This is a genomic window from Glycomyces salinus (assembly GCF_016428645.1).
Lineage (GTDB): Bacteria > Actinomycetota > Actinomycetes > Mycobacteriales > Micromonosporaceae > Glycomyces > Glycomyces salinus.
On sequence record NZ_JAELXW010000010.1, the window covers coordinates 1 to 113349 of the forward strand.

The following is a 113349-nucleotide window of genomic DNA, read 5'->3' on the forward strand; positions in this document are numbered from 1 at the left end:
AAACACCCTGTTGAGTTCTCAAACAACACGCCACAACCAAGACGATCCGAAACTTCTCAGATCGGCGCTTGGCCGGAGCAACCTGACTAAGCTAGCAGTCCCAATTCGTGCCGTCTAATCCGGGGCCAGTGGCCTCGGCAACAGCCGAACGAGCCTCCATCGAGTCTCAGGTGATTCCCGCGCTTCGATCTGCGGTCCGCGCCATATTGCTTGTCGCGAATCTCCGCTGCGATCTCCGGACCAGCCTCTCGGCTGTTCCGTTCCCCCGCGGGCAGAGATAAATATACACACCCCGGCCAAGGCCCGATCGAGGGGGTCCGCCTCCGTACCCAAGGTACTCTTGACCTGCGGAGACTTCAAGATCTGCGCCCGGTTTCCCCTGTCGGTCGACCTGGCCGGCACGAGCGCGCACCATCTCTCCGCGACAGGTTCGGCTGTTAGCCTGCGAGCACCAGCAACTCCGCGAATCAGAGGAGAAGGCATGTCAGTCACTCGCAACGCACGCACTCGTTGGACCGGCGACCTCCAGGACGGCGGCGGTACGACCAGCTTCGTGTCGTCAGGCCTCCCGGACACTCCAGTGACCTGGGCCGCGCGCTCCAACGAGCCCGAGGGCAAGACCAGCCCAGAGGAGCTCATCGCCGCAGCTCACGCCTCCTGCTACTCCATGGCCCTGTCCGGCAGTCTCGGCAAGGCGGGGTACACGGCCGACGAGATCGTCACTGAAGCCGCGGTCGACTTCAAGCCCGGTACGGGGATCACCGGAGTCGCGCTTAGCGTCCGCGCGACGATCCCCGGCATCGGTGCCGAGGAGTTCGACGAGATCGCCGCGGCCACCAAGGACGGCTGCCCCGTCAGCCAGGCGCTCAAGGCGGTCCCGATCACGCTGGAGGCGAAGCTCGGCTAGGGTCGAGCGCAAAGTCGAGAAAACTTCATATAGATCGCACACTGTGCGCGAAGGCAGCAGGTGCACCAGCCGTGACGGCAAGATCACGGGCCAGGTCCGAGGATGTGGTCCATCTGGCGGATCGGTGTGGTGATTGTTGGTTTCGCGCACGATTTGTAGCGATGCCTCATCGCCCAGTTTGAAAACTCATACCGTAAGGAGGTCGAGTCCGTCGTGACTACTCCAGAAAGCAGCGGCCGGCGATTCCGCGCGTACACCATCCGTCACCTTGACGACTTGTTGAAGCGCGCCCCGTTGACCGAGGAGCAGCGGCTCAGGACGAAGGCGGTCGCATCCGTGCTGCCGTTCCGCACCAACACCTACGTAGTCGATGAGCTCATCGACTGGGACAACGCGGTCGACGATCCCATGTTCCGGCTGGTGTTCCCGCAGGAGGACATGCTGCCGCCCGAGGACGTCGATCATCTCGCTGAGCTGCTCCAGAAGGAAGCTCCCAAGCAGGAGATCACCGCGGCCGCGAACCAGATCCGCTTCAAGCTCAATCCGCATCCCGCCGGCCAGATCCAGCTCAACATCAAGGGCAAAGAGGATGCGGTCGAGGGTCTCCAGCACAAGTACAAGGAGACGGTGCTGTTCTTCCCCCAACAGGGGCAGACCTGCCACGCCTACTGCACTTACTGCTTCCGCTGGGCGCAGTTCGTGGGCATCGACGAGCTCAAGATGGCCAACAACGACATCGAAGAGCTCACCGGCTATGTGGGCCGGCACCCGGAGGTCACCAGCGTGCTGCTGACCGGCGGCGATCCCATGATCATGGGTGAGACGGTCCTGCGGCGCTACGTCGAGCCGCTGCTGGAGATGGACCACGTCGAGTCGATCCGGATCGGTTCGAAGGCTCTGGCCTACTGGCCGCAGCGCTTCGTGACCGACCCCGACGCCGACGCCACGCTCCGGCTGTTCGAACAGGTCGTCAAGTCCGGCAGGAACCTGGCGTTCATGGCGCACTTCTCGCACCACAAGGAGCTCGAGCCCGAGATCGTCCAGGAGGCGGTGCGGCGCATCCGCGACACCGGCGCCGTGATCCGCACCCAGGCGCCGCTGATCCGCACCATCAACGACAGCGCCGAGCAGTGGGCGGGCATGTGGCGGACCCAGCACAAGCAGGGCATGGTCCCCTACTACATGTTCGTCGAGCGCGACACCGGCCCGCAGGACTACTTCTCGGTCCCGCTGGTACGCGCCTGGGAGATCTTCCGGGACGCGTTCAGCCAGGTCTCGGGCCTGTGCCGCACAGTCCGGGGGCCGTCGATGTCGGCCACGCCCGGCAAGGTGACCTTGGACGGAGTCACCGAGATCAATGGCGAGAAGGTTTTCGCGCTGCGGATGCTCCAGGCGCGGAACCCGGATATCGTCGGCCGTCCGTTCTTCGCCAAGTACGACGAGAACGCGGTCTGGGTCGACGACCTGAAGCCGGCGTTCGCCGACAAGTTCCCGTTCGACGCGTAGCAGAGAACGACCGACCCCGCGACCACTTGTGATCGCCTGAGGCCGCGCGGCCTCTCCCCCGGAGTCTTTTCGCCCGGTAGCCCGAATGGCAGGATAGAACTTCACGAGCCGGAGCGGCCTCTCGCCGCTCCGGCTTTCGCGTGCTCAGGCTATGTGGAGATCGAAGCCGGTCGTGCCGGGGCGCTCTCGGCCGGGCTTGAGGCGCTTGGACTGGTCGTAGTCGCCGCCGGCCTGCTTGCGGTAGGCGATCGGCTCGGTCGTCTCGAGGGTCTCGAGGTGTTCGCGGAGGCGTCGGGCCGCGGCCGCGTAGTCGTCTTCGTCGAACTTCACGGTCGAGGGGATGAGCAGCGGCGGCAGGACGTCCATGCCGGTGTAGAAGAAGATCCCGTGGTTGATCGGGAACATCAGGTCGTCGAAGCTGCCGTTGACGCCGCGGTCGGACAGGTGGGCTTCGGCGGCGCCGGTGGTGACGACGGCCATGGCGCGTTTGCCGGCGAGCCTGCCGTCGCCGTACCGCTTCCAGCCGCGGCCGCTGCCGTAGCCGAAGCCGTTGGCGAGGACTCGGTCGACCCAGCCCTTCATGATGGCCGGCATCGAGAACCACCAGAGGGGGAACTGGAAGAGGATCGCGTCGGAGGCCAGGAGTTTCTCCTGTTCGGCCAGGATGTCGGCGCTGAGGGATCCGGCTTCGAACGCCTGGCCGGAGGCGGCCATGAAGTTGCCGTCCTCGACCGGGCCGAGGTCGTCGTAGTCGGCGGTGGCCTTCCAGTTCATCGCGTACAGGTCGGAGACGGTGACCTGGTGGCCGAGTTCATCGAGGGCCTTGACCGCCTCGTCGCGCAGGGAGGCGTTGAGTGACGTGGCGGACGGGTGGGCGTAAACGATGTGGATGTTCATGGCGACCATGCTGCTGCGGTTCCGGCGGTGCCGCCAGACGTCTGTTCGACCACGGGTTGTTCCACCCTAGGACTGACAGACCTAGGCAGGTCGTCGAGGTTTTGGTGATACTTGGCGCGGAGGTGTTGTGGGATGTCATCTGATGCTGCTGAGATTCACAAACTCGACGATGTCGTCGATTTGGGGAAATTCCTTCAGGCCCGCCGGGCCCGGATCAATCCGGAGGATGTCGGGCTTTCCGACGGCGCGCGTCGGCGCGTGCCCGGGCTGCGGCGCGAGGAGTTGGCGCTGCTGGCGGGGGTGAGCGTGGACTACTACACGCGTCTGGAGCAGGGCCGCGCGAAGCGGCCTTCCGATCAGGTGCTCGACGCGGTGGCGCGGGCGCTGCGGCTCGATGCGACCACGCGGGCGCACCTGCATCGGCTGGCGGGGACCACTCGGCGGGGTCCGGCGCATCCGAGCGCGGCGGTGCGGCCGTCGCTTGAGACGATGCTGGCGCAGATCACCGCGTTCCCGGCCCTGATCATGAACCACCGGCAGGACGTGTTGGCCTCGAACCGGATGGCGCGCCTGCTGTACGGGGGGTTCGGCTGGGATCTGGAGGCCGGGCCGAACTTCGTGCGGTTGATGTTCGAGGACGATTCGCGGCAGTACTTTCCCGATTGGGAGGACGTGTGCTCGGCCGAGTCGGTGGCGCAGTTGCGGAAGACGGCGGCGCTGTTCCCCGAGGACCGGGAGTTGACGTCGATGATCGGTGAGTTGTCGGTGGCGCACCGGTTGTTCGCGGAGTTGTGGGCTCGGGCCGAGGTGATGGATTGCAATGTCGGTTCGGTGCGGTTCGACCATCCGATGGTGGGGCGCTTGGAGCTTTACAAGGACCAGTTCCGGGTGGCCGACGGGAGCGGTCAGATGCTGGTGACGTTGACGGCGTCTCCGGGCACGGACGACTACGACCGGATGCGGTTGCTGGAGTCGAGCCGGGCGGCCTGACTCCAGCGGGTCCGCTAGCGGATGGTGAGCGATTCGACGATGCTCACCCAGTCGCTGTCGCCGCGGCCGGTGGCGGCGAGTTCGTCGAGGAGTTTCTTGCCGGTCTCGAGGAAGTCGGCCTTGATGCCCTGTTCGCGGCTGGCGGCGATGAGGGAGGCGACGGCGGGCCGGGTGAAGTTCACGTCTTGGCCTTGTGCCGGGTGGTAGGCGCCGCTGTCGATGATCGCTCCGAAGCCGGGCAGGTGGCCCATGATGGCGCCGAGCCAGTCGCCGACGGCTTCGGCGGTGTCGGTGGCGCTGACGCCGACGGTGCGCATCATGGCGGCGGCCTGGAGGTATCCGCTGAGCATCAGGTACATCGATGAGAGCAGCGCCATGTCCTTGAGTGCGGCGACGCCGGGGTCGGTGCCTTCGAACCGGGTCGTGCCGAGCGGTTCGAGTGCGGGTCCGGCGAGCGTGAAGGCGTTCTCACTGCCCGAGTAGAGGAAGAGGGATTCGGGCTTGCCGATCATGTCGGGTGTGGCCATGATGGCGCCGTCGAGGTAGTCGATGCCGTGTTCGGTGGCCCATGCGGCGGTGGTTCGGGCTTCGTTCGGTGTGGTGGTGGTCAGGTTGACCAGGGTTTTGCCGCGCAGTCGTTCGGCGGCCGGTTCGAGGTTCTGGTGGACGCTGGCGTGGTCGAGCAGGACGGCGATGACGATGTCGGAGGCGTCGGCGGCTTCGGTGATGGTGGTCGCGGCGGTGGATCCGGCTTTGACGTGCGGTTCGGTCTTGGCGGTGGTGCGGTTCCACACGGTGGTGGTGAGGCCGGTCTCGCGGAGGCGTTCGGTGATGGCCGAGCCCATGGCGCCGAGGCCGAGGATGGTCATGTCGCTTTGTGGCATGGTCCTTGCTTTCTTTCAGGCGGCGTCGCCGCGGATGATCCGGTAGACGGGGACGGGGTGTCCGGCTTTGTCTGTGGCTTCGATGGCGCGCCGGTAGTAGTCCTGGACGGTCCTGGTGAGTCGGGCGTCGACGCCGAGGTCTTCGCTGGCGTCGATGACGTGTTGGGCGCCGGCGTGCATCATCTTGAAGCTGTGAAGGTCGCCCCAGCCGCCGTGTTTGGCGCCTTCGGCGAATTCGCGCATGAAGTCGCGGTAGCTGTTCGGGTGGCCGGAGGCTCCGGCGACGAAGCGGTCGAGGTCGGCGCCGGAGCGGTCGACGATGGCCAGCGCCTGTTCCCAGCCGATGAGGAAGGCGTGGAAGAGGGCGAGTTCGGCCTGGTAGAAGACCTGTGCGAGGCCGTAGTCGTCGCCGAGGTACTCCTGGCGGCTGAGGGGTCGAAGGAGGTCCCGGTGGGCTTCGAAGACGTCCTTGGGTCCGCTGAGGTAGAGGTATGAGTCGGGGTGCTTGATGTCGTCGCCTTGGGACATGAAGCCGCCGACGAGGTATTGGGCGCCGTGCTCGGTGGCCCAAGCGGCGCCTTCGCGGGTGTTCTCGGGCGAGTCCGAGGAGAGGTTGGCGATGACCTTGCCTCGGAGGTGGTCGGCGGCCGGACCGAGGATGTCGTACATGGCCTGGTAGTGGGTGAGGCTGAGGATGATGACCCGGTTGGCGTCGAGGGCTTCGGCGGCGGTTTCGGCGCGGTGGGCGCCGAGTTCGGCCATGGCTTCGGCTTTGGCGGCGGTGCGGTTCCATACGGTGACCTCGATGCCGGCCTCGATGAGGGCCTTGACCATGGCCTGGCCCATCGGGCCCAGGCCGATGACGGTCAGGGATTGCTGTGACATGCGGTGCCCCTTGGTAGGTGGTGTCTTGCGGGTTTCGGCGCCGGGGTCAATGGTCGGTCGGCGCGGATAGGCTTGCAAGACCGCACTTTCGGGTGGGGTTACTTACCTCGTGGTTCGAAATATGGTCGGGAGGAATCCGATGCACATCGCTGGTGACGCAGATCAACTCTGCGGGATGGCGGTCGCCATCGACGTGGTCGGCGGGAAGTGGAAGCTGCACCTGATGTGGGTGCTGGCCGAGGGCCCGCAGCGCTTCGGGCGGATCCGGCGGATGCTCGATGGGGTGAGCGAGAAGGTCCTGGCCGAGAATCTGCGCCGGCTCGAGGCGGCCGGGATCGTGCACCGGGAGCTCTACCCGGAGGTGCCCCCGCGGGTGGAGTATTCGCTGACGCCGCTGGGGCGTGACCTCAATGAGGCGCTGGCGCCCCTGGAGGAGTGGGGCGACCGGAACCGGGAGATCTTGACGGCGCGAGGCTAGAGCGGCGGGGCTTGGCGGCGGCGGTATTCGCGGCCGCCGGCGGTTCGTTCGAGGAGGAGTTCGTCGATCATGTCGCGGCGCAGTTGGAGCGGGTCGTCGTACTCGGCGGCCAGGGCTTCGGTGATCTCGCGTTCGGTGTAGGCGCGGTCGAACTCGAAGAGGCGTCCGGCGAGGTCGTGCAGGAGGGCGACGCGGGTGCGGCGGTTGACGGGCCGTTCGGTGATGTGGCCTTCGGAGTAGAGCGCGGCGAGGTCGGGGGTGACGTCGGCGGGGGCGTCGGGGATGGCCTCGCGGGCGGCCTTGGCGGCGCGTTGGAAGGCGGCGGGGTCGGCGTGTACGCGGCCGTCGGCGCGTTGGACGAGCCCGGATTTGAGTAGGCGCGGCAGGGTCTTCGCGTCGATCTGGGAGGGGTGGAGCCCGTCTGGTCCGGCCAGGGCGATCTGGGCGAACGCGCGGAGGCGTTCGGGGTCGGCGAGGGCCTTGACGATGGCGTGGCTCGGTTCCATGGGCCCAGCCTGGTGCCCGGAGGCGGGCCGGTCAAGGCGTTTTCGGGTCAGTCGCGGAGGGTTCGCAGGTAGGCGAGGTCGACGCCTTCGAGGGTGTTCAGGCGCGTGACCTCGAGGTCGTCGGGGAGGGGGACTTCGCTGGGGACTGCCAGGGTGACCGCTCCGGCGGCGAGAGCGGAGCCGACGCCGGACAGGGAGTCCTCGAAGACGACGCTGCGGGTGATGTCGACGCCGAGTTTGGCCGCGGCGGTCAGGTACGGCTCGGGGTGGGGTTTCTTCTCTTCGACCTCGTCGCCGCAGATGGTGAGGTGGAAGTTGTCGGGGCCGAGCTGGTTGATGATGATGTCGGACAGCTCGCGCGGGGTGGAGGTGACCAGGGCGGTGGGCAGGCCGGCGGCGCGGGATTCGAGCAGGAGTTCGCGGGCGCCGGGCTTCCATGCGACGCCTTGGGCGAACAGTTCTCTCATGCGTGTGCGCAGCCATTGCTGGTGCTCGGGGGCGTTCTCGAGCGGCAGGCCGAGGCTTTCGAGGAGCAGGATGACCGAGGCGCCCTCGTTGGTGCCGACCATGCGGGCGCGGACGTCGGGGTCGAGGGTGCCGCCGAGGGTGACGGCCAGTTCTTCGATGCCGATGTCCCAGATGACCTCGCTGTCGACGAGGGTGCCGTCCATGTCGAAGAGCACGGCTTGCGGAAAGTCAGTCGTCACCCCTGCAACGGTACGGGGGTGGCGGGTGTTGCCGACGGGTTCGCGCGGCTCGGGCGAGCGGGCTCACACGGAGGGTCAGGCGAGTCCGGCGCGGTGGTGGCGGCGGCACAGGACGGTGTAGGTGTCCATGTCGCCGACTTCGACGACGTCTCCGGAGAAGACCATGACGCCGTCGCGGACGCGGGCGTTGTGGGTGCCGCGGGCGCCGCACCAGCAGTTGACGCGTACGGGCAGTTCCTCGACGCGGTCGGCCAGTTCGAGCAGGCGCTGGGAGGCCGGGAAGAGGCGGCCGAGGAAGTCGGTGCGCAGTCCGAAGGCGTAGACGTCGAGTCCGAGGCCGTCGACGGCGTCGGCGAGGTGGTTGACCTGTTTGGGGGCGGTGAGGAACTGGACTTCGTCGACGACGACGTAGGGCGGTTTGAGTTCGGCGAGCTCGTCGTAGAGGTCGATGTCGGGGGTCACTTCCCGGGCTTCGTGAGCCAGGCCGAGGCGGCTGGAGATGACGCCGCTGCCGCCGCGGTCCATGCAGGTGTAGAGGATGCCCTCGCCGCCGAGCGAGTGGTGGAACTGGAGGGCGAGGGTTGACTTGCCGGCGTCCATGACACCGAGGTAGGCGACGAGTTCGTATGACATGGGCGCCATGATGCCATGTGGGGCCAGTTCACACTTTGGGCCAGGTTGAGCGGTCTTTATTTGGCGTTGAAGTAGCTGGCTTCGGGGTGGTGGAGGACGATCGCGTCGGTGGACTGCTCGGGGTGGAGCTGGTCGCCTTCGGAGAGTTCGACGCCGATGCGGTCGGCGCCGAGCAGGTCGACGAGGGTGGCGCGGTCGGCCAGTTCGGGGCAGGCCGGGTAGCCGAAGGAGTACCGGCAGCCGCGGAAGTCGACGTCGAGGATGCCCTTGAGGTCGCCGGGGTCGGCGTCGCCGACGGTCGATCCCGAGGGGAGCTTCCATTCGCGGCGGATGCGGCGGTGCCAGTATTCGGCCAGCGACTCGGTCAGCTGCACGGTGAGGCCGTGGACTTCGAGGTAGTCGCGGTAGGCGTTGGCCTCGAACAGTCGGTTGGTGTATTCGGAGACCTTCGAGCCGAGGGTGACCAGCTGCATGCCGAGCACGTCGAGCTGCTCGCCGTCCTTGGCGCGGAAGAAGTCGGACAGGCAGAGGCGGCGGTCGCGGCGCTGCCGGGGGAAGGTGAAGCGGGCCCGCTCGGCGTGGCCGTTCTCGTCGAGGACGACCAGGGAGTTGCCCTCGGAGTAGGCCGGCAGGTAGCCGTAGACGACCTTGGCCTCCAGGACGTTGTCGGTGGCGAGCCGGTCGAGCCAGTAGCGCAGGCGCGGGCGGCCCTCGGTCTCGACCAGTTCCTCGTAGGAGGGGCCGTCGTCGCCGCGGGTCGGTTTGAGGCCCCACTGGCCCAGGAAGGTGGCGCGCTCGTCGAGCATCGCGGCGTATTCGGCCAGCGCGACCCCCTTGACCACCCGCGAGCCGTAGAACGGCGGGACGGGGATCTCGGCGTCGGTGGCGACGTCGCTGCGCACGGAGGTGTCGTCGAGGTCGGGGAGTTTCTCGGCGACCATGGTGGCCTGCTTGGCGCGGCGGGCCTGGCGCTTGGCGATCTTCTCCTCTTGGGCGGGGTCGATGACCGGTCCGCCCTCGCCGCGCCGGGCGGCCATGACCTTGTCCATGAGCGCGAGCCCTTCGAAGGCGTCGCGGGCGTAGTGGACCTGGCCGCCTTCGAACATGCCGCGCAGGTCGCCTTCGACGTAGGCGCGGGTGAGGGCGGCGCCGCCGAGCATGACCGGCCAGCGCCGGTGGAGGCTGCGGGCCATCATCTCGGCGAGGTTGTCCTTCATGATGACCGTGGACTTGACCAGCAGGCCGCTCATGCCGATGACGTCGGCGTCGTGTTCTTCGGCGGCGTCGAGGATGGCGTTGATGGGCTGCTTGATGCCGAGGTTGACCACGGTGTAGCCGTTGTTGGACAGGATGATGTCGACGAGGTTCTTGCCGATGTCGTGGACGTCGCCGCGGACGGTGGCGAGCACGATGGTGCCCTTGCCTGCGCCGTCGTCCTTGTCCATGTGCGGTTCGAGGTGGGCGACGGCGAACTTCATGGCCTCGGCCGACTGGAGGACGAACGGCAGCTGCATCTGGCCGGAGCCGAAGCGGTCGCCGACGACCTTCATGCCTTCGAGGAGGTGGTCGTTGATGATGTCGAGGGGCCGCTTGCCTTCGGCGAGGGCGGCGTCGAGGTCGGTGTCGAAGCCGTTCTTGTCGCCGTCGATGATGCGCTGGGCGAGGCGTTCGCCGAGCGGGAGCGCGGCGAGGGCCTCGGCACGGGCCTCCTTGGAGCTGGCGAGGCTGACGCCGTCGAAGATCTCGATGAGCTTCTGGAGCGGGTCGTAGTCCTCGGTGCGCCGGTCGTAGACCATGTCGAGGGCGGCCTGCTTCTGTTCCTCGGGGATCGAGGCCATGGGCAGGATCTTCGAGGAGTGGACGATGGCGCTGGTGACTCCGGCTTCGACGCATTCGTTGAGGAACACGGAGTTGAGGACCTGGCGGGCGGCCGGGTTGAGGCCGAAGGAGATGTTGGAGACGCCGAGGGTGAAGTTGACGCCGGGGTAGCGGCGGGCGATCTCGCGGATGGCCTCGATGGTCTCGATGCCGTCGCGGCGGGTCTCCTCCTGGCCGGTGGAGATGGGGAAGGTGAGGGTGTCGATGAAGATGTCCTCGACCCTCATCCCCCAGCGTTCGACGAGGTCGTCGATGGTGCGGGAGGCGACGCGGACCTTCCAGTCGCGGTCGCGGGCCTGGCCGTCCTCGTCGATGCACATTACGACGACGCCGGCGCCGTGTTCGACGATGAGGGGCATGACGCGCGCGTACCGCGAGTTCGGGCCGTCGCCGTCTTCGAAGTTGACCGAGTTGACGATGCAGCGCCCGCCGAGGGCCTCCAGTCCGGCCTCGATGACCTGGGGTTCGGTGGAGTCGAGCATGATCGGCAGGGTCGAGGCCGTGGCGAAGCGGGAGGCGAGGACCCGCATGTCCTCGGCGCCGTCGCGGCCGACGTAGTCGACGCACAGGTCGAGCAGGTGGGAGCCGCCGCGGGTCTGCTCGCGGGCGATCTCGACGCAGCGGTCGTAGTCGGCGGCGAGCATGGCTTCGCGGAAGGCTTTGGAGCCGTTGGCGTTGGTGCGCTCGCCGACGTTGAGGATCGAGGCGTCCTGCTTGAAGGGGACATGGTGGTAGGAGGAGGAGACGCCCGGTTCGAGGACCGGCCGGCGCTCGGCGGGGGCGACGCCGTCGAGGCGGTCGCGGACGGCTCGGATGTGGTCGGGGGTGGTGCCGCAGCAGCCGCCGACGAGGCTGACGCCGAAGTTCGTGACGAAGTCTTCGTGGGCGTCGGCCAGTTCGTCGGGGGTGAGCGGGTAGACCGCGCCGTCGGGGCCGAGTTCGGGCAGTCCGGCGTTGGGCATGACCGAGATGGGGACCGGCGAGTGGCGGGAGAGGTAGCGGATGTGCTCGCTCATCTCGGCCGGGCCGGTGGCGCAGTTGAGGCCGATGAGGTCGACCTCGAGGGCGGCGAGGCTGGTGAGGGCGGCGCCGATCTCGCCGCCGACGAGCATGGTGCCGGTGGTCTCGACCGTGACCTGGGCGATGATCGGGATCTCGGTGCCGAGTTCGGTGTTGGCCCGCTTGGCGCCGATGACGGCGGCCTTGGCTTGGAGGAGGTCCTGGCTGGTCTCGACGAGGATGGCGTCGGCGCCGCCTTCGATGAGACCGAGGACGCATTCGCGGTAGTGGTCGCGCAGGGTCGCGTAGGGGGCGTGGCCGAGGGTGGGCAGGCGGGTGCCGCCGCCCATGGAGCCGAGGACGAAGCGGAGGTGCTCGGGCGTGGCGTACTCGTCGCATTTCTGGCGGGCGAGTCGCGCGGCGGCGCCGGCGAGTTCGCGGACGCGGTCGGTGATGCCGTATTCGACCAGGCCGCCGTAGTTGGCGTTGAAGCTGTTGGTCTCGACGCAGTCGGCCCCGGCGGCCAGGTAGGCGTCGTGGATGCCCAGGACGATGTCGGGGCGGGTCAGGCACAGGATGTCGGACAGGCCCTCGTAGCCGTCGTAGTCCTCGAGCGTGGGGTCGAAGGTCTGCAGCATGGTGCCCATGCCCCCGTCGGCGATCACGACGCGTCGGGACAGGGTTTCCAGGAAGCGGTTCGGCGCAGACACGCAGTCAAGGGTACTGGCGCGTGCCGGGAGGTGGGAGGCGGGTTTCACCTGTTGAGAGGTGTGATCTGCGCCGGAAGCCGGGTTCCCCCTAGGGTGACGATATGGGAACTCTCGTCATGTTCGTGTTCTATGCGATCGGCATCTACATCCTCTACTGGACGATCCGGCTCGCGGTGCGCCACGCCCTCCAGGACCACCGCGAGCGCTGAGCGGTGCCGGAATCGAACTGGCCCCGCGGCCGAGCGGCGGCGTAGCCTGAGGCGGAATACCCCCTGCCTTGAAAGGATGCGGATGGGCACCATCGAGTCTCGCGAGTGGGTGGAAGTCACCGACGCCGCGAAGCTGCGCGAGCTGGTCGGAGAGGTCAAGCCGCGCGCGGCCACCAAGGAGCGGGCGAAGCTCCATCCGCGGGACCGCCAGTGGTTGGCGGCCTCGCCGTACTGCGTGATCGCCACCGCCGACGCCGAGGGCAACTGCGACGCCTCCCCCAAGGGGGACCCGCCCGGGTTCGTCCGGCCGCTGGACGATTCCACGATCGCGATCCCCGAACGCAAAGGCAACCACCGGGTCGACGGCTATCACAACGTCTTGTCCAACCCGCACGTCGGGCTGCTGTCGATCGTCCCGGACCGGCGGGAGACCCTGCGGATCAACGGCCGGGCCAGGATCGTCTCGGAGGCGCCGTTCTTCGACGACATGGTCGTCAAGGGCCACCGGCCCGTCCTGGCGCTCGTCGTCGAGATCGACACGATCTTCTTCCACTGCGGGAAGGCGTCCATGCGCTCGGGGCTGTGGAAGCCCGAGACGTGGGACCCGGAGGCGCTGCCCTCGCACGCGTGCATGGTCAAGGACACCCAGGCGGTCGCCGAGACCATCGACCAGCTCACCGAGTACTACGGCGCGCAGTACGAGCGGCAGCTCTACTAGACGAGGCCGGGGAAGCGCAGCTTGGCCGGGGTCCCGGCCGGCGCGGCCTTGCCGAGGAAGGCGCGGCGCTTGGCCTCGAACCCGTGCCGGTCGTCGAACAGGTCGCGGGCCATCTCGGCCAGCTCGATGGTCTGGTAGTAGGACATCGGCTTCGACTCGGCGCGGCGCCGCTCCTTGGCCGCGAACATGCGGCCGAGGGTGGCCGGTTCGCTGTAGCCGACGGCCACGGCCCGCAGCCAGGTGCCGAACGACTCCCAGTCGCGCGGGCCCACCGCGCCGATCAGGCCGAGCGTCGCGGCCCCGCGGGCGGCGATCGGGAGCTTGTCCCCCAGCAGGCGGGTGGCGCGCTCGGGCCCGATCCGGCTGGCGACCGACCAGGTGTGCAGTTCGGAGCCGAATATGCCCATGTCGTAGTACGGGTTGAGGACGACGCCGTCGCGGGCGACGGTGACGTCGGCGCACAGCCCGGTCATGACCCCGCCGGCTCCGGCGTTGGCGGTGAAAGCGGCGACGGTGAGCTGGTCGGCCCCGGCGATGGCGCCGCACAGCTCGTCGATGGCCCGGATGTTGGCCCAGGCTTCGGCGGCCGGGTCGGCGGCGGCGTCGATGACGCCCAGGTGGATGCCGTTGGAGAAGGCGTGCTCGGTGCCGGCGATGACGAGGAGGCGCGTGTCCTCGGTGAGGGCCTTCTCGACCGCTCCGGTCAGGCGGCGGCACTGCTCGGTGTGCATCGCGCCGTTGTAGGAGCGGATGGTGAGGTAGCCGATGTCGCCGTCTCGGGTGTAGGCGGTCTCGGCCAGCCGCTCGGGCAGCGGCAGGTACGGGGCGTCTTCGGCGTCGATGATCATCGAGGCCGGGAGCTTGGGGCCCTTTCGGCGTTCGAGCACGGCGGCGTAGCCGATCCACAGGGTGCCTCGGCCGCAGGCGACGGCGACCGCTTCGAGGTTGCGGCCCACGACGGTGCCGGGGTCCGCGCCGTGGTCGTCGTCGGTGGCGGCGACGTCGTAGAGGCACAGGGTGCGCCCGGCCAGGTCGACCGGGGCGCCGGGGGCGCCGTCGGCGGCGTTGACGCGGCGCTCGAGTTCGGCGGCGTCGGCCCTCCAGTCCAGTTCGAAGCCCTTGCGGCGCAGCAGCGGCAGCTCGCCGGTGCCGGGGACCTCTCGGGGGTGATCGTCGGCCGGGAGCGGTCGGCCTCCGGCCTCGAACTTGCGGATGGTGCGGTCGACGCATTCCATGGCCGCGTCGGCGACGCGGCTGTTGTAGAGCTCGCTCTTGGCCGTGTGCGAGGGGACCTCGAAGGTGGCGGTGGCCCAGATGGGCCCGGCGTCCATCTCCTCGACCGCCGAGAGCGCGGTCACGCCCCAGCGGGCCCTGCCTTCGAGGATGGCGTGGTCCAGTGAGGACGGCCCGCGGTCACCGGCCGGGCCGGGGTGGACGATGACGGTGGTCCAGCGCCCCCACACCGCTTCGGGCACGCGGTGTTTGAGGAACGGGCACACGATCAGGTCGGGGTCTATGCGGGCTACGGCGGCGGTCAGCGCTTCGGGCGACTCGAAGGCCGGTGCGAGTTCCACACCGACCTCGTGTCCCTGTTCGCGCAGGGAACACCAGACTCGCTGTGTCAGACCGTTGAAGGCCGACGCCAGCAGCAGGATTTTCAATTGCGACTCCTCTTGCGGCGTGGGGAGTCGGTGACGCTCGGTATTTAGCGTACCCAGACTCGGCAATTCGCACAATCAGCGAGAGCAGTCTATTCCGAGCATTCCTCCGATAGTGTCCCGGGCCAGAGCCGGAGCGGACGGGTCGTCACCGCTGTCGGCGAGAGTCTGCGTGGCCCACTTGTCCACTGCCGCAAGCGCGCCGGGCGTGTCCAGGTCATCGGCCAGGCGCTCGCGGACGGCGTTGAGCATCGCCCCGGCAGGGATCGCCGTCTCGCGGGCGACGGCCTCGCGCCAGCGGCCCAGGCGCAGTTCGGCCTCGGCCAAGAGCTCCCGGGTCCACTGCCGGTCGGCGCGGTAGTGGCCGGCCATGAGCGCCAGGCGGATCGCGGCCGGGTCGACCCCTTCGGCGCGGAGCTTGGAGACGAACATCAGGTTGCCCAGCGATTTCGACATCTTCTCGCCGTCGAGGCCGATCATGCCGGTGTGGACGTAGGTCGCGGCGAACGGGCTGCGGCCGGTCAGCGATTCGGCGTGGGCGGCCGACATCTCGTGGTGGGGGAAGATCAGGTCCGAGCCGCCGCCCTGCACGTCGATCTGGGCGCCCAGGTACTCCAAGGCGATGCAGGCGCACTCGATGTGCCAGCCGGGGCGGCCGCGGCCGACCGGCGACTCCCAGGACGGCTCGCCGCCCTTGGGGACGTTCCACAGGATCGGGTCCAGCGGGTCGCGCTTGCCCTCGCGGTCGGGGTCGCCGCCGCGCTCGGCCGAGTAGCGCAGCATCGTCTCGCGGTCGTAGTTCGACTCCGAGCCGAACGCCGGATTCGACCCGACCGAGTAGTAGATGTCGCCCTCGTCGTGCCGATAGGCGTGCCCTGACTCACAGAGCTGGGCGACGGCCTTGCCCACCAGCGGGATGGACTCGACCGCGCCGACGAAGTGGTCGGGCGGGACCACCCGCAGCGCCTCCATGTCCTCGCGGAACAGGGCCGTCTCGCGCAGGCCCAGGACCTGCCAGTCGGTGCCGTCGCGGTCGGCCCGTTCGAACAGCGGCTCGTCGACGTCGGTGACGTTCTGGGCGTAGTCGACCTCCAGGCCCTGATCGCGCCAGTAGCGGCCCACCAGGTCGAAGGTGATGTATGTCGCGGCGTGGCCCAGATGCGTCGCGTCGTAGGGAGTGATGCCGCAGACGTACATCGAGGCGCGCTCGGCGCCGTCCCGGACGGTGGGCCGGGGCGATCCCGAGGCGGTGTCGTGCAGGCGCAGGACGGGCCCGCGGCCGGGCAGGGCGGGAACGTCGGGTGCGGTCCAGGAATCCATGACCGCGATCCTATTTCGCGAGCGGCCGAGCGGCCAGCGCCTCCGGTCAGGAGGCGTCGACGATCCCGGCCAGCAGCAGGAGCGCCAGGACGGCGCCGAAGCCGAGGCGGTACCACACGAACGGCATGAAGGTGTGGTTGGAGACGAACTTCATCAGCCACACGATGCACGCGTAGGCGGTGACGACGGTGGTCACCAGCCCGGCGACGAGCGAGGCCATCGGCACCGAGCCGTCGAAGGCGTCGCCGACGGTCAGCACCGCGGCCCCGGTGATCGCGGGGATGCCGAGGAAGAACGACAGCCGGGTGGCGGCGGTGCGGTTGAGGTCGCGCAGCAGGCCCGCCGTGATCGTCGCCCCGGCGCGGGAGACGCCCGGGATGAGCGGAAGGACCTGGAAGACGCCGACGAAGATCGCGTCCTTCATGTTGACGTGGCCCTCGCTGCGCTGGTGCGTGGCGGCGCGCTCGGCGAACCACATCACGAACGCGAAGAAGAACATCCCGCCCGCGATGGCCCACAGGTTGTAGGCGCCGGCGATGAGATCCCTGGTGGCGAAGCCCACCACCATGATCGGGATCGAGCCGACGATGACGTACCAGCCGAACCGGTAGTCGTGGTCGCGCCTGTCGCGGTTGAACACCCCGGCCGTCCAGGCGCCGGCGATCCGCACGATGTCCTTGAAGAAGTACGTCAGGACGGCGATGATCGCACCCGACTGAGTGAGGGCGCTGAACGCGATCATGGACTCGTCGGAGGGGTCGAGTCCGAGGAACTCGGCCACGATCGCGACGTGCCCTGTCGAGGAGATCGGAAGGTACTCGGTGATCCCCTGCACGATGCCCAGCAGGACCGCTTGCCAGATTTCCAAAACGCGTCCCTTCAGATTCGCCGTCCGACAGCCTAGCGGGCATCCCGGCCCCGCCGCTCAACGAGGCTAGACGGAAGCGAGCGCCGCCGCCTTCGGACGAATGGCCGATCCCAGGCGCCGGAATCGGCCGCACGACCGGTGCCGTCGAAGGAAAGGGCATAGCTTCACGAGGCTCGCTCAATGTAACCTCCGTGTTCATGGAACGCCGACCACTTGGACGCAGCGGCATCGAGGTCTCCTCGATCGGGCTGGGCACGATGACCTGGACCACCGACGAGGCCGGGCTCGAGGACGCCGCCGCGCAGCTCCAGACCTTCGTGGAGTCCGGGGGCACCCTCGTGGACACCGCGGACGTGTTCGGGCAGGGCGCGTCCGAGGCCGCAATCGGCCAGCTCATCGGGAAGGTGGTCGCGCGCTCGGAGATCCACATCGCCACCAAGGCCGGCGTCCGCACCGACGGCTCGGACCGCAAGCGCGACACTTCGCGCGGCTGGCTGATGCGGTGCCTGGAGCATTCGCTGCGGCGGCTCGGCACCGACTACATCGACCTGTGGCTCCTGCACGTCTACGACCCGGACACGCCGATCGAGGAGACCATGGGCACCCTGGACGCGGCGGTCGCCAGCGGCAAGGTGCGGTACGCGGGGGTGTCCAATCACACCGGCTGGCAGACGGCGAGGGCGATGGCCTGGCAGCAGGCGTGGCCGGGCCGGACCCCGATCGTGGCCAGCGAGGTGGAGTACTCGCTGCTCCAGCGCGGCATCGAGCGCGAGGTGCTGCCGGCGTGCCTGGCGATGGAGCTGGGCGTGCTGGCATGGTCGCCGCTGGGACGGGGGGTGCTGACCGGCAAGTACCGCTATGGGCGGCCCTCGGAGTCACGGGCGGCCTCGGCGCAGTGGGCCAGGTTCGCCGCAACGTATCTGGACGAGCGGTCGGCCGGGATAGTGGAGGCGGTGGCGACCGCCGCCGACGGACTGGGCGTCAGCCCCCTGGAGGTGGCGCTGGCGTGGGTGCGTGACCAGCCGGGGGTGGCCAGCGCGATCGTGGGTGCCCGCAACGCGACGCAGCTGCGGGCGTCCCTGGCGGCCGAGCAGTTGTTCCTGCCGCCGGAGATCCGGCTGGCGCTCGACGACGTGTCGGCCCCGGCGGTCGGCTACCCGGAGAGCTACTGACCGCCTTCGCCCATGGAGGCGATCCACTCGTCGACGCGGCGCTCGGCCTCTTGTCGGGAGACGTCCTCGACGCGGGTCATGATCGCCCAGCGGCGCCCGAACGGGTCGGCGATGGAGGCGTAGCGGTCGCCGGTGAGGAACACGCTCGGCTCCTCGCGGACCCGCGCTCCGGCCTCGACGGCCTTGGCGTAGACGGCGTCCATGTCCGGGACGTAGAGGACGAGGCTGGCGGTGATCATCTCGGGGTCGGGAGAGGCCATGCCCCAGCGTTCGTCGGCGTCGCCGAGTTGGAGGATCGAGTCGCCGATCTGGATCTCGCAGTGCATCAGCTTGCCGTCGGGGCCGTCGTTGCGGCTGAGGACCCGCGCGCCGAAGACACGCTCATACCATTCGACGGCCTTGGCACCGTCGTTGACGACAATGAACGGCGTGATCGAGTGGTAGCCCTCGGGAATCGAATTGACCTTGGTTTCGCTCATGCCCTCAGTCTCGCGGCCGACCGGACCGCGCGCTTGTAAAAAAGCGACGTACCCCGGATCTAGCATCGAGGGCGTGGAAGGACCTACCGCCAGCGATAAGGGGATACTGCGGCCCGCCGAGGCGGCCGAGTACATCGACCTGCGGCGCTACCCGGCCGAGGGCGCGCTGTCGTGGTACGTGGAGCGGTTCTGGGCGGTCCACTGGGACCTGCCGGAGGGCGCTTCGTACGAGTCGGTGGTGATCCCCCATCCGTGCGTCAACCTCAGCTTCATGCCGATCCTCGGCACCGAGGTGCACGGCCCTGGCACCGCCGTCTCGCGGCATCCCCTCACCGGGACCGGCCGGGTGTTCGGCGTCAAGTTCCGTCCCGGCGGGTTCAGCGCCTTCACCGGTCGGGACGACGCCGACTTCGCCGATTGGACCGTGGGTGCGGTGGCCGTGTTCGGGCCCGAGGTCGAGGAGTTGAACTCGATCGTGCTCTCGGGTCCGGACGAGGTCGCGGCCGGGGTCGTGTCCCGGTTCCTGACCGACCGGATGCCCGAGCGGGTCGACCGGCGCTACGAGCGCCTGCTCGAGATCGTCGCGGCCATGCTCGCGGATCGGACGATCACCAAGGTCGAGCAGGTCGCCGCCCGGTTCGCGACCACCCCGAAGAGTCTCCAGCGGCTGTTCCAGGCCTACATCGGCCTGGGCCCGAAGTGGCTGATCCGCCGCTACCGCCTGCACGACGCGGCCGACCGGCTCGCGGCCGAGCGTGATGTGGACCTGGCCCGGCTCGCGGTCGAGCTGGGCTGGTCGGACCAGGCCCACTTCACGCACGACTTCAAGGCCGTGATCGGGCTGCCCCCGGCCGAGTACGCAGCGCAGTGCGCCTCGCCCGCGCGGGAGCTGGTCATGGACATTCGGTGATCGCGCCGGAGTCCATGACCACGTGCCGCCCGGCGAAGAGCTCGCGCAGCCGCCGGTCGTGGCTGACCAGGATCATCGTCCCGGTGTACGCGGCCAGGGCCTGCTGGAGCTGCTCGGCCAGCAGCGGGGACAGATGGTTGGTCGGCTCGTCCAGCAGCAGTATGTCTACCGGTGCTGTGACAAGACGGGCGAGTTCGAGGCGGCGGCGCTGCCCGACCGAGAGTGCCGACACCGGCACTTCGAATTGATCGTCTGTGAACAGCCCCAGGCGGGAGAGTGCTTCGGCGTGTTCGTCGACCGTGCCGACCCTATCCTCGGCGAACGCCTGGAGTACGGTTCTCCGCTTCGCGTCGGGTTCTGAGAGCTGCCTCAGATGGCCAAGCGTGCCATTGCATTCGACCTTGCCTTCGTCGGGCTCCAGTTCACCCCCGATCACCCGCATCAGTGTGGTCTTTCCGGCGCCGTTCGCGCCGGTGACCAGGATTCGGTCGCCGTGCACGACGGTCAGCTCCGGCACCTTCAGCCGGTCGCCGACCACTACTCCGTCGATCTCCACCGCCGGGACCTCCTCGGACACGTCGGTGGTGGCTATCGCGGCGTTGAACCGCAGCGGTTCCGGCGGCGGGGCAACCGGGTTCACTCGAAGTCGCTCAAGCTGCTGTTTCGCCACCTTGATGCGGCTGGCCGCGCCGTGGCCGCGGTCCCGCAGGCGGTGAGCTCCGGTGCCCATGCCTGCCTTCTCCATCTTGCGGGGGATCGCGTTCATGCGTCCGGCGTTCGCGTCCACGAGTGCCTGCTGGCGCTCGACCTCGGCGTTCCAGTGATCGTAAGCGTCCTGGTGCTGTCGGCGTTCGACCTCCTTGGCGGCCAGGTACCCGTTGTATCCGTCGCCGTAGCGGCGGGCATTGCGGTCGGCGACCTCGACCATGGTGGTCGTGATCGACTCCAGGAAGGCGCGGTCGTGAGTGACTGTCACGACGGTTCCCGGCCAGTCTCGGAGCTGCGCTTCGAGCCAGGTGACCGCCTCGTCGTCGAGGTCGTTCGACGGCTCGTCGAGCAGCAGCAGGGCGGGACGGGCGGCGAGGGTCGCGGCCAGCATCAGACGTGACCGCTCACCTCCGGAGAGGGTGCCGAGCGGCCGCTCCGGTTCGAGTCGGGGCAGTCCGAGGGCCCCGCGAGCCCGTTCGACGCGCCGATCGGCCTCCCAGCCGCCGCGTGCCTCGAAGCGGGCCAGGAGGTCAGCGTATTCGTCGGCGGCCTCCTCGTCATCGGGGATCCGCCGCTCGCACTCGCGCATGGCCGCTTCGATCTCGCGCAGGTCGGCCAGTGCGAGATCGATCGCGTCGGCGACGGTGTCCCCGTCAGGCAAGTCGAGGGTCTGCGGCAGGTAGCCGACGCCGCCGGGCGAGCGGACGGTGAGTTCGCCGTTGTCGGGCGCTTCGACTTCGGCCAGTAGCCGCAGCAGCGTGGACTTGCCGGAGCCGTTGTCGCCGATGACGCCGACCTTCTCCCCTGGCGCCACGGACAGTGAGGTCCGATCGAGGACGAGGTTGTCGCCGTAGCGCTTCGTTATTTCTACAATAGATAGTTGGGTTTCGCGGAACATTCGCGCCTCCAGACAGCCGTTGGCGGGTAAATGGATACCGGTCGGCGGCGCACGCGCCAGTGCGGTGCAGAGAGCACGATGCAGCACTGGAGTTGAGAGATGAGGATGCGTGCGCCAATTCCCTGCGGAGCTCGGCTCGACGCGAGGGCTGCTCGGCTACTAGAGGAAGTAAAGCAACATCGTTCGCAACTATAGTGAGCAGACGGGTCGTGTGTCCAGAGGGTTCGGAAGGCGGGCGCGGTGAGCACGCTCACCGCGCCCGCCGTCGCCGGTCAGACCTGCTGGAGGAAGCGGTGCATGGCGGTGACGCCGAATTGGAGGCCGTCGATGGGGACGCGCTCGTCGATGCCGTGGAACAGGGCGGTGAAGTCCAGGTCCGCGGGGAGTTTGAGCGGTGCAAAGCCGAAGCAGCGGATGCCGATCGAGGCGAACGCCTTGCCGTCGGTGCCGCCGGAGAGCATGTACGGCACCGTCTTCGCGCCGGGATCGCAGCGCTTGATCGCATCGGCCATCGCGTCGACCAGGGGCCCGTCGAAGGAGGTCTCGATGCCCGGCTGGCGGATCTCGTAGTCGAAGTCGATGCCTTCGCCCGCGAGTTCGCGCAGTTTCTCTTCCAGCTCGTCGTTGCGGCCCGGCAGGGACCGGCAATCCAGGACGGCCTCGGCGCTGGAGGGGATGACGTTGGTCTTGTAACCGGCGCTCAATCGGGTCGGGTTGGCGGTGTTGCGCAGCGTGGCGCCCACCAGGCGGGCCACCGGGCCGAGCTTCGCGACCGTCTTGTCGGGGTTGTCGGGGTCGAACTCGATGCCGGTGAGCTCCGAGACCGAATCGAGGAACTGGCGGACGGTGGGGGTCATCTCGACCGGGAACTCGTGCTGGCCGATGTTGGCGACGGCGCGGGCCAGGCGGGTGACGGCGTTGTCGTCGTGCAGCATCGAGCCGTGCCCGGGGCGGCCGGAGGCGCGCAGCCGCAGCCAGTCCAGGCCCTTCTCGGCGGTCTGGACCAGATAGATTCGCAGGTCGTTGCCGACAGTCATGGAGAAGCCGCCGACCTCGCCGACCGCCTCGGTGACCCCTTCGAAGACCTCGCGGTGCTCCTCGACCATGAACCGGGCCCCGTAGTCCGAGCCGGCCTCCTCGTCGGCGGTGAACAGCAGCACCAGGTCGCGCGGCGGCACCGTCCCGGCGCGCCGCCAGGAGCGGACGACGGCCAGCAGCATCGCGTCGAAGTCCTTCATGTCGACCGCGCCGCGCCCCCACAGGTAGCCGTCCATGATCTCGCCGCTGAAGGGGTCGACGCTCCACTCGCTCGCCTCGGCCGGGACCACGTCCAGGTGGCCGTGCAGGAGCAGCGCACCGCGCTCGCGGTCGGCACCCGGGTAGCGGGCGGCCACGGACGCGCGCCCCGGCAGGGACTCGTAGATCGTCGGTTCGAGGCCGACCTCGGCGAGCTTCTCGGCCACGTACTCGGCGGCGGCGCGTTCCCCTTTCGCGGTCGACGGGTCTCCGGTGTTGGTGGTGTCGATTCGGATGAGGTCGCGGGCGATGTCGACGACCTCGTCCGCGGGACGGGGCGGGTTCGCGGTTTCTGGCATTGTTGATTTCTATCAAGCCGCTCGCGCGGATCTCATCCCGCGGTGCCGTCGACCACCGCGGACCTCGCTCGGCGGGCCCGCATCCGTCTGCGGCGCTTGGCCGAGATCGGGTCGGCCAGGCGCGGGGCGACCGGGCCGATCGCGGCCATGATGAGCACGTAGGCCGCGGCCAGCGACCCCAGCTGCGGATCGAGCCCGGCGGCGACGCCCAGTCCGGCGATGACGATCGAGAACTCCCCGCGCGGCAGCAGCACCATTCCGGCGCGCAATCGCCCGGTGAAGGCCGACCCGGCGCGCCGGGCGGCCCACCATCCGGTGGCGAACTTCGTCGCGATCGTCACCGCCGCCAGTCCGAGTGCCACGGCCAGCACCGGCGGCAGGTCCTGCGGATTGGTCTGGAGGCCGAAGTTGACGAAGAAGACCGCCGCGAACAGGTTCTTCAGCGGTTCGAGCGTGCGTTCGGCCTGGTGGGAGACGTCCCCGGAGAGGGCGATCCCGACGAAGAACGCGCCCACGGCCGCCGAGACGTGCACCTGCTCGGCCAGGCCGGCCACGATCAGGATGCTGCCCAGGACCTTCAGCATGAGGATCTCGTCGCTGGGCGAGGCCAGGAACCGCGACAGGTAGGTGCCGCCACGGGAGGCGACGATGAAGGCCGCGCCGACCGCGAGCAGTGCCAGCGCCAGGCCCCAGGCGGCCTCCGAAAGAGCGAGCCCGGCCAGGATGGTGGTCACCACCGGCAGGTACAGCGCCATCACCAGGTCCTCTGCCACCAGGAGCGACAGCACGGTCGGGGTCTCCCGGTTGCCGAGCCAGCCCAGGTCGGACAGCACCTTCGCGATGATCCCCGAAGAGGAGATGTAGGTGACCCCGCCCATGACGACGGCGGCCAGCGGGCCCCAGCCGAGCAGGAGGGCGACCGCGACGCCGGGGGCCGCGTTGAGCGCCAGGTCGACCAGGGCTCCGGCCCAGGAGGTCCGCATGGTGCCCAGCAGCTCGCGCGGGGTGTATTCGAGGCCGAGGGTGAACAGCAGCAGCACGATGCCGATCTCGGCGCCGATGTCGAGGAAGCTCTCGATGGCCTCCAGGTCGTGGATTCCGCCGTCGCCGAACGCGAGGCCGGCCAGCAGATAGAGGGGGATCGCGGAGACGCCGAACCGGCCGGCGACCGCCCCCAGGACGCCGAGGGACCCGATCACCAGGCCGAGCTGGAGGAACACCTCAACGAGATGGTCCATACGCGCTACTCGAGCCCGCGCAGTATGCGGTCGACCTGGTCCACCGCTTCCTCAGTGCCGATGGTGACCAGGCGGTCCCCGACGTGGAGGACCGAGGACGGCGACGGCCCGGTCTCGACGTGGTCGTCCCGGACGACGGCCACGATCGAGGCGCCGGTGCGGGTGCGGGCGCGCGTGTCGCCCAGCGGCCGGTCGGCGTACGGGCTCGTGGCGCCGACCTTGACCTGTCGGGAGACGAGGTTGTCGATCTCGTGGTGCAGCCGGTTGAGCTTCTCGACGATGCGGGCGCCGCCGAGCAGCTCCCCCACCGAGGCCGACTCGTCGGCGTCGAGCACGACGCACTCCAGCGCGGAGTCGGGGTCGTCGGGGTCGTAGAGGATGAAGTCGCGGCGCCCCTCACGGTGCGCGACCACGCCGAGGTGGACCCCCCGTTTGGTCTCGAATTCGAATCGGACGCCGATGCCGGGCAACTCGGTGCGCTCCACGTCCAAGGCGGGTCACTCCATTCGTTCGTCTTGTACGCAGAGAACCGTATCTCAACGCGGACAGTAGCCGTCTCAGGCCGCGGTCAGTGCCTCTTCGCGGTCGAGTATGAAGTTGTAGACGCGCTCGGGGACTCGGAGGCGCTCGTCGGCCTCGTAGAGGTCTCTGACCTCGGCGGCGGTCTCGGGATCGGCGGTGATCGCCGCGAGGCGGTCGAGCAGTTCGCCGAGCTCGTCGCCGACCGGTTCGCCGGGCCGGGGCATGGCGCCCCAGAAGTCCCAGGGCAGGAGCTCCAGGTCGGAGAGCGCGGCAGTGTCGCGGATGAGGTCGCCGACGACGAACAGTTCGCCGTACATGTCGGCGCCGTTGAAGCCGTAGCGGTTCGGGTCGTCGCCTTTCCGGCAGCGGTTCCAGGCGTCGCCGGCGACGAGGAACTGGTCTCGCGGGATGTCGGTGAAGTCGAGGTCGACTTCGAAGTCGGCGCGTTGGATCGGGTCGATCTGGGCGTCGCCGAGGACCCAGCGGGCCTGGTCGGTGCTCCAGTATTCGACGACCCAGTGGTCTTCGAGGTTGGGGACCGGGAAGTAGGCGGCGAAGCCGCAGCGGGCCCGGGCGGGGACGCCGTGGGCGCGGAGGGCGGCGACGGCGAGGATGGTGAAGTGGCGGCAGCAGCCGCCGAAGCGGTCCTGCGGCTCGCGCGACTCGGTCAGGGGGCGCCCGTCGGACAGGAGCCGGTCGGCGATCTGCTCGGCAGACCTGAGGTGGGCGGTGTCGGTGTATCCGGGTTCGCGGTCGAGCCCGTAGAGCCAGGGCAGGTACTCGTGGATGACCAGGCCCTGGACGGTCCTGAAGAGTTCGGGGACCGTGTCCGGCAGGGCCCGGAGCGCTTCGAGGTGGGGTCCGGGCGAGGTGAAGCGTCCGGGGCGGGTGTAGAAGGCGAGGGTTTCGGTGTCGGTCATGGTCTCCTCCGGAGGGAACGGGTTGTGTGGCAGCCTAATGCAAATCCGCGATGAAGCGGTACCACCGGAGGTGAGGGGCGTGGACCTGCGTTCGGTCGCTATTGGCCGTCGGGGTCCTGGAGGTCGATGCCGGCGGCCGGCGGGGCGGCCAGTTCGGTCCGGTCGAGGGCGTCGATGATCTGGCGGCCCATGGCGGCCTTGGCCTCGACGGCCGGGTGGGTGGCGCCGTAGTCGTCCTCGTGGCCCTCGGTCTGGGTGGTGAAGGCGTAGACCACGGCGGGGGCGCCGTCGGCGGTGTAGACGACGCCGGCCTCGTTGCGGTCGGGTCCGTCGGCGCCGTACTTCATGGCGATGCGGGACCGCTGGGCCGAGGACATGTTGCGGCGGAAGCCGTCATGGTAGCCGGACAGGCCGCGCAGGATGCCGAGCATGGCGCCGGTGCCGGTCTCGGAGAGCAGTTCGCCGAGCGCGAGCCGGTGGAGCAGGTCGTTGAGTTCGTGCGCGGTGGTGTCGCCCAGCCACATCCGGTCGGGGTTGTCCTCGCTGGGGATGACGCGGGTGTCGGTGAAGCCCTTGGCTTCGAGGGTCTGGTTGATCTCGGCGGGCGGGCACACGAGCCCGCACAGGCGCACGGCGGTGTTGTCGGAGACCAGGAGGAGGGCGACCAGGATGTTGGCGACGGTCAACTCGTCGCCGAAGGCGGCCTGGTGGAAGTAGAGGCCGGAGCCGCCGAGGATGATGTCCTGGTCGAGGGTGATGCGGTCGTCGAGGGCGGCTTCGCCGCGGTCGACCTTGTCGAGTACGCCGAGGGCGATCGCGAGCTTGTTCATGCTGGCGGCGGTCTGGACGCTGCCGGAGTCGGCGTCGACGGCGGGGATGGGCGGGTCGTCGCCGTCGAGGACGGTGATCTCGGCCTGCCAGGTCCCTCCGGCGCGCTCGGACTCAGCCTCGTAGATGTCCTTGATCCGTCCGGCGAGTTCGCGGGCGTTCAGGGTGTCCTGTTCGGCCTGGGCCGGCGGCTGGTTCTCGGCGCTGGCCGCGGCGGTGCCGACGATGATCGCGCCTCCTGCCGTCAGGCCCGCCCCGATTCTGATCACTCCGCGTCGTTCCATCGTGGCCTTTCGTTGAGCGCCAATGGATATGCGTGAGTTCAACGTATATGAGCGTTTGACGCGGGCACGGGCGGCCCCCGCCGGTGAGAGCGAGCTGTGAGCGGTCTGTGAGCGTCGCGCGGAGCCTTCCGGGCATGGCATTTGCATTCGAAACAGAAGGGCTGGTCAAGCGCTTCGGCAGAACCGAAGCGCTGGCCGGAGTGGACTTGGCGGCGCGGCCGGGCACGGTGTTGGGGGTGCTCGGTCCCAACGGCGCGGGCAAGACGACCGCGATCAGGATCCTGGCGACCCTGCTGCGCCCGGACGGCGGGAGGGCGGAGGTCGGCGGGATCGACGTCGTGCGGCACGCGGCCGAGGTGCGGCGCCTGATCGGGCTGACCGGGCAGTACGCGTCGGTCGACGAGGAGCTGACCGGGCGGGAGAACCTGGTCCTGCTCGGGCGGCTGCTCGACCTGGGCTGGGAGCGGGCGAAAGTCCGGGCCGACGAGCTGCTGGAGCGGTTCGGTCTGGCCGAGGCCGCCTCGCGGCGGGCCTCGACGTACTCGGGAGGGATGCGCCGCCGCCTGGATCTGGCCGCGGGCATGGTCGGCGATCCGCAGATCCTGTTCCTGGACGAGCCGACCACGGGCCTGGACCCCGGCAAGCGGGACGAGCTGTGGCGGACCATCAGGGAGCTGGTCGCCGAAGGCCGCACGGTGCTGCTGACCACGCAGTACATGGAGGAGGCCGACGCACTGGCCGACGAGATCACGGTGATCAACCGCGGCGAGGTGATCGCACACGGCACCCCGGCCCAGCTCAAGCAGGTCGTGGGGGGTCAGGCGGTCGCCGTGCGGCCCGTCGACCCGGCGCATACGGCTCTGGCGGCGAAGGTGCTGCGGGCGGTCAGCGGGCACGAGCCGGACGAGTCGGGCGGCGTGGCGAGCGCTCCAGTCGACTCACCGCGACTGCTAAGTGAGATCACCGCCGGTCTGGATGCCGCGGAGGTGGAGGTCGCCGAGTTGTCGCTGCGGCTGCCGAGCCTGGACGACGTCTTCTTCGCCCTCACCGGGCACCACGACTCCCGAACCGACGCGGAGGTGGACGCGGCATGACCGCTTCGACGATTCCGGCCCGCAGGCCGTGGGGCTTGATGCGGCATTCGCTCGCGCTCACCGGTCGCAATCTCACCAAGGTCCGGCGCAATCCGGGGATCTTCCTGGACGCCCTGTTCATGCCGGTGATGTTCCTGCTCATGTTCGTCTACCTGTTCGGCGGCGCGGTCTCGGGTTCGACCGGCGAGTACCTGCGGTACCTGTTCCCGGGGATCCTCGTGATGACCACCGTGCTGGCCGGACTGCTGTCGACCGGGCTGAGCATCAACCGGGACATCAAAAAGGGCGTGTTCGACCGGTTCAGGTCGCTGCCGATCGGCCGTTCGGCGCCGCTGATCGGATCGGTGCTGTCGGACTCGGCCCGCTACCTGGTCACGCTGGTGACGCTGTTCGCCGTCGGCTTCCTGATGGGCTTCCGGGTGGAGACCGGGCCGGTGGAGGCATTGGCGGCCTGCGCTCTGGCGGTACTGCTTGGCTTCGCGCTCAGTTGGATCACTGTCGTGGTGGGGGTGCTCATCAAGGAGGAGGCGATCGTGCAGACGGTGGCGTTCCTGGGGATCTTCCCGCTGGCGTTCGGCACTTCGATGGTCGCGCCGACCGACACGTTGCCCGGCTGGCTCCAGTCCTGGGTCGAGATCAATCCGGTGACGCACGCGGTCGAGGCGGTGCGGGGGTTGCTGCTGGGAGGACCGGTCGCGGAGGCGGCTACGGCGACGGTGCTGTGGTCGGTCGCGTTCCTGGTGGTGTTGGTGCCGCTGTCGGTCTGGGCGTATCAGCGGCGGGTGTGAGCCTCGACCAGGGCGAGCACGCCCGGTCCGTCGAGGCCGGCTCCGCGGTCGAAGGCCGCGGTGAAGGCGCGCTCGCCCATCTCCTCGCGCAGGAGCCGGGTCAGGCGGCGGTTGTCCAGGCTGGAGGCGCCCATTTCCCATGGGGAGGCGGCGCCGAGCAGTTCGGCCGCGGGAGCGGTCTCGCCCTGGCGGTGCAGCCGCATGGCGGTTCCGACCGCGATCATCGCGACCAGGCCCATGTCACCGGATCGGCTCGCCATCTTGAACGCTGCGGCGGCGCGGTCGGCCGCGGCCGTCAGTCGTCCGGTCTCGGTGAGGAGCCGCGCGGACCCGTCCATGGCCATGGCCTCGAGGATCGGGTCGGTTTCGGCATGGGCCGACGCGCGAGCGATGCGCTCGGCGGCCTCGTCGAGGTCTCCGGCGTGCCGGGCGATCTCGGCGAGCGTCGTCTCACCCATGACCGCCGGGAGTCCGGCGGTGGTGCCGAGCAGGGCGGTCAGTTCGTCGCGGGCTCGCTCGGTCTCGCCCGCCGCGACGCGGATCATCGACAGGGTCACGCGGTGGTAGGCGTCCGAGCCGAGTTCGGCGGCGACTTCGATCGCCTCCTCGATCTGCTGGATCCCGGTCCGGTAGTCGCCGGTGGCGGTGCTGGCGAGCGCGGCGTACGAGAGCGCGTTGGCCCGGCCCCAGCGGTCGCCGGATCGGCGGAACTCTGCGGCCGAGGCGACCAGTTCGCGGCCCATTTCAGCCATGTCGCCCATGTCGCCGTAGAACAGGGAGCGGGTCATCGCGTACATGCCGCGCTTCCAGGGGTCGGCGGGTTCGGTGCCCAGCTCGGGCGGCGCCGACCGAGAGTGGTCCTCGCCCACGAGCATCAGCAGTGCGCGGCCGAGCGGCCCTTCAGGCCGAAGGGGCGGGTCGGCGTCGCGGGCGAGGTCCGGTTTCCCTGCGAAGATGGCATGGAACAGGAGTGTGGTCGCGGCCGACTCGCGGGCTGCTTCGGGGGCGGTGCCCTTGATCGAGAGGGCGGCGCGGAGACGGTTCGCGGCGGCGTCGTGTTCGCCTTGGATCGCCCAGAACTGGGCGAGGGCGGCGGTCAGGCGTACGGCGGTGTCGGCGTCGCCGGACTCGCAGGCGAAGTCGACGGCCGCGTTGAGGTTCTCCCTTTCGGGGAGGAGGCGGGCGAGCCAGGTCAGCTGTTCGGGTGCGCACAGGTGCGGTTCGGCGCGCTCGGCCAGGTCGAGGAAGTACACGGCGTGCGCCACTCGGTCCCGATCCGGTTCGCCGGACCTGGCCAGGACGAACTCGCGGATGGTCTCGAACATGCGGTAGCGGTCGCCGTCGAACTGGACGAGCGACTTGTCCACTAGGGATTCGACGGGAGCCCCGACGTGCTCGGCGGCTTCGGCGGTGAATCCGCCGGTGAAGACCGCGAGGCGTTCGGCAGCGTCGCGCTCGGAGTCGGTGAGGAGGTCCCAGCTCCAGGCGACGACCGCCTGCATGGTCTTGTGGCGGGGCAGGCTGGTGCGGTCGCCGCCGCGCAGGAGCGCGAAGCGGTCGTCGAGTTTGGATGCCATCGTCTCCAGTGACATCGAGCGGAGGCGGGCGGCGGCCAACTCGACCGCAAGCGGCAGGCCGTCGAGCCGTCGGCACAGTTCGGTGACGGGTCCGGAGGGTTCGAAATCGGGTCTGACGGCTTTGGCACGTTCGATGAAGAGCCTCGTGGCGGACTCGGTGTCGAGCGGGAGCACCGGGAAGAGCAGTTCACCGGTGATGCCGATCGGTTCGCGGCCGGTGGCCAGGATCGTCAGGTCCCGGCAGGGGCCCAGGAGCGCCGCGACCAGGTCGGCGGCGGCGTCGATGATGTGCTCGCAGTTGTCGAGCACCAGCAGCGCCGGTTCGGCGCCGAGTGCCTCGACCAGGCGGCTGACCGCGTCTCCGGGTCGGGCGACCTCGCGGAGGCCCAGTGCGGCGGCAGCGGCGCGGGCGACGTCGCCGGGGTCGGTCACGGAGGCCAGTTCGACCATCCAGACGCCGCCGGAGCGTCGGGCCTCGGCGGCGACGGTCGCTGCCAGGCGGGTCTTGCCGACGCCGCCCGGTCCGACGAGGGTGACCAGGCGTCCCTCGGTCAAGCGCTCGGCGATTCGGTTTCGTTCGGCTTCGCGTCCGATAAGGCTGCCCAAGGGGACCTTGAGGTTGCCGCGGTGCAGAGCCGGTTCGGCGCGGAGCGCGGCGAGGTGGGCCTCGCGGAGTGCAGGGCCGGGGTCGGCGCCGAGGTGGACGGCCAGGTGCTCGCGGATGGTCTCGAATGCGGCCAGGGCCTCGGCTTGGCGGCCGGCGAGTCGGAGGGCGTCGATGAGGAGGGCGTGAAGGCGTTCGCGGGTGGGGTGGGCGGCTGCGAGCCCGGTGAGTTCGGGAATGTGCGCGGCCGGGTCGTCGGGCAGTTCGGCGGTGACTCGGTCTTCGATCGCGGCCTGGCGCAGTTCCTTCAGGCGCGTGGCAGCGGCGGTCTGGTCGGGCAGGGCGGTGAGCGGCTCGCCTCTCCACAGGTCCAGGGCCCGGTGCAGGAGCCGGGCGGCTTCGGCGCGGTCGCCCGCTTCGAGAGCGCGGCGGCCCTGGGCGGCGAGGCGTTCGAAGCGGTGGACGTCTACGGCTTCGGCGGGGATTGCGAGACGGTATCCGTCGGCGGTGGCCCGGACTTCGGCGGCGTCGGGCAGGACCGCTCGCAGGCGGGAGACGAGAGCCTGGAGGGCGTGCTTGGGGTCGGCCGGCTCCCGGTCGGGCCAGACGGCAGCTCCGAGCGCGGTCGCCGAGACCGTCCGGTCGGCGTCGAGGGCGAGGCGGGTCAGCAGTGCGCCGAGACGCCTTCCCCCGATGGGGATGGTCCGGTCGCGGTCGTCGCGCACCGTCAAGGACCCCAGGATGTCCACTCGCATCGTGGCACCATCGTATCCGCGGGCGGTCAGTGCTGTGCGGTGCGCAGGGCTTCGCGGTGGTTGACGGTGACGGTCCATGCCACCAGGGCGGCGAGGAGGATCGCGGTGACGACGACCGGCTGGGGTGCGAACGCCGCGAGGGCGGCCAGGACGGCGCAGGCCGGGTAGGCCCATCGCAGGGGCACGTCGTCGCGCGGGAGGATTTGGAGCGCCCAGACGCTGAGGATGTAGACGGCCACGGCGATCGTCAACGGCGCGGCGGCGGCCGTGTCGCTGAGGTGGGATTCGCCCTCGACGTTGCCCAGGATCACTTCCAGGCCCGCGCCGACGGCCGCGGCAGATCCGAAGACCACGTAGTGGCCGTAGCCCCAGCGGAACGCCATGCGCAGGTTGGTGAGCAGGTCGTGGGCGGGCCTGTCGAAGTAGAGCCACCACATGGAGAACACGGTCACCAGTCCGGCCACGGCGATCACGAGTACCTGGGTCCGGTCGTGGCCGATCTCCAGGGCGCTGTGGACGCCCATGGTGGCGGCCAGGACGGTCTCGCCCAGGACGATGATCGTCAGCAGGCCGTACCGTTCGGTGATGTGGTGGGCGTGCCAGGTGGTGGGCGCGGCGCGCTCGGCGTGGACCGGGACCGCCATGTCGACGGCGACCAGGACGAGCCAGACGAAGATGAAGGCGGTCCCCTCCACGGTCAGCCCGGCGGTGATCCACAGGAGCTGGACGACGATGAGGCCGACGGCGTAGCGCAGGCAGGTGGTGCGCCGTTCGGGGTCGGAGCGGGCGGCGCGGAACCATTGGGCCACCATCGCCGCGCGGATCACGGAGTATCCGATGATGACTGTCATGAAGTCCTGGTCCTCGAAGGCCGGTTCTACGCCGGCGGCGAGGATGAGCGCGCCGGCCATCTGGACCATGACCGCTATGCGGTAGGGGGTGTCGTCGGTGTCGTAGGCGGAGGCGAACCAGGCGAAGTTGAGCCAGGTCCACCAGATCGCGAAGAACACCATGGCGTAGCCGAGCAGCCCGGACTGCCAGTGGTCTTCGGCCAGGGCGTGGTGGAGGCCGACCGCGGCCTGGGCGATCGCGACGACGAAGACGAGATCGTAGAACAGTTCCAGCGGGGTAGCGGCGCGGTGCTCCTGGTCGGGGCGCCGGGCGAGCATCGGCTTGTACCAGCGCGGCGGCGCCGGGGCATCGGCGGACATGCGGGTCTCCTCGGACTCGGGCGACGACCGGACCCCAGTAGTTCTACCGCACCGCGCGATGGTGCGCGCCGGGAGTGAACGGTAGCGATTGGTCGGGGTGCCGGGTCTGGGTGCGTTGGCGGGAACGGCGCCGGTGCGTGGCCGCTGTACCAACGGCATCGCCGACGGCGAGGGCGAGGCGGGACTTGGCGGCCGCGCCCGGCATCCGGCATCGAATGTCGCCTCCCTCGGGCACGGTTGTGTCGGGGGATTCGCGGCCTCGACATGCCCGGCCGCGGGGCGCGGAGGGGACCGGTTCCCTTGCCGCCGTGCAGGCCCGGCGCGGAACATGAAGGTATTCGCCCCGGTCGGGTGATGCGGACCGGGTCTGGAGGGTGGATAATGGAGATACGCACAGGGATATGGCATTCGATCAGGAGTCGGACAGGTGCAAGCAGACTGCGACAAGCCTCTGGCCGAGCCGGCAACCTGACCGATGCCGAGACCACCGGCCCCCGAGATGAAGAGGGGCACGGGGGTTGCAGTCCCCTGGTGCTATCGGGTCCCGCAGCGTTCTACGCCGAACCCGGCGTGATCGGGTGGGAGACGGCCCGGTCGGGATCACCCCGACCCGGCCGCGAGTGCTCCGAACGAGGCACACCGGACGCGCGGCGCAACGCCGACCATAGCCGGAACCGCGCGACCAACCAGCAAACGCACGCCGAGCTGTTCCGCCTGCGCGGGGTTCGCGCCCGGTCACCTGCGATCTTCTATGCCACTTGGGTTATATAACGATCGTGGTATGTTAGATTCATGCTGTCGATCTTCGAGGTGCTGGCGCTGCCGGTTCGGCGGGACATCGTCGGGCGGTTGCGGCTCGGCCCCAAGACGGTCGGCGAGCTGGCCACCGAGCTGGGCCTGAGCCAGCCGCTCACGTCGAAACATCTTCGGGTCCTCCGGGATTCGGGATTCGTCCGCGTCCGGGCCGACGCCCAGCGACGCTGGTACGAGCTGCGACCGGAGCCGCTTCGCGAGGTCGACGAGTGGCTGGAGCCCTACCGCTGGATGTGGGAGGACCGCCTCGACAGGCTCGGTGACCGGCTCGATGCCATCCGCGACGAAGAGGAGGACCGGTGAACGATCCCGAACTGATCAACGACCGCGCACGACCGGCGATCCGCGTGGAGCGCCATTACGACCATCCGATCGACCGCGTCTGGAGGGCCGTGACCGAGCCTGAGCGCCTGTCGCAGTGGTTCCCGTTCGAGGCCGAGTTCGAGCTGCGCCAGGGCGGGCGGGCCCGATTCGGCGGCGATGAGGGCATGATCGGTGAGGTCCTCGCGGTCGACCCGCCACGGCATCTCGCCTTCACTTGGGAGGGCGACAGGTTCGAGTTCGACCTGCACGAGGAGGCGGGCGGGACGCGGTTCGTCCTCACGCACGGCTTCGACGACCTCCCGGGCGCGGCCAGTTTCGCGACCGGCTGGGAGCAGTGCATGGCCGCCATGGCCGAGGTCATCGTCGGCCGGACGCCGGTGGATCCGGGCCGCGCCGTCGAGCGACACGAGGAGCTGGTGGCGCGCTTCGGCATCGACCGGCCACGGATCGACCGGACCGCCGACGGATGGCGCGCCCGGTTCGAACGGCAGCTGACCTGCCCGGTGCAGACCGCCTGGGACCTGTTCTTCGGCCCCGACCCCGACTCCGGCGAGCGGCGCTCCGCGCCGGGAGTCGGTGAGCGGTTCCGCGCCCCAGAGACGCCGGAAGTCCTACTCGGCACGGTCACCGAGGTCGACGAGCCGAACCTCTTCGCGTTCGCCGTGGCCGAGGAGGAGCCGGGAGACGAACTGCGCCTGCGGTTCGGCGAGGGCACCGGACACGGCGCGCGCCTCATCCTGGAGGTCAGCGGCGGCGACCCGACCGAGCTCGACGCCGCGATCGAGCAGTGGGGCGAGGGCGTCATCGCACACGTGGCCCGGGAGGGAGCCCGACTCGCATTGAAGGAATCCTGACCGCCGGTCTCATCGAGTTCGGCGGGAGGACCGGGGCCGGTGGCCGTATCGCTCCTCGAGCCAGGCCACGGCGAACGCCGTCATCCCCGGCGCGTCCACCAGGACGCTGTCCGCCATGCCGACCTTGCCGCGCCGGCCGGCTCCCGTGTCCAGGTAGTCGGCCACGATGAGCCCGAAGTAGTCCTCATCCGGCCCGGCCACGACCGGATTCCCGGTGTCGAATTCCTCGACCACGCGCCACTCGACACCCCGCGGCGTCGCGATCGGGTACTCGACCTCGATCCGGCGTTTGCCCGGAAGGTCCGCCAGGTGTTCGGCGTGGTGCAGGAGCGTCATCGTGTCCAGGGGTGCTCCGACCATCAGCACTTTTCCTTCGGCGTCCACCAGCCGGGCGAACGGCGAGTCGTCACCGTAGCCGTAGTCCAGCGGGTGGTCCGCGGTGAACTGTTCGGCGCGGGCGCCGAGCGCCGCCACCGACGCCCCGGGGTTGCCGCTGCGGCGGGCCCCCTGCCGAGTGCCGACCGTCGCCGCGATGATCCCGTGGTCGCGGGCCGGGCGGGCCGTCCTCGGGTCGAACGGCGGGACGTGGTCGCGGAATTCGTCTCTGATCCGGCCATCGCCGTCCCAGACGTCGACGCTCAGCTCCCAGTCCTGGTAGCTCAGGAGGGTTCCGGTCCCGCGGACCACGTCCAGCACGGCGTCGACGAGCGTGTCCGGTCCGCCGATGACCGGGCCCACCCGCCCGAACGCGGCGTGGATCATCACTGCGTCGTCCTCGGCCAGGCCGAGCCCGCGCAGGTCGGAGGCCAGGCTCGAACACGTCGACACCTTCGCTTCGGAAGTCGAGTCCATCGACCCATTCTCTTCCGAAGCTCGGCCAGAGGCCAGGCGTTATCGGACCTCAGTTCAGCAGGTTCGGCTGGTCGATCGCCCACCGCCAGGTGCCGTCGGGCTGGCGGCGCGCGACCTCTACGGTGACGGTGCCATCGGCGAGCCGGGCGCCGGTCAGCGCGAGGTCCCCGCTGCGGAGCACCGGCAGCGGCACCCCCGGTTCGAACCGCGGCTCGTCGGCGGTGATCCGCTCGTACACCATCCGGATCTCCACCTGGCCCTTGGCGACGCCTCCGTGCGGGAGCGCGAGCACGGCGTCCGGTTCGTACAGCTCGACCAGGCCGTCCACGTCGCCCGCGTTGAGCCGCTCCAGAACCAGGCGGCCGAGCTCCTCTGGACCTGTTGCCGGTTCTCGCTCCATGGGCGCCCCTGTCTGACTCAGCGGAATGCGGCTCTCAGCAGGCGGTGGGCCGCCGTCCGGTAACCGTTGGCGGCCAAGAGGCCTGCTGGTGCAAGAGCGTAGTCGGCGTCTACGACAGTCTCGGCGTCCTTCGGGGGCCGGAAACCCCCGGAAGTGTGTTCGCACACCGCTTCCCGCAGCCACTTCCGCGCTTTCTCGGGGGCGCGGCGCAGCACTCCCCCGGAGCCGACGACCAGCCCCACGGCCGCCAGGTCCTTGCCGCCTCGCAGCGGCTCGGCGGGGCCGCCGATGCGTTCGCCGCGCGCGTGGCGGCCGACCGCGACCTTGGCCGCGAGCGCGCTGAGTTCGGCGTCGTCGGCGAGCGCTCGGGCGGTCTCGGACCGGAATTCGGGGACCGCGGCGCGGTGGCGGGCGGCCTCGGGCAGTCCGGTGCTCAGTTCGAGGTCGTCGGCCTCGGCGGCCTCGACGATCCCGACGGCGGTGTGCCGGACGCCGAGGTCGCCCTCCACCGTCCTGGAGCGCCAGGCGGTTCCGGCGACCTCGGCCCTCGGTCCGCTCAGTTCGGCGTCCGGGGTGAGCACCGAGTACACGTCGGTGGTCGCGCCGCCGACGTCGACCACGAGCAGGTCCCGTCCGAGCAGGTCGGCGAGGGCTTCGACTCCGGTCAGCACCGCGTCGGGGGTCGCGGCCTTGACCAGCTCGGTGAAGCCCTCGCGGGCTGAGAGGTGCTTTCCGGCGATCACGTGCCGCAGGAAGACCTCTCTGAGCGCGGTCCTGGCCGGGACCGGGTTGAGGGCGCCGATGCGCGGCAGGACGTTCTCCACGCAGGTCACCGCGAAGCCCGCTTCGGTCAGGAGGGTGCGGATGTCGTCGGTGGCCTCGCGGTTGCCCGCGAACACCACCGGGGCGCGGATGGCCGTGGCGGCCAGGGCCTCGGCGTGGGCGTGCAGCGCCGTCCGGTCGCCGCCGTCGGTGCCGCCGGCCAGCAGCAGCACGTCCGGTCGGGCCTCGGCCATGGCGCGCCAGTCGGCCTCGCCCATGTCTCCGGCGCACACGTGGACCACCTTGGCGCCGGCCGAGAGCCCGGCCCGGTAGGCGGCCCTGGCGGTCACCAGCGGCTCGTTGCCGACCACGCCCAGGCGCAGGCCGCCGCCGGCCGAGGAGCACACCAGGGTCCGGGCAGCCGTCGCCCCTTCGGGGAGCGCGTCCGCGACGGCCGCGCCGAGGCCGTCCATGACGTCGGTCTCCAACGTGGTCGGGTGCGAGGCGGTGCCTCGGAGCGCGCCGGTCTCGGCGTCGACGGCGGCGGCCTTGGTGTAGGTCGAGCCGACGTCGACGCAGACGACGACCTCGTTCACGGCACCACGACCGTGCCGGTCGCGGTCGTGGCCACGATCGGCTCGGTCAGGACCGCGGCGGCCGATTCTCCTCGTCCGGGCTCGGCGCGGCAGACGACGGCGAGGGTGAACTCGATGGTCCTGGAGCGGTTGCCGGTGCGAGTGACCGTCCCGGTCGCCTCCACTACGTCCCCGGCTCTGATCGCGGCCTTGAACTGGACGTCGGCGTAGGAGGCGAACAGGCCCTCGTCGCCGTCGGTGCGGACGCAGATCTCGGTGGCGACGTCGCCGAACATGGCGAGCGCGTAGGCGCCGTCGACCAGGTCGCCGCCGTAGTGGGCGTGGCTGTAGGGGATGTAGCGGCGGTGGGTGACGGTGGTGCCGTCGTGCCGGCCTTGCTGCGCTGCGCTCATGCGGGCTCCTCGCTGGGTGCGGCGGTGACGATGCGGTGGACGAGGTAGGAGGCGACGTCGGAGGGCGTGGTGCCGCGCGAGAAGATCCGGTCGACGCCGAGTTCGGCGGCCGAGTTCTCGTCGAAGCGGGGGCCGCCGACGACCAGGAGCGGTCGTCTTCCGGGCGGGAGCGCCTCGCGGAAGGCCGCCGACATCTCGCGGGTGTTGTGCAGGTGGGCGTCCTTCTGGGTGACGACCTGGCTGACCAGGACCGCGTCGGCTTCCTCGTCGACGGCCCGGTTGACCAGGTCGGGGACGGCGACCTGGGCACCGAGGTTGACCACGCGCAGCTCGCGGTAGTACTCCAGGCCCTTCTCCCCCGCCACGCCCTTGATGTTGAGGATGGCGTCGATGCCGACGGTGTGGGCGTCGGTGCCGATGCAGGCGCCGACGACGCAGAGCTTGCGGCCGAGCTTCTCCTTGACGGCCTCGTTGACCTCCTTGGGGTTGAGCAGCGGGTAGTCGCGTTCGACGACTTTGACTTCGTCGAGGTTGATCAGGTGGGTGGCCGCGCCGTAGACCACGAAGAATGTGTGCGCCTCTCCGATGGGTTTGGCGTGGACGAGCATGGCCGCGTCGATGCCCATCTTGGAGGCCAGTTGGAGGGCGGCTCCTTCGGCGCGCTTGTCATGCGGGACCGGGAGGGTGAAGGAGAGCTGCACCATGCCGTCGCCGGTGGTGTCGCCGTAGGGGCGGACGATGCGGGTCATGCGGCATCGCCTCCGTCGAGGGCTTCGACGGCCGGGTTGTAGTAGTCCTCGGCCCGTTCGGCGACGCCTTCGAGGCCGCGTCCGCCGTCCGGCGGTCGTTTCATGATGCCGAAGGTGCCGTCGGCGATGGCGTCGAGCAGTCCGTCGTCGACGATCTTCCCGAGCAGGTCGACCGCCTCGCCCAGGACCTCGTTCGCGCGGCGGGCGATGAAGCCGTCAGCGGGAGGGTGGAAGTCCTCGGTGAGTCCTCCGGCGGCGTCGAGGACGTAGCGGACGTTCTGGAGTGCGATGTCGCGGTCGGACAGCCAGGGGGTGACGACCGCTTCGGTCATCATGCCGACCAGGAGGATGGACTGGCCTGTCATGACGCCGGCGAGGTTGAAGAAGCCGTCGAGGAGGTTGCCGCGGAAGACGTCGCCGGTCATGTGGCGGGTCGGCGGCATCCACTTCAGGGGCGCGTCTGGGAACAGCTGGCGCGCCAGGAGCGCGTGGGCCAGTTCCAGGCGGAACGACTGCGGCACTTCGGGGTTGATCTCGAAGGCGTGGCCGAGGCCGAGGAGTCCGTCGGGCAGTCCGGCCTCGTGCGCGAAGTATTCGTTGAGCAGTTGGGAGACGGTGACGGTGTGGGCGGCCTCGACGGCGTCGGCGGTGGTGAGGTAGTTGTCCTCGCCGGTGTTGATGATGATGCCGGCGCGGGCGTGGATCTGGCGGCTGAAGCGCTGGTCGACGAAGGTGCGGACGGGGTTGATGTCGCGGAAGAGGATGCCGTACATGCAGTCGTTGAGCATCATGTCGAGCCGGTTCATCCCGGCGAGCGCGGCGATCTCGGGCATGCACAGGCCCGAGGCGTAGTTGCACAGGCGCACGTACCGGCCGACCTCGCGGGAGGTCTCGTCGAGGGCGGCGCGCATGAGCCGGAAGTTCTCGCCAGTGGCGTAGGTCCCGGCGAAGCCTTCGCGGGTGGCGCCTTCGGGGACGTAGTCGAGCAGGGACTGGCCGGTGGAGCGGATGACGGCGATGATGTCGGCTCCGGCGCGGGCGGCGGCCTGGGCCTGCGGGATGTCCTCGTAGATGTCCCCGGTGGCGACGATGAGGTAGATCCAGGGGCGCTGGGGCGGGTCGCCGATGGTGTCGACCATGTCGGACCTGGTGCGTCGCTGGGCGTCGATCCGGTCGAAGCCGGAGGCGACGGCGGCTCGGGCGAGGTTCCGGGCAGTCGTGCGGGCGGTGCCGGTGGGCGGTTCGAATTCGACGCCTCCGGCGGCGCTCGCGTGGGCCAGGCGGGTCAGGTCGGGGTGGTCGCCCGCGGCGAGCGCGGCGAAGACGGGGAGGGCGACGCCGTGTTCGAGGCCGGTCTGCTCGGCGACGGCGTCGACGAGGCGGTTGACCCAGGGGATGCCTTCGGGGTCGGCGCCGGTGAGTCCGGCCAGGCGGAGGGTGGCGCGCTCGACCGAGACGGTGGTGTGGCCGCGGGCCATGTCGACCACGGGGCCGGCGGCGCGTTCGGCGAGGCTTCGGGCGCGGGCGACCTGGTCGGGGTCGAGCCTCAGCAGGGGCGCGGCGCTCATGCGGTCACCTCCGTGCGGTCGGCGAAGAGGTCTTTCAGGCCGGGGTTGTCGCGCATCAGGCCGAGTGCGTAATCGGCGTGGCCGGGGACGTAGCCGTTGCCGATGAGCATCTCGACGTCGGCGGCCAGGCCCTCGGCGCCGAGGGCGGCTGCCGGGAAGGAGGTGGCCATGGAGAAGAAGACGACGGTGCCGTGGGAGGCGGTGGAGAGGATGGCGCCGTGTTCGCAGCCGGGGACGTCGACGCAGACGACGGTGACGTCGGCGCCGCGGCCGTCGAGGGCGGCGATGACGGTCTCGGCGAGGCCGAGGGGGTCGGTCGCGTCGGCCACGGCGGTGTGGTCGGCCAGGCCGGACCGCTCCAGGCGGTCGGCTTCGGCTTCGTCGCGGACGATGCCGAGGACGGTGGCGGCGTGGGCGTCGCGGGCGGCGGCCAGGGACAGGGAGCCGGACTTGCCGGCGGCGCCGAGGACGGCGACGGTGCTGGTCGCGTGGGTGCGGCGGGCGACGACGCGGCGGACGAGGGCGGGGGCGCCGCAGACGTCGAAGACGGCCAGGGCGACCGGTTCGGGGAGGTCGTCGGGGAGGACGGCGGCGATGGAGCGGGCGAAGAGGATGGCGGTGCCGGTGGTGGGGATCTGCTCGGTGAGGCCGTCCCAGTGGGCCAGGTCGTCGTCGATGCGGAGCGGGGTGAGGGTCAGGGAGACGAGGGTGGCGATCTTCTGTCCGGGACGCAGGCCGAGGGGCGAGCGGGGTCCGACGGCCTCGACGGTGCCGATGAGCATGCCGCCGGAGCCGGTGGCGGGGTTGTGCATCTTGCCGCGTTCGGCGATGATGCCGCGGACGGTCTCCCGGATGGCCGCTCCGTCGCCGCCGTGGGCGGTGCTGAGCTGCCGGAAGGAGGCGGCGTCGAGGTTGAGGCGCTCGACGCGGACGCGTACTTCGTCGTCTTCTATGTCGGGTGTGGCGTCGAGCCGGTCGGCCGCTTGTGGCAGGACTCCGGCCGGGCTGACGACTCGGTGCGATCCGACCGGTGAGCCTGTCGACATCGTTGCCGCCCTTCAGGTTGTGAAGAATTCTCTATATCTCGGTATGTGAGATCTAGCCAACAACTGTAACTGAAGGTTATCCTCGTCACAAGACGGGTATCCGCCGTCCTGAAGCTTCCCCGGGGCAACATCCCGGGCAAGGAGGTACAGAACGTGTCCGACCGACCGATCGGTGACCAACCGACCAGCCTGATCGAGCAGCCGTACCAGTACCAGCGCCGCACCCTCGTCGAGCCGGACTGGACCCGGTTCCCCGGGTGGCGGGACGCGACCGCCGAGGAATGGGCCACCGCCCAATGGCAGCGCGCGCACTGCGTCAAGAGCATCGGGCAGCTCCGCGCCGTCATGGGCGACCGGCTGCACGAGGACTTCTACGACGACCTCGAGGCCGACATGAGCACCTCGGCGACGATGTCGATGCTGCTGCCTCCGCAGATGCTCAACACGATGGCCCCCGACGCCGACGAGACCGCCCCCGGCTCGTGGACCGACGCCTTCTACGCCGACCCGGTGCGCCGCTACATGCTCCCGGTCGCCTCCGACCGCCGCGACGACTGGCCCTCCCACCCGTTCGCGACGCGCGACTCCCTCCACGAGCACGACATGTGGGCCGTGGAGGGCCTCACCCACCGCTACCCCACCAAGGTTCTCGCCGAACTGCTCTCGACCTGCCCCCAGTACTGCGGCCACTGCACCCGCATGGACCTGGTCGGCAAGTCCACGCCCGCGGTCGACAAGCGCCGCCTGGCGCTCAAGCCGGTCGACCGGCAGACCGCCATCCTCGACTACCTGCGCGCCCACGAGGGCGTGCGGGACGTGGTCGTCTCCGGCGGCGACGTCGCCAACCTGCCGTGGCACCAGCTCGAGCGGTTCCTGGACGCGCTGCTGGAGATCGAGACCATCCGCGACATCCGGCTGGCCACCAAGGCGCTCATGGGCCTGCCGCAGCACTGGCTCCAAGACGAGATCGTCGACGGCATGGGCCGGGTCGCCAAGCGGGCCGCCGAACAGGGCGTCAACCTGGCGATCCACACCCACATCAACCACGTGAACTCGGTGACCCCGGCCGTGGCGGCCGCGGCGGCGGCGATGCTGGACGCGGGCGTGCGGGACGTGCGCAACCAGGGCGTGCTCATGCGCGGGGTCAACGACTCCCCCGAGGCCCTGCTGGACCTGTGCTTCGCCATGCAGGGCGAGGCCGGCATCCTGCCGTACTACTTCTACATGTGCGACATGATCCCCAACTCCGAGCACTGGCGCACCTCGGTGGCCGCCGCCCAGGACCTCCAGCACGCCATCATGGGCTACCTGCCCGGCTACGCCACCCCCAGGATCATCTGCGACGTGCCGATGGTCGGCAAGCGCTGGGTCCACCAGCTGTCCGAATACGACCGGGAGCTGGGCATCTCCTACTGGACCAAGAACTACCGGACCAGCATCGAGGCCGACGAGCCCGACGCGCTCACCCGGCGCTACCCGTTCTACGACCCGATCGACTCCCTGCCGAAGGCCGGCCAGGAGTGGTGGCGGAACATGCACCCGCCCGAGCGGACCAGGGAGGCCGGCGACGCGGCGGCCGTCCGGTCCCGGCGGGCCAGCGAGCGCGAACAGCACAGCGAGGTCTGAGCATGTCGACCGTCATCACCGTCGCCACCACCGGCGCCGAGGTCGACAAGCGACGCGTCCCGGCCCTGCCGGTGACGCTCGACGAGCTGGTCGGCACCGCCGTCGAATGCGAGAGGCGGGGCGCCTCGGTCGTCCACGTCCACATCCGCGGCGAGGACGCCGAGCCCACGCTCGACCTGGGGCGGCTGCGCGAGACCGTCGCGGCGCTGCGGGAGTCGACCGGCCTGGTCGTGCAGCTGTCGACCGGCGGCGCGGTCGCCGATCCCGAACAGGACCGCCTGAGGGTCCTCGATGCCGAACCCGACATGGCCTCCTGCACGATGGGGACGGTCAACTTCGGCGACGACGTGTTCATGAACCGTCCGGCGTTCATCGCGGAGCTCCACGAGCGGATGCGGGAGCGGCGGATCGTGCCCGAGTACGAGCTGTTCGACCTCGGGCACCTCCCGGCGCTGGGGCGGCTGCTGGACGAGCGCGGGCTGCCGTTCGGCGGCCACGTGCACGTGGACTTCGTGCTCGGCGTGCCCGGCGGCGCGGCCGGGGACGCCTCGACGGTGACGGCCTTCGCCGAGGCGGTGCGGCGGTACCTGCCGGAGGGGACGACCTTCTCGGCCACCGGCATCGGGCGCACCACGCTGCCGGTCATGTTCGCGTCCCTGGCCCACGGGGGCCACCTTCGGGTGGGCATGGAGGACACGACCTCGTTCGCGAGGAGGCAGCCGGTCACCGGCAACCCGCAGCTGGTCGAGCGCGCCGCCGAGGCGGCCGCGCTGGCCCAGCGCCCGGCGATGACGGCCGCGGAGGCCCGCAAGCTGCTGTGCGTCCGCGACTCCGGTTGAGGCGCCGGACCGGCCCGTCGCTATGACTCCAGGTCGCGTTCGTAGCGGCGGGTCGGGACGTCGACCTTGCCGCCGGGTATCTCGGCGCGGTACTCGAACGGCCCGGTGTCGCTCCAGCCGGCCCGTTCGTAGAACGCCCGCGCCCTCGCGTTGCCCTCGACGACCGCGAGCCACGCCCGCCGGTGGCCCGAGCCGCGGATGATCGCCTCGGCGTCGCGCAGCAGTTCCAGGGCCACCCCGGTGCCGCGCGCCGAGCGGTCGACGAAGACCTGCTCCACCTCGTCGCCATCCACAGTGGTGAAACCGAGGATCGCGCCGTCGCCCTCGGCGACCCGCGTGGTCGCGATGCGGGCCTGGACTCGCGGCAGGAAAGAGCCGCCGGTGCGGTACTCGTAGAGCTCGTCGGGCACGTGCCCGACGTGGCCGTCGCCCCAGCCCTCGTGCCAGATCTCGGCGATGCGCGCCGCGTCCTCCGGTCGGGCCGACCGGATCCTCCCGTTGAATTCCACGCCCTACAGGCTACGAGTCCCCCGACGCCGCAGCGTCACCGCGGCCGCCGCCGCGCAGGCGAGGACGACGGCGGCCCCGACGAGCGCGGCGAGGCCGAACCCGTCGGTGTAGGCGGCGAACGCCTGCTCCCGGAGTGCGTCCGCGGCCTCGCCGGGCTGGTTCGCGGCCTCGGTGACGGCCCCGGCGACCGTGTCGGAGGCGCCGTCGAAGCCCGCGTCGAACACGGCGGTCGCGACGGTGCCGAGAGCGGCGATGCCGAGCGCGGCCCCGAGTTCCTGCCCGGTCTCGGAGATCCCGGCCGCCGCCCCGGCCCGCTCGGGCGGCGCGGCCCCGAGCACGAGGGTGTTCGCCAGGGTGCCGACGACGCCGGTCCCGAGCGTCAGCAGGGAGTATCCGGCGATCACCCACGGCAGGGGCGTGTCCGGTCCGACCTGGCCGAGCGAGGTGAAGCCGGCGGCCACGACGGTCAGTCCGCCGCCGATGCCGACCGCGGGGCTCAGGCGCACGACGGACGCGACGGCGGCGCCGATGAAGGTGCCCGCGAAGGTCGGCAGGGCCCACAGCGCGGCATCCAGGGGGCTGAGTCCGTGCACGGTCTGGAGGAGGGTGAAGGCCAGCAGGCCGATGCCCGCGGCGGCGAACGCGACGGCGGTGACGGCCGCGACCGAGCCGGTGAAGGCCCGGATTCGGAACAGGGAGAGGTCGATCAGCGGGTGGGCGGCGCGGCGCTGGCGGTGCGCGAACAGCCCCACCCCGACCGCTCCGACGATCGCCGCGGCGGCGAAGTGGCCGTCGGGGCCGTATTCGACCAGGTGCTTGACCGCGTAGACGGAAGAAACGATCGCGATCAGGGAGATTGCCGCGCCCGGGAGGTCGAAGCCCGCGGCGGCGGGGTCCTTCGATTCGGGGATGAGGAACGGGACGGTGGCGAGCAGGAGCGCCATGACCGGGATGTTGATCAGGAACACCGAGCCCCACCAGAAGCGCTCGAGCAGGACGCCGCCGACGATCGGTCCGGCGACCGCGCCGCCGGTGAAGGCGACGGTCCAGGCGCCTACGGCGAGGCGCCGGGCGCGTTCGGCGGTGAACAGGCCGCGGATGATCGAGAGCGTCGAGGGCGCGAGGGTCGCGGCGCCGATGCCGAGCAGGGCCCGCGCCGCGATGAAGGCCACGGGGTCCGAGGCGAGCATGATCGCGGCCGAGGCGGCGCCGAACAGGATCGATCCGGTCAGGAGCAGCCGCTTGCGGCCGAAGCGGTCGCCGAGTCCGCCCATGGTGATGAGCAGGCCGGCCATGACGAAGCCGTAGACGTCCATCATCCACAGCCACTGGGCGGCCGAGGGGGCCAGATCCGCGGTGATCGCCGGCGAGGCGACGAAGAGGATCGAGATGTCCATCGAGACCAGCAGGGCCGGGAGCAGCAGGAACGGGAGTCCGATCCAGTTTCGGGAGGTCCGCTGCCGCACGGGAGGCGTAGTAGTCATGGACTTGATTGTACGTACGTCAAAATCACTCTGTAAGACTGACGTACGTTCAAGGCGGTTAGGATCCTTCCATGAGCCAACGCGAGGACCTCCTGGAGGGCGCGAAGCGCTGCCTGATCGAGAAGGGATACCGGCGCACGACCGCGCGCGACATCGTCACGGCCTCGGGGGCCCACCTGGCCTCGATCGGCTACCACTTCGGGTCGAAGGACCGGCTGATGAACACCGCGGTGCTCGAACTCAGCAGCGAGTGGGGCGACCGGCTGGAGCAGCGGATGCGGGCCGCCGCGCCCTCCGGTCCGGCGCAGCGGATCGAACTGCTCGTCCAGGCCGTGGTCGAATCGGGGCCCGAGGAGCGCGATCTGATGGTCGCGAGCCTGTACGCCTACGCCGAGGTGCAGTTCGACGAGCGGATGCGGGCCGAGCTGGCCGCGCAGATGCGCGAGGCGCGGACGGTGATGGCCGCGATCGTGCTCGGCGTCCCCGAGTCCGAGGCCGACGACGAGCGCGGGCAGGCGCTCGGCGCCGCCGTCTACGCCCTCCTGACCGGGCACCTGGTCCAGGCGCTGGCCGACCCGGGTGCGATCCCCCCGGCCGGGCGCGTGCTGGACGCCCTGGGGGCGGTCCTCTCGGAGCCGGCGGCGGACTGAGCGGGCTCAGCGGGGTTTGCGCAGGGACCGTTCGATGTTGGCGGACATGACCGACAGGACCCGGATGGTCTCGGCGTACTCCTCGGCGCTCAGCCCGGCCATGATGGTGGCCCTGGTGCGGTCGATGCGGGCGGCCACCTCCCGGTATGCCTCGTAGCCGTCGTCGCTCAGGCTCAGCAGCAGCGGGCCGCGCTTGACCCAGCCGCAGGTGACCAGGCCGTCGCGGCCGTCGAGGATCGTCTCCAGGGTCGGGCCGTCGCCCTCCCAGAACGGTTCGAGGGCCAGGTCCAGCTCGTCGGGCGTGCGCGCGCCGCCGTAGAGGACGTTGAGCACCTGCCAGTGCCGTCTCCCCATGTCCAGGTCGGCGAGCGCGGCCTCGAACTGCCGCTCCATCAGGTTGTGGAGGTGTTTGAGCCAGTAGCCGATGGGTTTGGGGGTGTCCATGCGATCACGGTATCCGAGGAGTCTTCGAGGATCTGGAGCGGCCGGAGGAGACCGGACTTTTCCGACGGCCGGTGCACTCGATCGGGTCGGGTGTTCGGCGCGCTCGCACCGGGCTCCGGCGGGCCGGGCCGGGCGGCGGCATCGGATAGAGTTCGCTCATGAGCGCCTCTCCCGTATCGGCCGACGACGTGGACTTGGCCGTGCATTCGGCCATCACGCTGCTGCGCAGGGCGGAGACCGACGCTTGGGACTACCGCGCCGGCAGGCTCAAGTGGACGTGCTGGGAGACCGTCGAGCACATCGCCGACGACCTGTTCTTCTTCGCGACGCAGCTGGGTCCGCGCATCCCGCCGCTGGAGGGGCCGGTGCCGTTCGCGTGCGAGGCGAAGCGCAGCGGCGGGCCCGCCGTCTCGCTGCGCGCCGAGCGCACGGCGGGGTCCGAGGGCCTGCTCATGGTGCTGGAGTCGTGCGGCGCGCTACTGAGCGCGATGGTGCGGACGAAGCCGAACCTGCTGCGGGCCTACCACGCCGCAGGCGTGTCGGACCCGGAGGGATTCGCGGCCATGGGCGTGGTCGAGGTGCTCGTGCACACCCACGACCTGGCCGAGGGCCTCGGACTGGACTTCACTCCGTCGCCGGATCTGTGCGAGCGGGTTCTGGCGCGGCTGTTCCCGGGCGCTCCGGACGACGTGGGCCCGTGGTCGGCGCTGCTGTGGTCGACCGGCCGCGTCAAGCTGCCCGGTCGTCCGCGCCGGGGCGAATGGCAGTGGAGCCTCGCCCCGGTCGAACGGTGACCGGATGGGCCCCGGGCCCGTTGTCGGCTCCGGGCGGTACGGTTCGTCCATGTCGAGACCCCCAGTGACCGCCGACCACGTCGAGCGGACCGTGCGACTCGCGGTCGACGCCCTGCGGCCCGCGCCGATCGAGCGGTGGGACCGCCGGGCCGGGCCCATGGACTGCTCCTGCTGGGAGGCCGCGGACCACCTGTGCTCGGCCCTGTTCAGATACGCCTCCAGGTTCGGCCTGCGTACTCCGCCGACCGACCGCTCTGTCGCCATCGACCCCGGACCGCGGGATCAGATCGTCCTCGACCGGAAAGTCGGCGCGCCGCTGGAGGGCGTCGAGTCGATGGGGAGTCTGCTGGTCGCGATGCTCGGCACCGCCGGACCGGAGTGGCGCGCCTGGCACATCTGGGGCGTCGCCGACCCCGAGGGGTTCGCGGCCATGGGCGTGGTCGAGACGGGCGTCCACGCCTGGGACCTCGCGCAGGGGCTCGGCCTGGAGTGGAGGCTGCCGGACGAATTGGGAGCTCCGGCCTTGGCGCGGCTGTTCCCCGAGGCGCCCTCGGCGACCGACCCGTGGGCGACGCTGCTGTGGGCCACCGGCCGGGGCGACCTGCCCGGGCATGGGCGTCGCGACCCGGACTGGAGCTGGCACTCGGCGCCGCTGTCAGTCGGCTAGCTCTGGTTCGGCGACCCAGCCGGCGACCAGGATCAGGCCCGAGGGGCGGTGGCGGGCGGCGTAGGCGAAGGGCCGGTCGAAGTTGATCGAGACGCGCCGGTGCACGTACTCGGTGGCGGGAACGAAGGCCCCGGTCGGGGTCATGCCGATGGCGGTCACCGCCGCGGCCTTGAAGCCGGTGGCGCTGAAGACGGCCGTGCACGACTGCCTCGCCTGGCTGACGTAGGTCCGCTGGGCGGCCAGGCGGGTGAATTCGGCCTCGTGCTCCTGGGAGGCGGAGACCAGGCCGAAGACCGAGGCGTCCTCGAGCAGGTCGAGGTCGGAGGAGACGGAGAACCGGACGGTCTGGATCTGCACTTCGGGGCGCTGCTGCGGGCGGCCGTCGCGGTATTCGGTGACGGCCACGCCCGGGGCCCGCTCCCCCACGGCCAGGTCGGCGGCGGCCGAACGGCCCCAATCCCGGTCGCCCGCGGCGTCGACCAGTTCGGAGACGACCTGCTGCGGGCTCAGGTCCTCCCGGCCCAGCGCCAGCAGGACGTCGATGTCGCCGGAGCCGGGCACGGTCAGCACCGAGGCCCGATCGGTCACGCGCAGCACGTCGTCGTGGACGGTGACCCGCAGGACCCGGCACGGTCCGAGCTCGGACCACGGCCCCGAACGAAAATCGAGATCGGCGTCGGTGAACGAGGTGCCCCAGGTCGTCTCGACCATGAGCGCGCTGGCCAGGAGCAGGTCGACCGGTTCGGTGAGGTCGATCGGCATCCGCTCGATCATGCCATCGGTGTGCTCGGCGGCCCAGCGGTCGACCATGCGCTTGTCGGCCTCGGCGTCGCCGGTGAGGGCGCCGATGGCCTCGGCCGGGAGCCGATCGATCCAGTCGGGGTCGAGGGTGATGAAGGCGCCGGCCCACACGGCGAGGGCCAGGCGGATGTCGGGGGTCGAGGCGGCGGCGCCGAGCAGGGCTCCGGCGAGCCGTTCGGTGCGGGCGTCGTCGACTCCGGCCGCGTCGGTCAGTTCGGTGCGGGTGCGTCCGATCGCGCCGGAGGCCAGGGCCGTCAGCAGCGGCCAGACTCCGAGGGCGGAGGCGGAGGCGGGGACGTCGTCGCGGGAGGCGAGCCAGCGGCGGGTCAGTTCGTTGGCCGCTGTGATCTCCTCGGCCGACAGCGCCTTCTCGATACGAGTGGTGCCATCTGTGCCCATGCTGGGACTCTAGCGCCTCCGCGCCCGGCGCGGTAATTCGGTTGCGTCCGCTCGGGTGGCGGGGATACCGTGCGGGCCAGTCCAGTTCGAAGCGAAAGGATCGGGATTCCGACATGCGCCAACTTTCGAAGTTCCACACGATCGGCCATACCACTCTCGACCCGAGGACTTCGAACGCATATGGACTTTCTCAACCTGGGCATCGTCGCACACGTCGACGCCGGTAAGACCAGCCTGACCGAGCGGCTGCTGTTCAACGCCGGGATTCTCGACCGCGTCGGCAGCGTCGACGACGGCAGCACCCAGACCGACTCCATGGAGTTGGAGCGGCGGCGCGGGATCACCATCCAGTCGGCGGTCGTGGCGTTCGCGCTCGGCGGCTCGACGGTCAACCTCATCGACACGCCCGGCCACACCGACTTCGTCGCCGAGGTCGAGCGTGCTCTGCACGTCCTGGACGGGGCGGTCCTGGTCGTCTCGGCCGTCGAGGGCGTCCAGGCGCAGACGCGGGTGCTCATGCGCACACTGCGCCGTTTGGCGGTACCGACGGTCCTGTTCGTCAACAAGATCGACCGGGCCGGTGCACGCGAGGCCGGTCTGCTGCGGGAGGTGGCCGAGCACCTGGCCCCGGCGATCGTGCCGATGACGACCGTGCGCGGCATCGGGACCGCCGAGGCGGCGACCGAGCCGGTGGACCTGTCGGCGCCGGATGCCTTCGAGCCGGCCGCCGAGATCCTGGCCGACGGCAGCGACGAGTTCATGGCCGCCTATCTGGAGGACCCCGCCGGAGTCGACATCGCCGCCGAACTGGCCGCGCAGACCCGCCGCGGCCTGGCGCACCCGGTCTTCTTCGGGTCGGCCGTGACCGGGGCGGGCGTGGAGGCGCTGACGGCGGGCATCCGACATTTCCTGCCGTCGCCTCGCCGGTCGTCCGAAGGCGGGCCGCGCGGGACGGTGTTCAAGGTCGAGCACGCCGCCTCGGGCCGCAAGATCGCCTACATCCGAGTGCGCGGCGGTACCCTCGTCGCCCGCGAGCACCTGGAGGTGCACCGGCGTGGGCCGGAGGGGACGGTCGCCCTCGACGCGGGCAAGGTGACCTCGGTCGAGGTGTTCGAATCCGGGACGGCCACGGTCGCCGAGGCGGCGCCGCCCGGCAGCATCGCGAAGGCATCGGGTCTGACCGATGTCCGGATCGGCGACGCGGTCGGCTCGGCCGAAGAGCTGCCGGAGCGCGGCCTGTTCACGCCGCCGACCCTGGAAACGGTGGTGCGGCCGGTCGACCGGAACGAGCGGATCGCCCTGGCCAAGGCGCTGACCAGCCTCTCCGAGCGCGACCCGCTGGTCGACCCGCACCTGGACGAGGTGTCGGGCCAGACGGCGGTGCGGCTGTACGGGGACGTCCAGAAGGAGGTCGTGGCCTCGCTGCTGGACGAGGAGTTCGGGATCGCCGTCAGGTTCGAGAAGACCCGTGCGATCCACATCGAACGGCCGTACGCCGTCGCCGAGGCGCTGCACGAGATGGGCCGGTGGGCGCCCACCTCTCACGCGGTGACACTTGGGCTGAGGATCGAACCGGCCGAGCCGGGGTCGGGGGTCCTGTACGAGCTGGAGGTCGAGCGCGGCTCGCTGACGAAGGCGTACCGCAACGCGGTCGAGGGGACCGTCCGCAGAAGGCTGCGCCGCGGCCCCTATGGCTGGGAGATCACCGACTGCCGGGTGGCGGTGACCGCCTCCGGATACCTCGGGCCGGTGAAGCCGGGCCAGTTCCGCGAGGTGGCCGAGCTGCTGCTGGACCAGCTGATCGACGAGGCCGGGACCACCGTGTACGCGCCGGTCAACAGCTTCCAGCTGGAGTTCCCCGACCGGTCCTCGGGGAAGATCGTGGCCGCGCTGATCGATTCGAGGGCACTGATCAAGGGCCAGTTCTCGGGCGGCGGCGTCGGCTACATCAGGGGGCTGATGGACGCCGAGTCCGTGCACGGTTTCGAGTCGCGGCTGCCGGGGCTGACGCGTGGGAGGTCGGTGTTCATCACCGAGCTCGACCACTATCGGCCGGTTCGCACGAATCCGCCTCGGAGGAACTGAGCGGTCAGTACGCTTTGCTCGCCCCGTGCCCTTGACAGTGGCACGGGGTGTTGCGTACATTACTTCTGACTACGTAGTCAGAGCCGGTGCGGCCATCGGACCGGAACGCGAGGAGGCGCCGTGGAGCACCCGAGACCGGGAACCGAGCCCGACCGCCGCAGGCCGCCCGGCATGCACGACGTCGCCCGGCTGGCCGGAGTCTCCCAGAAGACCGTCTCACGCGTGGTCAACGACGAGCGCTACGTCAGCGCCGGAGCCCGCGAGAAGGTCCTGGCCGCCGCCAGGGAACTCGGATACCGGCCCAACTCGGCCGCGCGCGCCCTGATCACCGGGCGCTTCCAGCGCATCGGCGTGGTCTCGCTCGGCACCGCTCTCTACGGTCCGACCGCGCTGCTGGTCGCCCTCGAGCGCGCCACCCGGGCCGCCGGGTTCTCGCTCATCGTCGCCAACACCGCCGAAGGCGATCCCGACTCGATCCAGGGCGGCGTGGACTGGCTCCTCGAACAGGGCGTGGACGGCGTCGTCCTGTCGGAGCCGATCGACGAGGGCCAGCACCTGCGGCTGTCCTCAGACGTCCCGGTCATCAGCTTCGGGCGCGCCCCCGGGCTGCCCGACTCGCAGGTCGTGCTCGCGCGGGAATCCGCCGTGGCCTCGAGCCGCGAGGCCACCGAGCACCTCCTCGACCTGGGGCACCGGCGGGTCTGGCACCTGGCCGGCCCGCAGCGGTGGTGGACCTCCCGCGAGCGCCTCGAAGGCTGGCGGCAGGCCCACCTCGCCCGGGACGCCGAACCCCCGCCGTACCTCGAAGGCGACTGGACGCCCGCCTCCGGACACCGTCTGGGCCGGCGGCTGGCCGCCGACCCCGAGGTGACGGCCGTGTTCAGCGCCAACGACGACATGGCGATCGGACTGGTCCGGGCCCTGGCCGAGACCGGCCGGGCCGTCCCCGGCGACGTCTCCGTGGTCGGCTTTGACGACATTCCGTCCGCGGCCTACCTCAACCCCCCGCTGACCACCGTTCGGCAGGACTTCGAGTCCCACGCGATCCGCGGACTCGACCTGCTGCTCCAGCACATGGAGGGGGCGCCGACCGGCGCCCCCGAGACTTCGGGCGCCTTCCAGCTCGAACGACGCCTGATCGTCCGCGCCTCGACGGCGCGACCCCCCTCGCCAAGCGCAACGAAGCGACTTGAAAGGACGCACCGCGAATGAATCCGAGATTCAGACGGCGCACCGCCCTCAAGGGTCTGGCCGCCGCCGCGGCCGGCCCCGCGGGCTTGGCGGCCTGCGCGAACGAACCTCCCGCGCCGCCGACCAACCTCACGCAGGCCGACATCGACGAGGCCATGTCGACGCCCACCGACCTGACCTTCTGGACCTGGGTGCCCGACATCCAGAACGAGGTGGCGCTGTTCGAGGCGGCCTACCCGGCCATCAAGGTCGAGGTCGTCAACGCCGGGCAGGGCGACGCCCACTACCAGAAGCTCCGCACCGCCCTGCGCGCCGGAAACGGCGGGCCCGACGTGGCCCAGATGGAGTTCCAGATGATCCCCACCTTCTCGATCACCGACTCCCTGGTGGACCTGGGGCCCTACCTCGACGCGGGCATGGGCGAGAAGTTCGTGGACTGGACCTGGAGCCAGGTCACCGGCACCGGCGGCGAGATCTGGGCGATCCCGCAGGACACCGGTCCGCTCGGCATGCTGTACCGCGCCGACCTGTTCGAGCAGCACGGGATCGACGTCCCGGGCACCTGGGACGAGTTCGCCGAGGCCGCCGCCGCGATCCACGAGGCCGACCCGGACCTGTACCTGACGAACCTGCCGCCCAACCAGGGAGCGTTCTTCTCGGGGCTGCTGTGGCAGGCCGGGGCCGATCCCTTCGCGGGCACCGCCGACGAGGTCCTCCAGGTCGACCTCCAGTCCGACACCGCCAAACGGGTGGCGTCCTACTGGGGCGACCTGGCCCAGCGGGACCTGGTCTCGACCGACCCCGACTTCACCGACCAGTGGTACCAGTCGTTCAACCAGGACCGCTACGCCACGTGGCTGACCGCCGCCTGGGGCCCGGTCTTCCTCTCGGGCGCCGCCGAGTCCACCAGCGGGAAGTGGCGGGCCGCTCCCCTGCCGCAGTGGGACTCCGACGCCGACCCCGTCTCGGGCAACTGGGGCGGCTCGACATCGGCGGTCATGGCCACCACCCAGAATCCGATCGTGGCCGCCAAGTTCGCCGAATGGCTCAACACCGACAGCGAGTCGGCGAACATGATGGCCACCGAGCAGTTCCTCTACCCGCCGACCCTCGAGATCCTCGACGACCCCGACTTCACCGGCCAGGAACTGGACTTCTACGGCGGGCAGCAGGTCAACGAGGTGTTCGCCCAGATCACCGACACGGTCACCGAGGACTTCCAGTGGTCGCCGTTCCAGAGCCAGGTCTACGCCTACTACAACGAGACCGTCGGGACCTCCTTCACCGAGAAGGGCGACGCCGTGGCGGCCCTGGCCGAATGGGAGTCGCGCATCGAGACCTACGCCGACTACCAGGGATTCACGGTGAAGTAGCCATGGCGACGACGACATCCGAGACCCAGGCTCCCGGGGCCCGCCCCGGGACGGCCCGCGGGCGCGAATCGAAGCGCTACGCCGCGGCCGGGTACGCCTTCATCGCGCCGTTCATGATCGTGTTCACCGCGATGATCCTCGTCCCGCTGGCATATGCCGCCTACACGAGCCTGTTCCGCGAGCAGATCATCGGCGGCAGCGTGTTCGTGGGATTCGAGAACTACTCCCGCGCCTTCACCGACCCGCAGCTGCTCGAGGGCATCGGGCGCGTGGCGCTGTTCTTCCTCATCCAGGTACCGATCATGCTGGCGGTGGCGCTGTTCATCGCCCTGGCCCTGGACAGCGGCCTGATGCGGCTCTCGAAGTTCGTCCGCATCGGCGTGTTCATGCCCTACGCGGTCCCCAGCGTGGTGGCCGCCCTCATGTGGGGATTCCTGTACGGACCCGACTTCGGGCCGTTCGCGCAGCTGGCCGAGATGATCGGGGCGGCCGCCCCGGACTTCCTGGCATCGAACGTCATGCTCGGGTCCCTGGCCAACATCGTGTTCTGGGAGTTCACCGGCTACAACATGGTGATCCTCTACGCCGCGCTCCGCTCGGTGCCCACCGAGCTGTACGAGGCGGCGGCCGTGGACGGGGCCGGGCCGTGGCGGACCGCCTGGTCGATCAAGATCCCGTCGCTGCGGCCGGCGCTGATGCTGTGCATGGTCTTCTCGATCATCGGCAGCTTCCAGCTGTTCAACGAGCCGAAGCTGCTCCAGGCACTGGCGCCCAACGTGATCGACAACGCCTACACGCCGAACCTGTACGCCTACAACCTGGCGTTCGTCGGCCAGGAATACAACTACGCGGCCGCGGTCTCGTTCATTCTCGGCCTGGTCATCTTCGTCGGATCGTACCTGTTCATGTACCTCTCGACCCGCAGGAGCCGGTCATGACCACCACCGCACCGCCAAAGGGAACGCCCGAGCGCCGGACCGCCCCGCGCCCGAAGCAGCAGCGCTCGGGCGGCGGCTACGTGCTCACCGTCGCCATGCTCGCCGTGCTGGCCTACTTCCTGCTGCCGCTGTTCTGGTTGCTGGTGTCGTCCACCAAGACCACCGGCGACCTGTTCTCCACGTTCGGGCTGTGGTTCGGCGGGGAGTTCAACCTGTTCGACAACATCGGCCGGACCCTGACCGAGCAGGACGGGGTGTTCGTCCGCTGGCTCGGCAACACCCTGCTGTACGCCGTCACCGCCGCCGGAGGCGGGGCGCTGCTGGCCGCCCTGGGCGGCTACGGCTTCGCCAAGTACCGCTTCAAGGGCAACCGGGCGATGTTCATGCTGGTGCTCGGGGCGCTGATGGTCCCGGCCACGGCCCTGGCCATCCCGACCTACCTGGTGTTCAGCGAGATCGGACTGGCCAACACGCCGTGGGCGATCATCCTGCCGTCCCTGGCGCACCCGTTCGGGCTGTACCTGATGCGGATCTACACCGAGAGCGCCGTGCCCGACACCATGATCGAGGCCGCGCGCATCGACGGCGCCGGGGAGATGCGGATCTTCTTCCAGGTGACGCTGCGGCTGCTCGCGCCCGGCTTCGCGACGGTCCTGCTGTTCACCCTGGTGCAGACCTGGAACAACTACTTCCTACCGCTGATCATGCTCAACGACCCGGACCTGTATCCGATCACCGTGGGCCTGGCGCAGTGGCAGGCGCAGGCCGCGGCCTCCGGCGGCGCCAGCGGCGACCTGGTGCCGCTGGTCGTGACCGGGGCGCTGCTGTCGATCCTGCCGCTGATCGTGGCGTTCCTGTTCCTCCAGCGCTACTGGCAGACGGGACTGGCCGCGGGCAGCGTCAAGCAGTGACCGCACCGGGCCGGGCGGGTTCCCCGCCCGGCCCACTCCACCACAGAGCGAAGGAAACCACCCATGAGCGACTGGCCGAACCCCGTCCTGTTCGGGGCCGCCTACTACCACGAGTACCAGCCGTACGACCGCCTCAAGGACGACCTGGACCTGATGGCCGAGGCCGGGTTCTCGGTCATCCGCGTCGGCGAGTCGGTGTGGTCGACCTGGGAGCCCGAGAACGGCCGGTTCGACCTCGACTGGCTCCAGCCGGTCCTCGACGGGGCGCACGAGAAGGGCATCGCGGTCGTGCTCGGCACCCCGACCTACGCGGTGCCGCCGTGGCTGGCCAGGCTGTACCCCGAGATCGCCGGGGAGCACCGCACCGGGGAGCGGATCCCGTGGGGCGGGAGGCAGGAGGTCGACTACACCCACCCGGGCTTCAGGTTCCACGCCGAGCGCGTCATCCGCGGGATCGCGGCCCGCTACGCCGGGCACCCGGCCGTGATCGGCTGGCAGGTCGACAACGAGCCGGGCCTCCAGCTGTTCCACAACGAGGGCGTCTTCCAGAGGTTCGTCGACCACCTTCGGCACACCTACGGGGACGTCGAGACGCTCAACCGCGAATGGGGGCTGGTGTACTGGTCGCACCGGCTCTCGACCTGGGCGGACCTGTGGCGGCCGGACGGGAACGCGCAGCCGCAGTACGCGCTCGCGTGGCGGCGGTTCCAGGCCGAGCTGACCACGGAGTTCATCGGCTGGCAGGCCGACATCGTCGGCGAGTACGCGCGCGAGGACCAGTTCGTGACCACGTGCATCTCGTATCCGCGGCCGGCCGTGGACGACCGGGGCGTCTCCGAGCGGCTGTCGATCACCGCCGGGAACCCGTACTACCGGATGCAGGACGCCTTCGAGCTGCCGCAGCACGGCGGCGGCTCCTCGCACTGGCGGACCGACGGGGTGTGGGCGCTGTACCACTCGGCCGACCGCATGTACTCCTCGCGGCAGGCGCCGTTCCTGGTCACCGAGACCAACGCGCAGGCGATCGGAGAGCCGTGGTTCAGCGAGCCGGCCTTCGACGGGCAGTGGCGGCAGGCGGCGTGGGCGCTGGTCTCGCGCGGGGCCCGCATGGTCGAGTACTGGCACTGGCACACGCTCCACTACGGGACCGAGACGTACTGGGGCGGCATCCTTCCTCACAGCCTCAAGCCGGGCCGGGTCTACCGGGAGCTGGCCGGGATCGGCGCCGAGCTGCGGCGGGCCGGGAGCGCCCTGGAGGGGTTCGAACCGGACGCCGACGTGGCGGTCCTGTACTCCAAGGACAGCCAGTGGGCGCTGGAGACGCACCCGCAGATCGCCGCCGAGGACGGCGGTCCCGAGCGCGGCGGGTTCGAGGCGATATCGAGCGCGTTCTACCGCGGCGCCTTCGAAGCCGGACTCCAGGCCCGGATCGTGCACTTGGAGCAGTTGGAGGCCCCCGAGGCGGTGGCCGAGCGGTATCCGGTGCTGGTCGCGGCCGGGCTCTACACCGCCGACGACGCGACCCTGGACTGGCTGGCCGCCTACGCGGCCGCGGGCGGGCACCTGATCGCGGGGCCGCGCACCGGTTACGGCGACGCCGAGGCGCGGGCCCGCACCGACGTCAAGCCAGCGCGGCTGGCCGAGGCGGCGGGGGCCTGGTACGACGAGTTCGCGAACCTGCGCGCCGAGGTGGAGGTCCGCGCGGCCGCGGACTCGGAGGTGGCGCTCGCCGAGGACGCGGCGGCCACGCGCTGGGCCGACGGGGTGCGGCTTGCCGGGGCGCGGCCGCTGGTGGAGTACGTCCACCCGCACTACGGGCAGTTCGCGTGCGCGTCCACGGCCGAGCACGGGGCGGGCCGGGTGACCTATGTGGGCACGGTGCCGAACCCGGCGCTGGCGAAGTCGCTGTTCGAGTGGGCCGCTCCGGAGAGCGCGCGGCGGGACTCGGGCCCGAGCGTGACGGTCACCAGCGGGCGCAACGGCGCGGGCCGGACGCTCCGGTTCGTCCACAACTGGTCGTGGGACGAGACCGAGTACGTCGTGCCGGCCGCCGCGACCGACGCGGTCGACGGCACCGGCCACGCCGAGGGCGAGCCGCTGCGGCTGGGGGCCTGGGACGTGCGGGTCCTGGTCGAGGACTGAGGCGCTGGTCGTCGAAGGCGATCAGTTCGAACCGGTCGATCGAGGCCGGGTCGGCGGCGAACTCGATGCCGGTGACCCGGCCGCCCTCGATGGTGAAGGAGATGACCGATCGCGGCGATCCGCCCGGGGCCCACATCGCGCCCGCGTCGCCGTCGATGAGCACCGGGACCACGGCGGCGGGCGCGGCTGGCCAGTTGCCTGGCGGTCTCCGGGGTGCGTTGGACGATCGGGGCGATGCGGTCGAAGGGAACGGCGGACATGTCGTGGAGGACGAAGGCGAGCCGCTCGGGCGGGCTGAGCTTGTCGAGCACGACCAGCATGGCGCGCCCGACCGAGTCGGCCATGACCGCTTCGCGTTCGGGGTCGACGCCTCCGGCGAGCTCGGCCGGGGCGTCCCGGTCGCGGTCATCGCTCGCCCTCCCGCCGGTCGCCGGTCGCCGCTCGCTGGGTGCAAGCGCGACAATACAGGTTCCACCGCTCCCGGAGGCGGGTCGAGGGCGGTCCGCTCGATAGGATCCGAGCGCACGACCACGACATCGGAGGCCGCCTCACATGATCGGGATAACCGGTTCCACCGGCGGCGTCGGCTCGCGCACGGTGCGTCACCTCCTCGCCGAGCCGGACTGCCCTCCGCTGGTCGCGATCGCCCGCCGTCCCCGGGCGGTGCCTCGCCGGGACGGGCTGACGGCGCGCGGCGCGGACTACGACGACCCGGCGTCCTTGGAGCGGGCCTTCGCGGGCCTGGAGACGCTGGTGTTCGTCTCCAGCGACGGCAGGGCCGAGACCATGGCGCGGCACCACCGGAACGTGATCGCGGCGGCCGTCGGGGCCGGGGTGGGCCATGTGGTCTACACGAGCATCCTCGACGTCGAGCCCGACTCCCGGTTCTACTACTCCCCCGCCCACCGGGAGACCGAGGCGCGGCTGGCCGCGGCGGGGATCGACCACTGTCTGGCCCGGACCTCGATCTTCGCCGACTTCTTCACCGAGACCTGGCTGGCTCCGGCCCTCGCGTCGGGCGAGCTGGCGCTGCCGATCGGCGGTTCGAGGATGTCCTTGGTCTCCCGCGAGGACGTGGCGAAGGCGCTGGCTTCGGCCGCTCGGCGGCGGTCGGAAGGTGTCGTGGAGCTGACCGGCCCGGCCGCGTTGACCGGTGGGGAGAGCTGCGCGGCCGCCGCCGCGGCGGCGGGTCGGCCGCTGCGCTTCTCCGACCTCGACGCGAGCGAGTACCGCTCCGGGCTACGGGCAGAGGGCGAACCCGAATGGCTGGTCGATGCCTATGCGACGATGTTCGACTCGTGCCGGGAGGGACGGTTCTCGACCGTCTCGCCCGATATCGAGGAGCTGACCGGCCGGCCGCAGGAGACGTTCGCGGAGTTCCTACGTCGCTCCGGCATCCCGGTCGGCTGAGGCTTCGTCGGACCGCGGCAGCTCCCGCATGTTCCGCAGCGGCGAGAAGAACGTCGGCAGGAACGCCAGGCACATGGCGCTCGCGGCGATCCACAGGGTCGCCCGGGCACCGAGCAGCTCTCCGAGCAGCCCGCCGCCGAGCGCGCCTATCGCGTTGACGCCCCACACGACGCATCGGACGGTCGCGTTCATCCGGCCGAGCATCCGGTCGGGTGTCAGACGCTGGCGGAAGCTCAACTGGTTGACGTTGTAGACGACCGCCCCCAGGCCCGTCAGTCCCATGCCGACGGCGGCGATCCAGACGCGCCATCCGGGTTCTGCGGCCGGCATCAGCAGCAGCGCCGGGGCGCTCGCGGCCAGCGAGATCCACACGATGCGTCCCTCGCCCAGGAGCGCCGCCAGGGGCCGGGCGGTGAAGGCGCCGACAACGCCGCCGACGCCGAACAGCGCGAACACCAGCCCGATCTGGCCGGCGCTCAGACCGATGTCGCGGGGCAGGAAGACCACGATCATCGTCATGTAGGCGCCCGACCACATGTTGAACCAGCCCGCGGCCGCGACGATCGAGGCCAGCAGCCGGTTGCGGAAGACGAAGGCGAGCCCCTCCTTTATCTCGACGGCGATGCTCGTGCCGGGACCGGGTTCTGGCGGCGGCTCGCGGCGGCGGATGCGCACCACGAACAGGGCCGACGCGCCCATGGCGACCGCGTCGAAGGCCAGGGCGACCGGAGCCGTCAGCCATTCGATGAGCTGCCCGGCCAGGACCGGGCCGCTCATCTGGGCCGTGGAGCCCACCGTCTCGAGCTTGGCGTTCCCCTCGACCAGGCGGGTGCGGCCGACCAGGTGCGGCAGGTAGCTCTGGTAGGAGACGTCGAAGAACACGGTGAACACGCCCAGGGTCAGGGCCACGGCGTACAGCTGCCAGATGGTCAGGACCCCGGCCCACCAGGCGAGCGGGACCGTCAGCAGGACGGCGGCGCGGACCAGGTCGGCGACGATGAGCACGGGGCGGCGGCGCATCCGGTCGATCCAGGCGCCCGCGGGCAGGCCGATGAGCAGGAACGCGAGCATGGTCATCGAGTTGAGGACGCCGACCTCGAACTCCCCCGCTTCCAGAGCGAGGACGGCGGCCAGCGGCAGTGCCAGCATGGTGATCTGCTGACCGAACCGGCTGACGGTGGTCGACAGGAACAGTCCTCGGAAGTCCCGGTCGCGGAGGAGTCCGAGCCGGTCTTCGCGCTCGGGAGGCGGTTGCAGGAGGGTTCCCATGCGATTGAGTATTCCCAATCGATTGGGAAAAGTCAATCACTGCGATCGCTACTATGATCTCGTGGCAGATCGAGGCGAGTCCGGACCGGCCCCGGACGAGGAGCGGCCGCTGGCGACCGAGGCCGAGGCCAAGGCGCTGGCCTCGGCGGTGCGGCTGCGGATCATCCGGCTGTGCCGGGACCGGGCCCTGACCAACAAGGAGTTGGCCGAGCGACTGGAGGCGAACCCGGCGACCGTGCTCCACCACGTCCGCAAGCTGGTCGAGACCGGGTTCCTCGAAGCGCAGGACGCGCGGACCGGGGCCCGGGGAGCGCGGGAGATCCCCTACCGGTCGACGCGGAAGTCATGGACGCTCCAGTACGGCGACCGGTTCCGGGCGAACCTGTCGACCGCGATCATGGAGGCGTACGCCGACGAGGTCGCCAAGGTCGACGACCCCTCGCAGGTGGACACCTCAAGACTGGGACTGCTGCTCAACGAGGAGCAGCACCGGACGGTCGTCCGGCGCCTCAAGGAGCTGCTCGACGAGCTCGAGGCGACCGAGCCCGGTCCGGGGGCCCGGCCGTACTCGCTGTTCCTGTCGGTCCACCCCGACATCGACCGGGGCTGAGCCTGCCCTCCGGGCCCGCGAACGTTCAGCGCTGGTCGAGCACCGCCTGGACCCGCGAGCGGATCTCGGGGGTGTCCAGGCCGCGGATGGTCAGGGTCGTGCGACGGCGCAGCACGTCGTCGACGGTCTGGGCCCATTCATTGTCGCGGGCGTAGACCACCTGCGCCCAGATCTCGGGCGCGTCGGGGTGGACGCGCTCGGCCAGCCGCGGGTCGGCGGCGGCCAGGCGGGTGATCTCGAACGCCAGCGATCCGTAGTGGGTCGCCAGGTGGGAGGCGGTGTCGGTGCCGAGCTCCGGCCCCGGGACGGCGCCGTCGGCCAGCAGGCGGTGCCGCACGGCGTGCGGGCTGGCGATGCCCGGGAGCGGCAGCATCTTGGGCAGCCGGTCCAGCGGCACCATCTCGGAGCCGATCGGGTGGCCGGGCATGGCGGCGAGCTTGTCCATGACGGTCCGCCCGATGTGGCGGAAGGTCGTCCACTTGCCTCCGGCGACCGACAGCATCCCGCCCTTGCCCTCGGTGACCACGGTCTCCCGCTTGGCCTTCGAGGTGGCTCCGGGCCCTCCGGGGAGGACCCGGAGCCCGGCGAAGGAGTACGTGATCAGGTCCCGGTCGAGCTGGCGGTCGCGGACCGACAGGCTCGCCTCGCCGAGGATCTGGTCGACGTCGGCGTCGGTGACGGCCACGTCGGCCGGGTCGCCCTCGTAGATCTCGTCGGTGGTGCCCAGCAGGAGCATGTCCTCCCAGGGCAGTGCGAAGGTGATGCGGTACTTGTCGATCGGGGTCGCCAGCGCGGCCCGCCAGTGCGAGGTGCGCTTGAGCACCAGGTGGGCGCCCTTGGACAGCCGCACCGACGGGTCGGCCCCGGCGTCCTCCATGCGCCGCAGGCGGTCGACCCACGGGCCGGTGGCGTTGAGGACCACGCGGGCGTCGACGCCGAACTCGGTGCCGTCGCCGCGGTCGCGGACGTCGGCCCCGCTGACGCGCCCGCCGGTGAACCGCAGCCCGGCGACCTCGGCGTGGTTGAGCACGGTCGCGCCGGCGGCGACCGCGGCCCGGACGGTCATCAGGGCCATGCGGGCGTCGTTCATCTGGCTGTCGCCGTAGACGGCGACCGACTTCAGGCCCTCGGTGCGCAGCTCGGGCACGTCGACGCGGGCCTTGGCCGGGTTCAGCAGGTGGCCGACGCCGTCGCCGAAGCCCGACAGCGCCGAGTAGGCGAACACGCCCGCGCCGAGCTTGGCCCGCCCGTGCGGCCCGCCCTTGTAGACCGGCAGGTAGAAGGTCAGCGGCCGGGACAGGTGCGGGGCGACCTGGCGGGTGAGTGCGCGGCGCTCGAAGTGGTTCTCGGCCACCAGCTTCACCGCGCCGGTCTGGAGGTACCGCAGTCCCCCGTGGAGGAGCTTGGAGGATGCCGAGGAGGTGGCCCCGGCGAAGTCGCCGGCGTCGACCACGGCCACCCGCAGCCCCGACTGGGCGGCGTGCCAGGCGGTGGAGATGCCCAGGATGCCGCCCCCGATGACCAGCAGGTCGAAGACGCCCTTCGAGAGCCGGTCGCGCATCTGCGGGCGGCTGGTGGCCGCGGCGTCGTGCGCGATCGGGAAGTCGCCGGTCCCCCGGGTGGGCTGCAAGGTGGTCATGGCCGCTGCTCCATCTCTACTGCTGGTCCTCTTCGATCCAGCCCATGGTCCGATCGACGGCCTTGAGCCAGTTGCGGTATTCGCGTTCGCGGGCCTCGGGCTCCATGGCCGGAGTCCATTCGGCCGCGCGCCTCCAGTTGGCGCGCAGGTCTTCGGTACTGTCCCAGAAGCCGACGGCGAGACCGGCGGCGTAGGCGGCGCCCAGGCAGGTCGTCTCGGCGACCATCGGGCGCACCACGGGCGCGTCGAGGACGTCGGACAGGAACTGCATGAGCAGGTTGTTCGAGGTCATGCCGCCGTCGACCTTGAGCGCGGCGAGTTCGACGCCGGAGTCCTTGATCATGGCGTCGGTGATCTCGCGGGTCTGCCAGGCGGTGGCCTCCAGGACGGCGCGGGCGATGTGGGCCTTGGTGACGTACCTGGTGAGCCCGGCGATGACGCCGCGGGCGTCGGAGCGCCAGTAGGGGGCGAAGAGCCCGGAGAAGGCCGGGACGAAATAGGCGCCGCCGTTGTCCTCGACCGAGGAGGCGAGGGTCTCGATCTCGGCGGCGGTGCTGATCAGGCCCATCTGGTCGCGCATCCACTGGACGAGAGCGCCGGTGACGGCGATGGATCCCTCGAGGGCGTAGACCGGATCGGCGTCGCCGATGCGGTAGCCGACCGTGGTCAGCAGGCCCGACTCGGAGTGGATGAGCTTCTCGCCGGTGTTCATCAGCTGGAAGGTGCCGGTGCCGTAGGTGGACTTGGCCTCCCCGGCGCCGAAGCAGGTCTGCCCGAACAGGGCGGCCTGCTGGTCGCCGAGGGCCGAGGCGACGGGGACGCCGCCGAGCAGTCCGCCGAGGGCGCCGCCGCGGACCTCGCCGTAGACCTCCGAGGAGGAGCGGATCTCGGGCAGTATCCGCATGGGGACGCCCATCTCGGCGGCGATGTCCTCGTTCCACTTCAGGTCGTCGAGGTTCATCAGCAGGGTGCGGGAGGCGTTGGTGACGTCGGTGACGTGGACGCCGCCGCGGGGGCCGCCGGTGAGGTTCCAGATGACCCAGGAGTCCATGGTGCCGAACAGGAGGTCGCCGGTCTCGGCCCTCTCGCGCAGTCCGGGGACGTTGTCGAGCAGCCAGGCGATCTTGGGACCGGCGAAGTAGGCGGCCAGGGGCAGGCCGGTCTCGCGGCGGAAGCGGTCCTGGCCGACCTCGCCGCCCAGTTCGCGGCAGAGGGTGTCGGTGCGGGTGTCCTGCCAGACGATCGCGTTGTGGACCGGCTGGCCGGTGTGCCGGTCCCACAGCATGGTCGTCTCGCGCTGGTTGGTGATGCCGATGGAGAGGATGTCCTCTTTGGCGACCTTGGCCTTGACCATGGCCCCGGCCACGACTTCCTGCACGTTGGTCCAGATCTCGGCCGCGTCGTGCTCGACCCAGCCGGGCTTGGGGAAGATCTGCTCGTGCTCCTTCTGGTCGACCGCGACGATGCGGCCGTCGCGGTCGAAGATGATGCAGCGGCTGGAGGTGGTGCCCTGGTCGATCGCGGCGATGAACGGGCCCGCGGTGTGTGCGTCGGTCATGTTGCGCTCCTGAACGTCGTTGTCGTGGCGGTGTTTCGATGTTGGACTGGTTGTGTCGGCGCGGTTCACGGGCGAGCCTCAGCCGAAGGCGGCGTTGTAGACGACGCCGGCGGCGACCGCGCCGATGATCGGGCCGACGACCGGGATCCAGGCGTAGCCCCAGTCCGATCCTCCCTTGCCGCGCATCGGCAGGAGGGCGTGGACTATGCGGGGGCCGAGATCGCGGGCGGGATTGATGGCGTAGCCGGTGGGTCCGCCGAGCGAGAGCCCGATCCCGACGACGGTGAGCGCCACGATCAGCGGCCCGAGGCCGCCGAGTCCGGTGCCTTCTTCGTTCAGGCCCTGGGTGAGGATCGCGATGAGCAGCACGAAGGTGCCGATGATCTCGGTCGCCAGGTTCTGGGCGGTGTTGCGGATCTCGGGGCCGGTGGAGAAGACGCCGAGGACGGGGCCGGCCTTGGCGTGGGTGGCCTCGGCGGTGGCCTGGGCGCCGGGGCCGCCATGTGGGGCGAGGTCGGCCAGGTGGGCCTTGAAGTGGCCGTAGTAGGCGATCCAGGCCAGGAAGGCGCCGAGCATGGCGCCGGCCGTCTCGGAGGCGATGTAGACGGGGACGTCGGACCAGGGGATGCCGCCCTCGACGGCCAGGCCGACGGTGACGGCGGGGTTGAGGTGGGCGCCGGAGACTCCGGCGGCGGCGTAGGCGCCGATGAGGACGCCGAATCCCCATCCGAAGGAGATGGCGACCCATCCGGCGTCTTTGGCCTTGGAGTGCTTCAGGGTGACGGCGGCGCAGACACCGGCGCCCATGAGGATGAGCAGCGCCGTGCCGAGCACTTCGCCGATGATGATGTCGGAGGTGGACAACGTTGACTCCCTTGTCAAGTTCTGAGCCGATTGTTGTTCGACATTGTCGACCAACGTACGCAAGTGTTCCCCGAACTCCTCGAATCGTCAATTGCATGTGACAAATGCCACATGATTTTGCTCACAGAGGGAAAACGCCTGGGGCGCAGGCGTTTCGAGTGAAGAAAATGGGCTAGAAGCGGCCCGAACCGAGGTCGCGGGAGACGGACCTGGCGCAGTCGCGGACGGCCGCGATCAGCTCGGGGCGCACGGCCCCGTCGAGGCAGACGCGCTCGACCGCGCCGGTGATGCCGACCGCGCCGACCGCCAGGCGGTGCCGGTCGAAGATCGGCGCGGCCACCGCGGCCACGCCCTCCCAGTTCTCCTCCAGGTCGGTGGCGTATCCCCGATCGCGGATGTCCCCCAGGACCTGCTCGAGCTCGTCGAGATCGGTGACGGTGCGCGCGGTGAACGGCTCGCGCTTGGCCTCGACCAGCTCGGAGTGGGCCACCGGGTCGCAGGCCGCCAAGACCTTGCCCAGGGCCGTGGAATGCAGCGGCTGCATGGCGCCGACCTCGAGGACCTGGCGCGAGTCGTCGGGGCGGAAGACGTGGTGGACGACCAGGACGCCCTGCTGGTGGAGCACGCCGACGTAGACCGCCTCGCCGCCGGACCTGGCCAGGTCGTCGGTCCACACCAGCGCCCGGGCGCGCAGCTCGTGGATGTCGAGGTAGGAGGTGCCCAGGCGCAGCAGTTCGGCCCCGAGCTGGTAGCGGCCCGATTCGGGGTCCTGCTCGACGAAGCCCTCGTTCTGGAGCGTGCGCAGGATGCCGTGGGCGGTGGCCTTGGCCAGGCCGAGGGCGGAGGCAATGTCGGACAGCCCGAGGCGACGGTCGCCGCCCGCCAGCAGGCGCAGCATCGCGGCCGCTCGCTCCACCGACTGGATGTTCCTCGCCATCGCGGCAGCACCTCCGTTCGTTCATTCGCGTTCGACAATGCTAAACGCTATCGGCTCTTGCCGACCACGGGACTCGGGGATGGGCGCGATGGGCCGTCGCCTCGACTGGGCCCGGGCAAGGGCTTCCCCGAAGTCTTCCAGGCCCGGATTCGGGATTCGCATGGGCACGGGCCCCGCCGCGGCTCCGGCCGTCGTGACCTCGGCTCGCAACTCTGTGTCGGTTTCGCGACAACAACCGGCTACACCGGTTTCGGGGACGGCCGGAATGCCGCCGCTCCCTTAACATGGATGACGCGTGCCAAACCCGGCAAAGGAGACTCCTATGTCCGTAGTCGAGGATTCGATCAGCCAGCTCCGCGCCGTCCGCGACTCCATAGACGGCGGCCGGACTCAGGTGTCCAGCGCCTCCGAGGAGCTCGAACGGCATCAGGGAGCGATAGACCAGGCGTCCAGGGCGATAGAGGAAGTCTCGAATTCGACCGCCACGGCCGCGGACGGACTCGAGCAACTGGCGAGCGCGACCAGAGCCCTCAATTACGACTCCACGGCCGCCAGCGTCGAGAACGCCAAGGAGCGCGTCTCCAATGCCACCGCTCACCTGCTGGCGGCCCGGCAGCACGTCGAGCAGGCCGCCAGCGAGATCGGCCTGGTGCGCCGGACGCTCGGCGAGACCTCGGGCACTCTCGACCAGTCCGACACGGCCGTGGAAGAGGCGATCAGCCGGCTTTCGTCATTGCCGTTATCGGGCGGAGCCTCCGGCGGATCGGGCGCCCGGGAGTTCCTTTCGGAGTTGCGGTTCAAACTGCCCCGGAACCACATGAGACTGGGGAACCCGCATTCGCGGCACCGGCTCCGGAAGGTGGCCAAGAGCAAATACGTGGACAAGGAGAACACGGTCGCATTGCCCTACATCGATCTGGTGAAGGACGCCGAGGCCATCAGGTCGGGCAAGGCGCTGTGGAACAAGAAGACCGAGCGGTACCACGTCAACGGCCGCCAGTACGCGGCCAAGGACAAGGACGGCAAGACCAGGCTCTACCCGGTCGCGGGCGACGGCCTGATTCCGCTGACGAGCGGCGAGTACAAGGCGCTCCAGGGGATGATGCTCGCGGGAGGCGACCGGGCGAAGCGGCCCGAGCACTTCCTGAGAAACCTCAGCATCGGCGGTGGCGACTGGGACAGGGCCGCGGTGCTGTACGAACTCACCCGCGGGGACGAAGAGGGGGACCGTCCATGATCTTCGAGATCATCTTCGAGCGCGGCACGTCCGCTACCGCGCTCCGGGACGCGATGGCCGAGCGGTTCGCCGTCCCTTCAGAGAGCGTGTTCATCGGCACCACCGACGAACTCGAACGGCTCCTTCTGGATCGCAAGGACATGCCGTACCCGATGGCCGTCATCGGCGGCGAACCGCGCTCGGGAGAGTTCAGCTGCTCGCTCACCGGCCACGACCAGCTGATCGAGGCGGTCGGCGGGCTCAGCGTGGTGGCGCTGGCGACCGTGCTGTCCAAGTCGACGGGGGCCCGCGCGCTGCTCGGCGACGGCGGGTACGTCTCGGAGTGCTTCACGATGGTGACCCCCGACGGCTGGCACGGGCGGGTCATGCTCGCCGACGACGTCCTCGACGAACCGGTGTTCAACCTGGACTACGCCCTCCAGCCGGTCCCGTCCGATCCGTCGATCCCGGTCGTCGAGGAGGCCCACCAGAAGGGCTGGTACCCCGACGGCGAGGTGCCCGAGGCGGGCTACGCCTTTCCCGAGGACGAGCCGGAGGGGCCCTCGGCCCCCGATGGGCGAGAATGAGGTCCGATACTGAGTTGCGTTCGGGCTAATCCCTTTGAGATGAAGGAGCATCGGCATGGCGTCGGTCGAAGATTCGATCAATGAGTTGCAGGCGGTCCAGGATTCGGTCGAGACCCAGCAGGGTGCCGTGGCTGGAGCGGGCGAGGGTTTGGAGAGCCCGCAGGGGCAGACGGGGGGCGCCGGAGAGGCGCTCGAGGGGGTCGCGGCCGACACCGAGGCGGCCATGAGCAATCTGGAGGAGCTCCAGGCGCAGACGGCCGCCCTCGGCTACGGTGAGAACGCCGAACTGGTCGGGGCGGCGCGGGATTCGGTCGAGAACGCGCGCAACCAGCTCCAGACGGTCAAGGAGCGGATCACCGAGTTGTCGGGGCAGCTCCAGACGATCAAGGACGCGCTCACCGAGACTTCGGGGCAGCTGGGCCAGGTGCACAGCACCTTCGATCAGGCCAAGACCCAGTTGCAGTCGCTCTCCTAGAGCGGCCGCTCGGGCCCTGTCGCCTTCGGGCGGTGGGGCCCTTCGCCGTCTTCGGACCCGGCCGGAGCGGCAGTCCGAAACAGCGCCGAGATTGGAAATTTTCTTCGCATCGTTGACAACATTAGAAGTTTTCCGCCATTCTGTTCTTCTCAACAAGCCCGAGCCTCCATCGACCCGGCCGGTGGGGCACTGCGCGCGGATCCGAATGCGAGGGAGTCCACCCCCGATGAGAAGCAGCATCCCCACCAGGCGCATCGCAGCAGCGGCGGCGGCGCTGGCGGTCGCCGCCGGCGCCCTCGCCGGCACCGCGAGCGGCGCCGCCGCCCAAGACGACGTCGACCGCCTCCTGATCGCCACCGACCAGGAGGTCGACACTTTCAACCCCTTCAAGTCCCGCTACATCATCACCTACAACACGAACACGATGACCTACGAGTCGCTCATCAGGCCCTCGGCCGAGAGCTACGAGCCCGAGCCGGGCCTGGCCACCGAATGGGAGGAGTCCGGGGACGGTCTGACGTGGACCTTCCAGATCCGGGAGGGCGCGGAGTGGTCGGACGGCGAGCCGCTGACGGCCCACGACGTGGCCTACACCTACGGCCTCTTGATCGAGAACGAGGACATCCGCGACTGGAACATCGACGTCGCCGGGAACTTCGTCTCGGCCGAGGCGACCGATGACACCACGTTCGTGCTCACGCTGAACGAGCCCGCGCCGTCGGCGATCCTGAGCTCCCAGACCTTCATCGTGCCCCAGCACATCTGGGAGGACTACCCCGACCCGGCCGCCGACGACGCCAACGACGAGCTGCCGCTGGTCGGCTCGGGGCCGTTCCAGGTCGCCGAGTACCGCACCGACGAGCTGCTCCGGCTGGAGGCCAACGAGAACTACTGGGGCGGGGCGCCCGCCTTCGACGAACTGGTCTACGACTACTACAACGAGCCCGACGCGGCCGTGGCCGCGCTCGAGGCCGGCGAGGTCGACATCGTCAACGGCCTCAACCCCGCCCAGGTCGAGGCGCTCGAGGCCCAGGACCACGTCACGGTCAACAACGCCCAGGGGCGGCGGTTCGTCTCGATCACCTTCAACCACGGCGCGGCCACCGCCGACGGCACGGAGTACGGCGACGGGCACCCGGCCCTGCGCGACCCGGTCGTCCGGCAGGCGATGCACACCGCGATCGACAAGCAGGAACTGGTCGACCGGGTCCTGGACGGCAACGGCACCCCCGCGACCTCGCTCATTCCGGCGATCTTCGAGCAGTGGCACTGGGAAGGCGGGGACTCGCTGGTGGAGTTCGACATCAACGAGGCCAACCGGATGCTCGACGAGGCCGGTTACGAGCTCGGCGAGGACGGCGTCCGCACCATGCCCGACTCCGACCAGCGGCTGAGCTTCCGCTTCTACCACCACGCCGACAACACCGACTACGCCACGATCGTCGAGTTCGTCTCGGAGTGGTGGGAGGAGATCGGGATCGAGGTCGACGCCGAGCCGATCGAGCAGGGCAGCCTCAACGACCTGGTGTACCTCGGCGAGTACGACATCGCCTTCTCCGGCTGGGGCACCGGCCCCAACCCGTCCGACATGCTCGGCATGCACACCTGCGCGGTCCTGCCGACCGGCACCGACGGCTCGGAGCGCTCGCACGAGAACTTCTACTGCGACGAGGAGTTCGACTCCCTCCACGAGCGGCAGAAAGTCGAGTCCGACCCCGACGCACGCGCCGAGCTCGTGAAGGAGCAGCAGCGGATCCTCTACGAGGACGCGCCGGTGGTCTGGGTGTACTACCAGAACGTCCTCGAGGCATACAACCACGATAAAGTGGACGGTCTGACGACCCAGCCGTCCGAGAACGGGATGATCACCGGCCAGGAGGGCTTCCAGTACTCCTACTGGTCGGCCACGCCCGTCGACGGCGGCGGCGAGGAGGGCGGCGCCTCGACCGGCGTCCTCATCGGGGTCGGCGTCGCGGCCGCGGCGGTGGTGGTCGCCGCGGTGGTGTTCTTCGTGCGCCGCAGGAGCACGGCCGACGAGCGGGAATGAAGGGCTTCGATGACCGATAGCTCGCCGTCCGCGGACAGGGACCGACAGGCCCCGTCCGCGGACCCGCCCGAGCGGCGAACCGGGCGGATCACCACGGGATTCGGCCGCTACCTGCTCAAACACGTCGGCGGCGCGGCGGTCTCGCTGCTGCTGGTGCTGTTCTCCTCGTTCTTCATCTTCCGGCTCGTCGCCGGGGACCCGATCGACCAGCTCACGCGCGAGCGGCCGGTGACCCCGGAGCAGCGGGAGGCGATGCGCGCCGAACTGGGCCTGGACCAGCCGATGTGGAACCAGTTCATCGACTACCTCACCGGGACGCTGACCGGCGACTTCGGCACCTCGTTCCAGTATCGCCGCCCGATCTTCGACCTGATCGTCGAGCGGCTCCCGGCGACCCTGCTGCTGTCGGGCACCGGAGTGGTGCTGGCGGTCCTGCTGGGGTTCTGGATCGGCTCGCGCGCCGGGTGGCGGCAGGGCAGCCGCTTCGACCGGACCCAGGTGACCACGGGGCTGCTGCTGTACTCGGCGCCGACGTTCTGGCTGGGCATGATCGCGATCCTGGTCTTCGCCAGGTCCCTGGAACTGTTCCCGGTCAACGGGATGAGATCACCCGGCACCCCCGACGACTTCCTGTCGCAGGCGGTCGACATCGGGCACCACCTGGTGCTGCCGGTGCTGACCTACACCGCGGTCGTCTACGCCGGGTACCTGATGGTGATGCGCTCCTCCATCCTCGACGAGCGCGGCAGCGACTACCTGACCACCGCGCGCGCCAAGGGCCTGCGCGACGACGACGTGCGGCGCAGGCACGCAGTCCCGAACGCGCTGCTGCCGACGATCACCCTGGTGTTCCTGGCGATCGGCAACATCGTCAACGGCGCGATCGTCACCGAGACGGTGTTCAGCTGGCCGGGCCTGGGGAGGCTGTTCGTGCAGTCGATCTTCTACCCCGACCGGCCCATGCTCCAGGCCCTGTTCGTGCTGTTCTCCTCGACCACCATCGTCGCGGTGCTGTGCGCGGAGATCCTCTACTGGTTCCTCGATCCCAGAATCAGGCGGGCGTCATGAACGGCGGGAAGAACGGAGCGGCGATGTCGCCGCGCGCGGTCGTGTGGGCGCGGCGGCGCCGGGCCCTGGCGCGCACCTGGCGGGACTACCGGCGCCAGCGCGGCGGCATGGTCGGGCTGATCCTGCTCGGCGCGATCGTGCTCGCGGCGATCGGAGCGCCGCTGCTGGCCGACGGTTCCGGTCTGAGCGTCACCGAGGCCACCGGCGGCCGCATGGAGCCGCCGAGCGCGCGGTTCCCGCTCGGCACCGACGAGGTGGGCCGGTCGATACTGACGCTGACGATCTGGGGCGCGCGGCTGTCGCTCCTGATCGGGCTGACCGCGACCGTGGTCGCCATCGTCATCGGCACCCTGATCGGCGTGACCAGCGGCCACATCGGAGGCTGGTACGGCTGGGTGGCGCTGCGCGTCTCGGACTGGTTCATGGTGCTGCCCAGCTTGGTCGTGGCGATCGCCCTGCTGGCGGTCATGGGCCGCAGCGCCGTCACGACGGTGGTGGTGATCGCGATCGTGTCGTGGTCGGGCACGGCCCGGCTGGTGCGGGCCCAGACGCTGACGGTGCGGGCCCGCCCGTACCTGGAGCGGGCACGGGTGCTCGGGGCCGGCCACTGGCACCTGATGACCCGGCACATCCTGCCGAACGTACTTCCGCTGGTGCTGGCCAGCGCGACGCTGCTGGTGCCCAGCGCGATCCTGATGGAGTCCTCGCTGGCCTGGCTCGGCCTGGGCGACCCGAACATCGTCTCGTGGGGCTCGGTCCTGAACCGGGCCTGGCGCAACGGCGCGGTCTCGGCGCAGGCGTGGTGGTACCTGCTGCCGCCGGGCCTGGCGATCCTGGTGGTGGTGGCCGCGTTCATGATGTGCGGGCGCGCGCTCGAAGCGGTGTTCAACCCGCGGCTGCGGGGTGGGGGCCGGTGAGCCTGCTGGAGATCAGGGACCTGCACGTGACCTACCGGTCCTCGACCGGGCCGGTCCCGGCCGTGCGCGGCGTCGACCTGGCCGTGGACGCCGGGTGGACGCTCGGGGTGGCCGGGGAGTCCGGCTGCGGGAAGTCCACGCTGGCGCTGGCGGTGCTGCGGCTGCTGCCGCCGACCGCCGAGGTGGCCGGCGAGATCCTCCTGGACGGCGAGGACGTGCTCACCATGAAGTGGGGGCGCCTGCGGGCCGTCCGCTGGGCCGGCGCCTCGATCGTGTTCCAGGGCGCGATGCACTCGCTCAACGCCGTGCAGCGGATCGGCCCGCAGATCGCCGAACCCATCTTGATGCACAGCCTGGTGCACGGTAGAGGGTCCAAGGCGACCGCGTTGGAGCGGGCCGAGCGGCTCCTCGAACACGTCGGGCTGCCGAAGTGGCGGTCCGCGAACTATCCGCACGAGCTGTCCGGGGGCCAGCGGCAGCGGGTCATGATCGCCATGGCCCTGGCCTGCGAGCCCGACCTGATCATCGCCGACGAGGCGACCACGGCCCTGGACGTGATGGTGCAGGCCCAGGTCCTCGAGCTCATCGCCTCCCTGGTGGCCGAGCACCGGGTGGGGCTGCTGATGATCAGCCACGACCTGTCGGTGCTCTCCGGCAACTGCGACCGGGTCGCGGTCATGTACGCCGGGCGCGTGGTCGAGACCGGCCCGGCCGACGAGGTGTTCGAGCGGGCCCGCCACCCGTACTCGGCGGCGCTGGGCTCGGCGTTCCCGGCCATCGGGGACCCCCGCTCGCGGCTGCGGCCGGGCGGGCTGCCAGGAGACCCGCCGGACCCGGCCGAGCTGCCAGAGGGCTGCTCGTTCCATCCCAGGTGCGCGGTGGCCCTGGAGCGGTGCGGGACCGAGGAGCCGCGGCTGCTGGAACTGGACGGGCGGCGGCACAGCGCCTGCTTCGTCGCCCAGGGCGGCGGGCCGGTCGAATCGGAGGTGGAGCGGTGAGCGGAAGTCTGTCCGCACAGGAACTGTCGGTCGAGTTCGCTCTGCCGGGCGGGCGCACCGCCAAGGCCGTCGACCGGGTGAACCTGGAGGTCGCCCCGGGCGAGATCGTGGCGCTGGCCGGCGAGTCGGGCTGCGGTAAGACCACGCTGGCCCGCACGCTCCTGGGTCTGGAACGCGCCACCGGCGGCCAAGTGGTCTTCGGCGGGGAGCCGCTGTCGTATTCGGCCAGGTCGCTCAAGGCGTACCGGCGGCACGTGCAGCTGGTCCTCCAGGACCCGACCGGGGCGCTCAACCCGCGCCACACGATCTACGACGCCGTGGCCGAGGGGCTGCGCATCCACGGGATCACCGACGACGAGACCGAGCGGGTCGCCTCGGCGCTGTCGCGGGCCGGGCTGCGACCGGCCGAGCGGTTCTTCCTGTCCTATCCGCACGAGCTGTCCGGCGGGCAGCGGCAGCGCGCGGTGATCGCCGGGGCGCTCGTGCTGGAGCCGAGCATCATCGTCGCCGACGAGCCGGTGGCGAGCCTGGACGCGTCGGTGCGCGGAGAGATCCTGGCGCTGCTGCTGCGGCTCCGCGACCAGATGGACCTCGGGGCGCTGGTCATCACGCACGACCTGGGGCTGGCCTGGAGCATCGCCGACCGGATCGCGGTGATGTACCTGGGCCGGATCGTCGAGCAGGGCCCGGTCGAGCGGGTGCTGACCGACCCGCGGCACCCGTACACGCGGGCGCTGGTGTCGGTCCTGCCGGACTCGCCGCTGCCGAAACCGATCGTGCTCTCCGGGGAGCTGCCGGACGCCTCCAGCATCCCGGGCGGGTGCCGGTTCCGGCCGCGCTGCCAGGAGGTGGCCTCGGGGCGGGCGAGCGCGGTCCTGTCCGACTGCGACCGAACCGATCCGGGCGTGCTCGCCGCCGACTCCCACGAGGTGGCCTGCCACCTGCACCGGCTGAGGGACGGCTCGTGAGGATCCTCGTCAGCGCCGACATGGAGGGCGCGACCGGGGTGACCTGCCCGGCGGACGTCCTGCCGGGCGGCCCGGCCTGGGAGCGGATGCGGCCGGTGTTCACCGGGGACGTGAACGCGGCCGTGGCCGGGCTGCTCGTGTGGGCCGAGACGGTGCTGGTCAACGAGGCGCACTGGACGATGCGGAACCTGCTGCTGGAGCGGCTCGACCGGCGGGCGACCATGATCACCGGCCGGCACAAGCCGCTGTCGATGATGGAGGGCGTCCAATACGGCGGGATCGACGGGGTCGTGTTCCTCGGCTACCACGCCGGGGCCGGGAGCGGGGGCGTGCTGGCCCACACCTATCTGGCCAATTCGATCACCGGGGTGTGGCTCGACGGGGAGCGGGCCGGTGAGGGGCGGCTGAACGCGGCGCTGGCCGCCGAGTTCGGGGTGCCGGTGATCCTGGTGACCGGCGACGACAAGACCGTCGAGGACGCCTCGGGCTACGCTCCCGAGGCCCTCGGCGTCGCGGTCAAGCGGTACGTCTCGCGCTACGCCGCCGAGTGCCGCACCCCTGAGGCGACCGCGCTGGACATCACCGCCGCCGCCGAGGGCGCGGCCGAGCTGGCCGGGCGGGTCGACCCGGTGGTCCTCCCCCACCGCTTCGAGATCGAATTCGACGCCGAGCACCTGGTCGGCGCCGCGACCGTGGTCCCGGGAGTCGAGGCCGAGGGCGGGCGTCGGGTGTCGTACGAATCGGCCACCATGTACGAGGGCATCCGGTGCTTCAAGGCGGTGACCACGGTGGTCTCCGCGGCAGTAGAGGAGCAGTATGGCTGAGCCGCAAGCGATCGTCGACGAGCGGGCCCTCGACGAGGTCATCCGCTTCACCTCAGAGTTGATCCGCATCGACACCACCAACCGCGGCGGCGGAGACGGCCGCGAACGCGAGGCGGCCGAGTACGCCGCCGAGCGCCTGGCCGAGGCGGGAGTCGAATCGGAGATCATCGAGAAGGCGCCGGGGCGGTCGAACCTGGTCGCCCGCATCGAGGGCACCGACCCCGAGTCGGCCGCGCTACTGGTGCACGGGCACCTCGACGTGGTCCCGGCCGAGGCCGCCGACTGGAGCGTCGAGCCGTTCTCCGGGGAGGTCCGCGACGGCATCGTATGGGGCCGCGGGGCGCTGGACATGAAGAGCATGGACGCGATGGTGCTGGCGACGGTGCGGGCCTGGGCGCGGGCCGGGGTGCGACCCAGGCGCGACATCGTCGTCGCCTTCACCGCCGACGAGGAGGCCAGCGCCGAGTACGGGGCCGGCTTCCTGGCCGACCACCACGGCGAGCGGTTCGCCGACTGCACCGAGGGCATCAGCGAGTCGGGCGGGTTCACCTTCCACGGCGGCGAGGGGCTGCGCCTCTACCCGATCGGGGCCGGGGAGCGGGGCACGGCGTGGCTGGACCTGCGCGCCCGGGGCCGGGCCGGGCACGGCTCGAAGGCCAACCCTGACAACGCGGTCACCGCGATCGCCGAGGCGATCGCGCGGATCGGCCGGCACCGGTGGCCGGTGCGGCTGGTCCCGACCGTGCGGGCGGCGCTGACCGAACTGGCCGCGGTGTACGGGATCGAGCCCGACCTGGACGATGTGGACGGGCTGCTCGAGAGGCTCGGACCGGCCGCGCAACTGGTCGAGTCGACCGTCCGCAACAGCTCGAATCCGACGGTCCTGGAGGCCGGGTACAAGGTCAACGTGATTCCCGAGCACGCCGCCGCGCAGGTGGACGGCCGGATGCTCCCCGGCTGCGAGGACGAGTTCGTGGCCACGATGGACGAGCTCACCGGGCCCGACGTCGAATGGCGGTTCCATCACCGCGAAGTGCCGCTGGGCGCGCCGGTAGACTCGCCGACGTTCGCGGCCATGGCGGCCGCGGTGCGCAAGTTCGATCCCGAGGGCCATCCGGTCCCCTACTGCATGTCCGGCGGCACCGACGCCAAGCAGTTCTCGCGGCTGGGCATCACCGGCTACGGGTTCTCGCCGCTGAAGCTGCCGCCCGAGTTCGGCTACGGCAAGCTCGCCCACGGCGTGGACGAGCGGGTTCCGGTCGAAGGGCTCGAGTTCGGGCTGCGGGTGCTGGAGGACTTCTTGCGCGATGTCGAAGGGAGGCCGGCATGACCGTCGCGCCATATGGAACCTGGAAATCTCCGATCACGGCCGACATGGTGGCCGAAGGGGACGGCCGCCCGGGGCACCTCGGCGTGGTCGGCGGCGAGCTGTGGTGGACCGAGCCGCGTCCGGCCGAGGGCGGGCGGCGCACGCTGGTCCGCCGCCGCGCGGACGGGTCGTCCGAATCGGTCCTGCCCGAGCCTTGGAACGTCCGCAACCGGGTCCACGAGTACGGCGGCACCCCGTGGGTCGGGACGATGACCGAATCCGGCCCGGTGGTGGTGTTCTCGAACTTCTCCGACCAGCGGCTGTACCGGTTCGAACCGGACTCGGGGCGCGCTCCGACGCCGTTGACGCCGGTCCCGATCTTTCCGAGCGGCCTCCGCTGGTGCGACATGGCGGTCGACGTCGAACGCGGCGAGGTCTGGGCGGTGGTCGAGGACTTCCTCGGCGAGCGCCCCACCGAGCTGCGGCGTTTCATCGCCGCCGTTCCGCTGGACGGCTCGGCCGTCGACGACCGGACGGCGATCCGGCCGCTGACCTCGGACGAGTACCGGTTCACCACCGGACCCAAGGTGAGCCCGGACGGTTCGGCGGTGGCGTGGATCGTCTGGAACCACCCGCACATGCCTTGGGACGAGACGGAACTGCGGGTCGCGACGATCACTCCCTCGGGGACGTTCGCGGACGAGCGGACGATCGCCGGCGGTTCGGGGGAGTCGATCGCGCAGGTCGAATGGGCCGGAGGCGACCTGCTGATCGCGAGCGACCGCTCCGGCTGGTGGAACCTGCACCGGGTCGACCCGGAATCCGGGGACACCGAGGCGCTGTACCCGGTCGAGGCCGAGTTCGCCGGTCCGATGTGGGGCCTGGGGATGCGGTGGTTCCAGCCGCTGGGAGACGGCCGCGTCGTCGCCGTCCACGGCAGGGGCGAGAGCCGGCTGGGCGTGTACGACCCGGCCGACCGCGGCCTGTCCCGGGTCGCCGAGAGTTGGACCGAGTGGGCCCCCGGCCTGATCGCCGACGGCGAGGTCGTCTACGGCATCGCCGCGAGCGCGACCACCGGCTACGAGGTCGTCGAGTACGACACCCGGCGAGACGCGGCACGCGTCGTCGCCCACCGGCATGTAGACCTCGTCGACCCGGGCTACTACCCCAGGCCCGAGCACCGGACCTTCACCGGTCCGGACGGCCGCGAGGTCCACGCCCACCTCTACCCGCCGCACAACCCCGACTTCGAGGCCCCCACGGGGGAACTGCCGCCCTACGCGGTCTGGGTCCACGGCGGACCGACCGGTCACGCCAGGGCCGCGCTCGACCTGGAGCTGGCCTACTTCACCTCGCGCGGCATCGGCGTGGTCGAGGTGAACTACGGCGGCTCGACCGGCTACGGGCGCGGGTACCGCGACCGGCTCCGCGGCCAGTGGGGCGTGGTGGACGTCGAGGACTGCGCGGCAGTGGCCAAGGCTCTCGCGAAGGAGGGCGTCGCCGACCGGTCGCGGCTGGCGATCCGCGGCGGCAGCGCCGGGGGCTGGACCTCGGCGGCCTCGCTGACCTCGCCCGCGGCCGAGGGCGTGTACGCGTGCGCGACCGTCAAGTTCCCGATCCTCGACCTGTCAGGGTGGACCGCCGACGACACGCACGACTTCGAGTCCCAGTACGTCTACTCCATCGTCGGGCCGCCCGGGGAGCTGGAGCGGCGCTCGCGCGAGCGGTCCCCGGTCCGGCACGCCGACCGGATCGAAGTGCCGTTCCTGCTGCTCCAGGGGCTGGAGGACGCGATCTGCCCTCCGGAGCAGTCCGAGAAGCTGCTGCGGGCCATCGCGGGCCGCGGCGTCCCGCACGCCTACCGGGCCTATGAGGGCGAGCAGCATGGTTTCCGGCGGGCCGAGACCATCCGCGACGCGGTGCTCGCCGAGCATTCGCTGTACGCGCAGGTCCTCGGATTCGACGGCCCCGAACGGCGGCTGGAGCTGCGGACGTGACCCCGCTGGAGCGCCCGCCGCGCCTGCGGCCCGGCGACCGGGTGGCGGTGGTCGCTCCCAGCGGCCCGATGCCGCCGCGCGAATTGGAGCGGGGCGTGGCCGTCCTCCGCGAGTGGGGCCTCGAACCGGTGGTGATGCCGCACGTGCTCGACGGGCATCCGGGGCTGCGGTACCTGGCCGCGTCCGACGCCGACCGGGCCGCAGACTTCGAGCGGGCCTGGAGCGACGATTCGCTCGCCGGGATCGTCGCGGCGCGCGGCGGCTACGGCGCGCAGCGGATGCTCGACCTGGTGGACTGGAACCGCCTGGCCGGGGGCGAGCCGAAGGTCGTCGTCGGTTTCAGTGACGCCACCGCGCTGCAGGAGGCGGTCGCGCTCAGGCTCGGCGTGGCGTCCCTGCACGGCCCGATGCCGGCTCTGGCGCACTTCCTCGACCACCCGGAGTCCCAGGAGCACCTGCGGCTGACCCTGTTCGAACCGGAATCGGTCCAGAAGCTGGCCCCGTCCGGGGCGCGGACGATGGTGCCCGGCCGGGCCGAGGGGGTCACCTTCGGCGGCACGCTGAGCCTGCTGGCCTCGGGCGTCGGCACCGCTGAGCACCGCCCGCGCGCGGACGGCGGCATCCTGCTGCTGGAGGAGATCGACGAGGCCGACTACCGGATCGACCGGTTCCTGACACAGATGCGCCGCTCCGGCTGGCTGGACGGCGTCGCCGGGATCGTCCTGGGCTCGTGGACCGAGAGCGGCCCGTACGAGCGGGTGCGGTCGGTCCTGCTCGACCGCCTCGGGGACCTGGGCGCGCCGATCGTCGAGGAGTTCGGCTTCGGCCACTGCGCGCCGTCGCTGACGGTGCCGCTGGGCGTCCCCGCCCGGTTGGACGCCGACGCCGGGACGCTCGACTTCGTCGTCCCGGCGCTCCGCTAGCGTCAGACCGTGCGCGGGGCATAGGCCTCGGTCAGGCGGTCCATGAGGGCGTCGTTGTCGGCGTCGACGGTCTTGCGCTCGGGGTGGTCGTCGTACCAGGCGACGATCTCGCGGGCGCCCTGCTTGAACGGGGTCGCCCCTTGGCCGAACTCGGGCACGAGCGACTTGATCTTGGAGTTGTCGAAGACCATCGTGTGGGCCTTGTCGCCGAGGAGACCGGCACCCCAGTCGGGGTCGGAGGCGGCGATCGCCTCGGAGGGCACGTGGACCAGGTTCGGCTCGTCCACGCCCGCCGCGGCGGCGACGTCGCGGAAGATCCGGTTCCAGGTGGGTGCCTCGTCGCCGGTGATGTGGAAGGGCTCGCCGAGCGCGGCCTCCTTGCCGAGGAGGCCGGTGAATCCGACCGCGAAGTCGCGGCTGTGGGTGATGGTCCACAGCGAGGTCCCGTCGCCGTGGACGACGACGGGCTTGCCGGCGCGCATCCGCTCGACGACGGTCCAGCCGCCGTCGAACGGGATGAGCGTGTGGTCGTAGGTGTGCGAGGGGCGCACGATCGTCATCGGGAAGTCGTCCTCGCGCCAGGCGCGAACGAGCAGTTCCTCGCAGGCGATCTTGTCGCGGGAGTACTGCCAGTAGGGGTTCTTCAGCGGGTTCGACTCGACGACCGGCATGTGCGTCGGCGGGGTCTGGTAGGCCGAGGCCGAGCTGATGAACAGGTATTGGCCGGTGCGGCCGGAGAACAGGTCCACATCGCGCTGGACTTGCTCGGGCACGAAGTTGACCCAGTTGACGACCGCGTCGAACTCGGCGTCGCCGAGCGCGGCGCGCATCTGTTCGGGGTCGTTCGAGTCGGCCGTCAGATGCCGGACCTCCTCTGGCAGCGGCCGCAGTGCGCTCTCGCCGCGGTTGAGGACGGTCACGTCCATGCCGCGGCGGACCGCCTCGTGCACGCACGAGGTGCTGATGACTCCGCTGCCGCCGATGAACAGTACCTTGAGATTCGACATTTCCGCTCCTTCGTTGGCCAGCGGCAAGCCTACTCGCGGGCGCGCGCGGCGGAGGGCCGGCGGCGAAGCCGCCGGCCCTCGGGTTCGGTCGTGTCAGGCGACCGTGCCGGTGACCGAGCTGCCGGACTTGGTCACGTGGTAGGTGAGGGTCTCGCCGCTCCAGAAGTGGAAGGTGAGGGTCACCTCCTGGCCGTCGTTGACTTCGGCGAAGAAGTCCGAGGTCAACGAGATGGTGCCCGCGTCGTAGTCGGGTTCGAAGGCCCGCGCGAACTCCTTGTAGGAGGTCCAGTTCTGCGGGCCGGCGTTGCCGGAGCCGTCGGAGTAGACGGCCTCCATGGTGGCGAGCTGGTCGCCGTTGAACTGGGTCGGGACCGCGAACGAGTCGGTCGTGCCAGAGGCGTCCTGCACCACCGGCGTGTCATAGGAGACGACGCTGATCCGCCACGGAACCCCGGCCGAGAAGTCGGCGTGCAGGTCGGCTCGCGTGCCGTACTCGCCCGAGCCGATGAGGTCCTCGATCGTGTCGGCGCTGATGGTCAGCTGGTCACCGGAGAGGGTGTAGTCGGTCCCCTCGTCCAGCGGCGTGTCGCCGTGGCGCAGTCCCTCGAAGGTGTTGCCGTTCGGGTTCAGCGTCACGGTCGCGTCGGTGACGGTCCCGGCCCGCTCGACGAACACCTGGTCGGTCGAGGCGGTGCCGGAGCGGGTGGTCCAGCCGGCCTCCATGATCGCGTACAGCTCCGGGTCGCTCCACTCGAAGGACGTGCGGCCGAGGTGCTGGCCGTTGTCCCACACCATGTGCGTGATGTTCCGTTCCTGCGCATAGTATTCGAGGTACTCGAAGTACTTGAGCTTCTCGCCCTGTTCGATGGTGCCGGTGTGCGCGTCGAAGCCGAGCAGGCCCCATTCGCCGAGGATCACCGGGGTTCCTTGGGCGACGAAGGAGTTGTAGACGCGGTCGAAGGAGTCGACCAGGGCCTGGCGCACTTCGTCGTTGAACGTGGTGTAGCCGGCGATGTTGACGCTGAACGGCCAGAACCCGTAGTAGTGCACCGTGGCGGCGATGTTCGGGTCGTCCAAGGAGTCGATCGTCTGGTTCAGGGCGTCCAGGCGCGGCTGCTCGTCGTTGGTGTGCAGGGTCGGGAGCACCAGCACGCGGTCGGCGTTGCCGCCGCCGGTGTCGCGCACGATCTCGTGGAAGACGGTGTTGAGCTCGTCGAGCAGGCCGTACGCGGTCGAGTCGTCGACGTCGTTGAACTGCGGCTCGTTGACGCTCTCGAACAGCAGCTCGGGCGGGGCGTCTCGGAACCGGTCGGCGAGGTCGTTCCAGATGACCTCGTACCGGGCCATGACCTCGTCGTGGTTGCTCTGCATGTCGGCCATCCAGATCCACGAGTCGTGGTGGATGTTGATGAGCACGTACAGGTCGGCTTCGAGGGCCCAGTCCACCACTTCCTCGACTCTGTCGAGGTATGCCGGGTCGATGGCGTAGTCGGGCGCGCTTCCCTGGTGGTTGTCCCAGGTGACGGGGATGCGGATGCTGTTGTACCCCTGGGACTCGATGTTCTGGATCAGTTCCTCGGTGATCCGCGGGTTGCCCCAGGCGGTCTCGTCGTCGCCGACCGAGTCGAGCGAGTTGCCGAGGTTCCAGCCGGGCTGCATGGCGGCCACGGTCTCCATGGCGTCCGTGTCGTCGGGCGGCGGCTCGGAGGTGGTGGTCGTGGGGGTCGGCTCCCCGATGTCGCCGGTGCACTCGACCCCGTTGAGGAAGAACTGCGTGGGGCTGTCGTTGCTGCCGGACCAGGATCCGTTGAAGCCGAACGAGGTCGAGCCTCCGGAGGCGATGGTCGCGTTGTACCCGAGGTTGGAGGCGGTGACCTCGTCGCCGGAGGTGGTGACGTCGGCGTTCCATGCCTGCGTGATCTGCTGGCCGGACGGGAAGGTCCAGGTCAGGTCCCAGCCGTCGATCGGGTCGCCGAGGTTGTGGATCGTCACGTTGCCGGTGAACCCGCCGGGCCACTGGCTGTCGACCCGGTACTCGATTTCGCAGCCTTCGGCGGCGGAGGCGACCATCGGCGCCGTGATCCCGATCCCTGCGACCACGGCGACGACGGCACCTATCAGCAAAGCGGTCCGTCTTCGGGCACTTCGTATCAAAGTCCGCATAGTACTCCTTCAATGTCGGTGCGGTAGTTGAGGATGACGCGCAGCGTCATAGACAAACCTCAATGCAAGACTAAGTTGGAAGACCCAACTTTGTCAACACGGCTCAGGCCGCCTCACCACCGCCGGAGTCCTCGTCGCGCCGCTTCGCGTCGTCTACCAGATCCCGCAGCCATCCGAGCCACGTCCAGGCGTCGTCGACGTCCACCTCCAGCTCCACGCCGTTGTCCAGGAGCCTCTGGAGCTTCGAGCCCCACTCCTCGACCGCCTGGAGCGCCTGCTCGAAGCGCCGGATCTCCACCAGGCATTCGACCATCGACTTGGTGTCCCGCCGGATGGCCTCCCAGTGGAGCGCCGGGTGGGACGAGACCAGTTGGCCGCGAATCTGGATGGCTCGCGCCAGCACCGAGGCCGCGCTCTCGTGGCGACCGTGCTCGACGTGCTCGCCGGCCAGGTGCTCGAGGGAGTCCACCAGCGACAGGTGCGGGATCGGATGCTCGCTGTCGATCTGCTCCAGCATCTCCGCCTTCGTGTCGACCGCGATCAGGCTCTCGCGGTCACCGAGCCTGGAGGCGTCGTGGTCCTGGAGCTGCCAGGGGCTCAGGGCGTTTCCGAACAGCTCGAGACCGCGCTCGTGGTCGGCGGCCTCGGCCATGATCTCCAGCGCTCGGTCCCGCTGCTCGACCATCCACAGCGCCACGGCGTACTCCTGGAGCGCGCGGACGGCGCTGGGCCAGTAGTCGGTGACCTCATGGGCCACCTCGAGCCAGACCTCGCCGGCCTCCTTCAAGGTCGCGACCGCCGGCTCCCCGCCGTGCCGCCACCACAGCCCGACCCCGTAGTCGGCGAGGGACTTGGCCAGCAGGATCCGAGAGTCGAGGTCGGACGCGAGTTCACGTCGGACGGTTACGGCCTGCGCGAAGACCTCCACCGCCTGTTCCTCTTCGTGGCGCACCCATAGCAGGTTGCCGAACCGCTCGAGGCTGTCGGCGAGCCTGACTCTGAACCGGGGGTCTCTCTCGGCCAGCCATTGCTTGATCTCGAGCAGCTCGCGAATGGTCTCGATCCGGTACTCGTCGCCTCCGGCGTGCTCGTAGTCGAGGTACTCGAAGCACTCCTCGTATCTGTCGAGGTCCACGTCTCCGATGAGGCGCCGCAGCCGCACCGCCTCGAGCGCGGCCTCCCGAGCGTCGCGCCTCCGGTCCAGGTCGGTCAGGGCGACCGCCAGGTTCTCGAGTTCCCTGATGCTGTCGGCGTAGTCGGCGCGCCTGACCATGCCCAGCTTGCGCCGGAACCTCACCGCGTGCATGAACACGCCCAGGGCCGCCTTGGGGTCGTCGGCGCGCCGCAACGCGATCCCGGCCTCGGACCAGGCCGCGATGCTCTCGCCATAGGCTTCGACGTCGGTGATCCCGGAACTCCAGAGGAGCTCGGCGAGCTGGTTCGCCGCCAGGACCGCGGACTCGAACTGTCCGTTGGCGATCCACAGGTCGCGCAGCCGAGCGAGCGCCGCCAGGTGCCGGGCGCACGAGTCGCCGTCGATCGCGTCGAGCCGTTCGCGCAGCTCCTTGGCCTCGCGGAGGGCTTCGAACCCGGCCTGTTCGAAGCCGAGGAGGATCTGCGCCTCGGCCACGCCTTCGAGCGCGCCCACCAGCTCGCGGTCGTTGCCGGTGTCGCGGAAGTAGCGGATCTGGAGGCTGTGCAGGGCCTTGCTGAGCGAGGCGAGCGCAGCCACGTCGCGGCTGGCGGTGATGTCGGTCCCGGCCACGATCTGCGCCACCCGCTCGTCGTTCGACTCCTGCTCGAGGAGGGTGGTCAGCATCGAGGTCACTCTCGGGTGGTGGCTCTCGGCCACCTCGTTCCTGGCGATGCCGATCAGACGGTTGAGGTTGAGGTCCAGGACTTCGGCGGTCGAGATCGACGGGTCGTCGTCTCCTGCGATGCCGGCCAGGGTGATGCTCAGCGCGTGCTGGAACCGTTCGATGGTGTCCGGGTAGTGGTCGCAGGTGAGGCTCAGCAGGTGCACCAGGCGCGAGTAGTGGGTCGATTCGAGGTCGAGCCGCAGCAGCTGGGTCAGGATGTCGTCGAGGTCGTCGACGCTGACCAGCAGGTGCTCTGAGATCAGGTCCGGCTCGATGGCGGCGGCGCGGCGCGAGCGGCCGTCCTCGGAATCGGGGTAGAGGCGGACGAGCGCGTTCGCCGCTTCCCGCCGGTTGGCGTTCGACTGATCGCTCCACAGCTCGGAGGCCCGGAGCAGGTTGGTGGCCTCCCTGACCGTCGGCAGGGTCATGGTCATGATCGCCACCGCGTGCAGGGCCTGGTCGCATTCGGCGGGGCTGACCTTGTTGGTGGACAGTCCGTCCTGGCCCACCCAGCGCTTGGTCCGTTCGCGGCGCAGCAGGTGGTCGAGGAGCTGTTCGCGCAGTCCGGTCGGTCCGGGTTCGGGCAGCGTCTCGCCTCGGGCGGCCAGGAGGGCGGCGATGTGGACCAGCAGCGGCGAGTCGTACTGGTCGTCGTCGACCTGGTCGAGCAGGTCGGCCGCGTCGGCGCCGTTGCCGCGGCCCCTGGTGAAGCGCTCGAACGCCTCGATGAAGTGGGCCCGGCGGCGGTGCCCGTCGAAGGCGTCGCGGGAGAGGGTCAGGCGCACCGACTCCCCCTCCTCTCGGAGCCGCTTGTGGAGGAACCCGCCGCCTCGGTCGCTGAGCTGGTCGTACCAGCCGCCGGTGGCGCGCGAGACCAGGAGCACGCGGACCGGGCTCTGGAGGAGGTCGCCGAGCCGTTCGAGGTGCTGGAGGAAGTCGATGACTCTGGTGGTGATCGCGGGGCGCTCGACGTAGTCGAAGACGATCAGCAGCGGTTTGCGCGGGAGGAACGAGCCCCAGGGCTTGTCGGCGTCGTCGACGGCGAACCCGGTCGACCACTCCTGGTTCTCCTTCGGGAGACGCTTGCACAGCTCGGCGGCCAGGCGGGTCTTGCCCGATCCGGCCGGCCCGGTGAGCACGCGGATCGACACTCCTCCCCCGCCGTCGTCCTCCTCGCACCATCTCAGGAGCCTCTCCAGTTCCTCTCCGTGGCTTTCGGAGACGAACGGCACTTGGCCGTAGCGCGCGGTGATGAGCTTGAAGTCGGTCTCGACGCCGATCGGCTCGAAGGGGTTCCTGATGAGCGGGTGGTCGGCGGCGATGAGGTGGAGTTCGGGGTCGCCGAGCGCGGCCGCCAGCCGGGGCTGGTCGAGGATGACCTTGGACGGGACGACATCGAGGACGCGGGCGCGTCCGGGGTCGAGTTCAGCGGCGACGCCGAGGAGGCAGCGCTCGCTGAGGACCATGGCGCCGGACAGGCCGGTCCAGCCGGAGTCCTCGACCGGTTCGAAGGTGGGGACGGTGAATTTCATGCGCGGCTGTCCGGCGGCCTCGATGGGGACGACGGTGCCGCCCACGACGGCGGCGGCGTATTCGTCGCCGCGCTGGTCGGATTTGGGGAAGCCGATGCAGCGGGCCGGCTCCTCGCTGTCGAAGCCGGTCAGCTCGCCCCAGATGACGCGCCCCGAGGGGGCGGCCAGTCCGGGGACGCGCAGCAGCGCCACGTCCACTTGGGACCGATCGAGGCCGGGCTCGTCGGGGGCCGGCCAGATCACCTCGGCTTCGGTGAACTCCGCGGCGAGGATCTGGCGGGCGCTGACCCGGTCGGCCCCGACCACGTCGTGGCCGCAGGTGAGGACGAGGTCGTCGTCGACCAGGTAGCCGCTCAGCGTGTGCCGCCGCCTGGTCGCGTGGTTCTCGGTCTTGATCTCGACGACGCGGGGCTCGTGCGCTCCGAGCAGCCGGGAGCCGGTCACGGTGTCTTCCTCGCCGATTCGCGATGCATGCCCATACAACCTATAGAGACACGAGAAGCGGGAACAGATACTCCACTGTCGCGAACCCGACACCCGCCGGTCGCGTCGGCCGGGGTTCCCGGTCGGTTCGGCGGAGGGGTAGTCGATTCGGGCGAAGGATGTCACCCTGGTCGGCATGAGTGATCTGCACTGGATCGACGAGGGCGCCGGCCGTCCCCTGGTGCTGCTGCACGGCGGCTACCTGAGCCGTGAGATGTGGGACGCCCAGGTCTCGGCCCTCTCGTCGCACTACCGCGTCATCGCGCCCGACGCCCGCGGGCACGGGCGGTCGCCGAACGCGACCGGGCCGTTCCGCCACACCGACGACGTCGCCGATCTCATGCGGTACCTGGGGATCGACTCGGCCGTGCTCATCGGCCTGTCAATGGGCGGCGCGACGGCGGTCGACACCGCACTGGAGCATCCGGATCTGGTCGAGGCCCTGGTCGTCAGCGGCGTGGGGACGAGCGAGCCCGCGTTCACCGATCCCTGGACCACCCGGGTCTGGTCCGAGTGGAACGCCGCGTTGGCGGCCGGGGACTTCGAGGCGTGTGTCGAGAAGTTCACCCTGTTCGCGGCCGGGCCCCACCGCTCGCTGGACGAGCTCGACGGCGAGGTCGTCGACCGGCTGCGCCGCATGACCGTCGCCACGATGTCCAAGCACGGCCCGGACGAGCCGAACTGGATGACCCCGGTCCCCGACACCTGGGAGCGGGCCGCGTCCATCGGGGTGCCGGTGCTGGCGATCAACGGGGCGATCGACTCCCCCGACCACATCGGCATGGCCGAGCGCCTGATCGGGACCGTCCGGTCGGGGCGGGTGGTCTCGATCGACGGCACCGCGCACTACCCGAACATGGAGCGGCCGGACCGCTTCAACGGACTGCTCGCCGACTTCTTGGCGAACGTCTAAGCGTCGGGCCTTGGCGCGCGCCTCCCGCGGACTGGCGCCCATCTCGCGTTTGAACGCCGAGCTGAAGGCGAACGGGTCCTTGTAGCCGACCGCCTTCGCCACGGCCGCCACACTGAGATCGGTGTCCGCCAGCAGGTCCTCGGCGATGCGCATCCTCCATTCGGTGAGGTAGCCCAGGGGCGGCTCCCCCATGACCTCGGTGAAGCGCTTGGCGAAATGCGCCCTGGACACGCTGGCCTCGGCGGCGAGCGCGCCGACCGTCCACGTCTCGCGGGGCCGCCGGTGGATCGCCTCGAGCGCGGGACCGACCACCGGGTCGCCCACGCCCCGGTACCAGGACGGCGCCTCCGATCCCCGCAGGTCGAACCAGCAGCTCAACGTGCAGACGAGCCCCCAGTCGAGGACTCGGTCGAGCAGGGCCTGCCCGCCCGGGCGACGCCGGCGGTCCAGCGCGTCCCGCAGGGACTCGAGCCAGAGCACCTCCTCGACCTCCTCGTCGAGTACCAACGCCCGCGGGAGGGTCCGGAGCAGGCGTTCCTGGCGCGAGCCCGCGCCGCGGTAGGAACCGAACGCCGCCGTGCCGCTTCCGGTCAGCTCGAACGCCCCGGGCCCGCGGACCAGCGCGGTGGAGCCGGGGCCGAGCTTGAATTCGGCGCCGTCGACGGCGGCCACCGCGCTCTCTCCCTCGACGAGGGTGAGGATGGTGAGCGCCGCGCCGTCGTCGAAGCGGATCGGCCGGGTCGGCTCCAGGCGCAAGTGGTCGGCGGAGGATCCGGACGCCCGCAGGCCGCCGAGCATGTCACTCAATGGGTCCACGCGAGCTAGCGTAGACGATCACCGAGGAAATCCCGATTCTCGACCATGGTTCGTCCAGAGGATCGCGGCTGTACTTGTGCCATGAACGGATACAACGAAGAAGACCGTCCCGTCGCGCTCGTCGTCCTCGCCCACCACCGCTCGGACTCGCTGACCGCTTCGATGGCGGAGCGCGCTGCGAACCGCCTGGAAGGCGACGGCTACCGCGTCGACCTCCTGAACCTCCACGCCGAGGGCTTCGATCCGCGCAACTCCGTCGCAGACGAGCCCGACTACGGCGACCGGGACAAGACGTACTCGGCCGAGGTGCATCGCCACATTCGCCGCGTGCACGCCGCCGAGGTCATCGTGGTCGTCTTCCCGGTCTGGTGGTTCGGTCTCCCGGCCCTGCTGAAGGGCTGGTTCGACCGAGTGTGGAACTACGGCCTCGCGTACGGCCGCAGCAGGTCCCCGATGGAGGGAAAGCGGATGCTGTGGCTGGCCCTGGCCGGTCTCACCGCGCGGGATCCGAACGCGGACCTGGTGGCCTCGGTCCTGGAAGGGCCGCTGCGTCGCGGCGTCTCGGAGTACTGCGGCATTTCCGAGACCCATGCCGCCGTGCTGTACGACAGCGAGGGGCAGGACCTGTCCGGCGAGGCCCGCGCCGAGCACTTCCGCGGCCTCGTCACCGGAGCGGACGAGGCGGTGGACAAGCTCCTGGCGGGCTGACCGGCCACTGGGCGGCGAGCAGGCTCGCCGCCCAGTCAGGTTCCGCCATAGGGACTTCCGAGTCGAGTTCACTCGAACGGCGGGAACACCCCGACCGGCGTCGAAGCGCTCCCCACTGGAATGACGCCTGGAGGCCATTGCACCGCAGGGCAACCGAGCATCATCCCACAAGGACCGTCGCCATCCGGTCGCAAAACTGACATCCCACGCAACCTTCACATTACTGCGGAGTAACGGTAGCCTACCTATTACATCCTGTAAATATTGATGTTTCCCAATAGGAGACTGCCATGTCCACCCCCCGGAAACGACTGGTCGCGGTGCTCACCTCCGCGGCCCTGATCGCCCTCGCACTGACCACGGCCGCCGGACCGGCCCGGGCCGCGGAGCGCCCTGAGATCGTTCCGCTGCCGGAACACCTCGAGACCATCCGCGCCGCCGAGGCCACCGAACTGTACGGCGACCCCGGCATCCTCCCGCTCGAAGAGCGCAAGTCCTCGCTGATCTCCATGGGAGACAGCCAGATCTCGGGAGAGGGCGTCGGCAACTACGATCCCGACACCCACACCGACGGCAACTGGTGCGACCGCTCCTACGACCAGGCGCTGTTCCGCACCGGCATCGAGAGCGACGTCGAGTACAACATCTCCTGCTCCGGCGCGGCCTCGCAGCACCTCATCGAGGGCAACGGGCAGCAGCAGTGGAACGAACTCAACCAGGGCGACCACCTCGCCATCAAGGCCCGCAACACCGATGTCGATCTGGTGTGGATCATCGTCGGGGCCAACGACGAGGGCGGCATCGAGTTCGGCCCCACCGCCACCCAGTGCGCGACCAACCGCATCCTCTTCCTGGGACCGTGCTGGCCCGACCACACCGACGACTGGGAGGCCCGAGTCGAGGTGAGCCGCCAGGGCGTCGAGACCGCGATCGGCTCGGTCCGGCAGACGATGACCGACGCCGGTTACCTCTCCGCCGACTACGACATGGTCGTCATGTCCTACGCCAGCCCCGGAGGCCCCGACGTCGAGGACAACCCCGACTTCCCCGGCTGGTACCGGGGCGGGTGCCTGCTCTACCTGGCGGACGCCGCTTTCGCCCGCAATAAGGCCGTGCCCCTGTTCGAGCAGGGCATCCGCCAGGCCGCGCTCAACCAGGACGTCCGCTACCTCAACGCGCAGCGCCTGTTCGACGGCCACGGCGTCTGCGAGGAGGAGCCCTGGGCCCGCGGGGTCTACACCGAGGTCGGGCTGCTCCCCTCCGAGCACGCCTTCCGGCAGTCGCTGCACCCCAACTACCTCGGGCACGGCGCTTTCGCGCAATGCATCACGCAGTTCTATGAGCGTCCCGAGTGGGACACCTCCACCTGCGTCGATCCCGCCAGTACGGGTGGTGCCGTGCTCTATGAGGGACTGTTCGAGTTCAAGGACGTCAAGAACACCGACAGCGGCCTGTGCACGGACGCCGAGGGATACGACTCCAGGAACGGCACCGCCCTGCTGTCGGCCGAGTGCAACGGAGGCCGCAACCAGGGCTTCTGGTACGACGAACAGCGGCGGTCACTGCACGTGGAGCTCACGCACGACCGCTGCGTGGACGTGGAAACGGGCAGCATGGAGGCGGGAACAGCGCTGCTGCTGTGGGACTGCCACGGCGGCCTCAACCAGGAGTTCGTCCTGACCGACACCGGAATCCATCCGGCCGGCCACTCGGACCTGTGCCTCGGCTTCGACGGTACCGGTGCCGAGGCGCCCCTGATCCTGACCGAGTGCGGGACCGCCGCGAGCGGGTTCGAACTGGCCGCTCGCGACTACGACGACCCGGCCGGATACGGCTACGACGACTGGATCGGGGCGAGCGTCTACTGACGCCCGCCCGCGCCGACCCGGTGCGCCGCCGAACGGCCCCGGGCACGATAGAAGCCGCTGCCCTTCAATCCGAAGGTCAGCGGCTTCGTGTCTTCAGAGACAGGACTTACAGAGCGCGCAGGTTAGCGGCCTGCGGACCCTTGTTGCCCTGCTCGACGTCGAATTCCACCCGCTGGTTCTCCTCGAGCGACCTGTATCCGTTGCCGGAGATCGCGGAGAAGTGAACGAAGATGTCCGGTCCGTTGTCCTCCGGAGCGATGAAGCCGAAGCCCTTCTCCGAGTTGAACCACTTGACGGTGCCTTGCGCCATTACAAAATATCCTTGCGAAGTTGATTCTCAGGCCAGCGGTGGTGTCCCCCAGGTGTTGCCCCTGGAAGCTCCGTTCCGCCGTACGGCCCGATACTGCCGCCATCTCTGGCGCTAAGCCGCCCCGACTCTTATCGAATCGAGGTGACCATAGAACCTTACAGCATTTCCGACGCCCGGCGTCCGACGCGGTCGGTTTCTCCGCACTGATCTTCGCCACAACGGCCGATTTTCCGCGGACGCCAGGGCCCGCTAGGCGTTATTGCAGGTCAGTGAGGAGGTCGTCGAGGGCCTTGCTGAGGGCGTCGGCGTTGGCCGGGCCGAACCAGGTGGTGCGGATGCGCTCGTTGTTGCCCTTCGGGGTCTCGTGGTCGGCGGCGAGACGGCTCAGCGAACGGGTCTCGTCGCCCAGGGCGCGGCCGACGCCTTGGAAGAGACCGCGGACGTAGCGGTCGGCGTCGCCGGGGTCGATGCCCTGGTCGACCGCCCACGACGTGAGCGCCGCGAGGTATGCGTAGTGGGTGGTCAGCGTCCCCGTCAGTGCGGAGAAGACGTTGAAGGCGGACTCATCGGCGACCGGGAGCACCCCGCCCAGTCGCTCGAAGAACGCGTCCGCCACCGGGTGGGAGGGACACGTCACCGTGACCGATCGGCGTTCACGGACTGACGGGAGGGGGATGGCCCGCACCAGCGCGGCATCGGTCGCCAGGATCCGGCGCAATTCATCGTTGCCGACTCCGGCCATCGCGTTGACCACCGTCTTGTCGCCGTCCACGCTCAGGCCGCCGAGCGCTTCGTGCCGGTCCTGGCGGCGCACAGCGATGACGACCAGCTCGGACCGGTCGACCACCGCCTGGTTGTCAGCGCAGACCCGCACGCTCTCGTAGCGGGACGACAGCTCCTCGCCCGCGCGGACGCCCCGAGGGGAAAGGAATACCGCCGGCGTCGCATCGACGCCCTCGCAAACGCCCTCGACGAGGGCCCGGCCGAGCTCCCCCACCCCGATGATGCCTATGCGTTCCACAGCGAATACCTCCATTGCCAGTAGTGCAGTCGCCCCAGAGTAAGCCGAGAGCACCTCAAAGAAGCCAAAGCCTCATAATGGCGCTGTCACCACGACGGCACAATCCGGAGGCCGCATTTCATGAACCGTGCATCCAGTGATGTGGAAGCGTTCGAAGCACGCGCGGCCGACGCCGACCTGGACGATCTGCGCGCGCGGCTGGCCGCGGCACGACTGCCGGAGCGCGAGACGGTCTACCGGGCCGCGCCCGACCCTCGCCGCTGGGACCAAGGCGTTCCCCTCGCCGACCTGGTCGATCTCGTGGACTACTGGCGTACCGGCTACGACTGGCGGTCGTTCGAGGGGCGCCTCGACCGGATCGGGCAGTTCCGCACGGTCATCGACGGCCTGGGAATCCACTTTCTGCATCGCCGGTCCTCGCGCGCGGACGCCGCTCCGCTGATCTTGACGCACGGTTGGCCGGGCAGTATCGCCGAGTTCACCCATGTCATCGACGAGCTGGCCGATCCGAGCGACACCGCCACTCCGGCATTCCACGTGGTGGTTCCGTCGCTCCCGGGCTTCGGTCACAGCGACAAGCCGGCCGCCACCGGGTGGGGAACCGGGAGGATCGCCGCCGCCTGGGTGGAACTGATGGGAAGACTCGGCTACAGCAGGTTTCTGGCCCACGGCGGCGACTGGGGAGGCGTGATCACCACGGTTCTCGGCGGCAGGTTCCCGGAGCGGGTGCTCGGCATCCACTCAACGCTGGCGCAGGCACCGCCCGGGTTGACGGCAGACGGGTTGACGCCGGATGAGCGCAGATGGACCGAGGAGACCCGCCGTTTCTGGCAGCACCGCGCGGCGTACGCGAAGCAGCAGGCGACCCGGCCCCAGACCATCGGCTACTCGCTGGTCGACTCGCCGGTGGGCCTTCTCGCCTGGATCCTCGACAAGTTCTCCGAGTGGACGGACACCGAAGACAGTCCGTTCGAGACGATTTCCAGAGACAGGATTCTCGACGACGTCACCCTGTACTGGCTGACTCGGACCGGCGCATCGGCGGCCCGCATCTACTACGAGAGTCACGGCGGTGTGAACGCGCTCGACTCCGGGCTTCGGGTCGACGTCCCGTCGGCGATCAGTGTGTATCCCCGCGACATCGAGAAGTGTCCGCGCGCCTGGGCGCAAGAGCGCTATCGGCGGATCGTCCGATGGAGGACGCCCGAGACCGGAGGACACTTCCCCTCGCTGGAGGTTCCCGAGTCGTTCGTCAAGGACCTGCAAGAAGGTCTCGCGGCAGTGATGGCCGCCGCTCGGTAGTCTCCCCGCAGGCCCTCGCCCACCGGTCGCTCAACCGGACCGGATCGCGTCAATGGCGGTGTCGAAGTAGGTGCTCAACGGCCTGTCGCCTCCGTTGCGGGTCCACGTCTCGCCGGCGAGGCGACGGCTTCCTTCTCAACGTCGCGAGTATGGCCGCCGACGCGGTCGTGGCCACGGCCCTGGCCGCCCGCGCCAGAAGATCTCAACGGGTTCTCCGCGGTCTTGAAGGTGCCGCCCGGGCCGCCCTTCCCCGAGCCGATCCACGGCGACAAGGTGTGTGCAGTGGTGTGGTACTACAGCGGCGACCTGGAGCGGAACGACCTGGAGGAGGTCCTGTCCGTGGTGAACGATCCGGCCCCGCCGGCGTTCCACTTCACCGCGCCCATGCCGTACCCCGCGCCGCAGAGCATGTTCGACGAGGAGATTCCCAAGGGACTCCAGTGGTACTGGCGCGGCGACTTCTTCGAGACTATCTCCGGCGCCGCGATCGAGGTGCACGAGCGGTACGGCCGCGGCCTCCCCAACGACCTGTCGGCCATGCACCTGTACCCCGTGGACGGGGCCGCGCACCGGGTCGGCGCGGACGAGACGGCCTAGGCGTACAGGGACGCCAAGTGGTCGGGGGTGGTCGGCGGCATCGATCCCGAGCCCGCCAACGCCGACATGATCCGCCAATGGTGCGTCGACTACTGGACCGACCTGCATCCGCATTCCATGGGCGGCTCCTACGTCAACTTCATCGGCGCCCAGGAGGGCCCGAACGCGTCAAGTCCACCTACAGGGGCCACTTCGACCGCCTCGCCGAGATCAAGCGCACCTACGACCCGGACAACTTCTTCCACGCCAACCAGAACATCCCACCAGCAGCCGCCTGAAGAAGGAACCGGACAGGACGAACTGGCGCAGGCCGCGCGCAACCACCGATGGCAACTGCGGCCGCTCATCTCGACCTGTCGGGCGGTATTCCCCGTGTGAAGCCCGACCGGAGCGACGACCGTCTCGGATCGCTATCATTCCGAGCAATGCTCCGATGTAGCGCAGAGGCCGTCGCGCCTCCATGGCATGGAGGAGGACGCCGGTTCGAATCCGGCCACCGGAGCAGGACCCGTGGCCTGTAGCGCAGAGGCCGTCGCGCCGATACCGCATATCGGAGGACGTCGGTTCGAATCCGACCAGGTCACGGCATTCACGGTATGGGACGGGTGGCATGGACGAGCCGACAGACGCGGAGTTGGAGGCGTTCGACGCGGTGGTCGCCAAGTTGCGTTCGCTGCCGGCCGATGACCGGACCAGGCTTCGTGCCGAACAGGTCGCCGCCTCATTCGTGCGGGACGGCCGACGACGGCGCAAGAAGTCGCGTGCGCAGCAGGATGCGGCCACGGACGGGGACACACTTGCCTCCACCGCCACCGGAAATCTGGAGCGACGGCCCGACGCTCCCCTGGCCGCGCCGGGGCGTCCGGGAACGCTGGCGCGGCCACGCCGATGTTATATCTGCAAGCGCAGCTACCGCCGAGTCGACGGTTTCTACCACCAGCTCTGCCCACCCTGTGCGTCCGAGAACTCGATACGCCGGCAGGCCGGCACCGACCTGACAGGGCGCAGCGTCCTGCTGACCGGCGGCCGCGTCAAGATCGGCTTCGAGTTGGCGCTGATGATGCTCCGCGACGGGGCTGAAGTCACCGTCACTACCAGGTTCCCGAACGATGCGGTTCGCAGATTCCATAGCGTTCCGGGCAGCGAGGAGTGGTCGGATCGTCTGGAGATCGTCGGGATAGACCTGCGTGATCCCCGCCAGGTCCTCGGCTTGTGCGATCGCCTGCTGACGCGGGGCCGACCGCTGGACATATTGGTCAACAACGCCGCACAGACCCTGCGGCGCCCCGCCGAGTGCTACCAGGCACTGATCAAGAACGAGCTCGCCGCGCTCCCCGCGCGCAACGTGTGGAGCGCACCCGGTTACCGGACCCCGGAAGTCAGCGTCCTGCCCGCCGCGGCGCTCGATCTGGTCGCATCCGACGTCGACGCCGCCGGACTGCTGCCCGACGACTCGACGGCGAACTCCTGGTCTGCGCGACTCGGTGCCCTCGATCCGGCTGAAATCCTCGAAACCTACCTGGTCAACGCATTCACTCCCACGCTGCTGTGCGATAGGCTCCTGCCGCTCTTGACCGCGTCTTCCCACTCCCGGCGCTACATCGTCAACGTCACCGCCGTCGAAGGCCGGTTCGCGGTGCGCAACAAGACCGCGCGCCACCCGCAGACCAACATGCCCAAGGCAGCGCTCAACATGCTCACCCGCACCAGCGGACCAAGTCTCGTCGAACAAGGCGTTTACATGTGCGCGGTCGACACCGGATGGATCACCGACGAGAATCCGGCTCCGAAGCGAGAGCGGATGGCGGCAAACGGATTCCGCACCCCACTGGACATCGTAGACGGGGCGGCACGCGTCTACGACCCCATCGTGCGAGGCGAGGCGGGCTCGCCTGTGGCGGGTGTGCTCCTCAAGGACTACAGAGAGGTCGACTGGTGACGGACGCACCCACAGAAACGTTCGCCGGGATCGGCCCTGTCGCTCCCCGCGCGGCAGTCGAACTCGGTGACTTGATCAGGTGGCTCGAATCTGGCGATCCCGCTGCGCGGCGGCTGGATTTCACCGCCGGCACCGCAATGCCAGACGGCCGTCTCGACCTGTGCAAACAGGCGCTCGGGCCCAACGGGGCAGCCCGTGTCACAGAGGCGCTTCGGCCGAGGCAGGTACGGCACCTGCTGCTCGGCACGAACGGACTGGGCGATCTCGGCGCCGACGCGGTCTCGGAGCGGGCGTCGTCTGCGGAACTCGAGACGCTATATCTGGGTTGCAACGGCATCACGGCGGCGGGAGCCTGCCGCCTTGCGGACAACCTTCTGGCCTCCCCTCAAGTCCTGTCCGGGTTGTGGGTCAAACGGAACCCGATCGGGCCGGCCGGCGCCGAAGCAGTGACCGGCATTGTGTCCCGCCTTGAGCGCCTTCGAACGCTCGATCTCGTGCAGACTGGAATCGACGCTGAGGCCGCGGGTGTGCTCGTACCGACTCTGCTTGCCGCCTCGGATCGAGGGCAGGGCGTTGAGCGCCTCTATGTCAGCGGAAATCGGCTCGGGACGAAAGGCGCCGCCGCCTTGGCCCCCTTGGTCGCGAACGGAGCCGTATCGGAGCTGTACGTTTCCGCCGCAGGGCTGGGTGATCGCGGCGCGGAAGAATTCGGACGCGCGCTCAAGGCGGCGCCGTACGGCAGACTCAAGAGGCTATCGCTCGCCAGCAACGGGATCGGCCCAGAGGCGAGCGCGCGAGTTATCATTGCGGGAGTCGCCAATGGAGTCGAAGTGCTGGACCTCGGCCGAGTAAAGGCGGCCAATGCACTCTCGGCCGCTGACAACCGCATCGACGAGTCGGCCGCCGAATCGATCGGCAGGGCGCTCTCGAAAGCGCCACATCACATGACGCACCTCGCCTTGGCGAACACCGGCATGCGCAGCCGCGAGGCGCAACGCCTCTTGGACTTCGCCGTGCACGCGCAAACGCCTACGCGCTACTTGCTCGGCAAGGGCATCGCGGCGAGCATTCGCACCCGACTCAACTCGCCTTGCGAACACCTGCCGCTCCGGCCTACCCCGAGTGCCGACGCCAAGGCCATCACCAGTCTCCACCGCAGCGCGGCCGGCGGAAGCCGTTCACCGCTGCCGAGATGAGCGCTATTCACTCGAGCGGGCCCGCTCCCGGTGGGCGCGGACCTTGGCGATGCTGCCACATGAACGGCCGTCGGGCCCGCCCGCGGTCATCAGGCACCAGCGTTTGCTGGCGTTGCGGCTGTGGTCGTAGAAGATCCAGCGGCAGTCCGGACAGGCTTTGAGCCGATTCCAGCGTGCGGCCGCGACAGCCTCCAGCACCGCGCAGACCAGATCCCCGGCAAGGCCGGAGCTGTGAGTGAAGTGCAGTCCGTTCTCCCCCACCTTCGGCTGAATCGCCAGTCGCTCGATCCAGGGGTTCACGATCTCCGCGGTGTCGGTGGACCGTTCGACCGCCGACCGTAGATCGTCTCGAAGCGCCTTGAGCCGACTCCGTTGCGATCGCGACGCTCCCGATCGTTCGACGTACTCGTCGAAGTGGTCCTCAGGTTCCCGGGTGTCGTTGGGGATCAACCAGGTATTGAGCAGGCCGCGAACCGCCTCGAGGCCATCCGGGGCCTCCTGACCACTAGAACTGTTAACCACCGAACAATCATACCGGTATACAAGCCATCCGACTCGTGCTAACCTATGAAAATGATAGCTGGTTATCACTTGGCTGAGCTCCACGCTGCGGGTCCGCACCCGGGCCTCGGGTCCGGACTCTCGCTCTTCGGCCAGTTCATAGGGAGTTGGGACCTGCGCGTCCGCTTCTTCAACGAGGAAGGCGACGTCTCCTTTGACGAACCGGGGACCTGGTCGTTCGGCTGGATTCTCGACGGACGGGCAGTCCAAGACCTCCTCACCTACCCGAATGCGGGGAGCGCGCGACCGGGCGAACGGGGCATCGGCACGTCTATACGGCTATACGACGCCGCAACCGGCACCTGGAGCGTCTACTGGCTCGGTGCGACTTCGAACACCCGGATCACCCTGACCGCCAAGGCGACCGACGATGGCATACGACTGGACGGCCCCGACGTCGACGGCAGCCCACTGCGCTGGACCTTCACCGACATCACCCCCGGCAGCTTCCAGTGGCAGGGTCGAATCCAAGATGCCGACGGCTCCTGGCGTCTGGAACAGGACATGCTCGCGCACCGCCGCAAGGACCGCGGATGAGCCGCCGAGTCATGTGGACCGCCCTGCAGTGGCCCGGCTCCGAGCACCTCGACCAGTGCGTCGCCGCCGACGCGATCATCGCCGACGGGCTCGTCATCGCGACCTCCGAGGGCGTGCCGATCCGGCTGGCCTATCGAATCGAATGCGACCCGCAATGGCGCAACACCCAACTCGAAACCGGTTACCGATACGAGCCCGCAGGCTTCCGCGCCGATCTAGAGGCAAGCAGCGACGGCCTCGTCACCGACTACCCAGACCTATGGACCATTGACTTAAGCCATTGTGAACAGTGTGATCGTTTCGCACCTGACGCTCCCCCAATTAGGGCCATCGCGGCCGGTGGTTCCCATGGAGATGACCGGCCCTGCGCTGTTCACAGGAGAACAACATCGGTTCAGCCGCTGCGGTTCGATTCGACGGTGGTTCACCGAGGTCTCGGGCGGCGCCGTCCTCGCATCGCTCCACGCTCATCAGGGCGCCCAGGCGGTCCCTGGCCTCGACCAGGTTACGGCCTCGACCGGCCATAGCTCCACTGGATCGTCCGGAGAGACGTTCAGGATTCGAAATCGAAGTGCCATCGCTCATCCCCTTGCGAACTGCTCGGCAAGTTCCGCACAGGCGGCGACCGCGTTCGACCAGTCGGTCCACCGCACGCTGAGGTTGCGATAGGCTCCGATCTCGGCGGTGACCTCGAAGTCCGCCGGAGGCGGTTCGCTGAGCTGGCGGATCAACTGCGACCGGACCCCTTCCTCCTCGCTGAGATGGTCGGCGTAGAACTCATCGATGCCACTCAGGACCGCTGCCGCGCGCTCGATGCCGTAACGCGCGCTCAAGGCCGCCACGTCGAGATGATCCCGAGTCTGGTTCCGCCGCACGATCAGGAACGCCTTCACCCGCAAGGTCTCAGCGGGTGTGGGCACCCGAAGCACCCGGCCACTGCCCAACTCGATCTCGGCGGTCTCCAACGGCCGCCGGCGTATCAGTTGCCGCACGCCAGTCTCGATGTCACTGAGTCTGCCGAAGATGATCTTGCCCGGACGCACCCGATTGGTGACCCACTCTCCCTCGGACTCCAACGCCTCGAGCGCGACATCGAACCGATCTCGGAGGTCAGCCACCACACGGTCGTGATCATACGAATCTCGATGCCCGGCATACAACGCCGCGGCCGAGCCACCCACCAGGACCGCATCCGGAACCAGCTCCTGAAGCCGCTCTGAACCCGCCACCGCAGGTCATGTCCCTGGTTCCGCGCCTAGCGGCCCCATTGGCGGCCCCAGCGGCAAAACCGGCGGTAGCTGGTCCGGCGGTGACTCGTCTCGACGACTCTCATACGGCAGTCGTGGCGGGCCCCACACGCCCATGGCAGCTTTACGACCGGCTGACCTCGGAGGACATCGACACGATCGTCCGCGCCTACGCCGCCGGAGCCATCCAGAAGGACCTGGCGGCCAAGTTCAACATCAGCGTCGGCAGCATCCGGCGAATCCTCCGCGAACACGGCTACGGACGTCAGGGCGGTCGGCCGGGTCTCGATACAGTACGGAGGTGAGCAGACGCAAACGGAACCAGCGAAGGATCGAGCGGCTCGAGGAGCGCAGCGAAGCCCGCCAGGTGATGGCCGCGTTCGAATCGATGCTCGGCGAGCTCGTCCCGACGATGATCGACATGGGCGATCATCTGACGCAGACTGATGACCCCTTCGAGGCCGAATGCGTCGGCGGCGGCACGTTGCTGCCACTGCTGGCGACCGACATGTTCGCCAAGGCCGGCGTCGCGAGGCGGTTGGCCGAGGCCCTGGCCGCCGAGGGCGGCCCGGCCGCGCTGGCGGTCCTGCGTCTCATGACCGAACTCGATACGGACTGGCGGGTGTCGTTCGCCGCTGAACTGGCCGACGGCGTGGCCGCGGCCGGTGCGAGCGAGCCGCCGTGGGTGGGGTCGTTGCGCGCCCCGGTGGAGGCGGTCGAGTTCCTGCGGTATACGGCCGCTGAGGAGCCGTCGCTGGCGATGGTCCTGGCCGGCTTCCGCCGCGAGGGGGAGGTCCACGGGTTCAGCGTCGGCGTCGATCTCGCCGATTGCGGCGCGGCCGACCTGGTCGAGCCGATCTCCGCTGCGGACTATGACGAGGTCCTCACCATGGTTGAAGCCCAGTTCTCCACTGGAGCTTCGGGATGGGCGATGGAACGGCTCGACCACGAAGAGGCCGGGCGGTTCCTGACCGGGGCGCTCCAGGCCGCGCTCGAGCATTTCGCCGAGGATGACGAGGAACCCGATCTGATCGACCCGGACGAGGAGTCCGACGAGGACGGGCCGCTGGAGAAGGAGCAGATCATCGGGCTGGGAGCCCTGCTGTCGATGCGGCTGCGCGCCGCCGGATTGCAGGGCCCGGCTCTCGGCCACGGTGAGCACGTCCCGGCTCACCTGCGCGAACAATTGGCCCCTGCACAGCCGTCGATCGCGCAGATGATGCGGATGCTTAGCGGCGAGCCCGGGACGACACCGCTGCCGCCCCAGGCGAACCGGACCGGACCCGCCGAGGTCTACCGCCTGCGGGTGGACATCAAGGGCGCCAAGCCACCGATCTGGCGGCGCCTGGAAGCACTCGGCGACACGACGCTGGGCGGGCTGGACGACATCCTGCAGATCGCGTTCGATTGGGACGGCTGGCATCTGCACCGGTTCGACACCGCCTACGGCGACTTCGGCGACTCTACTCAGGAGCCCTCGTTCGGCGACGAGTTCCAGGTGACGATCGAGCAGGTCCTCCACGCCAAGGGCGATAAGCTGACGTACACCTACGACTTCGGCGACGGCTGGGAGCACACGGTCAAGGTCGAACACGTCGGCCCGCCCGAGCCGGGCACGGATTATCCGCGCTGTATCAAAGCCCAACTTGCAGCGCCTCCGGAGGACTGCGGCGGGATCTGGCGCTACCAGTGGCTGCGCGAATCCCTCGCCGACACCGCTCACCCCGACCACGCCCTGGCCGTGGAGTTCGTCGGGGAGCACGACCGCGCCTACTACCTGCCCGAAGCGCCCGACGCGGCCGAGCTCGACCGCAGACTCCGGGCCGACGACGGCACGGAGCAATGACCAGCGCCGCCCGTCACTAGTCGGCGTCTCCCTGGTCGGCGGCCACGACGACCCCGAAGTCTGGAAAGCGCGGAGTGCTCGACGAAGGTCATGCGCGAACAGCTCCTGGCCCGATTTTCGATCACTTGGGGGCCGACCCCCATCGCCACGTCGAAACGGACCAAACCCGGCAGGATTACCTGCCGGGTTTGGCTAAGAAGATCTGTGCGCGAGGGGGGACTTGAACCCCCACGTCCATTAGTAGGACACTAGCACCTCAAGCTAGCGCGTCTGCCATTCCGCCACTCGCGCGGGCACACACAGAGTCTATCTGGAGTTTGTTTTGCCTGCCAGTGGGGTATTTAGGCCTCCCCGGCACGCGAGATGAAACTTTACACGACCTCTGGGGTGGACGCGCAAGGGGGTTCGCGGTCGGGGGGTGGTGTGCGCGGCGGCTAGGCTGGGGGCATGACCGTGACCGCGCCTCGACTCCCTGACGCGGCGCTGGCACATTGGGACCTCGGTCAGATCTACCGGATGCAGCGGGTCCAGACCGGGTTGATGAACCGGAGTTGGCGGGTCGACGCGTCCTCCGGGTCGTATCTGCTCAAGCTGTTCCGGGATGTCACCGGCTCCGAGTTGCAGTTCCAGTTCCACGTGTTGCAGACCTTGGGCGCGTCAGGGGTGCCGGTGGTCCTGCCCACTCCGAGTCGGGCGGGGATGTCGACGATTCTGCTGGAGGGCGAGGAGTTCGGGGTCTTCCCGTGGGTCGGCGGGCGGCACCGGTCGGGCCTGTCGATGTCTCGGGAGGCATGCAGGGAGCTGGGTTCAGTCGTCGGGAGACTGCACCGCACGCTGCATTCCGCCATTCCGGCCGACCGGCCTCCCAAACCGGAGAACCCGCCCACCACCGACGCGGCGCTCGGCAAGGTCGACCGCCTGTTGGAGCTGGTCGCGGCCGGGCGCGGGGACAAGACCGGGTTCGAGGCCACCGCCGAGCAGACCCTGCGGTTGAAGCGGGGACTGCTGGTCAGGCTCGGGGACCGGCGCCCCCCGGATCTGGCGCCGCAGTTCGTGGGATACACGCACGGAGACCTGCACCCGCACAACGTGCTGCACGGCCCCGACGACCGGGTTTCGGCCGTCCTGGACTGGGACCGGTTGACCGTGGCTTCTTATGCGCGGGAGATGGCCCGCGCCGCGGTGTTCTATTTCACGTACGGTGACGAGCGCGGGCTGGACACCGAGCGCATCCGGGCCTTCGCCGGCGGCTACCGGTCGGCGTTCGACGTCGGGGAGCCCGAGATCGGGCTCGCGACGCACCAGCTGTGGTGGGACCGGCTGACCGACAACTGGGTCATCGAGTGGCACTACGTGCGGCACAACTCGGCCTGCGACCACCTGCTGCCGGGCCAGACCGGGCTGGTGAAATGGTGGACCATCCACTACTCGCAGGTCGAACAGGCACTCATGGGCCGCTAGTCATTCAAAGTGACATCCGGGTGCGGTCTCTGCGAGAATGGCTCCCATGAGCGAACTTCCCCTCCTCCACCTCCAGGGCAGCCCCTATCGCCAAGGGGTCCAGCACGGTCGGCGGCTCCGGCGGCAGATCGAGACCAACATCGAGGTGTACCGGTCGCGGATGCTGACCTCGGGGCTCAAGGAGAACGAGCTCACCGAGCGAGCACAGCGCTTCCTGGGGCTGTTCACCCGCGAGGACGCCGGGTACCGGGCGATCATGGACGGGATCGCCGAGGGCTCGGGGCAGCAGATCCTCGACATCGCCCTGCTGAACGCCCGGTATGAGCTGCTTTACAGCGCCTGGAGCGAGTTCGGCAAGCCCACCGCCGAGTCGATCCGCGGGGAGTGCACGTCCTTCGGCGGCCCCGACGGGGTCTTCGTCGATGGGGGAACTCATATCGGGCAGAACTGGGACTGGTTCACCGGTGTCGAGGGCGCACTCGTCCAGTGGAAGGCCGGGGAGACCACGGTGCTCGGCTTCACCGAGGCCGGGGTCGCGGGGGCCAAGATCGGGATCAACAGCGCCGGGCTCGGCCTGTGCATCAACGGGTTGGGCGCCAGCGTCGACGACTGGAGGATCGACTCGGTGCCGCTGCACCTGCGCACCTGGCGGGTCCTCCAGTCCACCGACCTCCAGCAGGCGATCGGGCACGCGCTGGCGCCGCGTCCGGCCTGCTCGGCCAACTTCTTCGTCGGCAGCGCCGCCGACGGGGTCGCCACCGTCGAGACCTCCCCGGTCGGCTCGCGCGTGATCTACCAGACCGGGCAGGGGCCGCTGGTCCACGCCAACCACTTCCGCGACCCCGAGGCGCTCGGGGTGTTCGAGAGCTGGCTCCAGAGCGGCCGGGTCTCCACGTTTCACCGCTGCGAGCGCATGGAGACGCTGCTGGCCAAGGAGGCCCCGGTGTCGGTCGAGCGGCTGCACGCGGCCATGCGCGACCACGACGGCGGACCGATCGCGATCTGCCGCCACCCGGTCGAGTCCGACCCCGAGGAGCTGCGGACGCATACCGCGCTGGCGGTCCACCTGGAGTTGGACTCGCAGCGGTTCAGCTACACGTGGGGCCCGCCGTGCGAGTCGGAGTTTTCCACCGTCGCGCTGTGACGGGGCGCCGGCTGCGCCAGTTCCCAGCAGGCGACCGCGGTCGCCGCGGCGACGTTGAGCGAGTCGACCCCGGCGTGCATCGGGATCACGACCGTGCGGTCGCAGGCCGCGAGCGCGGCCGGAGTGAGGCCCGGGCCCTCCGCGCCGAACATCAGGGCCGGGCGGGCCCTCTCGGCGGCCGCCACTTCGCCGATGTCGATCGCCCCTGAGGAGGGGCTGAGGCCGATGAGGGTGTATCCGGCGTCGCCGATCTGCTTGAGCCCGTCGGGCCAGGGGTCGAGGTAGGCGTACGGGAGGGCGAACACCTCGCCCATGCTGACGCGGACGCTGCGCCGGTAGAGCGGGTCGGCGCTGTCCGGGGACAGCAGGACGCCGCCGAAGCCTAGCCCGGCCGCCACGCGGAAGATCGCGCCGATGTTGGTGTGGTTGTTGATGCCTTCGAGGACCATCAGGCGATTGGAGGCGGCCAGAACCTCGGCGGGCGCGGGCAGGGGCTTGCGGTGGAACGACGCGAGCGCGCCGCGGTGGACGTGGAAGCCGGTGACGGCTTCGAGCACTTCGGGCCCGGCCGCGTAGCAGGGCGCCCCGTCGGCCAGGTGGGCGAGCTGGTCGGCTCGTTTGGCGTCGATGAGCATCGAGCGCATGCGGTACCCGGCGCGCAGGGCCCTGGTCACGACCTGGTGGCCTTCGGCGATGAACAGGCCGTGGGGCTGCTCGAAGCGGGTGCGCAGAGCCAGGTCGGTCAGGGCGCGGTAGTCCCCCAGGCGTTCGTCGTCGGGGTCGTCGATGGCGGTGACTTCGTCGGACACTCCTCGATTGTGCCCGACGCGCGGCGGGTGGCCCGGGGACGCCGTCCCCGGGCCACCCTTCACCGTGTCACTCCGAAGGCGGGAGCTCGGCGGTCCCGGACTTCTTCTTCTGCTGGGTGGTCTCGCTGAGCTTCTGGACTTCGCGGGCGGCCTTCTGGGCCTCCTCCAGGGCCTTGGCGGCCGCGTCGTCCAGTTGGAGGGCGCTGGTGTCGACCTCGACCTCCTCGTCCTCCTGCTGGGGGACGCCGACTCCACCGCCGAAGGCGTTGCCGAAGCTGCCGAGGGCGCGGGTGAGCTCGGCGGGGATGACCCACACCTTGTTCGCGTCGCCCTGGGCGATCTCGGGGAGCTTCTGGAGGTACTGGTAGGCCAGCAGCCGCTCGGTGGGCTTGGCGTTGTGGATGGCCGCGAACACGGTCTGGATGGCCTTGGCCTGGCCGTCGGCGCGCAGCACCTCGGCGTCGCGCTCACCCTTGGCGCGCAGGATCTGGGACTGCTGCTCGCCCTCGGCCTGCAGGATCTCGGAGCGCTTGGTGCCCTCGGCCTGGAGGATGACGGCGCGGCGGTCGCGCTCGGCGCGCATCTGCTTCTCCATCGCGTCGCGGATGCTCGGCGGCGGTTCGATGGCGCGCAGTTCGACGCGGGTGACCTTGAGGCCCCACTTGTCGGTGGCCTTGTCGAGTTCGGCGGCCAGCCGGGAGTTGATCTCCTCGCGGCTGGTGAGGGTCTTCTCCAGGTCCATCGCGCCGACGACGTTGCGCAGGGTCGTGGTGGTCAGCTGCTCGACGCCAGCGAGGTAGTCGTCGATGTTGTAGACCGCGGAGGTCGGCTGCGTGATGATGTAGTAGAGGACGGTGTCGATGTGGACCATCAGGTTGTCCTCGGTGATGACCGGCTGCGGCGGGAAGTTGACCACCCGTTCGCGAAGGTCGACCTTGGCCCGGACGGAGTCCACGAAGGGCACCAGGAGACGGGGCCCGGGCTCGAGGGTGCGCCGGTACCGGCCGAGGCGCTCGATGATGTAGTTCCACTGTTGAGGGACGATTCGGATCGACCGTGCGAGCACGATGATCACGAATACCGCGATGATGAGTAGGAGAATTCCGATCGGTTCCATTAGCTCTGCTTCCAAACGATGACGGTGGCTCCTTTGATTTCTACCACTGTCGCGTGATCACCGGGTTCCAGCACCTGGTCGGGCTCCAGTGGGTAGGCGGTCCAGTTGTCGCCGGCGATCTCGACCAGTCCCCCGCTGTCGTCGATCTTCTCCAGCACGAGCGCTTCGGAGCCCTCGATGGCTTTGGTTCCGATCGGGTGGGACGGCGAGCTCGAGTCCGTGGAGAGGACCTGCTTGAGGAAGGGTCGCAGGCCCCACAGGGCGGCGAGGGATCCTCCGCCGAGGGCGATGACCTGGACCCAGAGGGGCAGGCCGAGGGCGGCCGCGACGGCGGCGAGGGCCGCGCCGCCGGCGACCATGGCGAGCACGAGGGTCCCGGTGAACAGCTCCGCGACGCCGAGGATCACGGCGACGATGATCCAAATGAACGTTTCCACATTCACAAGCATGTCACGATTCACAGATGCGGGCCCGAGCCGGTGGGCTCGGGCCCGCATTTCAGCGTGCGCGGTTCTTGTCTGGGGCCGGCGGGCGGCGCGCCGGGCAGCACCCTTCGACCAGCGGGTCCCATGCCGGGAGCTTGCCCAGGCGCTTGACCGGGGCTCCGGAGACTCGCTCGGCGACCAGGTCGCGGAACATGCCGACCAGGTCGGCCCCGATCTCGGGGGTTCCGGCCCGCAGGTACCGCAGGCCGAGGCCGGAGGCGGTCTCGGCGGCCTCGTTGTCGAGGTCCCAGAGCACCTCGATGTGGTCGGAGAGGAACCCGACGGGGCTGACCACGACGGTGTCGACTCCTTCGGAGGCGAGCACCTTCAGGTGGTCGTTGATGTCCGGTTCGAGCCAGGGCATGGCCGGCGGGCCCGAGCGGGACTGCCAGACCACGTCGTGGGGCCCGTCCCAGCCGGCGTGCTCGGTCACGAGCGCGGCGGCCTCGGCGACCTGGTCGGAGTAGCGGGCGCCTTCGGGGCCGGAGCACTCCTCCATCGAGGCGGGGATGGAGTGGGCGGTGAAGACCACTCGGGTGTTCGAGGTGTCCTCGATCTGGTCGAGGGAGGCCCGCAGCTGGGCGGCGAAGCCGCCGATGAAGCCGGGGTGGTCGAAGAAGTGGCGGACCTTGTCGATGACCGGCGCGCTCTCTCCGACGGCGGCGCGGGCGGCGTTGACGTCCTCCACGTACTGGCGGCACGAGGAGTAGGAGCCGTAGGCGCTGGTGCAGATGGCCAGGGCCCGCTTCACGCCGTCGCCGGTCATCTGGGTGACCGCGTCGACCAGCATCGGCGGCCAGTTCCGGTTGCCCCAGTAGATGGGCAGGTCGATGCCGGAGGCGCGGAATTCGGCGCGCAGGGCGCCGATGACTTCGCGGCACCACTGGTTGATCGGCGAGATGCCGCCGAAATGATGGTAGTGCTCGGCGACCTCCGCGAGGCGCTCCTCGGGGATGCCGCGGCCGCGGGTGACGTTGCGGAGGAACGGGAGTACGTCGGCCGGTCCTTCGGGTCCGCCGAAGGAGACCAGCAGGACTGCGTCGTAGTCTGGCATACGGGCGCCTATCAGCTTTCGGTGCGCTCGACTCCGACGGCGTGGAAGCCGCCGTCGACATGCAGGATCTCGCCGCTGGTGGCCGGGAACAGGTCGGACAGCAGCGCGGCGCAGGCCTTGGCGACCGGTTCGGAGTCGGTCAGCGACCATCCGAGGGGGGCGCGCTTGGTCCATGCCTCCTCGAACGCCTCGAAGCCGGGGATGGACTTGGCGGCCATGGTGCGCTGCGGCCCGGCCGAGACGAGGTTGACGCGGATGCCCTTGGGGCCCAGGTCGCGGGCGAGGTAGCGGTTGGCGGACTCGAGTCCGGCCTTGGCCACGCCCATCCAGTCGTACACCGGCCAGGCCTGGCTGGCGTCGAAGGTGAGTCCGACGATGGAGCCTCCGCTTCCCATCAGCGGCAGGCAGGCGGTGGCCAGCGCCTTGTAGGAGAAGGTGGAGACCTGGACGGCCTTGGCGACGTCCTCCCACGGGGTGTCCAGGAAGTTCCCGCCGAGCGCCGAGGGCGGGGCGAAGGCGATCGCGTGGAGGACGCCGTCGATGCCGTCGACGTGCTCGCGGACCTTCCCGGCGAGCGTGTCGAGCTGCTCGGGGTCGGTGACGTCGAGTTCGACTACGGGGGCGGGTTTGGGGAGCTTGGCGGCCATGCGCTCGACCAGGGACATGCGGCCGAAGCCGGTGAGCACGACCTCGGCACCCTGCTCCTGGGCGTATTTGGCGACGCCGAAGCCGAGGGACTGCTGGGTGATGACCCCGGTTATGAGCAGTCGTTTGCCGTCCAGGATTCCAGACATCGGTTCCTCCGTGATTCTTATGTGTTGAAACGCTTAGTGGCCCATGCCGAGGCCGCCGTCGACGGGGATGACCGCGCCGTTGACGTAGGCGGCGCTGTCTCCGGCGAGCCAGGTGACGGCTCCGGCGACCTCTTCGGGCGCGGCGAAGCGGCGGGCCGGGATGGCGTCGAGGTAGCCCTTGCGCTGGGCCTCGGGCAGGGCGGCGGTCATGTCGGTGTCGACGAAGCCGGGGGTGACGACGTTGGCGGTGATGTTGCGGCTGCCGAGCTCGCGGGTGATGGAGCGGGCCAGGCCGACCAGGCCGGCCTTGGAGGCGGCGTAGTTGGTCTGGCCGGCGTTGCCGTAGAGCCCGGTGATCGAGGAGATGAAGATCATGCGGCCGAATTTGGCGCGGAGCATCTTGGCGGAGGCGCGCTTGGCCACCCGCCAGGCGCCTTTGAGGTTGGTGTCGACGACGCGCTCGAACTGCTCCTCGGTCATGCGCAGCAGCAGGGTGTCGTCGGTGATGCCGGCGTTGGCCACGAGGATCTCGACGGGGCCGAAGTGCTCTTCGACCTCTTTGAACGCGGCGTCGACGGAGGCGGTGTCGGTGATGTCGCACTGGACGCCGTAGAGGCCCTCGGGCGCGCCGGAGCCGCGGTGGGTGACGGCGACGTTGTCGCCCCGCTTCGCGAATGCCTGGGCGATCGCGAGGCCGATGCCGCGATTGCCGCCGGTGACCAGGACCGTGCGCGCCTCGTTCACGGCGGCGCCTGCGGGGTCGTTATTTGGCACAGCTCGATCTCCCTCAGGTTCTTTGTATGAAGCCACGCACGATCGTAGCGACGGCACGCCAGGACGACACAGGGGCCTTCACGCACCGTGTGGCGTCCGGCACCGTCACGGAACTCGGTTCGACCAGGCCAGGCTCAGCCCTGCGGCGGTGAACAGCAGGACAAGGGCGATGCCGATGAACCACTGCGAGATGTCCTCGGCGATCGTGCTGTAGCCGAGGGACGAGCCCATGTCCTCGTAGACCGCGCGGAGCTCCTCGACCGAGGCGGCCTCGTGGTAGCTGCCGCCGGTGTCGTCGGCGAGACCGGCGAGGGCCTCGCGGTCGACGGGGACGCCGACGAGCTGCCCGTCGAGTTCGATGGTGCCGGCGTCGGTGCCGAAGCCGACCGTGGAGACCGGGACGTTGGCGGCCGAGGCGGCCTCGGCCGCCTCGCCGATGCCGCGCCCGGCGGTGCGGTAGCCGTCGGACATCAGCAGGATGTGGGCCGGAGCGAGCTCGCCGTTCTCGTCGGCGGGGACCTGCTGGACGGCCTGGAGGGAGGCGAAGACGGCGTCGCCGGTGGCGGTGGCTTCGGCGAGGGTCAGGCCGTTGATGGCGCTGGCGACCTGGGCGTGGTCCTTGGTCGGCGGGACGGTGACCTGGGCGTATCCGGCGAAGGAGACCAGGCCGACGTTGTACTGTTCGGGCAGTTCGCTCACGAAGTCGGCCGCGGCGGTCTTGGCGGCGTCGATGCGGGTGGGGTCCACGTCCTCGGCCATCATGGACAGCGAGACGTCCAGGGTGAGGATGACCGTGGCCCGCTCCTGGGGGTCTTCGACGTCGACCGCGGGTTTGGCCATGCCGCCGACCAGCACCGCCAGGGAGATCACGATCAGCCCCGCGGGGATGTGGCGCCGCCAGCCGGGCAGGCGCGGGACGAGCTTGGCCAGCAGGGCGGTGTTGGCGAAGCGCACGGCGGTGCGCTGGCGCGAGTACTGGGCCCAGACGTACACCGCGGCCAGCGCGGCCACGGCGATCAGTCCCAACAGCCATGCCGGTTCGAGCAGGCGGATCAACGGGTCTCCATTCGTCTAGCGGTAGGCGGCGAGGTGGCGTCGTTCGGCGATGAACGTGGCGATGTCGCGCAGCCAGTCGCGGCCGGTGGAAAGTCGCAGGTGGGTCGCGCCGGCTCCGCGGATGCCGGTGGCGATGCGCTCGCGCTGCTCGGCGGCGGCGGCCTCGTAGCGGGCGCGGAAGCGGGCGTTGCCGGTCTGGACCTCGACATGCGAGCCGGTCTCGGGGTCGATGAGGTCGAGGACGCCGACGTCGGGCAGGCGCAGCTCGGCGGGGTCGACGATCTCGACGCACATGACCTGTTGGCGGACGGACAGGCGGCGCAGCTCGCGGGCCCAGTCGCCTTCGTCTATGAAGTCGGAGACGACCACGGCCAGGCCGCGGCGGCGGGTGTGGCGGCGGGTCTTGTCGAGCAGCTCGGCGAGGCTGCCGGGGCCGTCGCCCTTGGGCAACTGGGTGACCGCCCGCAGCAGCGAGCGGGCGCCTCCCCTGCCGGGGCGCGGGGGGATGGCGCGCGCCGGGCCGCCCTCGGTGACGACGGCGCCGATGCGGTTGCCGCCGCGTCCGGCCAGGTAGGAGAAGGCGGCGACGGCGTTGATGGCCAGGTCCCGCTTGAGCATGTCGACGGTGCCGAAGTCCAGACTCGGCGACAGGTCGACCGCGAGCCACGCCTCGAGTTCACGGTCGGCGACGGTGGTGCGCACGTGCGGGACGGTGGTGCGGGCGGTGACCGGCCAGTCCATGCGGCGCACGTCGTCTCCAGGCCGGTATTCGCGCGCCTCGCCGGCCTCGGTGCCGGGCCCGGGCAGGAGACCGAGGTAGTCGCCGTGGAGCAGGCCGTCGAGCCGGCGCGCGATGTGCAGTTGCAGCCGGTCGAGTGGACCCAGGTCGGCGGTGTTCACCCTGACCACGCTCTACCAGGCACCGGGCTGCTGCGGGCTGGGCGCCTCGCGCGGCTTGGCGTCCTGGCGCGGGGTGACGGTCGGGGCCGGGACGGCCTGGAGCAGCTGGCCGACGATCTGGTCGGGGGCGATGCCGTCGGCCATGGCGTCGTAGGAGAGCACGAGCCGGTGCCGCAGGACTTCGGGGGCGATGTCGTCGAGGTCCTGGGGCAGGGCGTAGTCGCGGCCGCGCAGCAGCGCGATGGCGCGGGTGGCGCGGATCAGGCCGAGGGAGGCCCGCGGTGAGGCGCCGTACTGGATGTGCTGGGACAGGCCGTTGAATCCGGCGGCGGTCGGGTTGCGGGTGGCCATGACGATCCGGACCGCGTAGTCGACCAGGGCATTGTGGATGAACACCGCGTCGGCCGCCTGCTGGAGCCGCATGATGTCGTCGGCGTCGAGGACCCGCTCGGGCTCGGGGGTGTCGACGCCCATACGGAAGACGATCTCGCGTTCCTCGGCGTCGGTGGGGTAGCCGACGTTGATCTTGAACAGGAAGCGGTCGCGCTGGGCCTCGGGCAGGGGATAGACGCCCTCCTGCTCGATGGGGTTCTGGGTGGCCATGACCAGGAACGGCTGGGGCAGACGGTGGGTCTCGCCGCCGATGGAGATGTGCTGCTCGGCCATGACTTCGAGCATCGCGGACTGGACCTTGGCCGGAGCGCGGTTGATCTCGTCGGCGAGCACGAAGTTGGTGTAGACCGGTCCGAGTTCGACGTCGAAGCTCTCAGAGGACTGCCGGTAGATGCGCGTGCCGACGATGTCGGCCGGGACCAGGTCGGGAGTGAACTGGATGCGGCGGAAGTCGGCGCCGACGACCTTGGCCATGGATTCGACGGCGAGGGTCTTGGCCACGCCGGGCACGCCTTCGATGAGGCAGTGCCCGCGGGCGAGCAGGGCGGCGAACATCCTCTCGACCAGCGCGTCCTGTCCGACGATCACCTTCTTGATCTCGAACAGCGCCTTCTCGAGCAAGGCGGCGTTCTCCGCCGGGGTCGAACGGTCGGCCTCGGATGGTGCCATCTCGGCTCCTGCTCCCACATGGTTCGGACTGGTCCCGTCGATACTAATTCGCCCGTACGAGGATCGTGAGCGAGCCGGTCCCTTCGGGTGCGGTTCGACTCCGATCCCCTTGTGTCGCCGGTGTTCTCGAGGGCGGTTCCGGGCGTTGCCGGGGTTGGAAAACTGCTTTGCCCGAAACGGTGACACGCCGCGCGGATTCATTCCGTTGATGCAGAATGTGGGGGCGCTATGCTTTGTGCAAGCCGCGCGCAGCTTCCCCCGTGGTTGCGCGCGGCTCCCTTTTTGCCCTGTCGTTCCCGATTCGAACGCACGTCCGCGACCGGTCGTGGTCGGCCGGTTCTAGAATCGCTCACATGCAGCGCCGCCGCCAGGCCCTCCTCCTTCCCGGACGCAACTACGGAGTGCAGGGACCGCTCCTGATGTTCAGCCACGTCGCCCTCCAGTCCAGGGGCGCGAGGATCTTCCCGATCGACTGGCGCGAGCCCGACCGGCTGGCGGCCGACGAGCAGTCCATGGTCGAGGGCGTGTGCGAGCAGGTCGAGCGGGTGCTCGACCGGGTCCACAACGACGACCCGCCGCTGCTGGTCGGCAAGTCCCTGGGCACGGCCGCGGCCGTCCTGGCCCAGCACCACAGCCTCCCGGCGATCTGGTTCACTCCCCTGCTCGGCGATTATCCGATCGTGCAGGCCCTGCGGCGCGCGACCGCGCCGTTCCTGCTGATCGGCGGCACCGGCGACCGGGCGTGGAACTCCTCGCTGGCCCACGAGCTGCCCGGCGAGGTCTGCGAGATCCGCGGGGCCGACCACGGCATGTTCATGCCCGGGCGGCCGCTGGTCGACTCCGCCCACGTCCTGGCCGAGGTCATCGAGGCGGTCGAGGCGTTCATCGACACAGCCGTGTGGCCCCGCCACGGTTGAGGCGGCCGTTGCAGCAGAATCGAGCTGTGACCGCAGAAACTCAGACTCCGGTCTGCTCCGCGCGCGGCTGCCGCCGCAAGGCCGAGTGGATGCTCCACTGGCGCAATCCGCGCCTCCACGGCCCCGAGCGCGTCAAGCGCTGGGCGGCCTGCGACGAGCATGTGGAGTCGCTGCGCTCGTTCCTGACCGCGCGCCGATTCCCATGCGAGACCGTGAAGCTGGATGATTGACACATGAGCCGAAGCGCAATCCCCGTCTGGGACCGGTGGCCGACCGAACTCGACTGGCGGCCGATGGCGGCCGAACTGCGGACGGTCCGCCTGCTGGGCATGACCGTGCGCCTGCTGATCCTGGCGGTGGTGATGCTGGTGCCGCTGGTCCTGTGGCTGGGCCCGGTCGGGGTCGCGATCGCCTTCGGCGTCGCGGCGGCCCTGGCCGCGCTCCGCACGTGGGTCATCGTCCGGGCCGTCCGCGCCTGGGGCTTCGCCGAACGGGAGAAGGACCTGCTGGTCAAGCACGGCCTGATGTTCCGGGAGCTGAGCATCGTCCCTTACGGGCGGATCCAGCTGGTGGACCTGAAGGCCGGTCCGATCGAGCGGGCCTTCGGGCTGACCACGGTGCAGATCCGCACGGCCGCGCTCGGCGCGGTCACCGAGATCCCCGGGCTCGACCCGGACGTGGCGCAGGGCCTGCGCGACCGGCTGGCCGC

At 69.9% G+C, this 113349-nt stretch carries 102 protein-coding genes, 3 tRNA genes and 3 pseudogenes (1 of these 108 only partly in view); 54 read left to right on the forward strand and 54 right to left on the reverse strand.

The window, feature by feature from the left end; genetic code table 11:
- The first annotated feature begins 481 nt into the window (after window positions 1-481).
- Both JFB92_RS03850 and JFB92_RS03855 read left to right on the forward strand, forming a co-directional pair.
- Entirely contained in the window at window positions 482-907 is a 426-nt protein-coding gene (locus JFB92_RS03850; RefSeq protein ID WP_199035060.1) for an OsmC family peroxiredoxin, read from the forward strand.
- A 213-nt stretch (window positions 908-1120) separates the two neighbouring features.
- On the forward strand, window positions 1121-2413 hold the full coding sequence (locus JFB92_RS03855; RefSeq protein WP_199035061.1) for a KamA family radical SAM protein: 1293 nt from the start codon (window positions 1121-1123) through the stop codon (window positions 2411-2413).
- 144 nt (window positions 2414-2557) lie between these two features.
- Here the strand turns inward: JFB92_RS03855 and JFB92_RS03860 are convergent, their stop codons facing one another.
- Window positions 2558-3310 (reverse strand): NAD(P)H-dependent oxidoreductase, encoded by a 753-nt coding sequence (locus JFB92_RS03860; RefSeq protein ID WP_199035062.1) that lies wholly within the window; start codon window positions 3308-3310, stop codon window positions 2558-2560.
- A gap of 132 nt (window positions 3311-3442) precedes the next feature.
- Between JFB92_RS03860 and JFB92_RS03865 the strand changes: the two genes are divergently transcribed.
- Window positions 3443-4300: a helix-turn-helix transcriptional regulator gene (locus JFB92_RS03865; protein ID WP_199035063.1), complete on the forward strand. Its 858-nt coding sequence runs from the start codon at window positions 3443-3445 to the stop codon at window positions 4298-4300.
- Window positions 4301-4314: 14 nt separating this feature from the next.
- On the opposite strand, the gene JFB92_RS03870 is transcribed toward JFB92_RS03865, so the two are convergent.
- Window positions 4315-5184 (reverse strand): NAD(P)-dependent oxidoreductase, encoded by an 870-nt coding sequence (locus JFB92_RS03870; protein ID WP_199035064.1) that lies wholly within the window; start codon window positions 5182-5184, stop codon window positions 4315-4317.
- A 15-nt stretch (window positions 5185-5199) separates the two neighbouring features.
- Window positions 5200-6120: an NAD(P)-dependent oxidoreductase gene (locus JFB92_RS03875; RefSeq protein WP_372451566.1), complete on the reverse strand. Its 921-nt coding sequence runs from the start codon at window positions 6118-6120 to the stop codon at window positions 5200-5202.
- Between the two features lie 88 nt (window positions 6121-6208).
- On the opposite strand from JFB92_RS03875, the gene JFB92_RS03880 reads away from it, so the two are divergent.
- Entirely contained in the window at window positions 6209-6547 is a 339-nt protein-coding gene (locus tag JFB92_RS03880; protein ID WP_233162262.1) for a winged helix-turn-helix transcriptional regulator, read from the forward strand.
- Here JFB92_RS03880 and JFB92_RS03885 read toward each other — a convergent pair.
- The 4 genes from JFB92_RS03885 to metH form a co-directional block, all read right to left on the reverse strand.
- A complete protein-coding gene (locus JFB92_RS03885; protein ID WP_199035067.1) occupies window positions 6544-7053 on the reverse strand; it encodes a DUF2087 domain-containing protein in 510 nt (169 codons plus the stop codon). The two genes, JFB92_RS03880 and JFB92_RS03885, sit on opposite strands and share 4 nt — an antisense overlap.
- A gap of 47 nt (window positions 7054-7100) precedes the next feature.
- Complete coding sequence (locus tag JFB92_RS03890) at window positions 7101-7736, reverse strand: HAD family hydrolase (protein ID WP_372451567.1); 636 nt, start codon at window positions 7734-7736, stop codon at window positions 7101-7103.
- Between the two features lie 99 nt (window positions 7737-7835).
- Window positions 7836-8393, reverse strand: a complete 558-nt coding sequence (locus JFB92_RS03895; protein WP_199035068.1) for a thymidine kinase — start codon at window positions 8391-8393, stop codon at window positions 7836-7838.
- A gap of 56 nt (window positions 8394-8449) precedes the next feature.
- On the reverse strand, window positions 8450-11980 hold the full coding sequence (metH, locus tag JFB92_RS03900) for a methionine synthase (RefSeq protein WP_307789009.1): 3531 nt from the start codon (window positions 11978-11980) through the stop codon (window positions 8450-8452).
- Window positions 11981-12271: 291 nt separating this feature from the next.
- On the opposite strand from metH, the gene JFB92_RS03905 reads away from it, so the two are divergent.
- Window positions 12272-12907, forward strand: coding sequence for a pyridoxamine 5'-phosphate oxidase family protein (locus tag JFB92_RS03905; RefSeq protein WP_233162265.1), 636 nt, complete (start codon window positions 12272-12274; stop codon window positions 12905-12907).
- Here the strand turns inward: JFB92_RS03905 and JFB92_RS03910 are convergent.
- From JFB92_RS03910 to JFB92_RS03920, 3 genes are all read right to left on the reverse strand, one after another.
- Window positions 12904-14568, reverse strand: coding sequence for an enoyl-CoA hydratase-related protein (locus tag JFB92_RS03910; RefSeq protein ID WP_199035071.1), 1665 nt, complete (start codon window positions 14566-14568; stop codon window positions 12904-12906). The genes JFB92_RS03905 and JFB92_RS03910 overlap by 4 nt on opposite strands.
- A 75-nt stretch (window positions 14569-14643) precedes the next feature.
- A complete protein-coding gene (mshC, locus tag JFB92_RS03915) occupies window positions 14644-15885 on the reverse strand; it encodes a cysteine--1-D-myo-inosityl 2-amino-2-deoxy-alpha-D-glucopyranoside ligase (protein ID WP_199035073.1) in 1242 nt (413 codons plus the stop codon).
- Between the two features lie 46 nt (window positions 15886-15931).
- Window positions 15932-16753, reverse strand: coding sequence for an undecaprenyl-diphosphate phosphatase (locus JFB92_RS03920; protein WP_199035074.1), 822 nt, complete (start codon window positions 16751-16753; stop codon window positions 15932-15934).
- Between the two features lie 197 nt (window positions 16754-16950).
- Between JFB92_RS03920 and JFB92_RS03925 the strand changes: the two genes are divergently transcribed.
- Window positions 16951-17925 (forward strand): aldo/keto reductase, encoded by a 975-nt coding sequence (locus JFB92_RS03925; protein ID WP_199035075.1) that lies wholly within the window; start codon window positions 16951-16953, stop codon window positions 17923-17925.
- Here JFB92_RS03925 and JFB92_RS03930 read toward each other — a convergent pair.
- Window positions 17919-18404, reverse strand: a complete 486-nt coding sequence (locus tag JFB92_RS03930) for a VOC family protein (RefSeq protein ID WP_199035076.1) — start codon at window positions 18402-18404, stop codon at window positions 17919-17921. The two genes, JFB92_RS03925 and JFB92_RS03930, sit on opposite strands and share 7 nt — an antisense overlap.
- A 73-nt stretch (window positions 18405-18477) precedes the next feature.
- On the opposite strand from JFB92_RS03930, the gene JFB92_RS26450 reads away from it, so the two are divergent.
- A complete protein-coding gene (locus JFB92_RS26450) occupies window positions 18478-19314 on the forward strand; it encodes an AraC family transcriptional regulator (protein ID WP_199035077.1) in 837 nt (278 codons plus the stop codon).
- On the opposite strand, the gene abc-f is transcribed toward JFB92_RS26450, so the two are convergent.
- The 6 genes from abc-f to JFB92_RS03965 all read right to left on the reverse strand — a co-directional run bounded on the left by abc-f (window position 19298) and on the right by JFB92_RS03965 (window position 26292).
- Window positions 19298-20920 (reverse strand): ribosomal protection-like ABC-F family protein, encoded by a 1623-nt coding sequence (gene abc-f / locus JFB92_RS03940; protein ID WP_199035078.1) that lies wholly within the window; start codon window positions 20918-20920, stop codon window positions 19298-19300. The two genes, JFB92_RS26450 and abc-f, sit on opposite strands and share 17 nt — an antisense overlap.
- 272 nt (window positions 20921-21192) lie before the next feature.
- Window positions 21193-22515 carry a M20/M25/M40 family metallo-hydrolase gene (locus tag JFB92_RS03945; RefSeq protein ID WP_199035079.1) on the reverse strand — a complete coding sequence of 441 codons (1323 nt, stop codon included), beginning with the start codon at window positions 22513-22515 and terminating at the stop codon, window positions 21193-21195.
- 32 nt (window positions 22516-22547) lie between these two features.
- On the reverse strand, window positions 22548-23753 hold the full coding sequence (locus JFB92_RS03950) for a cation:proton antiporter (RefSeq protein ID WP_199035081.1): 1206 nt from the start codon (window positions 23751-23753) through the stop codon (window positions 22548-22550).
- A 5-nt stretch (window positions 23754-23758) separates the two neighbouring features.
- Window positions 23759-24238 (reverse strand): cation:proton antiporter regulatory subunit, encoded by a 480-nt coding sequence (locus JFB92_RS03955; protein WP_307789018.1) that lies wholly within the window; start codon window positions 24236-24238, stop codon window positions 23759-23761.
- A 72-nt stretch (window positions 24239-24310) separates the two neighbouring features.
- A complete protein-coding gene (locus JFB92_RS03960) occupies window positions 24311-25195 on the reverse strand; it encodes a transglutaminase-like domain-containing protein (protein WP_199035085.1) in 885 nt (294 codons plus the stop codon).
- Between the two features lie 98 nt (window positions 25196-25293).
- Window positions 25294-26292, reverse strand: coding sequence for a serine hydrolase (locus JFB92_RS03965; protein WP_199035087.1), 999 nt, complete (start codon window positions 26290-26292; stop codon window positions 25294-25296).
- A gap of 149 nt (window positions 26293-26441) precedes the next feature.
- On the opposite strand from JFB92_RS03965, the gene JFB92_RS03970 reads away from it, so the two are divergent.
- Both JFB92_RS03970 and JFB92_RS03975 read left to right on the forward strand, forming a co-directional pair.
- Window positions 26442-27401 carry an ATP-binding cassette domain-containing protein gene (locus JFB92_RS03970; protein WP_199035089.1) on the forward strand — a complete coding sequence of 320 codons (960 nt, stop codon included), beginning with the start codon at window positions 26442-26444 and terminating at the stop codon, window positions 27399-27401.
- Window positions 27398-28189 (forward strand): ABC transporter permease, encoded by a 792-nt coding sequence (locus JFB92_RS03975; protein WP_199035091.1) that lies wholly within the window; start codon window positions 27398-27400, stop codon window positions 28187-28189. Before JFB92_RS03970 ends, JFB92_RS03975 begins: the two co-directional genes overlap by 4 nt.
- Here the strand turns inward: JFB92_RS03975 and JFB92_RS03980 are convergent.
- Together JFB92_RS03980 and JFB92_RS03985 are read right to left on the reverse strand one after the other, a co-directional pair.
- Window positions 28174-31125, reverse strand: a complete 2952-nt coding sequence (locus tag JFB92_RS03980) for an ATP-binding protein (RefSeq protein ID WP_199035093.1) — start codon at window positions 31123-31125, stop codon at window positions 28174-28176. The genes JFB92_RS03975 and JFB92_RS03980 overlap by 16 nt on opposite strands.
- Before the next feature lie 26 nt (window positions 31126-31151).
- Complete coding sequence (locus tag JFB92_RS03985; RefSeq protein ID WP_199035095.1) at window positions 31152-32336, reverse strand: low temperature requirement protein A; 1185 nt, start codon at window positions 32334-32336, stop codon at window positions 31152-31154.
- 792 nt (window positions 32337-33128) lie between these two features.
- Between JFB92_RS03985 and JFB92_RS03990 the strand changes: the two genes are divergently transcribed.
- Window positions 33129-33452, forward strand: coding sequence for an ArsR/SmtB family transcription factor (locus JFB92_RS03990; protein ID WP_199035097.1), 324 nt, complete (start codon window positions 33129-33131; stop codon window positions 33450-33452).
- Window positions 33449-34327 (forward strand): SRPBCC family protein, encoded by an 879-nt coding sequence (locus tag JFB92_RS03995; protein ID WP_199035105.1) that lies wholly within the window; start codon window positions 33449-33451, stop codon window positions 34325-34327. Before JFB92_RS03990 ends, JFB92_RS03995 begins: the two co-directional genes overlap by 4 nt.
- A 9-nt stretch (window positions 34328-34336) precedes the next feature.
- Here JFB92_RS03995 and aac(3) read toward each other — a convergent pair whose 3' ends face one another.
- Genes aac(3) through kdd form a run of 7 tightly spaced genes read right to left on the reverse strand, consistent with a single transcriptional unit; the run spans window position 34337 to window position 40692 of the window.
- Complete coding sequence (gene aac(3), locus JFB92_RS04000) at window positions 34337-35179, reverse strand: aminoglycoside 3-N-acetyltransferase (protein WP_199035107.1); 843 nt, start codon at window positions 35177-35179, stop codon at window positions 34337-34339.
- Window positions 35180-35228: 49 nt separating this feature from the next.
- Complete coding sequence (locus tag JFB92_RS04005; protein ID WP_199035109.1) at window positions 35229-35579, reverse strand: YybH family protein; 351 nt, start codon at window positions 35577-35579, stop codon at window positions 35229-35231.
- Between the two features lie 17 nt (window positions 35580-35596).
- A complete protein-coding gene (locus JFB92_RS04010; protein WP_199035111.1) occupies window positions 35597-36937 on the reverse strand; it encodes a glutamate mutase L in 1341 nt (446 codons plus the stop codon).
- Window positions 36934-37329 (reverse strand): 3-aminobutyryl-CoA ammonia lyase, encoded by a 396-nt coding sequence (kal, locus tag JFB92_RS04015; protein ID WP_199035113.1) that lies wholly within the window; start codon window positions 37327-37329, stop codon window positions 36934-36936. The genes JFB92_RS04010 and kal overlap by 4 nt, the downstream gene beginning before the upstream one ends.
- Complete coding sequence (kamE, locus tag JFB92_RS04020; RefSeq protein WP_199035115.1) at window positions 37326-38078, reverse strand: lysine 5,6-aminomutase subunit beta; 753 nt, start codon at window positions 38076-38078, stop codon at window positions 37326-37328. The genes kal and kamE overlap by 4 nt, the downstream gene beginning before the upstream one ends.
- Window positions 38075-39646, reverse strand: coding sequence for a lysine 5,6-aminomutase subunit alpha (gene kamD, locus JFB92_RS04025; RefSeq protein ID WP_199035117.1), 1572 nt, complete (start codon window positions 39644-39646; stop codon window positions 38075-38077). Before kamD ends, kamE begins: the two co-directional genes overlap by 4 nt.
- The gene (gene kdd / locus JFB92_RS04030) at window positions 39643-40692 is read right to left on the reverse strand and encodes an L-erythro-3,5-diaminohexanoate dehydrogenase (protein ID WP_199035119.1); all 1050 of its coding nucleotides are present in this window, start codon (window positions 40690-40692) and stop codon (window positions 39643-39645) included. The genes kamD and kdd overlap by 4 nt, the downstream gene beginning before the upstream one ends.
- A gap of 153 nt (window positions 40693-40845) precedes the next feature.
- On the opposite strand from kdd, the gene JFB92_RS04035 reads away from it, so the two are divergent.
- A complete protein-coding gene (locus tag JFB92_RS04035) occupies window positions 40846-42318 on the forward strand; it encodes a KamA family radical SAM protein (protein ID WP_307789011.1) in 1473 nt (490 codons plus the stop codon).
- Between the two features lie 2 nt (window positions 42319-42320).
- Window positions 42321-43157: a beta-keto acid cleavage family enzyme gene (locus JFB92_RS04040; RefSeq protein WP_199035121.1), complete on the forward strand. Its 837-nt coding sequence runs from the start codon at window positions 42321-42323 to the stop codon at window positions 43155-43157.
- A 20-nt stretch (window positions 43158-43177) separates the two neighbouring features.
- Here the strand turns inward: JFB92_RS04040 and JFB92_RS04045 are convergent, their stop codons facing one another.
- Entirely contained in the window at window positions 43178-43666 is a 489-nt protein-coding gene (locus tag JFB92_RS04045; protein WP_199035123.1) for a GNAT family N-acetyltransferase, read from the reverse strand.
- A gap of 3 nt (window positions 43667-43669) precedes the next feature.
- Window positions 43670-45151: an MFS transporter gene (locus JFB92_RS04050; RefSeq protein ID WP_199035125.1), complete on the reverse strand. Its 1482-nt coding sequence runs from the start codon at window positions 45149-45151 to the stop codon at window positions 43670-43672.
- A 71-nt stretch (window positions 45152-45222) separates the two neighbouring features.
- Here JFB92_RS04050 and JFB92_RS04055 point away from each other — a divergent pair, with 71 nt between their 5' ends.
- Window positions 45223-45801, forward strand: coding sequence for a TetR/AcrR family transcriptional regulator (locus tag JFB92_RS04055; protein ID WP_199035127.1), 579 nt, complete (start codon window positions 45223-45225; stop codon window positions 45799-45801).
- Between the two features lie 6 nt (window positions 45802-45807).
- Here JFB92_RS04055 and JFB92_RS04060 read toward each other — a convergent pair whose 3' ends face one another.
- Window positions 45808-46245 carry a MarR family winged helix-turn-helix transcriptional regulator gene (locus tag JFB92_RS04060; protein WP_199035129.1) on the reverse strand — a complete coding sequence of 146 codons (438 nt, stop codon included), beginning with the start codon at window positions 46243-46245 and terminating at the stop codon, window positions 45808-45810.
- 158 nt (window positions 46246-46403) lie between these two features.
- On the opposite strand from JFB92_RS04060, the gene JFB92_RS04065 reads away from it, so the two are divergent.
- Both JFB92_RS04065 and JFB92_RS04070 read left to right on the forward strand, forming a co-directional pair.
- Window positions 46404-47039 carry a hypothetical protein gene (locus JFB92_RS04065; protein ID WP_199035131.1) on the forward strand — a complete coding sequence of 212 codons (636 nt, stop codon included), beginning with the start codon at window positions 46404-46406 and terminating at the stop codon, window positions 47037-47039.
- Window positions 47040-47088: 49 nt separating this feature from the next.
- Window positions 47089-47706, forward strand: coding sequence for a DinB family protein (locus JFB92_RS04070; protein WP_199035133.1), 618 nt, complete (start codon window positions 47089-47091; stop codon window positions 47704-47706).
- Here JFB92_RS04070 and JFB92_RS04075 read toward each other — a convergent pair.
- Entirely contained in the window at window positions 47695-48906 is a 1212-nt protein-coding gene (locus tag JFB92_RS04075; protein ID WP_199035135.1) for a serpin family protein, read from the reverse strand. The genes JFB92_RS04070 and JFB92_RS04075 overlap by 12 nt on opposite strands.
- 180 nt (window positions 48907-49086) lie before the next feature.
- Between JFB92_RS04075 and JFB92_RS04080 the strand changes: the two genes are divergently transcribed.
- The 6 genes from JFB92_RS04080 to JFB92_RS04105 all read left to right on the forward strand — a co-directional run bounded on the left by JFB92_RS04080 (window position 49087) and on the right by JFB92_RS04105 (window position 57546).
- Window positions 49087-50991 carry an elongation factor G gene (locus JFB92_RS04080; protein ID WP_199035137.1) on the forward strand — a complete coding sequence of 635 codons (1905 nt, stop codon included), beginning with the start codon at window positions 49087-49089 and terminating at the stop codon, window positions 50989-50991.
- A gap of 171 nt (window positions 50992-51162) precedes the next feature.
- On the forward strand, window positions 51163-52203 hold the full coding sequence (locus JFB92_RS04085) for a LacI family DNA-binding transcriptional regulator (protein WP_233162285.1): 1041 nt from the start codon (window positions 51163-51165) through the stop codon (window positions 52201-52203).
- Window positions 52200-53555 carry an ABC transporter substrate-binding protein gene (locus JFB92_RS04090; protein WP_199035143.1) on the forward strand — a complete coding sequence of 452 codons (1356 nt, stop codon included), beginning with the start codon at window positions 52200-52202 and terminating at the stop codon, window positions 53553-53555. Before JFB92_RS04085 ends, JFB92_RS04090 begins: the two co-directional genes overlap by 4 nt.
- Before the next feature lie 2 nt (window positions 53556-53557).
- On the forward strand, window positions 53558-54493 hold the full coding sequence (locus tag JFB92_RS04095) for a carbohydrate ABC transporter permease (protein ID WP_199035145.1): 936 nt from the start codon (window positions 53558-53560) through the stop codon (window positions 54491-54493).
- Entirely contained in the window at window positions 54490-55404 is a 915-nt protein-coding gene (locus JFB92_RS04100) for a carbohydrate ABC transporter permease (protein WP_199035147.1), read from the forward strand. Before JFB92_RS04095 ends, JFB92_RS04100 begins: the two co-directional genes overlap by 4 nt.
- 63 nt (window positions 55405-55467) lie before the next feature.
- Window positions 55468-57546, forward strand: coding sequence for a beta-galactosidase (locus JFB92_RS04105; protein WP_199035149.1), 2079 nt, complete (start codon window positions 55468-55470; stop codon window positions 57544-57546).
- Window positions 57547-57704: 158 nt separating this feature from the next.
- Here JFB92_RS04105 and JFB92_RS26805 read toward each other — a convergent pair.
- Window positions 57705-57923, reverse strand: a pseudogene (locus JFB92_RS26805) (sigma factor-like helix-turn-helix DNA-binding protein); the annotation flags it as partial.
- A 175-nt stretch (window positions 57924-58098) separates the two neighbouring features.
- On the opposite strand from JFB92_RS26805, the gene JFB92_RS04110 reads away from it, so the two are divergent.
- Window positions 58099-58956 carry an NAD(P)H-binding protein gene (locus tag JFB92_RS04110; RefSeq protein WP_199035151.1) on the forward strand — a complete coding sequence of 286 codons (858 nt, stop codon included), beginning with the start codon at window positions 58099-58101 and terminating at the stop codon, window positions 58954-58956.
- Here JFB92_RS04110 and JFB92_RS04115 read toward each other — a convergent pair.
- The gene (locus JFB92_RS04115) at window positions 58927-60225 is read right to left on the reverse strand and encodes an MFS transporter (protein WP_199035153.1); all 1299 of its coding nucleotides are present in this window, start codon (window positions 60223-60225) and stop codon (window positions 58927-58929) included. The genes JFB92_RS04110 and JFB92_RS04115 overlap by 30 nt on opposite strands.
- Before the next feature lie 61 nt (window positions 60226-60286).
- On the opposite strand from JFB92_RS04115, the gene JFB92_RS04120 reads away from it, so the two are divergent.
- On the forward strand, window positions 60287-60835 hold the full coding sequence (locus JFB92_RS04120) for an ArsR/SmtB family transcription factor (RefSeq protein ID WP_199035155.1): 549 nt from the start codon (window positions 60287-60289) through the stop codon (window positions 60833-60835).
- Between the two features lie 25 nt (window positions 60836-60860).
- Here the strand turns inward: JFB92_RS04120 and JFB92_RS04125 are convergent, their stop codons facing one another.
- The 4 genes from JFB92_RS04125 to JFB92_RS04140 form a co-directional block, all read right to left on the reverse strand.
- Complete coding sequence (locus JFB92_RS04125) at window positions 60861-62474, reverse strand: glycerol-3-phosphate dehydrogenase/oxidase (RefSeq protein ID WP_199035157.1); 1614 nt, start codon at window positions 62472-62474, stop codon at window positions 60861-60863.
- A gap of 16 nt (window positions 62475-62490) precedes the next feature.
- A complete protein-coding gene (gene glpK / locus JFB92_RS04130; RefSeq protein ID WP_199035159.1) occupies window positions 62491-64032 on the reverse strand; it encodes a glycerol kinase GlpK in 1542 nt (513 codons plus the stop codon).
- A 78-nt stretch (window positions 64033-64110) separates the two neighbouring features.
- Complete coding sequence (locus JFB92_RS04135; protein WP_199035161.1) at window positions 64111-64896, reverse strand: MIP/aquaporin family protein; 786 nt, start codon at window positions 64894-64896, stop codon at window positions 64111-64113.
- A 172-nt stretch (window positions 64897-65068) separates the two neighbouring features.
- Window positions 65069-65833 (reverse strand): IclR family transcriptional regulator, encoded by a 765-nt coding sequence (locus JFB92_RS04140; protein ID WP_199035163.1) that lies wholly within the window; start codon window positions 65831-65833, stop codon window positions 65069-65071.
- Between the two features lie 322 nt (window positions 65834-66155).
- On the opposite strand from JFB92_RS04140, the gene JFB92_RS04145 reads away from it, so the two are divergent.
- From JFB92_RS04145 to JFB92_RS04200, 12 genes are all read left to right on the forward strand, one after another.
- Complete coding sequence (locus JFB92_RS04145) at window positions 66156-67070, forward strand: methyl-accepting chemotaxis protein (RefSeq protein WP_199035165.1); 915 nt, start codon at window positions 66156-66158, stop codon at window positions 67068-67070.
- Window positions 67067-67636, forward strand: a complete 570-nt coding sequence (locus JFB92_RS04150) for a hypothetical protein (protein WP_199035167.1) — start codon at window positions 67067-67069, stop codon at window positions 67634-67636. Before JFB92_RS04145 ends, JFB92_RS04150 begins: the two co-directional genes overlap by 4 nt.
- 55 nt (window positions 67637-67691) lie before the next feature.
- Complete coding sequence (locus JFB92_RS04155) at window positions 67692-68111, forward strand: hypothetical protein (RefSeq protein ID WP_199035169.1); 420 nt, start codon at window positions 67692-67694, stop codon at window positions 68109-68111.
- Between the two features lie 226 nt (window positions 68112-68337).
- Window positions 68338-70158 (forward strand): ABC transporter substrate-binding protein, encoded by a 1821-nt coding sequence (locus tag JFB92_RS04160; protein WP_199035170.1) that lies wholly within the window; start codon window positions 68338-68340, stop codon window positions 70156-70158.
- Window positions 70159-70167: 9 nt separating this feature from the next.
- Window positions 70168-71226, forward strand: a complete 1059-nt coding sequence (locus JFB92_RS04165; protein WP_199035171.1) for an ABC transporter permease — start codon at window positions 70168-70170, stop codon at window positions 71224-71226.
- Window positions 71223-72143 carry an ABC transporter permease gene (locus JFB92_RS04170; protein ID WP_233162268.1) on the forward strand — a complete coding sequence of 307 codons (921 nt, stop codon included), beginning with the start codon at window positions 71223-71225 and terminating at the stop codon, window positions 72141-72143. Before JFB92_RS04165 ends, JFB92_RS04170 begins: the two co-directional genes overlap by 4 nt.
- Window positions 72140-73141 carry an ABC transporter ATP-binding protein gene (locus tag JFB92_RS04175; protein ID WP_199035172.1) on the forward strand — a complete coding sequence of 334 codons (1002 nt, stop codon included), beginning with the start codon at window positions 72140-72142 and terminating at the stop codon, window positions 73139-73141. Before JFB92_RS04170 ends, JFB92_RS04175 begins: the two co-directional genes overlap by 4 nt.
- Window positions 73138-74109, forward strand: a complete 972-nt coding sequence (locus JFB92_RS04180) for an ABC transporter ATP-binding protein (RefSeq protein WP_199035173.1) — start codon at window positions 73138-73140, stop codon at window positions 74107-74109. Before JFB92_RS04175 ends, JFB92_RS04180 begins: the two co-directional genes overlap by 4 nt.
- Complete coding sequence (locus JFB92_RS04185) at window positions 74106-74933, forward strand: M55 family metallopeptidase (protein WP_199035174.1); 828 nt, start codon at window positions 74106-74108, stop codon at window positions 74931-74933. The genes JFB92_RS04180 and JFB92_RS04185 overlap by 4 nt, the downstream gene beginning before the upstream one ends.
- The gene (locus JFB92_RS04190; protein ID WP_199035175.1) at window positions 74926-76263 is read left to right on the forward strand and encodes a M20/M25/M40 family metallo-hydrolase; all 1338 of its coding nucleotides are present in this window, start codon (window positions 74926-74928) and stop codon (window positions 76261-76263) included. Before JFB92_RS04185 ends, JFB92_RS04190 begins: the two co-directional genes overlap by 8 nt.
- Window positions 76260-78239, forward strand: a complete 1980-nt coding sequence (locus JFB92_RS04195) for a prolyl oligopeptidase family serine peptidase (protein ID WP_199035176.1) — start codon at window positions 76260-76262, stop codon at window positions 78237-78239. Before JFB92_RS04190 ends, JFB92_RS04195 begins: the two co-directional genes overlap by 4 nt.
- Window positions 78236-79162: a S66 peptidase family protein gene (locus JFB92_RS04200; RefSeq protein ID WP_307789012.1), complete on the forward strand. Its 927-nt coding sequence runs from the start codon at window positions 78236-78238 to the stop codon at window positions 79160-79162. Before JFB92_RS04195 ends, JFB92_RS04200 begins: the two co-directional genes overlap by 4 nt.
- A gap of 2 nt (window positions 79163-79164) precedes the next feature.
- Here JFB92_RS04200 and JFB92_RS04205 read toward each other — a convergent pair whose 3' ends face one another.
- The 3 genes from JFB92_RS04205 to JFB92_RS04215 form a co-directional block, all read right to left on the reverse strand.
- Window positions 79165-80169: an SDR family oxidoreductase gene (locus JFB92_RS04205; protein ID WP_199035177.1), complete on the reverse strand. Its 1005-nt coding sequence runs from the start codon at window positions 80167-80169 to the stop codon at window positions 79165-79167.
- A gap of 93 nt (window positions 80170-80262) precedes the next feature.
- Window positions 80263-82269 carry a cellulase family glycosylhydrolase gene (locus JFB92_RS04210; protein ID WP_199035178.1) on the reverse strand — a complete coding sequence of 669 codons (2007 nt, stop codon included), beginning with the start codon at window positions 82267-82269 and terminating at the stop codon, window positions 80263-80265.
- 166 nt (window positions 82270-82435) lie between these two features.
- Complete coding sequence (locus JFB92_RS04215; protein ID WP_199035179.1) at window positions 82436-86167, reverse strand: S1 family serine peptidase; 3732 nt, start codon at window positions 86165-86167, stop codon at window positions 82436-82438.
- A gap of 175 nt (window positions 86168-86342) precedes the next feature.
- Here JFB92_RS04215 and JFB92_RS04220 point away from each other — a divergent pair, with 175 nt between their 5' ends.
- Window positions 86343-87119, forward strand: a complete 777-nt coding sequence (locus tag JFB92_RS04220; protein ID WP_199035180.1) for an alpha/beta fold hydrolase — start codon at window positions 86343-86345, stop codon at window positions 87117-87119.
- 6 nt (window positions 87120-87125) lie between these two features.
- Here the strand turns inward: JFB92_RS04220 and JFB92_RS04225 are convergent.
- A pseudogene (locus tag JFB92_RS04225) lies at window positions 87126-87917 on the reverse strand (AraC family transcriptional regulator); the annotation flags it as partial.
- A gap of 99 nt (window positions 87918-88016) precedes the next feature.
- Here JFB92_RS04225 and JFB92_RS04230 point away from each other — a divergent pair.
- Window positions 88017-88643: an NAD(P)H oxidoreductase gene (locus JFB92_RS04230; RefSeq protein ID WP_199035182.1), complete on the forward strand. Its 627-nt coding sequence runs from the start codon at window positions 88017-88019 to the stop codon at window positions 88641-88643.
- A 290-nt stretch (window positions 88644-88933) separates the two neighbouring features.
- Window positions 88934-90511 (forward strand): ricin-type beta-trefoil lectin domain protein, encoded by a 1578-nt coding sequence (locus JFB92_RS04235; protein WP_199035184.1) that lies wholly within the window; start codon window positions 88934-88936, stop codon window positions 90509-90511.
- Between the two features lie 106 nt (window positions 90512-90617).
- Here the strand turns inward: JFB92_RS04235 and JFB92_RS04240 are convergent, their stop codons facing one another.
- Both JFB92_RS04240 and JFB92_RS04245 read right to left on the reverse strand, forming a co-directional pair.
- Window positions 90618-90821, reverse strand: a complete 204-nt coding sequence (locus tag JFB92_RS04240; protein ID WP_199035186.1) for a cold-shock protein — start codon at window positions 90819-90821, stop codon at window positions 90618-90620.
- Between the two features lie 256 nt (window positions 90822-91077).
- Window positions 91078-91842, reverse strand: coding sequence for an NAD(P)-binding domain-containing protein (locus JFB92_RS04245; RefSeq protein ID WP_199035188.1), 765 nt, complete (start codon window positions 91840-91842; stop codon window positions 91078-91080).
- A 120-nt stretch (window positions 91843-91962) separates the two neighbouring features.
- Here JFB92_RS04245 and JFB92_RS04250 point away from each other — a divergent pair, with 120 nt between their 5' ends.
- From JFB92_RS04250 to JFB92_RS04280, 6 genes and pseudogenes are all read left to right on the forward strand, one after another.
- A complete protein-coding gene (locus JFB92_RS04250) occupies window positions 91963-93144 on the forward strand; it encodes an epoxide hydrolase family protein (RefSeq protein WP_199035189.1) in 1182 nt (393 codons plus the stop codon).
- Window positions 93145-93291: 147 nt separating this feature from the next.
- Window positions 93292-94019: pseudogene (locus JFB92_RS26810) on the forward strand (BBE domain-containing protein); the annotation flags it as partial.
- 151 nt (window positions 94020-94170) lie between these two features.
- Window positions 94171-94243: transfer RNA gene (locus JFB92_RS04265), tRNA-Ala, on the forward strand.
- 9 nt (window positions 94244-94252) lie between these two features.
- Window positions 94253-94325 (forward strand) — tRNA-Ala (locus tag JFB92_RS04270).
- Between the two features lie 26 nt (window positions 94326-94351).
- Window positions 94352-95680 carry an SDR family NAD(P)-dependent oxidoreductase gene (locus tag JFB92_RS04275; RefSeq protein WP_199035197.1) on the forward strand — a complete coding sequence of 443 codons (1329 nt, stop codon included), beginning with the start codon at window positions 94352-94354 and terminating at the stop codon, window positions 95678-95680.
- Window positions 95677-96876, forward strand: coding sequence for a leucine-rich repeat domain-containing protein (locus tag JFB92_RS04280; protein WP_199035199.1), 1200 nt, complete (start codon window positions 95677-95679; stop codon window positions 96874-96876). The genes JFB92_RS04275 and JFB92_RS04280 overlap by 4 nt, the downstream gene beginning before the upstream one ends.
- A gap of 3 nt (window positions 96877-96879) precedes the next feature.
- Here the strand turns inward: JFB92_RS04280 and JFB92_RS04285 are convergent, their stop codons facing one another.
- Window positions 96880-97398, reverse strand: coding sequence for a CGNR zinc finger domain-containing protein (locus tag JFB92_RS04285; RefSeq protein WP_199035201.1), 519 nt, complete (start codon window positions 97396-97398; stop codon window positions 96880-96882).
- 51 nt (window positions 97399-97449) lie between these two features.
- Here JFB92_RS04285 and JFB92_RS04290 point away from each other — a divergent pair, with 51 nt between their 5' ends.
- Both JFB92_RS04290 and JFB92_RS26815 read left to right on the forward strand, forming a co-directional pair.
- Complete coding sequence (locus JFB92_RS04290) at window positions 97450-97974, forward strand: hypothetical protein (RefSeq protein WP_199035203.1); 525 nt, start codon at window positions 97450-97452, stop codon at window positions 97972-97974.
- 11 nt (window positions 97975-97985) lie between these two features.
- Complete coding sequence (locus JFB92_RS26815) at window positions 97986-98501, forward strand: putative glycolipid-binding domain-containing protein (RefSeq protein ID WP_372451568.1); 516 nt, start codon at window positions 97986-97988, stop codon at window positions 98499-98501.
- A gap of 54 nt (window positions 98502-98555) precedes the next feature.
- Here the strand turns inward: JFB92_RS26815 and JFB92_RS04300 are convergent, their stop codons facing one another.
- Window positions 98556-99203, reverse strand: coding sequence for a hypothetical protein (locus tag JFB92_RS04300; protein WP_199035213.1), 648 nt, complete (start codon window positions 99201-99203; stop codon window positions 98556-98558).
- Window positions 99204-99283: 80 nt separating this feature from the next.
- Between JFB92_RS04300 and JFB92_RS04305 the strand changes: the two genes are divergently transcribed.
- Window positions 99284-99526, forward strand: coding sequence for a helix-turn-helix domain-containing protein (locus JFB92_RS04305; RefSeq protein ID WP_199035216.1), 243 nt, complete (start codon window positions 99284-99286; stop codon window positions 99524-99526).
- Window positions 99523-101067 carry a plasmid pRiA4b ORF-3 family protein gene (locus JFB92_RS26455; RefSeq protein ID WP_199035218.1) on the forward strand — a complete coding sequence of 515 codons (1545 nt, stop codon included), beginning with the start codon at window positions 99523-99525 and terminating at the stop codon, window positions 101065-101067. Before JFB92_RS04305 ends, JFB92_RS26455 begins: the two co-directional genes overlap by 4 nt.
- Window positions 101068-101272: 205 nt before the next feature.
- Here JFB92_RS26455 and JFB92_RS04315 read toward each other — a convergent pair.
- Window positions 101273-101358: transfer RNA gene (locus tag JFB92_RS04315), tRNA-Leu, on the reverse strand.
- 156 nt (window positions 101359-101514) lie between these two features.
- Between JFB92_RS04315 and JFB92_RS04320 the strand changes: the two genes are divergently transcribed.
- Window positions 101515-102528 (forward strand): phosphotransferase, encoded by a 1014-nt coding sequence (locus tag JFB92_RS04320; protein WP_199035224.1) that lies wholly within the window; start codon window positions 101515-101517, stop codon window positions 102526-102528.
- A 46-nt stretch (window positions 102529-102574) separates the two neighbouring features.
- Window positions 102575-103672, forward strand: coding sequence for a C45 family autoproteolytic acyltransferase/hydrolase (locus JFB92_RS04325; protein ID WP_199035226.1), 1098 nt, complete (start codon window positions 102575-102577; stop codon window positions 103670-103672).
- Here JFB92_RS04325 and JFB92_RS26460 read toward each other — a convergent pair.
- The 9 genes from JFB92_RS26460 to JFB92_RS04370 form a co-directional block, all read right to left on the reverse strand.
- The gene (locus tag JFB92_RS26460) at window positions 103621-104481 is read right to left on the reverse strand and encodes a TrmH family RNA methyltransferase (RefSeq protein ID WP_199035228.1); all 861 of its coding nucleotides are present in this window, start codon (window positions 104479-104481) and stop codon (window positions 103621-103623) included. The genes JFB92_RS04325 and JFB92_RS26460 overlap by 52 nt on opposite strands.
- A gap of 67 nt (window positions 104482-104548) precedes the next feature.
- A complete protein-coding gene (locus JFB92_RS04335) occupies window positions 104549-105598 on the reverse strand; it encodes an SPFH domain-containing protein (RefSeq protein ID WP_199035230.1) in 1050 nt (349 codons plus the stop codon).
- Window positions 105598-106035: an NfeD family protein gene (locus JFB92_RS04340; RefSeq protein ID WP_199035231.1), complete on the reverse strand. Its 438-nt coding sequence runs from the start codon at window positions 106033-106035 to the stop codon at window positions 105598-105600. Before JFB92_RS04340 ends, JFB92_RS04335 begins: the two co-directional genes overlap by 1 nt.
- Window positions 106036-106096: 61 nt before the next feature.
- Window positions 106097-107137, reverse strand: a complete 1041-nt coding sequence (locus JFB92_RS04345; RefSeq protein ID WP_199035232.1) for a ferrochelatase — start codon at window positions 107135-107137, stop codon at window positions 106097-106099.
- Window positions 107138-107148: 11 nt separating this feature from the next.
- Window positions 107149-107931 carry an enoyl-ACP reductase FabI gene (fabI, locus tag JFB92_RS04350; RefSeq protein ID WP_199035233.1) on the reverse strand — a complete coding sequence of 261 codons (783 nt, stop codon included), beginning with the start codon at window positions 107929-107931 and terminating at the stop codon, window positions 107149-107151.
- Window positions 107932-107964: 33 nt separating this feature from the next.
- Window positions 107965-108675, reverse strand: a complete 711-nt coding sequence (locus JFB92_RS04355; RefSeq protein WP_199035370.1) for a beta-ketoacyl-ACP reductase — start codon at window positions 108673-108675, stop codon at window positions 107965-107967.
- 135 nt (window positions 108676-108810) lie between these two features.
- Complete coding sequence (locus JFB92_RS04360) at window positions 108811-109761, reverse strand: VWA domain-containing protein (protein WP_199035234.1); 951 nt, start codon at window positions 109759-109761, stop codon at window positions 108811-108813.
- A 15-nt stretch (window positions 109762-109776) separates the two neighbouring features.
- On the reverse strand, window positions 109777-110661 hold the full coding sequence (locus tag JFB92_RS04365; protein ID WP_307789013.1) for a DUF58 domain-containing protein: 885 nt from the start codon (window positions 110659-110661) through the stop codon (window positions 109777-109779).
- 12 nt (window positions 110662-110673) lie between these two features.
- Window positions 110674-111723, reverse strand: coding sequence for an AAA family ATPase (locus JFB92_RS04370; RefSeq protein ID WP_199035236.1), 1050 nt, complete (start codon window positions 111721-111723; stop codon window positions 110674-110676).
- A 353-nt stretch (window positions 111724-112076) separates the two neighbouring features.
- On the opposite strand from JFB92_RS04370, the gene JFB92_RS04375 reads away from it, so the two are divergent.
- The 3 genes in view from JFB92_RS04375 to JFB92_RS04385 are tightly spaced (at most 26 nt apart) and all read left to right on the forward strand, a layout consistent with a single transcriptional unit that may run on beyond the window.
- Window positions 112077-112640 carry an alpha/beta fold hydrolase gene (locus tag JFB92_RS04375; protein ID WP_199035237.1) on the forward strand — a complete coding sequence of 188 codons (564 nt, stop codon included), beginning with the start codon at window positions 112077-112079 and terminating at the stop codon, window positions 112638-112640.
- 26 nt (window positions 112641-112666) lie between these two features.
- Complete coding sequence (locus JFB92_RS04380) at window positions 112667-112870, forward strand: hypothetical protein (RefSeq protein WP_199035239.1); 204 nt, start codon at window positions 112667-112669, stop codon at window positions 112868-112870.
- A 3-nt stretch (window positions 112871-112873) separates the two neighbouring features.
- Window positions 112874-113349, forward strand: the 5' portion of a protein-coding gene (locus tag JFB92_RS04385; RefSeq protein WP_199035243.1) for a PH domain-containing protein. Its footprint extends 31 nt past the window's final position; 476 of the gene's 507 nt are visible here — the first part of the coding sequence; it begins with the start codon at window positions 112874-112876; the stop codon falls past the right edge of the window.

Coding starts and splice junctions, on each gene's coding strand:
- JFB92_RS04155 (WP_199035169.1), top strand. CDS start 67,692: ATGGCGTCGGTCGAAGATTCGATCAATGAGTTGCAGGCGGTCCAGGAT.
- JFB92_RS04005 (WP_199035109.1), bottom strand. CDS start 35,579: ATGGAGCGAGAACCGGCAACAGGTCCAGAGGAGCTCGGCCGCCTGGTT.
- JFB92_RS04140 (WP_199035163.1), bottom strand. CDS start 65,833: ATGGCGAGGAACATCCAGTCGGTGGAGCGAGCGGCCGCGATGCTGCGC.
- mshC (WP_199035073.1), bottom strand. CDS start 15,885: ATGGATTCCTGGACCGCACCCGACGTTCCCGCCCTGCCCGGCCGCGGG.
- JFB92_RS04090 (WP_199035143.1), top strand. CDS start 52,200: ATGAATCCGAGATTCAGACGGCGCACCGCCCTCAAGGGTCTGGCCGCC.
- JFB92_RS04370 (WP_199035236.1), bottom strand. CDS start 111,723: ATGGCACCATCCGAGGCCGACCGTTCGACCCCGGCGGAGAACGCCGCC.
- JFB92_RS03975 (WP_199035091.1), top strand. CDS start 27,398: ATGACCGCTTCGACGATTCCGGCCCGCAGGCCGTGGGGCTTGATGCGG.
- JFB92_RS03895 (WP_199035068.1), bottom strand. CDS start 8,393: ATGTCATACGAACTCGTCGCCTACCTCGGTGTCATGGACGCCGGCAAG.
- JFB92_RS03925 (WP_199035075.1), top strand. CDS start 16,951: ATGGAACGCCGACCACTTGGACGCAGCGGCATCGAGGTCTCCTCGATC.
- JFB92_RS04205 (WP_199035177.1), bottom strand. CDS start 80,169: ATGTCGAATCTCAAGGTACTGTTCATCGGCGGCAGCGGAGTCATCAGC.
- JFB92_RS03880 (WP_233162262.1), top strand. CDS start 6,209: ATGCACATCGCTGGTGACGCAGATCAACTCTGCGGGATGGCGGTCGCC.
- JFB92_RS04110 (WP_199035151.1), top strand. CDS start 58,099: ATGATCGGGATAACCGGTTCCACCGGCGGCGTCGGCTCGCGCACGGTG.
- JFB92_RS03860 (WP_199035062.1), bottom strand. CDS start 3,310: ATGAACATCCACATCGTTTACGCCCACCCGTCCGCCACGTCACTCAAC.
- JFB92_RS03990 (WP_199035097.1), top strand. CDS start 33,129: ATGCTGTCGATCTTCGAGGTGCTGGCGCTGCCGGTTCGGCGGGACATC.
- JFB92_RS04320 (WP_199035224.1), top strand. CDS start 101,515: ATGACCGTGACCGCGCCTCGACTCCCTGACGCGGCGCTGGCACATTGG.
- JFB92_RS04165 (WP_199035171.1), top strand. CDS start 70,168: ATGACCGATAGCTCGCCGTCCGCGGACAGGGACCGACAGGCCCCGTCC.
- JFB92_RS04345 (WP_199035232.1), bottom strand. CDS start 107,137: ATGCCAGACTACGACGCAGTCCTGCTGGTCTCCTTCGGCGGACCCGAA.
- JFB92_RS03970 (WP_199035089.1), top strand. CDS start 26,442: ATGGCATTTGCATTCGAAACAGAAGGGCTGGTCAAGCGCTTCGGCAGA.
- JFB92_RS04065 (WP_199035131.1), top strand. CDS start 46,404: ATGAGCGCCTCTCCCGTATCGGCCGACGACGTGGACTTGGCCGTGCAT.
- JFB92_RS04195 (WP_199035176.1), top strand. CDS start 76,260: ATGACCGTCGCGCCATATGGAACCTGGAAATCTCCGATCACGGCCGAC.
- JFB92_RS04325 (WP_199035226.1), top strand. CDS start 102,575: ATGAGCGAACTTCCCCTCCTCCACCTCCAGGGCAGCCCCTATCGCCAA.
- JFB92_RS04085 (WP_233162285.1), top strand. CDS start 51,163: ATGCACGACGTCGCCCGGCTGGCCGGAGTCTCCCAGAAGACCGTCTCA.
- JFB92_RS04235 (WP_199035184.1), top strand. CDS start 88,934: ATGTCCACCCCCCGGAAACGACTGGTCGCGGTGCTCACCTCCGCGGCC.
- JFB92_RS04075 (WP_199035135.1), bottom strand. CDS start 48,906: ATGGGCACAGATGGCACCACTCGTATCGAGAAGGCGCTGTCGGCCGAG.
- JFB92_RS04080 (WP_199035137.1), top strand. CDS start 49,087: ATGGACTTTCTCAACCTGGGCATCGTCGCACACGTCGACGCCGGTAAG.
- glpK (WP_199035159.1), bottom strand. CDS start 64,032: ATGACCGACGCACACACCGCGGGCCCGTTCATCGCCGCGATCGACCAG.
- kdd (WP_199035119.1), bottom strand. CDS start 40,692: ATGTCGACAGGCTCACCGGTCGGATCGCACCGAGTCGTCAGCCCGGCC.
- JFB92_RS04055 (WP_199035127.1), top strand. CDS start 45,223: ATGAGCCAACGCGAGGACCTCCTGGAGGGCGCGAAGCGCTGCCTGATC.
- JFB92_RS04145 (WP_199035165.1), top strand. CDS start 66,156: ATGTCCGTAGTCGAGGATTCGATCAGCCAGCTCCGCGCCGTCCGCGAC.
- JFB92_RS04190 (WP_199035175.1), top strand. CDS start 74,926: ATGGCTGAGCCGCAAGCGATCGTCGACGAGCGGGCCCTCGACGAGGTC.
- JFB92_RS04150 (WP_199035167.1), top strand. CDS start 67,067: ATGATCTTCGAGATCATCTTCGAGCGCGGCACGTCCGCTACCGCGCTC.
- JFB92_RS26815 (WP_372451568.1), top strand. CDS start 97,986: ATGTGGACCGCCCTGCAGTGGCCCGGCTCCGAGCACCTCGACCAGTGC.
- JFB92_RS04060 (WP_199035129.1), bottom strand. CDS start 46,245: ATGGACACCCCCAAACCCATCGGCTACTGGCTCAAACACCTCCACAAC.
- JFB92_RS04230 (WP_199035182.1), top strand. CDS start 88,017: ATGAACGGATACAACGAAGAAGACCGTCCCGTCGCGCTCGTCGTCCTC.
- JFB92_RS04105 (WP_199035149.1), top strand. CDS start 55,468: ATGAGCGACTGGCCGAACCCCGTCCTGTTCGGGGCCGCCTACTACCAC.
- JFB92_RS03985 (WP_199035095.1), bottom strand. CDS start 32,336: ATGTCCGCCGATGCCCCGGCGCCGCCGCGCTGGTACAAGCCGATGCTC.
- JFB92_RS03930 (WP_199035076.1), bottom strand. CDS start 18,404: ATGAGCGAAACCAAGGTCAATTCGATTCCCGAGGGCTACCACTCGATC.
- JFB92_RS03870 (WP_199035064.1), bottom strand. CDS start 5,184: ATGCCACAAAGCGACATGACCATCCTCGGCCTCGGCGCCATGGGCTCG.
- JFB92_RS04375 (WP_199035237.1), top strand. CDS start 112,077: ATGCAGCGCCGCCGCCAGGCCCTCCTCCTTCCCGGACGCAACTACGGA.
- JFB92_RS04170 (WP_233162268.1), top strand. CDS start 71,223: ATGAACGGCGGGAAGAACGGAGCGGCGATGTCGCCGCGCGCGGTCGTG.
- JFB92_RS04250 (WP_199035189.1), top strand. CDS start 91,963: ATGAACCGTGCATCCAGTGATGTGGAAGCGTTCGAAGCACGCGCGGCC.
- JFB92_RS04220 (WP_199035180.1), top strand. CDS start 86,343: ATGAGTGATCTGCACTGGATCGACGAGGGCGCCGGCCGTCCCCTGGTG.
- JFB92_RS03945 (WP_199035079.1), bottom strand. CDS start 22,515: ATGCCAGAAACCGCGAACCCGCCCCGTCCCGCGGACGAGGTCGTCGAC.
- JFB92_RS04125 (WP_199035157.1), bottom strand. CDS start 62,474: ATGACCACCTTGCAGCCCACCCGGGGGACCGGCGACTTCCCGATCGCG.
- JFB92_RS04095 (WP_199035145.1), top strand. CDS start 53,558: ATGGCGACGACGACATCCGAGACCCAGGCTCCCGGGGCCCGCCCCGGG.
- kal (WP_199035113.1), bottom strand. CDS start 37,329: ATGAGCGCAGCGCAGCAAGGCCGGCACGACGGCACCACCGTCACCCAC.
- JFB92_RS03950 (WP_199035081.1), bottom strand. CDS start 23,753: ATGGACCATCTCGTTGAGGTGTTCCTCCAGCTCGGCCTGGTGATCGGG.
- abc-f (WP_199035078.1), bottom strand. CDS start 20,920: ATGTTCCGCGAAACCCAACTATCTATTGTAGAAATAACGAAGCGCTAC.
- JFB92_RS04040 (WP_199035121.1), top strand. CDS start 42,321: ATGTCGACCGTCATCACCGTCGCCACCACCGGCGCCGAGGTCGACAAG.
- JFB92_RS04335 (WP_199035230.1), bottom strand. CDS start 105,598: ATGGAACCGATCGGAATTCTCCTACTCATCATCGCGGTATTCGTGATC.
- kamD (WP_199035117.1), bottom strand. CDS start 39,646: ATGAGCGCCGCGCCCCTGCTGAGGCTCGACCCCGACCAGGTCGCCCGC.
- JFB92_RS03865 (WP_199035063.1), top strand. CDS start 3,443: ATGTCATCTGATGCTGCTGAGATTCACAAACTCGACGATGTCGTCGAT.
- JFB92_RS03905 (WP_233162265.1), top strand. CDS start 12,272: ATGGGCACCATCGAGTCTCGCGAGTGGGTGGAAGTCACCGACGCCGCG.
- JFB92_RS04240 (WP_199035186.1), bottom strand. CDS start 90,821: ATGGCGCAAGGCACCGTCAAGTGGTTCAACTCGGAGAAGGGCTTCGGC.
- JFB92_RS03850 (WP_199035060.1), top strand. CDS start 482: ATGTCAGTCACTCGCAACGCACGCACTCGTTGGACCGGCGACCTCCAG.
- JFB92_RS04070 (WP_199035133.1), top strand. CDS start 47,089: ATGTCGAGACCCCCAGTGACCGCCGACCACGTCGAGCGGACCGTGCGA.
- JFB92_RS04275 (WP_199035197.1), top strand. CDS start 94,352: ATGGACGAGCCGACAGACGCGGAGTTGGAGGCGTTCGACGCGGTGGTC.
- JFB92_RS03885 (WP_199035067.1), bottom strand. CDS start 7,053: ATGGAACCGAGCCACGCCATCGTCAAGGCCCTCGCCGACCCCGAACGC.
- fabI (WP_199035233.1), bottom strand. CDS start 107,931: ATGTCTGGAATCCTGGACGGCAAACGACTGCTCATAACCGGGGTCATC.
- JFB92_RS04050 (WP_199035125.1), bottom strand. CDS start 45,151: ATGACTACTACGCCTCCCGTGCGGCAGCGGACCTCCCGAAACTGGATC.
- JFB92_RS03980 (WP_199035093.1), bottom strand. CDS start 31,125: ATGCGAGTGGACATCCTGGGGTCCTTGACGGTGCGCGACGACCGCGAC.
- JFB92_RS03960 (WP_199035085.1), bottom strand. CDS start 25,195: ATGACCGACACCGAAACCCTCGCCTTCTACACCCGCCCCGGACGCTTC.
- JFB92_RS04100 (WP_199035147.1), top strand. CDS start 54,490: ATGACCACCACCGCACCGCCAAAGGGAACGCCCGAGCGCCGGACCGCC.
- kamE (WP_199035115.1), bottom strand. CDS start 38,078: ATGACCCGCATCGTCCGCCCCTACGGCGACACCACCGGCGACGGCATG.
- JFB92_RS04115 (WP_199035153.1), bottom strand. CDS start 60,225: ATGGGAACCCTCCTGCAACCGCCTCCCGAGCGCGAAGACCGGCTCGGA.
- JFB92_RS04160 (WP_199035170.1), top strand. CDS start 68,338: ATGAGAAGCAGCATCCCCACCAGGCGCATCGCAGCAGCGGCGGCGGCG.
- JFB92_RS04290 (WP_199035203.1), top strand. CDS start 97,450: ATGATAGCTGGTTATCACTTGGCTGAGCTCCACGCTGCGGGTCCGCAC.